Raw genomic sequence first — 115,343 nt, 5'->3', positions numbered from 1 at the left:
TCTTCGAATCCTAGGTCTCCATCCCCATCCTGATAGCGAATGTTGAGCGTAAGTATGTCCTCAAACTCGAGAATGGTATCCTGGGTAAAGCTTTTCAGTTTTATTTCAGGTATAATGGAAAACGGTGGATCGTCTGCGTTGTCGCGACAGGAAACACAGATAAACAAAACTGAAAACAAGACCCCTAATTTAATCTGTGCGTTCAATGGACATGTATTTTTTCATGGAAAAAATGGCCTTTTGAGCCGGTATTTCAGACAAGGGATTGAGCTGGTCTTTTAGATAAGTTCGGAAATAAAGTTCCCTATGGTTGGACATCAGCATATTCGGATTGATGAGAACCCGGTGTGTATAGATAACGCTGTCGCCATACAAGCCAATCATCCGGAAACTGGGGAAGCCGGTCTCTAAATCTAAAGTGACCACAGTGCTGTCAAACACATGCGGATTTGGATGTAAACTGATCTTGTTGTTGGTAAAGCTTAAAGGATTCTGTGCATCATGACCAAAGGAGAAATAAAGATATAGGCTGTCTCTGAGGCTGTCAAGCAACAAGGGCCCGCTGAATGGTCTCCGCTCGAGGAAGGCTGTATCGCCTATCATGGCCAGACAACCTTTTAGTCTAATCTGGGGCAGACCAGCTTTAGGAATGCTTCCATCGATGGCAGGAGCACCTGATTCTATCCATCGGCGTACCAGAGAGATGTAATGGTCTTTTCTTTTGTTCCAATCGGAATCCGGTTCTATTTGGATGGGCATCTGCGGTGCCACAATACCATTTAAGCGCGCTAGAATGGCCGAGCTGTCAAGTGAATAGGGTTTGACACGATAAAGGTATTTTCCGTCCTTTTTGATCGATTCACGAAATACGAGGGTGTTGTAGGAACTTTCCAGCGTCCGGAAATCCGGATCGAAGGTTCCATCGTGACAACCTGAATTGGCGCAGGTGGGCTTGAAAATATAGGTATATAAACCTGCAATTGAGGCAGAATCCGGGTCTTGAAAAATGAATTTGACGGTGTCTTGAGTAGGCTTGTAATCGTCAAAAGGGTTGCTTGGAATATCCGGTTTTTCACATGCCCAATGTAAGGTCAAAACGGCCAATAGAAAAAGTGATGCAGAGCTGATTTTCTTCATTTGGGTCACGATTAAATTCTATCAAATAATGACCTTGCATTCCCATCCAAAAGACCTGCCTTTTTGACCTGATCTTTGATGCCAAATATGTCCGCAATGGTGGGGACCACATCCGCTGCATCTCCTATTGGATTGGTCTCTGATCCTACCTTCAGATTGGCATCAATACCGGGACCTACCATTAGGTTAAATATCCTGCGGGCGTTGGGGCTTCCGGAATGGTCGTAAGCAAACCAATCGTTGAGATCTTTGATGGAATTGTGTTGCTCGTCGCGGCCATGCTCTGGCATTACGATCATCACGGTGTTGTCCCTCATACCCGGTATGGACTGAATTTCCTTCCAAAGGAACGCAATGCCATGATCGGCACGGTGAATATTTTTTAAATATGCGGTGAAATCATTGTGACACACATCGATGTTGTTGAGATCTACCACGGTAACCCTTGGTTTGAACCAGCGCAACAATTCAACCGTAAACCCTAAAACTTTAAGGTCCCCATTGTCGTTGACGGGCGGCATGGTAACCCTACCCTCCTTTACTTTTTCAAAAGTGGCCCGGATGAATTCGCGAATACTGTTTTCCTCTTCTGGTGTATTGTAGAGGTGAGGAATCTCCAACCCCTCGTTGGAGAAGTTCTTATTGAGGAAGCCCCGAATTTCCCGGAACATTTCGTAGTCAGTATCCGGATGATAGTTTTTGAAATCCATGAAGTGTTCCTGACCGGGAGCCCCAAAGGTGATCAGCGGTGCCAGGAAATTGCCTCCATACCTTCTGCCGTAATCTTCGTGTGCCGAATAATTAAGCAATGGTCGGGAACCCGTAACACCCTGGCCAATTGACCAGCATTCAGTTGCAGAAAAACCGGCATGTCTGCGCAAGTATTCAAATATGGTCGGAGAGGCCGTACGTTGTCTGAGTCCTGCGGTCACATAATAATTACCCGATACGCCTGTACTCAGACCATTGAAATGTCCTGCTCCTCCTTTAGAAAACCTCACTTCCGGAAAAAGGGTGCCCTGCCTTTGCAGGGATGTCTGCAAGATCTGGTTAATTGGAAAGGCCCCCACGATGTTGTTTTGTTTGTCGTCGGTGCCATAGGCAATTTTATCTACAGGCGGCTTCCCATCCAGCAGGTTGTACATAATGTTGCCCTCTATTTGTTCGTTCTGGCTTCCGGCCAGGTATCTCTGGAGGACCGATTCCTGTTGGCGCAATCCACCGGCAAACTGAACATAGACGACGTGCTCGGCTTTCAACGAAGGCTGTCTGGCAAAAGCAATCCGGTTGGCAGCAAATAGGGAAATCCTACTGTGCCAGCGGCCGCAAGGGCTGATTTTTTAATAAATTTTCTGCGGTTCATGTTGGGACGATTAATAGTGAAAATGCTCGTTGCATGTACCAAATGCAAAGTAGAAATGTTCAGGCGTCACATTGGGTCTGCTTTTGATGTAATTGAGCATCCAGTTGAGTTCGGCTTCCGTCGGTTCGCGTACCAAAAAACGCTTGTAAGTATTTCGGATGAATCCTTCAGGATCTTGTCGCATGGATTCCACCGTAGGCAAGATGACTTTAGGGTCATTCATGTACTTACTGAGCAAAATGTCAAAGGCAACTTGTTTGTCTCCTATAGACTCAATCGCTTTTTGAGCCTGCAGCATGGAATTGGGACTGATGGCTCTCTGAAAGAAATTGGTATACAGAATGGAAATATACTGAGTGATCGATTTGGGTTTTATCTTTTGGCTGTTAACTGGTAGGATCGTCTGGTCGTTTATCTCGTAAACGAAATAATCCTTTTGGCAGCCTGAAAAGCTGAGCATTAGAGCCAGAGCGGCACACCATAATCCAGTTTTATTTAAAGCTTGCATATTCATCGGTTACAGCGATTTGTTTGATAATGTATCGGATGTCTTTTTCCTTCAAATAGGTGGGTAATAAGCTGGATTGTTCTCTGGGAGTTGGAAATCGGTTTAGATAGACCTGAAAGGTCCAGATAATCATGCCTTCCAGCATGGCCGGGGATTCTACGAGGGCCTCCACGTATTCGGTTTTATTTGTGACGTATCTTCCAAAGGCCTGACCGGCTGCGCTGTTTTCAATAATGTCAAAAGCAGAGTTGTATTCCTGATCGGTGGGCAAACGGAATAACAGTTCGTTGAATACAGCCCGTATGAAGTTAAAGGTGTTCATGTTGATGATGTCGTAAATCCCATTGTTGACCAGGAAGGTGAACATCTGGTGATAGGCAATATGTCCTTCGAGTAACTCCTGCTGGCTTTCGAGAACGTCCTGATAGCGTCGGAGGATGTCAAGCTTTGCATAAAATCCTTTCCAGTTTAGGTTCATGGAGTCCCTCATGGCATCAGTGAGCAGCAGGCTCATTTTCATTTGGATTTCTTCATCTGTAACCCCTTCCAGGCATCGCACCTTTGCGAGGTTGTACAGATTGAGGTGAAAGGCAGCATTGTAAGATCTTTCTCCTACGCGAAAACTGGTATCAGACATCAGACGAGTGATCAAATCGAGTCGGGCTTCGCGGCTCAGCTCCCGTGCTTTCAGAGTGTCCGACTCTTCCTTGAGCTCTGTTTTGAGGGGCTCCCGTCCCACAAGGTCAATGTAGAGTCGATTGACGTAGTTTTCGATTTTGAGTCGGGAGATGTTGGTTACAGAAGCAGGATTGTTGTCGTCTATGACGTTGATGTGATCCTTGGTGCATCCCAATGAAAAAAGTAAGGTAATCCCCATAACCCAAATAAACTGCCTGACAAATTGGCCCGGAGGATTTGAGTTGGTCTTTTTCATTTTGTTTAGTTGACGAGGCAAAGGTTAAAAATAGAATATAATCCAACTGCAAAAGGAAAATTTGTTATATATAAATTATTATAATATGTAATTAGGTATTAGGGTGCTTTGGACAATGACGAATCCTTCTGCAGAAGGAATAAATTTTTCTTGACTGGTCTTTCGTTCAGACTTTTGAACAATTATCTAAAAATTGGTGTAGTAATTTCAAAATTGAAGTTAGGGGCTGATTTCAATTTATGAAATTCAGTCTTCCCCCTACTGGGAAATCCAGGTTATTATTAGGTGTGTTAATAATATTTTTCTATGAAGAGGTTAAAATGCAACGGGACACAAATTGGATTGGATGGGTCTTGTTAAATTCTGATTTTAAATTAGACTCCAGGTATCTGATAGGATGGTTTTATAAATTAATGTAATTTAATCAATTACCAGCAAACTCCATTTAATTTTACCTCTACATTTTGATGTACAAATGAAATCTCAATTCACGGGAATTCTATTCTTTCTCTTGCAGCTTAGCCTGAGTGCCCAGTTTGGGGAGGCCTTTACAGTTGATTATCCTCAGAGGTTAAGAATAATTGATTCGATTTATACCTCTTTCTTATTAGAGAAGCAAAGTTACAGTGCCATACATTCTAACCTGGGTGAATTGAAAGAACTGGCAAACTTGAAAAAGGATGATATCTCCTTATTGATGTATAGTGTACTTGAGCAGAGAACAAAATTGTATGAAGACAGCTCCTCAATAGATCAGAAAGTCGCAACATTTCTCAAAGTCGTTCATGAAGTTGATATAAATGGGCATCGCCTCATAGAAGCACATGCACTCTTGTACTTGGCACAAATACTCAAAGAAAAAGGACGAGGTGGAACGTCACTCAGTTATATGATGAGAGCTTTTGACCTGGCCAATAATGAGTCTGGGAATGAAATTCTGGTGCCACAGATGATTGCACTTCGAATAGCAGGCATCTTGTATTTGCTTGGAGATTATCCAAAGGCCAAAGAATATGCGATTAAATCATTTGCAGATAAAATGAAAGGTCATAGGAAAATGCTTTCTTACGATTTACTGTCTCAGATAAGTTTGAAACTTGGCCAATATGACAGTTCGTCACTTTATATAAAAAAATGCATTGAAGTATATGTTCAGGAGGATACCACCAGGCCGCCCATCAAGGGATGGAGAGGTATTATGTATGGATATGAAGGCAAAATACACTACGCTAAAAATGAAATTGAACAAGCCATTCCTTTCTTCAGAAATGCTCTACCCATTTTAGTCGATGCTGCTTTTTACAACAACATATTGTCTTTCTCTATCAGATTGGCAGAATCTTATCTCATGACAGGGAAAACAGTGGAAGCCCGGGCATTATTGCCTACGATGGAAAAAGCAATTTCTCGGAACACCGATGAACAGAATTTCCTGGATTACTATAAACTCCGGGTGCTCTTGGGCGAAAAGAACCAATCTGTATCGAGGATTTCAGTTGTCTTGGATTCTATCTTATTTTGGTCCCAAAAAATAAATCAACAAAAGGATCAGAATGCCCTCATCAGGCACGAAATGGATTTTGAAATTAAGGCATACAAGGAAAGAGAAGAAGAGTTGGCCCGAAATATCAACAGACAATTATTTATCAGGTCGGTGCTTTGGAAGATATTAGGATTTTTCGTTTTGATCGCAACTTTTATCTTTTATTACAAACAAAAACAAATTAAACAACAGAAGAGAGAGTCTCAAAAATCTCTGGAGGAAGCTGCGAGAGAATTGGCACTGGCTCATGAGCAATTAAATGACTTCAAAAATTCACTGATTGAAAAAAGCAAGAGGCTTGAAATTCTGGAGTCAGAGGTGGAGCTGACAGCCAACGACCAGGACCTGGAAAATCTTCGCGTCAAAACTATCTTAACAGAGGGAGAATGGGTTAAATTTAAGGAACTTTTTGAAAGGGTGCATACGGGCTATTTTACTCGTTTGAAAAGTCGCTTTCCGGGCCTTACCCAAGGAGAAATCCGATTTTTTGCTTTGATAAAATTATCTTTTACCAATAAAGACATGGCTGCAACACTGGGGGTTGGACCTGGTGCAATCCGTACGATGAAAAGCAGGTTGTTGAAAAAGCTGGATCTGGATGGAAAATTGAGTTTAGAGGAGGTTGTTGAAGAGATATGATATATGATTCACGCAAGATATATGATTAAACGTTTAAACTTTTACCAGTACTAATCAGGAGTTGGTTTTATCATACAGAAATTTACCAATAAAAGTCTAGTGTATGATGGTTGACAACACGTCAGTTAAAAGTGATGACCAACTAAAAATTTTCATTAATCTAACAAGTGACATTATAAATGTTTAAATGCCATACCAAAATGAATTAATTTCAATTAAAATTAGAGACATTTACGAAAATATTGTACTTCAAAGTGAATGTTTTGGAGTGACACAAACCTTGACATTTCCCCCAATACTTCAGGTATTAATTATATTTGTGCTCTACTCAAAAACTTTATCTATTGTCATCAATTCATAAAAATGTGATTTTGAACAACTGAAATTCTAATATATGCTCACAGACATCCATCCAAAATTACCCATGCGCAATAAAGCAATTACAAAGGAATTTTATTTAAACAAACTGAAATTCCAGGAATTTGGAGATGCTGATCATGAGGGTTACCTGATGGTACAGAGAGATAGAATTCAAATTCACTTTTTTGAATTTGTGGAACTAGACCCATATATAAATTACGGTCAAATTTATATCAGGACAGATGAAATTGAAAAACTATATCAATCATTGATGGACAACGGAGTGAAAATTCATCCACAGGGATCTTTGCAAAAGAAACCATGGGGCCAACAAGAATTTTCTGTACTCGATCCCGACCACAATTTAATTACATTTGGACAAAGTATTTGATGCATGGAATAATTTTTAAATCAAAACGGAACATTATTTTTATTTTTCCTAAAATTGGAGATTCCTATTTGAACTGACAAAAGAGTAAAAGCGCAATGAATACTGAAATAAAAACTGTGGATGAATACATAGCTAGTTTTCCGGAAGAAGTAAGAGAGAAATTGGAGAAGATCAGAAAGATCATTAAAGACCATGCACCGGATGCTGTGGAAAATATTTCTTATGGCATGCCGGCTTACAAGACCAACAAAAAACCATTGATTTATTTTGCCGGATTCAAGCATCACATTGGATTGTATGCGACGCCTTCCGGACATGAAGCATTCAAGCAGCAATTAAGTGCATATAAACAAGGGAAAGGTTCGGTCCAGTTTCCACTGGACGGTCCTATACCATATGACTTAATCCGGGAAATTGTTGCATTCAGGGTAAATGAAAACAATCTTCAGAAATAGGTGATTAAAATATTTTCTGATCGGTTGAATTATTATGTGTAAATCAGCACCTCTTTATTTCCGTCCGAATCTTTTAACGCTCTGTACATACCCTCCGTATTGAAACTAAGGCATACATTTCCTGAATGATCAACACCAATAAGACCTCCATCTCCACCAATCGAAGGAAGGAGGTCCTGCACTACTTTGTCGCAGGCTTCCTGTAGATTCAGGCGTTGATATTTCATCAATGCATGGACATGAAAGGCCGCATTGATGCGAATGAAATATTCTCCTGAACCGGTACAGGAGATGGCACAAGAAGAATTATCTGCATAAGTGCCTGCACCGAGCATAGGGGTATCTCCAATGCGGCCAAATTTCTTATTGGTCATTCCTCCTGTCGATGTAGCGGCCGCAAGATTTCCGTGCCGGTCACGTGCTACAGCACCTACTGTACCAAACTTATGCTCCTTAACAGAGATATGGTCAAGCATGATTTCTTCACTACCTTTTACGGACAACCATTGTTGATAACGAAACTCATCGTAAAAGTATTCTGAAGGTTTAAATTCCACCTGATGTGATTTGGCAAATTCTTCGGCACCCTCTCCTGCAAGAAAAACATGGTTGCTTTGATCCATGACCAGCCGTGCCAGATGAATAGGATTTTTTACATTTCTGAGCATCGCTACCGCACCACCATCGAGATTACAACCATCCATAATGGAAGCATCCATTTCATGCTTCCCGTCAAAGGTAAAAACGGACCCACGGCCGGCATTGAACAATGGACAATCCTCAAGAATGCTAACTGACTTCTCCACCGCATCCAAAGCAGAGCCGCCTTTGTGAAGAATTTCGAATCCGGTTTCCAGCGCCTCTTCCAGAGCCATTAAATACTGACTTTCCTTTTCCGGAGACATTTCTGATCTCAGGATGGTTCCGGCTCCGCCGTGTAAAGCAATGGAATGTTTAAGCATGGATGGTAGATTTGAATCAAGGGCAAAAATAATCCAAATCCAAGAAGCCAACAGGAATATATCCATGAATAATCTGCCAGAAAAAATTTATCTTCATAGTCCTGACTTCTCAAATTGTAAATTTCAATTTTCAGGAAGTGCGTTTAAAACTTAGGTGAATTTTTATTTTTGTGGAATAGTTGACCAACCACTGTCAACTCTATGTTTAAATCCTAGAATCCTAGACCAACATGAAGACCCCCCAGTTGTGTATAACCGGAATTTTTCTCCGGGCCAAATCTTGCAGGTGCGACCAATTCCAAGAAGAAGACGGAATTGTTTTTTCTTTTGAATCCTTTATTGATCAATGGAGTGAAGCCAATTTGGTTTACCGAATTTTCATACGCCAGTCTAAAACCAAATGTCCAACCATTTCCTAAAGGATATAAAATTCCTGGGTGAAAAAGAAGATGCACTTGAATGGGAACTCCTGAATTGAAATAGGGTTTAACAACAGGAACAAATTCCAGATCAAATTTCAATTTACCGGCTGTGTTAAAAGTAATGCCTATTGGAAATCCAATAAAGTAAAAATCATATTTATCAAGCGTAGTAAAATTACCTTTATTAGCAGCAAACATAATTTGTACCACACCAACATGATACCCCGCTAAAACCGAAGTTGGATTACTCATTTTATTTTCACTTTCTTGAGCCGTCACTTTGGCTGAAATAATACAAACCAATCCCATTAAAAGGTAAACTAGATTCTTCATATATGCGATTTATTTTTCGATCAATATCTTTTATTTTATAAATAAGACAAAAGTATCTTAAATAAAAATATCAAGGTAGTTTTTTGCAAAATTTATTTACAGTCTGATTCAATTTTAAAATGTGATTGGATGTTGGCTTTGATTTTGCGCAACACCGTAATTTAAATTTGGAAATTTTGAATGGCTGAATGGAGGATATTTATTAAACCTAAAATCGAAAATATTCCCAATCTCCATTGCTGATATAAAAAAGCCGGCTTCCATTGAAGGAAGTCCGGCTTATCATTGCTTCGGTTAATATTCTATTTATTTAATCACCGCGAATTTTCGCAACATTTTAGTTCCATTTGTTTGGTCCAAACTTAATAAGTAGTATCCTTCTGACCAATTTCGGACATCAATGATTTGTTGTTGACCTGTACAGGCGGTCGTGTAAACCAATCTGCCTCTTGCATCAAATACATTGATCTGCCCATTAGCATGGCCAAAGGTTTTGATTTGTAATTCCTCCCTAGCCGGGTTGGGGAAAATCAACAAATCATTATTTGGTTCTAAAGTGACCTCTCCCAGATCAGCTCCTGAGTCAATGGATCTTTCACTCAGCACGTCCAAACAGTTTTCTACACATTTGAGTTGTTCTGCTGCAGTAGAGGATTTTAGATTTGAAGTTGGATTTCCGGTAAGCGTTTGTGGCTGAATGATGACGCAGTAATCCTCCACTTCTCCATAGCTGAAAGTACAGCATGGATTGGACGGATAACCACCATACGCCATCGAAACCCTCATTCTTGTACTTCTTGTGGGACAGTTACAATTACCAGGTATGGTTATATTTCCACACAAAACCCCTGTTCCGGTTCCATAAGCTACCAGTTCGTCGGCATCATAAAAATCACCATCAGCATTGTAATCAATCCACACTTTCCAATACACCTGATAGTTTGGTCCACCAAATCCGGGTGTAAGACAAAGATTATAAGTCTTGCCCCAATTGTAGGAGTTGCATGGACTTGGGAAATAGGCATAGCCTCCGTTATTTCCTGAATTATTGTACAGGTTGCCAAGACTCACTTTTTGAATCCAGGTATAATTACTCCACTGCCCCCTGGATTCGCAATAATTTCCATTGTTTTGACATTTTACGGTGACCGTGAAGCTACAGGTATCGTGATAGCCACCCTGTGTGGCAACATAAGTCACTTTAGTAGTTCCGCATGGGAAAAGTGATCCGCAAGGGGGGCCTGCAATTTGTTTGATTTCATAACAAGGCACCTCGCAAATAAACTCACGAAGACAATCATTGTACTGATCATTCCAGGTTCCATCCGGAAGAAGTTCTCCATAATCCTGATCGCCGTTGGCATTGTTTGGCTGACCGGGATACCAGTTTGTAAAACTTAGCGGGCTGTTGTCCACCCATTCGAAAAAGCCCTCCACATTGCGATCGTGTAAGCCTATATAGGCAGTTGCACCCATGAGTTTGCTCGCAACATAATTATTTTCAGCAGGGCTGTTCATCACAGCCAACATGCCTCCATTCAGTTCACAAATGCGTTTAGCCTCCGTCCAGGTAGCAGGTTTCCTCGAGCAAAAGTATTTGCTTCCATTATATGTTCCCATATAGATAAAACCGGAAAGTGAATCTTTGCAAGATCCACAGGACTGAACGGTTGGATGGTTCCAATTTACATACGCTCCGGGCAAATTTGGATCAATTCGATCTACCACGATGTCTGCCGGGCAGGTTATTTTTAATCCCGCACCCAACACGGTGATCGTAAAGGAATGATTGATGTAATTTCCACAGGCATCTCTGGCGGTATAAACTACGTGGTGAATACCGGCGGTGAACTTTTGACCGGGTACATAATTGGAAGTAATCTGCACAAAACCTCCACAATTGTCGGTGGCAGTTGGTGGTGTCCAGTTGACTGTAATTTCACAAGCTCCCCAAGCATCTACTGTTATATTAGCCGGGCAAGAATTCCAAACAGGTGGAGTGCGATCGTTCAATTCTATTAATTGACGACACTCACTGTAAAGTTTAGGGTCATTTGGATCGGTGGCTTTCCAAATTCTGATAAATTTTTTGGCGTTGGGGCACGCAGAATAAATATTCAGCAAGGAATCCCGATAGCTCAGAATAGGTGTGCCACAAGAAGGATCTGATGGGCTTGCTTTAGCCTCGCCGGAAACATTTGGTCCACATTGCAATACCGGACAACCAAGATAATCGGGTGGGCAATTAATGACCGGTGGCTTGTTGCAGCAATTACTCAACACCGTGATGGTAAAACTATGCTCAGCGGCATTACCGCAACCATCTGTAGCCACGTAGACCACTTTTGTGATACCTACCGGAAAAACACTTCCGGAGGTATGGCTGCCTACAGGAGTCACTGCACCGGCACAATCGTCTGTAGCCGTTGGAAAACTCCAGCTGACAGTTGCTTTACAATCTGTTGTATTGGTATAAACAGTCAGATTGGACGGACAACTGGTAAAACTAGGTGGGCTGTCATCCTTGAGTTCAACCAATTGCACACAGTTGGATTTAAGCAATGCGTTATTCGGATCGGTTGCTGTCCAAATTCGGATGATTCTTTTAGTACCGGGACATTTGCCCAGACTGATGGAATCAGCATAACTCACGATGGGATCAGCGCAGCCGGATTGTCCTTTTGTAGCGGTTGCAAATCCGCTGACCATTGGATCGGTAGAAGTTCCCGGACAGGCTTTATAATCCGTTGGACAGGTTATAATGGGTGAAACCTGACAACAGGTGGTCACCGTAATGCTGAATGAACAGCTGATAGTATTTCCACAATGATCGGTAGCTACATATTCAACTTTGGTATTGCCCTCCGAAAAAAGGCTTCCCGGGGGATGGGTGGCAACCAAAGATTTGATACCACACAGATCGGAAGCTACCGGTGGATTCCAGTTGACCATGGCCTTGCAATCAACCCCCGGACTGACAGTTACATCCGTCGGACAATTGCTGAGTGATGGGAGACCTTTATCAATAAGTTCAATGTTCTGTTTACAGTGTACCACCAGCGTTGTATCAAAAGGATCTCTTGCAGTCCAGTTGCGTACAAGTTTTATAGCCCCTTCACAAGGCCCTGTAGACAAGATGGAGTCATGATAGAAGACCACCGGAATGGCGCATTCAACACTTCCCGGGGTAACGGTTGGCGTACCGGTTTGGTCCGGGAAAATACTGTCTTTGGGACAACCTGAAAAAGCAGGCGGACAAACAATGGTTGGAGCAATTTTGCAACAATTGCCACTTACAGTGATGTTGAAGGAACAATAGGTGATGTTGCCACAAAGGTCCTCCGCAGTGTACGTAACTTTTGTGGTACCCAATGGAAAGACATCTCCCGAAATATGACTAACGGTTAAAAATAGTTTCCCGCAATTGTCGGTTACGCTGGGTGGATTCCAGGACACGTTCGCCTTGCAATTTTGTTGAGCAGTGACCGTAATATCCGGAGGGCAATTGGTAATCACCGGTGCGCCGGTATCAGATAAAACAATGGACTGCATGCAGGAAGAATTCAGCAAGGGGTCTTGAGGATCAGTTGCCGTCCATATCCTGTTGATTTCGATGGCTCCGGCGCAAGGTCCTTGTGAAACAATCATGTCAGAATAAGTGACAATTGGTTGGTTGCATCCGGGACCGCCGGGTTCACCAATTGCAAAACCTGTATTATTCGGTAAAGTAGAAGCTCCTGGGCACGCAACAAAAGCAGGAGGGCAGGTAATTTTTGGAGGATTGGTGCAGGCATGAATTTTAAAAAGGGAGAACTTGGGCCACCAACGCACCTGGGCATGAAGTTCGGGTTCAAAAAGGATCAAATTGGCCAATAAGGCCAAATGAATTAAAAACAAGGGGAGTAGTTTTTTCATTTATTTGTATTTAGTTCGTTAGAAAATACACTTAAAAAAAACCAAACCCCGATCCTGACAAATACCTGTCAGACATCATCCTGATTGAAATCGATTACAAGGTCCTAAATTTTATCGAATAAACGAGATATAATTTTTTATCCGTTTATATTTCTGTCGCACAATTAGAAAAATTTCCTGAACAAAGGAAAGCAGTTAAGACAAAGTATCCTTCCCCGAATTATTCAATTGCATTTTACTCATTGCCAGCATCTGTCTGATGGTTTGTTCCATGTTCTCCGGACTTCCATCCAGGAAAATGACATTGCCCTGCCCATGTTCTGCAAAGTTCTTGACAGCTTCTGTCCACATGGAAAACATAATCAAGGAAGCATCCAAATTAGAGTCCTGCATCAGTTTGGCTGCATTGCTCATTCCTTTGGCAATTTCTTCTCTGAAGGAGGCGATTCCTTGTCCTCGAAGTTGAGCAGCCAGTTTCTCAGCTTCTGCAGAAATTTTGATAAAATTTCCTTCCGCTTCGGCGGCTTTTGTTTTAGTGATTAAGAGTGCTTGACCTTCGTTCTCCGCTGCAGCTTTAAGATTGTTGGATGCCACGACTTTGGCCATAGACCTCATCACCTCTTCATCAAAAGTGATGTCGTTGATTTGTAGATCAATCAGGTGATAACCCCAATCTTCTAATGTTTTATCCAAATGTTCTTTTACATTTTCGACGATTTCTCGTCTCAGTATCAATACTTCGGATTGACGTTTGATGGCTACAAATGCACGCACAGATCCTTCTACAGAACGAATCAGAGCTTGCATAAAATTTCTTTCATCAAAAAATTTGAAGGCCACATTTTTAATAGTCTCCTCTTGTTGATCCAAAACAGAATACAACAACATAGCCGTAAAATTTACATTCGCCTGATCTATGGTGACGGCCTGAAATCCCAGTTCAACACTGCGGTTTTGGATGGAAATGCGTTTGTGAATTTGTTCGATGAATGGAATGCGTACATTCAATCCCGGACTCATAATGCGCTGGTATTTTCCAAAAATAGTTACGACTCCAATGCTCCCCTGACTTACGGTAACAAAGGAAAACAAAAGAAAAAGTATAAAAATTGAAAATAGAATAATGGTAGTTGGCTCCATGGTTTAGGTTTTGATACTAAACACCAAGATAATCTAAATTAGTTTCGCAGGTCTTATTTTAATCGACTAACATAGATAATTTCCCTCTATAGGCAGTCTTCTGCCATGACCAAAAGCTTTGTTGGAAACTCTTAACACCGGGGCCGATTGGTGTCGTTTGAATTCCGAACGGTTGACCATTTTCAGAGATTTTAAAACAACCTCTTTGTCAAAACCCATGGCAATGATTTCTTCCGGCCCTTTTCTTTGCTCTATGTATTGAAAAAGTATGGGATCGAGTACAGCGTATTCAGGAAGAGAGTCGCTGTCTTTTTGGCCTGGCCTGAGCTCAGCGGAAGGAGCTTTTTGAATGGAATTCAACGGAATGCGAATTTCATTTCGATTGATAAAATGGGCTAGTTGATAAACCTCTGTTTTGTACACATCTGCCAGTACTGCAATCCCCCCGCAAAGATCTCCGTAAAGGGTTCCATAACCTACTGACATCTCGCTTTTATTGGTGGTATTGAGGAGGATGTGATTGAATTTGTTGGAAAAGGCCATGAGCAACATTCCTCTGATTCTGGCCTGAATATTTTCCTCCGTGACATTATGAGCTAAATCTTTAAACCAGGGATTCAGTACCTCCAGATATCGGTCGTAGACCTCTTTGATGGCAATGATCTCATGATGTATGCCCAAATTCTCCGCAAGCTTTTTTGCATCTGCAACAGATCCTTCAGAAGAATATTGTGATGGCATCAGCAATCCGGTGACATTATCAGGTCCTAATGCATCTGCCGCCAAGACAGCAGTCAAAGCAGAGTCAATACCCCCGGACAGTCCCAGAATGGCTTTTTTAAATCCCATTTTTCCAAAATAGTCCCGAATGCCCATGACAAGCGCCCGGTAGATGAGTTCGAATTTATCTTTCTTTTGTTCCTGAACCCGACCTCCTTTTACCACTTGCTCTAAATCATAAATACGCAGACATTCTTCAAAGAATGGCATCTCGTCAAAGCAGTTTCCATCCGGAGACATTACCACAGACCCTCCGTCGAAAAGGATGTCTGTCTGACCTCCGTAACAGTTGGTGTAGAACATGGGTATTTTGTAGCGGAGCACATTGGCCCTGATGACTTCAAGGCGATCCTTAGCGTGATCAAAGCTAAATGGGGAAGCGGAAAGATTAAGAATAAAATCAGGTTCCTGATCGATCATTTCATCCAAAGGACAAACTTTGTATAGTGGGTTTTCATTGCCAAGGTTCCAAATGTCTTCACATATGGTGAGGGCTATTTTTTTACCCTTAAATTCAACCGTTTGGAATTTATGGCTTGGTTCAAAATAACGGTATTCATCAAAAATATCATAGGTCGGCAATAAAGTCTTGTGGGCTATTTGTCGGACTTTTCCCTCTACCAGAAAAAAAACAGAATTGTGCAGGTCTTTACCTTCAATTTCAGGATTAACGCTGGGGGCACCGACCACAATTGCAATACCATGGGACATTTTGCACAATTCGTTTACGACAGCCATCGATCTTCGAATGAAATCCTTAAATTCCAGAAAATCTCTCGGCGGATAGCCACAACTTGCTAGTTCACTAAAACAAATTAAGTCTGCTCCACGAGATTTTGCCTCGGCTACCGCTTTGGCCATGAGTGCAAGATTGCCATCAAAGTTGCCAATATGATAATTTTGTTGAGAAAGTGCTATGCGCATGATTTAACAATTGTGTGGTAAAAATAGCATTCCGGAAGGATCGAGTATCATATATTCATGCAGGTAAACATTTTTTGAAAGAAATATCTTCTTAAGCATTGGGGAACAGATTTTGTTTACATTTTTATCATCACCCGTACAAAAAACCTGGAAGTCTAAAACCAATGCATTAAAATTCTCCTGAATACGTTAATTTTGACCCATAGTTATCATGGAAGGATTTCTCGTTTCAGCGCGCAAATACAGACCTCTTAAATGGTCTGACGTTATAGGTCAGGAGCACATCTCTAATACCTTGAAAAATGCTTTATCTCAGGGTCAGGTAGCACATGCCTTTCTTTTTACCGGACCAAGGGGTGTAGGTAAGACTACTTGCGCAAGAATTCTGGCCAGGGTTCTGAATTGTGAAAATCCAAGCCCTGAGTGGGAACCTTGTAATGTCTGTAAGACTTGTCAGGCATTTCAGGAAAACAATTCATTCAACATTATAGAGCTCGATGCCGCCTCAAATAATGGGGTAGAGGACATGAGGGCATTGGTCGAGCAGGTAAGATACCAGCCCCAATACGGAAAGTTTAAGATCTACATCATAGACGAGGTGCACATGTTGACTTCCTCGGCATTTAATGCCTTTCTAAAGACTTTGGAGGAACCACCACCCTATGCAAAGTTTATTCTGGCCACCACCGAAAAACATAAAATTATTCCTACCATTCTGAGTCGGTGTCAGGTTTATGACTTCAGAAGAATTCAGGTCAAGGACATCATACATCAGTTGGAAAAAATCTGTGAAGTGGAGTCCATTCAAGCAGATCCTGAGGCCTTGTATTTAATTGCTCAGAAGGCAGATGGGGCGATGAGAGATGCCCTTTCCATTTTCGACCGCATCACCAGTTTTTCAGGCAAGAAGCTCAGCTACAAAGATGTTGCGGACAATCTGAATGTCCTGGATCAGGATTACTTCTTTAAGTTCTACGATGCCTTTTTGACAGAAGATGAACAATCGGCCTTTCTATTGTATGATAAGATTTTGAAACTTGGTTTTGATTCAGAAGTATTATTGGAAGGTTTGGGTCTGCATGCCAGAAATCTTTTGGTGTGTAAGAGTCCTGAGATGGCTTCCCTTTTTGAAGGAAGCGAACATACCAAATCGAAATATCTATCACAGGCTGAAAATTACAGCAGATCTTTTCTGATGACTTGTTTGGAAAGTCTCAACGAATCTGAAATTAACATGGGAAGGGCACGCAATAAAAGACTTCATGTAGAGATTTTATTGAACAGACTTTGCCAATTTAGAAATCTGGTAACTATTGGATCCGCATTGTCAGCAGCTATTCCCCCTGAAAAAAAAACTCCTGAGCTGAACAAAGAGCCTTTTCCAAATAAATCATTGGATAGCGTACCAGCTGATTTATCAAATTCCGCTCAACAGACTCCTCGCACTAATACCACCCTAGATCAAGAATCAAAAAGCACTTTGGGTGCTGATGTTCCAAATATACCGGTCAAAATAACTCCCTCACCTATCACTGATCAAGCCAAGAATCCCGGACCTGCTGCTGCCAGTTCTATTCCGAGGTTGGCCGACCTGAAAATGATCAAGGAAAAGATTGCCCAGGACGAAAAAATCCGGCAGGAAAACAAAATGGAATTTTCAGAGGAGAGCGTCCGCATTTTTTGGGAAGGGTGCATCCAGGAACAAAAATCAAATTCCCTGCTCGCTTACATGAAGCAAGCTAAAATTATAATTGCTGAAAATCAGGTTAACTTTTTAGTGGGGTCAGTACTCGCTCAGGAAGCACTCAGATCAGAGCTTAACCTGGAGGAAAAAATTAAATCCTTTTTCAGAGAAGTGGGTATCCGAATGAGTGTCGAAATCGATCCGGAAATGGCCCAAAAGGAAGATTTGGTCAAACCAAAAGTACTCTATTCGGCTAAAGAAAAATGGGATTTACTTTATGCCGTAAATCCTGAGATCGAGGAACTCAGAAATGTGCTTGAACTTAAAATTGATGAGGATTAATTTTTTTTATTGCCGAATAATCTGATGCAAAACTTTCATTTTGTTTTAAAAAAATTTCAAGAATTAAGTCCTTATGAATTGTATGAAATCATAAGACTTAGAGTAGAGGTATTTGTAGTCGAACAAAATTGTGTGTACCAGGATTTGGACAATAAAGATTTGCATGCCCATCACCTGATGCTCTTTTTAGAATCAGGGGAATTGGCAGCCTATACCCGCATTTTACCCTCAAAAATTTCCTATCCTGAATATCCTTCGATAGGTAGAGTAGTAAGTGACTTTAAATTTCGAAGTCAGGGTTTTGGCCGACGGGTAATGGAGGAATCCTTGCACCAAATGGAAAAATTATTTCCGGGCCAGGCCATTAAGATTTCTGCACAATCCTATCTGCTTAATTTTTATTCGGATTTTGGGTTTACACCCGTTGGGGAAGAATATATGGAGGACAACATTCCGCATACTGCTATGATCCGGCACTGAGTCTGGATTATTTGATAAAATGGGATTTTGAAAATCAAATTGGAGAACTTTACTTCAAAATCTAAGCATTAAATGTTTAACACTTTTCTGGCAGTATCCAGCATTTGGATTACTTCATCGGCATCTTTACCCTGAGCATAAATACGGAGAACAGGTTCTGTACCGGAAGCCCTGAACATTAACCAATTGTCATGGTCAAAATAATATTTATAACCATCTACATTTTCAAATGACCTGGTGACGTAATTCCCCCATTTTTCAATTACTCCTGAATTAAGAACTTCCTTGACATTTTCCATTTGGTCAGGCCAGAGTTTAAGATCCAGACGGTCGTAAGCAAATGGGCCAACGATTTTATAAATTTCATCGATTAATTGAGTAATTGTTTTACCGGACAATGCAACAAATTCCAAAACAGTTAAGGCAATCCAAATGCCATCGCGTTCAGGAATATGTCCTTTTATAGCCAGCCCTCCTGACTCTTCACCTGCTACCAACACATCACCGTCAATCATGTGTTCTGCTATGTATTTAAATCCGATTTTGGTAATTTTAGTTTGGAGTCCAAAATGATCAGCGAGTTTCTTGAGTTTATTGGTAACAGAAAAACTAACGACTACGTCTCCCTTCATTCCCTTGTTTCCCGCAAGATAATAGAGCAACAGAAGTAGAATGTGGTGAGAGTCGACCAAATTACCTGAATCATCCAACATCGCCACACGATCCGCATCGCCATCATTTGCCACGCCAAGATATTTACCCGGATTTGATTTTAGGAAAGATGAAATCTCGATTAGATTTTTTGGAATGGGTTCGGGCGGCGTATCCATGAATCCTGGATTCCACTCGCAGTGAAAGGCCTTAAGATTCGGAAAAAGTTGTTTCATTACGTCCTGGCCTGCACCATACATGGCATCATAAGCCAATTGGGTGTTTTTGTTGATTTCATCCAGGTTAAAACGATTTCTAATATGGGCAAGGTAGTTTTCATGGAGTGGCACGACTGTTATCAATCCCTGAGACAAATACTGTTCATATCTTTCAAGGGAAGGCGAATATTCTTCCGGAATACAGGCTTCCACTTCTTCAATTTGAGCAGGAGGAGTCGGTCCCCCATAGGATGATTTCAATTTGTAACCATTGTAGGAAGGAGGGTTGTGGCTCGCGGTAATTACGATTCCAAGATCCACTTTATGGTGTACTACTCCGAGGGACACCATTGGGGTACTTACAAAGCCATCTGCTACCAGCACCTTGATGCCATGCGATGCCAGGACACGTGCAGTTTCTTCCAGGAACAACCGACCACCAAACCTGCAGTCGTGGCCTATTAAAGCAGACTTCAGTCCGTTATTTTTCATCCACAAAGCGGTTCCCAAACTCACCCTCCGAAGGTTTTCCAGGGTATAATCTTCCGCAATTATGGCTCTCCAACCGTCTGTCCCGAATTTTATTTGTGCAGATTTTCCCATCACAACATGATTTTCATCCTCAAAGATATCAGTATCCGACCAAATCATACATTTCTGCACATATTAAAAAATATTTATATATATTCGTGCGATTTTTATATGGTTACAGATAATTACCGACAAAAGGGACTCAGGAAAAAGCTGGTTGCAGAATTGGCCTCCAAGGGAATAAAGGACGAACAGGTTTTAGAAGCCATTCTTAAAGTGCCCAGGCATGCTTTTTTGGATAAGGCATTTGAAGAGTGGTCCTATAAGGATCAGGCTTTTCCAATTGATTGTGAGCAGACTATTTCGCAGCCCTATACAGTGGCTTTCCAAACGAGTTTGCTCAAACTTATTAAGGGGGAAAAAGTCCTTGAGATTGGTCTGGGTTCAGGTTATCAGGCATGTGTCCTGTTTGAAATGGGGGCCAAAGTTTACTCTATTGAACGGCATAAATATTTGCACGACAAGACTGCTCAAAGGTTAAAACATTTGGGATATATGGGTATCCGTACTTTTTATGGGGATGGATTTTTGGGTTTACCCAGGTTTGCACCCTTTGATAAAATTCTGATCACAGCAGCATGTCCGGAAATTCCATCCAAACTTTTGGAACAATTAAAGCCGGGAGGTTTGATGGTCCTGCCACTTGAATCAGGAGGAGGAGTTCAAACCATGGTTAGAATCATTAAAGAACTTCACGAAAATTTCACAAAAGAAGACTTTGGGCACTTTAAATTTGTCCCAATGCTTAAAGGTATAGTATAAATATTAAAAAAAACTTAAAAAAAAGTGTATTGTTTGGAACTCTTTTTCTTACCTTAGAGTTTCTTTTACAGTATTTCATTCATTTCATTTCCAAGTTACACAAATCATCAGAGGTGCTCAGCCTTAAAAGATGGGTTGAGAGTCGTTGTTTTTTTTATAACATATTAAAAAATATAGGTATATATATTTTAATTTATTTATGTTTTGAAATTTGATTTTATAATTTGAAAAATTTGGTTATATGAAATTTTTTTACAGTATATTTGTTGCTCATTTTCAAAGAGTTATTTTGTCATCTGTAAAATATTTTTATATCAGCATTGTCCTTCTTTTAATGGGGGAAATGAAGTTAGTAGCTCAAATTAACCACAATAATGATAAATCAGAAACCACCCAATGTGTAACAGACCTATATCACGATGAATTAACAGCTTCATTTGAAAGGAGAAGGTCAATTATAGAGCAGAGAACTCGTAAAAGAGGTTCTAATGGGAATTTCGAAGTACACTTTTATGTGGATACCTCCTATGAAAGAAGAAGAGTAGGAGCATACAACAAGAATAATGAAGTCATTACTTACATGAATACATTGTCCAATGGCATCATTAATAAATTTAATACCGCTGCCCCAAATTGGGATGTCAATAAGGAACTTACCGTAACTTTTTATGATTCTCTAACCCCCTTCAACTACGGAAATGGCATCGTAGAAACTTTGGAGAATTTTCTGGATTGGCTCATAGTAAATAATTTTCCAGGAGACGATGACATGTATATTTTTTACACAGGAAAATATTCCAATGTGGGCGTTACTTATTTGGGCACTCTTTGCCTTCCTGGAGTTGCGTTAGTGGGTTTTGTTAATAGCCAAAATCCAAACGAAGCTTTGTCAAGTCATGAATGGGTTGGTCATTCTGCAAATTCTATACATTTCGACAGTGTGTCGAATGTAATGAAATCAACTAATGCAAGCTTTCCATGGCACATTCATTCTCTGGAAGAGGTGGAAGATTATCTTGATTTTTCCAGTTGTGTGAATAATTTTCAGGCTCCTCTTGGAATTCAAGATATTGAGTTAAATGCAGTCTGTACATCAAATGGATCTATCATGCGTTGGTCAGTTTTCCAAGTGGACGAAGGGGATCGTTTTTATATTCAATCAAGTACCGATGGTGCGTTGTGGTACAATGTAAAAGAAGTGGAAGCTGGTAAGGAACTGAATTATGAAACTTCATTGGAATCCACTAAAGTCGGAAAATTACAATACAGAATTAAATTAGAAAATAAATCAGGGTTGCAAATTCATTCTAATGTAGTTATTTTGGATCCTTGTGAAGTTTCAAGAGGCTATTATATACAGCAAAACACACTTTACAATCCAAATCATGAAAAGATTCAGATTATTAACTTAAGTGGAATTGAAATTATTAACTCCAGTGATGATGAATTGGATTTAAGTTCATTGCAAGGGGATGTGATCTATTTTGTCAGAACCAACGGTAGAACAGAAAAACTTTTTTTACACTAGTTGTTTTTCAAAATTCAAATAGTTTTATTTGGTTTATTTACTCTAAACTTAAACACATTGTGATTAGGTGAAGTTGTGTCTCTTGTTACTAAAACCAATTGACTACATTTGCCCCACAACATTACTGAAAACAAATCCTGCAATTTATTCAATAATCATTTCTGCAAATGATTAATCAAGTTAAATATCAATAAATAATTTTACTTGTAAAATTATCTTTTGGCATGATGTTTTAACTTATTCAGAAAAGATTCAATGTCATGCAAAAGATTTGATTCTGCATGATTGATTTTTCTTATTTGGGTGGCAATTTCCTTGCAGGTATGCATGATGTTATCATGAGTAAGTGGGTCAAAATGAGCAGCATGTTCGAGGGCATATTCTTTAAATTCATTCAAGGCGTCCTCAGAACTATATCCCTCTTCATCAAGCCATTCAAAAATAGCTTCGGTTTCTATTCCTCCATCGGTATCAAACTCATGTTTTTCATCATCGGTTTTTCTCCAAATTTTCTCTATCTCTTCATGAAGTTTGTTGAATTCAGAAAGTGCCACCTTGCCATCAATTTTGGCAACGGCATAAAAAAGGTAGGCAATCTTTTCATAGAATTCTTCCGGTTTACCCATATAATCGATTTTTTTGATTTGGTTTAGCGATTCAGTCTTTACCTAAATATTGTTTGGCTGCAAATTTAGAATAAGTTTTGGGCATTCACCGGATTGGTTTTATGGATTTTAGAATTTGAATAAATTAGCTTGCTTAGGTTGCTTTCTACTGTGCGTTGAACATTCCATAAAACACTGTACAGCAGTATTCTTCGTATTGGGTATTCCATGCTGATTCATTTTAGTTAAAATTTCGAAGATCCTATTTCCAAAGAAGTGAATTTTCCGGAATGAACCTAAGTGGCTGCATTTTGATCATTTCGATTATCTTCGCAAAAAAAATCCTAACCATGTATTTTAATCTCTCAGAAGAGCATGAAGCCGTAAGACAAGCTGCACGAGACTTTGCACAGCAGGAACTCTTACCCGGAGTAATTGAGCGGGACGCTCAAATGAAGTTTCCTACTGAACAAGTAAAGAAAATGGGTGAGATGGGTTTCCTCGGTATGATGGTATCCCCTGAATATGGAGGAGGTGGAATGGACACCCTTTCCTATGTCCTGGCCATGGAAGAGATCTCGAAAGTAGACAACTCTTGTTCTGTGATTATGTCTGTCAATAATAGTTTGGTGTGTTGGGGTATTGAGAAAATGGGAACTGAAGAACAGAAACAAAAATATCTTCCAATTTTGGCTTCCGGAGAGTGGATAGGCTCATTTTGTCTTTCCGAACCGGAAGCAGGCAGCGACGCTACTCAACAAAAAACCACCGCCATAGATTGCGGGGACCATTATTTACTGAATGGAACTAAAAACTGGATTACCAATGGAGGTAGCTCATCTGTTCACTTAGTGATGGCTCAATCCAATCCCGGTTCAGGACACAAGGGCATATGTACCTTTATCGTAGAGACTTCCCTGCCGGGTGTAGTAATTGGGGCCAAGGAAGATAAGCTGGGAATCAGGTCTTCAGATACACATACCATTCTCTACAATGACGTTAAGGTACCAAAAGAAAACTTACTCGGACCGCCGGGGAATGGATTTAAATTTGCCATGCAGACCTTGACCGGAGGAAGAATCGGGATTGCCTCTCAAGCTTTAGGAATCGCTTCAGGAGCATATGAGTTGGCTTTGAATTATTCAAAAGAAAGAAAGACTTTTGGGAAACCAATTTCTCAGCATCAGGCGATCGCATTCAAATTGGCCGACATGGCTACTGAAATAGAGGCAGCCAGACTGATGGTGCACCGGGCAGCCTGGATGAAAGATCAGGGCATGGATTTTGGTGTAGCGGCCTCCATGGCAAAACTCTTTGCCTCGGATGTAGCCATGAAACACACGGTCGAAGCCGTTCAGATTCATGGGGGCTACGGTTTCGTAAAGGAGTATCACGTTGAGCGTCTTATGAGAGATGCCAAAATTACCCAGATCTATGAGGGAACTTCTGAGGTACAAAGAATGGTTGTATCCAGGGCTATACTCCAGGGTCAACTTTATCAACCCATGTGGAGCAGCCAATAAATAATGATAGAACAATCCTTGCGCATCGGCACCTTTGCCGGAATACCGGTGAAGATTCACTGGTCTTTCCTTTTCCTATTCGTTTATATCCTGGGCAGCGGGCTGATGGCCGGAACCAGTCTGGACTTAATTGTAGTCGAAATGGTGTTCATGCTGTGCATGTTTGTCTGTGTGGTCCTGCACGAATTTGGACATGCATTGACTGCACGTCGCTACAATATAAAGACCGAAGACATTATTCTATTACCCATTGGTGGGGTGGCCAGGTTACGCAATATGCCTGAAAAACCGTCACAGGAACTCTGGGTAGCCTTAATGGGTCCTGTAGTAAACTTGATTATAGCAATCGTCATTTTGACTTATTTGTTGGTTCGTTATGGAACAGCTATTCTGGCTCCAGATTTAGAAGTGCAGGATAGTTTTCTCACCTGGGAAAATTTTATTCCTACCTTGATGGTGGCAAATATATTCCTGATGATTTTTAATTTGATTCCCGCGTTTCCGATGGATGGCGGGCGAGTACTCAGGGCTTTACTGGCGATGAGGTTAGGTCGACTCAGTGCCACCAAATGGGCAAGCAGAATCGGACAATTTATCTGTTTGTTGTTGATTGGTTATGGGATTTATCAGGAAGCGTGGGTGATGGTTTTTATTGGGGTCTTCATTTTTATGAGCGCCATGCAGGAATATAAAAGCGTCGCCATGGATGATGTGGTAAAAAATAAAACCATCGGAATGATGGCCAGGAAGGTAAATGTTTATTTACCCGATTACCAGTCTCTTCAAGAATGCATGGACTTGGTCATCCGCAATGGATTGGCCAATTACCTTGTCATGGATCTCGAGGGCAATTATTGTGGAACTGTCTCCACTTATAAAATTGTGAAATTGCAAAAAGAAAATCCTGCACTAAGAATCAAAGATATTTATCATCCTCAGCTCACTTATATGAAGCCCTCAACACCCTTGATGGAAGCTATGCAGACCATTAGGGGCGGGCAACCCGTTATTTTAATCGAAGAAGAGGAAGGAGGACTTTCCTACATCGATGGCGAAGTCATTGAACGGTACATGATGTTGGAAGGGAGGGCTTAGTCTTTTCTGATAATATCCACTTACAACTGTTGACGATCTTAAAAAATCTAAGAGGTCATTTCTTCTTTTTCAATCAGGCTTTTATCATTGTTTCTTACCGAATTAACCCTGTCTGACACCGGATATGCATCCATCAAATCGTCTGGAAATGGTTTAATCATTTGAATCAGATCTTCACCTGAATGTTCACCCGTATCCAGCCAAAACCGTTCTTCTTCTTGCAGCAACATAGCCGGCATGCGATCATGGAGGGGTTGCATGAATTTATTGGAAGGCAGCGTGATGATGCTGAAACTGGTGATGACTTCCCCCTTATCGTTTTTCCATCGGTCGTATATACCCGCCATAGAGAATAGTCCAAATCCTTTTATTCCTATGCGATGTGGAATTTTGTGTTTGTCAGGTAGCAACCTCCACTCGTAAAAACCATCCATTGGTACAAGGCACCTCCGGTGAAGTAAAGCAGATTTAAAGAAAGGTTTTTCCAGCAGGCCTTCCACCCTGGCGTTGATCATTTTTGAACCTATTTTGGCATCCTTTGCCCATGAGGGAATCAATCCCCATTGGACAGGTCTGAAATGCCTTTGGTCTTCCTGAAGAATAACCGGAAGCTTCTGTGTAGGAGCAATGTTGAAGTTTGGTAAAGGATTATACCGTTCGAGGTCCTCTGAATAGAAAGTAGAACCAAACCTTTTCTCCAGATCTTTTTCAACTTTGGTCAATGAACCCCTACCACACATAACATGAATAATCTGTGTTGGTGAATCAGTTGAAAGTAGCTAATGAGCTCAGATCCTATTGCATTTTTATAAATGCAGCCTGACCTTTTACTTTAAGATTTTTAACTGTTTTTTCAGCCGCCTCTCTGGAGTCATATTGACCGGCTACTGCGCGATAATATTCCTCATTTCCGAAGACCCTTTTGGCTGCTGTTGCATACCCAAGACTTTTAAGTTTGGACACTTGTTTTTCGGCGTGTGAAGGCACAATAAAACTACCGGCTACGACATAGTACTTTCCGGATTTGCTGGTAGTTGCTGCGGCATTGCTTTTTACCACTTCTTTTGATTTAGTAGCAGAAGTAGTTGTTTTTGCTGATTTGGTTGTTTCAGCTGCTTTAGCTGTTTTAGTCGCAGCAGGCGCAGCTTTACTTTCGGATTTAGTCGAATTGGCCAGGTTTACGGATGGTAAATCATCGGAACCTGACGAACTGCTTTTTACGGCTTTACCGGTATTGGAAACTGCTTTAGCCACAGGAGAAGTATTCTCTTTCGGTGCGGAAGCAGTCGAACGGTTATTTGTATTGCCTGAATAATCAATGGATCCATTGTCCGGTTCGGTGATACCAACCTGATTTGGAAGTTCACCGGTAAGCCCCAGAATTACTGAATCTTCTGCGGTCATGGGAAGGTTTTGTGAAGAAATGGCAGTATCAACAAACATGCTGTCCAACATTTCGGTCGTAGGCTCCATATCTGCAGGGGTCTTGAATCTTTTATACATCATTACCGAAATGGCAACTACTAAAAGTACAAGTAGCAAATAAAGGAGTACGCGGATCAAATTCTTCATTTCCATAATATATTTTGATGCAAATATACAACATATTACAAATTATGAAAAAAAAGATATGTAAATTATCAGTTAATGGTTTGCCACGGTCAGGCAACAATGCAAAGCTTTAAAACGCTGGATCATAAATTTAAGCTGGCTGTCTTTTGTTCCAAATTCAAATGGATAAAATGCCCAAATAGCTCAGAATTTATTTTTTCAGCAAGGGGACGTTGATAGATTTTCGGAATGGAATTTTCGAAGTTAAAACTATGTTAAAATGAAAAATCCTAAAAACAGTCAAACAGACAAACTCGTTTCCGTTACAATTGCACAAATAAAATCAGTATTATGAGAGATTTATTATCATACGTTTTGGCTGGCCTTTTTGGCGGTCTTTTGGTTTTTGGTGGCATCCAATATTATCATCCTAATGATTCCCAAAATGGTCTTGGGTCCGGTTACGCAACTCCGGTTGCCACAAAGGTTAATGAATCACCGGCCGTGAATCCGACTGTTGGACCTGATTTCTCAATAGCTGCCGAAAAAGCACTGAACGTTGTGGTGCAGATCAACGCCCAGGAAAGTGAGCGGGTGGTTAAGCAAAAAGAGTCTGAACTTAAACGAGATAATCCGTTTTTCAATCACCCTTTATTCAGAGATTTTGACATGCGTTCATTTGGCTTTGGAATGCCTTATTATCAGCAAAAGAAGGGAAGTGGAAGCGGTGTGATCATCTCAAATGATGGGTATGTCGTTACCAACAACCATGTGGTTGAATTTGCGGATGAAATTGAGGTAATTTTAAAAAATGGTAAAAGCTACAAGGCCCAGAAAATTGGAACCGACGCACGTACAGATCTGGCAGTGCTTAAAATAGAAGAATCAGGATTGCCGGTTCTTCAAATGGCCAATTCTGATCAGATAAAAGTAGGGGAATGGGTGTTGGCAGTTGGAAATCCATTTGGATATCTTACTTCGACCGTTACTGCCGGAATTGTGAGTGCCAAGGGAAGAGATCTGAACATCATTGATGAGAATCAGGATCAAGATTATTATTACGGCCAAAAAGCGCCTCAAAAAGGAATTGAAGAATTTATCCAGACAGATGCCGCTGTTAATCCAGGCAATAGTGGTGGGGCATTGGTAGATGCACAGGGAAGATTGGTTGGAATTAATTCAGCCATTGCTTCAAAAACAGGATACTACAGTGGTTATTCATTCGCCATTCCGGTTAACCTGATGAACAAGGTGGTAAAAGAACTCATGACCAACGGGACTTTTGAAAGGGGAAAATTGGGAGTAGTGGTTTCTGAAATTGATGAAGAAAGTATAAAAGAATTGAACCTTTCTTCAAAAGAGGGCGTTGTAATAGAGAATCTTGAGGATAATAGTTCAGCAAAATATGCAGGTCTACGTCAGAAAGATGTGATTGTTGGGGTGAATGACAAACCGATTAAAAACTATGAAGATCTCCAGAAGGCAATCGGTTTGACCAAGGTAGGAGAAACCCTCAACATAAAGATCATCAGAGACGGTGTAGCCAAAGAGGTGGCAGTAAAGATTCGCAAAGGAGTGTAACAAGGTTTTTGTAGCTTTCTATAAAGTTGGTTTTTCGTTTTGTTTGAAGGTCCCGGTCATTTATGGCCGGGATTTTTTTTGGTCCATTAAACCCAAAATTGTAATTTGAATTCTATTACGAGCCAAATTAACTTTATATGCAAGCCTCTTCTCGAAATTCTTTCGAGGAGTCATGCCTTTGTTGCTCTTTTGCCTCTCAATACGAACTCTAATTACAATTTTAGGTAATTACAATTTTATCATTTAATGTTGGTGTCAGAATTAGAATGGATGTAAAATTTATTTTAATTTTACTGCGACACCTGAATCGCTATGATTTTCACACCAAGATCTTACAAGAGATTGAAGGAAAAGTTGGCTTATGCCGGAGAGGCATTGTTAGAGCTTTTCTACCCAAACTTATGCATGGTTTGCGGGGCAAATTCTTATTCAAAAGAAGAGCTATTTTGTATACGGTGTCAATCAATCACCAGTCCCACTCAACAACATCTGCATCTTGAAAATGAGTTTACCGGACATTTTAAAGGAAGGATTAAAATTCAGACTGGCGCCAGCCTTTATTATTATGTACCCGATGGGCTGGTTCATAAAATTCTCGAATTAATCAAATACCGCAACCAACCGGAGCTTGCTGAAGGTTTGGGGCACTATTATGGTAAAATGTTATGCGAAATACCTTGTTACCATGATACAGACATTGTGATTCCGGTGCCTCTACATCCAAAGCGTGAGATTCATCGAGGTTATAACCAGAGTTTTCTGTTTGGAAGAGCACTGGCAAATGAATTGGGAGCAGCAATTTTTTCAGATGTGTTGATACGAATCCACCACACTACTTCCCAAACGGAAAAGGACCGGTTCAGCAGAAATGAAAACATGAAAAACGTCTTCAAATTATCTAGACCCGAAATCATCAAGGATAAAAATATATTGTTGGTAGATGATGTCCTCACCACAGGCGCCACTCTGGAATCATGCGCCATAGAATTAGAAAAGGGCTTTCCCAAAACCATAAACATGGCCACCATTGCTATTGGACGGTGAGGAAAGTGGGAAATGAGTTAATTTGAGAATGAGCTAATGAGTTAATGACGAAGATTGCAAATAGTACTTGCTAAACTCCTCGTAGGAAATGAGTTAATTTGAAAATGAGCTAATGAGTTAATTGAATGACTGATCGATTGGCTCGGTTTGCAACCGAGCTACCAAACGAAGATCATGAATGGCACTAGCTAGACACTCCGTAAATAATTGGTTAATTTGAGAATGAGCTAATGAGTTAATGACGAAGATTGCAAATAGTACTTTCTAAACTCCTCGTAAATTTCAAGCTAGGAAGCTCGAAATAACCGGGTTGTTTGATGCTTCCCAGCGTCAAACTGACGAAGATCATGAATGGCACTAGCTAGACACTCCGTAAATAATTGGTTAATTTGAGAATGAGCTAATGAGTTAATGACGAAGATTGCAAATAGTACTTTCTAAACTCCTTGTAGGAAATGAGTTAATTTGAGAATGAGCTAATGAGTTAATTGAATGACTGTTCGATTGGCTCGGTTTGCAGCCGAGACACCAAACGAAAAAATTCCGATCGAATGTTCACCCTAAAATCGATTGGCTCGGTTTGCAACCGAGACACCCTACGGTCGGTAGGCAGGCACGAAAGAGGTTATCGAAAATATGAAAATGGTATAATGCTTGAAGGTTATAATGATTTAGTACCATAATACATTAATGCCCTATTTTTGTTCCTCAAGAAAATATCAAATGAAATTAATAGGATTACTGAGTGGGGTGCTTAGTGCATTTATTTTGATGGGGAATGTATTAAATGCTCAGGTTGCAAATGTTCTCAAACTTAACTCTCCAAATAATTTGATGGAATTAAAATTCTATCTGGATGAGCAAGGGAGGCCACGGTATGGATTCAAAGCAGAGGGTTTACCAATTGTGAAAGACGGGCGACTGGGGATTCTTTTAAAGGATGCGATTGGTCTTGACAAGGATTTTGTCGTGGACAGTCATTATACTTTAGAAATGGATGACAGCTGGACAACCGTGTGGGGAGAAGAGAAGCAGATTAGAAATCATTACAGATCCTTAAATGTCAGGCTTAAGCAAATTTTGGGAGCAACAAAGAGAACTTTAATTCTTGAATTTAGATTGTTTGATGATGGTTTGGGATTTCGTTATATTTTTCCGGAAGATGGAAACCTTGGACTTTTTACTGTAAGTGATGAACTCACCACTTTTCCTTTGGATGCTGACCACGATGTGTACTGGATTCCGGGTGACTATGACACCAACGAATACAGATACAGCCGCTCGAAACTCAGTCAAATACATGCGCTGCAATTTAGTGAAGACAACAACATTGCATTCAAGCAATCGGTCCATGACAGTCTTGTTCAGACGCCGTTGATGATGATTGCAGGAGATGGTTATTATCTAGCAATTCATGAAGCGGCATTGGTGCATTATCCTGCAATGAATCTGGAAATCGATAGAAGCAAACTGGAATTAAAATCTCATCTGGTACCCGATGTTTTGGGCAATAAAGCCTATTTACAAGGGGGGGACAAGACCCCTTGGAGAGTCATACTTTATGCTAAAAAGGCCAAAGATATTTTAACCAACAGAATCATTCTTAATCTAAATGAACCCAGTAAAATTGCGGACCCTTCTTTCATCAAACCCGGAAAGTTCATTGGGGTGTGGTGGGAAATGCATGTAGGAAAAAGTAGTTGGAATTATTGGGATAAAAGCACTGCCCTCTCTTCTAAATTCTGGAAGAAAGTCAATCACCATGGGGCGAATACTGCCAATGTAATACGATATATTGATTTTGCCTCCAAACATGATATTCCCTACGTTCTGGTAGAAGGATGGAATGAGGGATGGGAAGATTGGTTTGGTGCATACCGGGAACACATTTTTAGTTTTTCAAAGCCTTATCCCGATTTTGACATCAATGCGATTTCCGCACGAGCGAAAGCTAAAAATGTGAAACTTATCATGCACCATGAAACTTCAGGTGCGGTAACGGATTATGAAAGACAGCTGGACACAGCAATCCGGTTTATGATACAATATGGATATCCGGGAATAAAAGGAGGTTATGTGGGGAAAATCATTCCCAGAGGTGAGCACCACGACGGTCAATGGATGGTTGACCATTATGAACGTTTGGCCAGTAAGTTTGGGCTGAATAAAATGACCATGGATTTGCATGAACCCGTAAGACCTACCGGTCTTCATAGAACTTATCCCAATTGGTGGTCCAATGAAGCAGCCCGGGGCAATGAGTTCAATGCCTGGAGCCGCGGTAACCTCCCGGAGCACGAGACGATACTACCCTTCACCCGTTTGTTGGGAGGCCCTATGGATTATACCCCAGGCATATTTCAGATCAAAATGAATGTCTATGATTCAGCTAAAAAAGAACAGGTACATACTACTCTTGCAAAACAGTTGGCTCTGTATGTAACCATGTACAGCCCTATTCAAATGGCTGCAGACCTGATTGAAAATTATGAAAAGCGTCCGGATGCTTTTAAATTTATCAAAGAAGTGCCTACTGATTGGGATACTACCGTGGTATTGGATGCTGAACCCGGCGATTACATTTACATGGCCAGACGTGAACGGAATGGAAAACAATGGTTTGTTGGCGCAATCACCGATGAACAGGAAAGACTTTTTGAGCCGGACCTCAGCTTTCTTACTCCCGGAAAGAAATATACCACGGTTGTTTACAGAGATGGAGACAGCGCTGATTGGGAAAGGAATCCTATGAGTTACGTGATAGATAAAAAAACCATCAGATCTACCGAAAAGCTAAAGATACGCCTGGCACCCGGCGGGGGTTGCGCAATACAGTTTACTCCGGCAGGGAGATGACTGAACGATCTCTGCTGCAAGCAGAGTATCGTGCGACAGCACGATAAGAGAAGGAACCGCGAAAGCGGCTAACGGGAGGATTAGGAAATGAGCTAATGAGTTAATGGTTGACTGAACGATCTCTGCTGCAAGCAGAGTATCGTGCGACAGCACGATAAGAGAAGGAACCCTGCCTGACTGCGTTGGCAGGCAGGCGCGAAAGCGGCTAGCGGAAGAATTAGAGAATTAGAGAATTAGAGAATTTGAAAATTAGCCAATTAGTATGACTGAACGATCTCTGCTTCAGCAGAGTATCGTGCGACAGAACGATAAGAGAGGGAACCCTGCCTGACTGCGTTGGCAGGTAGGCGCGAAAGCGGCTAACGGGAGGATTAGGTAATGAGCTAATGAGTCAATGAGAAAATGAGTCAATTGGCGAATGAATTTAGAGGGATGGAGGAGCATTTGAAGGTTAGAAGTTCACTGAGTGCATTTGCCAATAACACATTCAAAGAATTATTTCATTCTTAGAAGAGGCAGAGGGACTTAAACAATCATTAGAAAAAGTTCAGAATGGATTAAATTACGTATCAAATACGTATATTTACGTATAAATACGAATCAAATGGGGCTTAATACATTCAAATTCCGAATTAATCCTGACTTAGAGTTGTTGGACCGGTTAATTGCAGTGGAGAGGTTTGATGCCTTATGGCCGGATATGGAGCGACGGTCGATGAACCACCTTAATGCACTTAAATTAAAAACCATTAATCGGTCACTGGGTGCTGTACTTCGGTTAGAGGGTTTTGAAATTGGGGAGGACAAAATTGAGCACTTTTTCAAGACCCCCATTTTTACGAAGGATGATCCGAGAGAGATGCAAATATTCGGAGGTTATATTGCTGCTTACAGGCAAATTGTGCAGAGTCAACCAAATCAAGAGGTGAATGAACCATTTTTGAAGGCATTGCAAAATGTGATTTTAAAATTTAGTCAAAAGGATGACTGGCACCGGGGGGACTACAAACGTATAAACAATAATCTGGAAAATATTCTTCCTGATGGGAGTAAAGAACTGGTGTTCAGGTCTGCTGAACCGGGGTTACATACCATCGAGGCAATGCAGCAATTGTTGGAATGGTATCAAGCAGATCATGCATCCATAAGCATCATTAAAATTGCACTATTTTTTTATGAATTTTTATGCATTCGACCGTTTCAGGATGGCAATGGTAGGATGGCTTACCTGCTGGTTTATTTGTTGATGTTGAAAAGTGGTTATTCCTGGATTCAATATGTAAGTCTGGAACATGAAATTCAGCAAAGGAAGGCTGAGTTTGATAATATATTAACCCTCACCCAAAAAGAAAGACCCTCAGAAAATGTTGCTGCCTGGTTGAAATTTTTTCTGAGTTGTTTGATGAATCTACAGCTTGAATTGGAAATGAATCTCAACTTAAAAATTGTACAAAAAAATTTAACTTTAAAAGAAAAGAGAATTTGTACCGTCATCGAAAATCAACCCGGTCTAAGTTCTTCGGAGATATCAACCATTATCGGTATTCCTTTACCCAGCGTTAAAAAAATGCTGAGCAGACTAGTTACACAAAAATATCTTTTTAAGGAGGGAACAGGCAAGGCTACTCATTATAGTTTGTTATAGATTTACCTTATCGGATATTGCATTAAACAGCATTTTAAGAGAAGTAAAAACTTTTTGAAATTGACTATGTGGTAAACAATTTCTTTTTATCAAGAGAGCATTTATCAAAATGCCCGCACCGATTTCAACATTTAGAATTTTAATGGCAAGAAGAATTTGCCTATAAATATTTTGATGATATCTATCAATTCAGCAACTAATGAAAATCACAATAACTTGCCATAAACAGATTATACTTGTTTAGGTGGATGTTAGGATTATGAGGCAGTCGATGAGGTGATTTCTTTTATAATTTAAAATGTTATAATCATGAGAAAATTATTTTATGCATGCGGCTTGTTTTTGGTATTATTTCTATGGATTTCCTGCGAGAAGGAGGACAGTTCTCCTAATTCGCTGGGGGGAAATACGAATATTCCATTGACACCGGTGAATGGGGTTTCATCTGTTTTTGGAAGCTACGGAAACCAAAACATTAACGGTGGAAGTATCACTGTGGTTAAGAATGAAGATGGTTTGGTAACTTATAAAGCCGTTATTGATTTGAATCAATTCTCGAATGAGTTGAAACTCAAGGCTCTTAATTATTTAACCCAACTTTCAAATTACTATAAGTTCGATACTGCATTTACCCTTGCGCCGGATGGTAAATTGAGTTTTGAATTCAAACTTAAAATAACGTCAGAGGGGTATCAGGATTTCTTTGTTGAAGGGAAGCCTTGGGTTATTGGAAAATATGGGGATGGTGTGGGAACTAAGTACACCGTTACCAATTCCAAAGGAGAGGAGTTAGTCAGGACAGTAACAGAAAAAACAGGAATTGACGAATGGCCATTGGGGTTCTTTTACATTAAGACTTCCAAAATAGAGCAAAATGCTCCGGCAGACGACCCTGTAATTTCAAAAGTAGTTTACAGAATCAACCATCGTTTTGGACTTGTTTATTTGGAATACCAACTAAAGGATGGTACGACACTTAAGTTGAGTGTATTTGCACCATTTGTTTGATGAAGGATTTAGGCTAAGTGATTTTAGATTTTTGAATAGTTAATTAGATTGCCTGATTTTAGGATCAGGTAAGGTTAATTTGGGTTTAGATTGTCATGGGGTGGTGCCACAACATCACCCCATTTTCTTGCTATAAAATAAAAAAGGAAACCTAAGTTATTTGTCCGAACATAACTGGTTGGAGACTTTCAAAAACTCTTGATCCAGAATTATTCTATCTTGTTTTGACGTATAGATTGAATCGTATAATTTTTGTTGCAACAATTTAATTTGCTCTGATTTATTTTTTGTTTGCTCGTGGAGTGGTTCGATAAGCTTGTTTAAAGAATCCAAACGGGACAAAAAATATTTATTTTTTTCGGGAAATTGCATCAAAGAATCTTCTGAGAATCGGATATGATCTGCAAGTAGAAATCTTTCCTCCTTCAACTGCTTAGCTTCACAATACAAGGTAGCAAGCAAACGACTGTCCTGTTCGAGCGTGGAAATTTTGTTTGTATTCTTACACCCGTAAGAGAAAAAATAAACTGATAAAAATATGAGTAAATAAAACCAAGCAAAAAGACCTTGTGGACTTGCACAAGAATCAACTTTTTCAGAGCGTGGCAATACTTTGTCCGGTCTTATTCCGGCCATTGAATTTTTTTATTCACATTATCCCCGATGGAGCGTCCCATTTTTAGACCGTTCAGATTATCGGTATTGTAATGTATGCCTCCGAACAGTCTTGAGTTGGCACATTCTTCAGCCATCTGATTGAAATTATCAAAATTCCTCACTGAAAATCCAAATTGGATTTGAGTACGATCAGTAAATGGATAAAAACCATCTCCATCTGTAAACATATCTGTAAATATCCTTGCACCGGCGGCAGCTTCAGTAGCGTGTCCAGAGGTGTATGCCGGGAAAGGAGGGGTTCCAATAACCGTCGCAAAACTGGCATCAATATTTTGTCTGATATAGCTAACCGGACGAATTAAAAAATAATCATATTTGGTTTTCCAACAGGCGATGAAGGCATCGTTTTCAGCGATGGCAAGTTTGGCATAGCCTATGGCGCAGGTACCCAGATTGGCTTCATTTTCCTCTAACAGTTGGGTCATAATGTTGAAAGTATGACCGGTGGGTGTGCAAGTGTTAAATGGGTCGTCTGCCCAAAATTTAGCAATTTCTTTCTGCTCGGATGTGGCGTTAGTAACTGTATTATAAACTTGCATGGCTTCTTTGTAAAATTCGGAAGTCACGACCGTGGAATAAGCTGTATGTGCTGCTGGTTGGCCTTCGGTGATATTGGCATTCAAAAAAGGTCTGTTGGAGGCCCATCTTGGTGCCAATGGATTTAAGGTTGCGCTGGTGGGTACCCAGGCACCGTTATTTTTTGGCCAGGTGTAAGGAAGTTGGAAAGGGTCGACATAGGATTCATGACCGCCATCGGTCTTGGAATATTCGAAAATTGCAAGAGCAACTGCATTGCCATATTCCTTGGATCGCTTAGCGACGGCCTCTGTGGTCTCCAAAAGAAACTTATCGTACCATTTAGTCTCCAGGTCAAAGATCCTGTTTAAATTATCTTTACTGATCTTTTGCTCAAACATTTTCTTGATAATTTCGCCAAGGGCATAATTGGCGACTATCCCCCAGTGGTATTCCTGTCCGGTTTCCACAGCAGGTATGGATCCCGCAGAAAAGCCATTAAGCTGTCCGGATAAACTTACTGGATCTTTCCATCCCTGAGAAATACTTTCATATAGCGCAATTCCTGTATAGCCGAAAGCTCTTGCGGCCTGAGGGGGAAAAAAGCCGGCAGTTTCTTTAACAATGGTGCATTCCAATTTGAACCATTCCTGAGTGACCAGTCCGTCATAATCCACCACGGTCTTAACTTCAGGCTTAATAGTTTCTTCTTTCTTACATTGCGTGAAAAGGGAGAAAAAGACGACAAGCCCTGAGAAAAACAACAATTTTTTCATAGGTTTAAATTTGAGTACTGCAAATATAAGGCTTAAAATATTGAAAGTCAATACCCAAACTAAAAATGGTAAAATGCTGCAATCCTGCAATGCAACAATGTGAATATCTGACGTGGATTTTCGCAGTTTACAACCGCCACCACTGACTGGCGGGTTTGAAACCCCGATATAAACAGAAGTTGCGTTTAGCCTCCCGCAGCATCATGGTTGATTTGGGCCTCCCGGCTTAAAGCTTGAAAGATGATCTCACATCCAAAGTAGTCTTCCTCCCTTCTCTTTTAAGAGAAGGGTCGGGGCTGTGCCCCCCCAATTTATTGGGGGGGGATGAGCTGAATACATCCCGCTGAGCCTAAACTAAGTGCCTCCCACAGAGTAAAAATCGCAACTTCCTTTTCCCCCTCCCTCCGTTTCAACCGAGGACGCATGAAACAACCCTTTCGGTTACTTTGAGCCTCTGGGCTTAAAGCTTTAAAGATGATCTCAAATCCCGACTAGTCTTCCTCCCTTCTCTTTTAAGAGAAGGGCCGGGGCCGTGCCCCCAATTTATTGGGGGATGAGTTGAACGTGTCCCGCTGAGCCTACTCTAATTACATCCCACAGAGTAAAAATCGCAACTTCCTTTTGCCCTTTAGTTTCAAGCGAGGACCATGAAACAACCCCGGGTTGCTTTGAGCCTCCCGGCTTAAAGCTTGTAGATGGTAACACATCCTCAGTAGTCTTCCTCCCTTCTCTTTTAAGAGAAGGGCCGGGGCCGTGCCCCCAATTTATTGGGGGATGAGTTGAACGTGTCCCGCTGAGCCTACTCTAATTACATCCCACAAAGTAAAAATCGCAACTTCCTTTTGCCCTATAGTTTCAAGCGAGGACCCATGAAACAACCCTTTCGCTTGCTTCGAGCCTCCTGCAGCATCACGGTTGCTTTGAGCCTCCCGGCTTAAAGCTTACGTACTGCTTACAAAGTAAAGTTTCAAGTTCTTTTACCCTCACTATAAATGCTATAATGCTGTTATATAGTTTTAAACTTCCACAATCAATTGAATAAGTCCGCTTTAATAAACCAATGAACCAATTTAAAATTTTGGATATAATTCAATAAATTTGTTTAAGTTCCGGGTCTTTATTAATAAAATCGGGAGAGAATGCGATGGCAGAAAAGAATAGAAATAGTTTACTTTTTCTTCTGATGGTACCTTTATGGCTTTCTGCTGTCCACGCACAAGTAATCTATACACCCAAAGATTCTATTGAAATATACAGACTGCTCAATGAAGCAGATGAACTGGATTTTCAAGGAAAATTGGACGAAGCAATGTCAAGTATTAAGAGAGCCAGACAGCTTAGTCAGGAAAAGCGTATGAAACGCGGAGAAGCCTATGCTTGTTTGAAAATGGCTGATCTGCTATTAAAGAAAAGTGAATATGAAAAAATAGATGAGCATTTGAAAGAAGGCTTCCAGCTTGGATCTGCCATACGCGACAGTTTGATTATGGGATTGGCTTTCCTTCAAAAGTCACAATATCTTAAGAGTTTAAATAATTTTGAAGAAGCTATTGTAGCTTCAAAAACAGGTTTGCAACATTTATCTTACAAAACGGATTCACTGTATATTGCTTTGGCCTATAATGAAATTGGAATTAATTATGATAAATTAGGAGACTACTCCCGTGCTGCAGAAAATTATCTTCAGGCCCTCCGCCTATTCGAGTTGTTGGGAGTTGAACAAGAGGTGGCCAACACCATGGGCAATATCGCAGTAAGTTATTACCGATTAAACAAACGAACGGTTGCAGCAGAATTATTCAAGGAATCATTGGTAATTCGTGAGCGAATTGGCGACATCAAGGGAATTGCCTCGAACTTAGGAAATTTGGTCACCGTATATTCTGTAATTTCATTGGATACCGCATGGATATATCAACAAAAAGCTATTCAATATGCAGAAAGAAGCGGTGTAAAGCCTGTTCAAGCGCAAGTATATACCAATACCGCCAATTTGTTATCCAGACAAAATAAATTTAAAGAAGCATTTCAATTTCAGAAAAAGGCTATTGAAATTTATCAACAAACAGGGGATCAATACAAACTCAGCTTACAATACATTCAATGTGCTGAATTATCAGATCGCATGGCGGATTCTTTAGGGGCAGAAAATTATTATCAGCTGGCTTTCCAACATGCAAATAATTTGCAGAGTAAACCTTTGTTTCAGGCATTTTATTCCAGCAAATCTGGCTTTTATAATAGGCATAAAGATTTTTATAATGCGTTATTATGCACACAAATTAATTTTACCTATCGGGATAGCTTGTTTAGCGAGAAAACAAAAACAAGTGTTGAAGATCTTAAATTAAAATACGAAACTGAAAAAAAGGACCTGCAATTAGCCAAATTAAGTGCAGAGCAAAAGCAAAGAGAACTGGAATTGGACAAGCAAAATAAACTTATACAAATTGGCACGTTGCTAAATATTAAGGGTCAGCAGGAAATTACCTTGTTAAAGCAAGACCAGGAATTGCAGTTAGGCAGATACCAGAAAATTGAATCTGAAAAAGCAAAACAAGAGTTAATTAATCAATCTAATGAACGATTACTTAAATTGACCAATCAGAATGTAAAAATTTTGGAGCAGGATAAACTTCTCAATGAAAGACAAATTCAGCGTCAACGAATATTAAGTCAAGTTTTGATAGGTTCTATTTTTATTTCCTTGGTGCTGGGCTTCTTATTATTCAACAGATATCAGTTAAAAAGAAAAATTGCTCAACAGAATAGCCTGCTGAAAATTCGAAACAATATTGCAAAGGATTTGCACGATGAAATTGGCAGTACCCTTACCAGTATAAATATCCTTAGTTTAGTATCCAGTCAATCACTTGATAAGGATCCATTGCAAGCAAAGGAGATGTTGAATCAAATAACCCAACAAAGCAAGACGGTACAGCAAAATATGAGCGATATTGTTTGGGCTATCAGACCCGACAATGAAAAAATTGAAGCACTTTCTGCCAGGATGAGAGAGTTTGCAGGGAAAGTTTTAGAATCCCAGAATATCAAAGTTTTCTTTGATGTGGATGAGGTATTATTGTCCAAGGCTCTTCCCGTTCAGTCTCGTAAAGAGGTTTTACTTATTTTTAAAGAAGTGATCAACAACATTGTGAAGCATTCAGGTGCGGATACAGTACGCATCATTTGGAAGCAGACTAAAGCCAGCTATGAGTTGGAGATAACAGATAATGGGGAGTGGAAGGGCAAACCGGGTAGTACAGGTACCGGTATTAAAAGTATGCAAGAGCGAGCCATCTCTATCGGTGGAAGTTTTGAAATTCAACATGGTAGCGAAGGGACTTTTGTGTGTTTAAAAATCCCTATCACATGATCATGGCAATTCAGTTTGAAGTCAATTGACTTACCTTTGTAAAAAATTTTAATGAATGTCTGTAAGAATTATTATTTATGAGGACAGTGATCATTTAAGATCCAGCTTGTGTTCGTTGTTTCAATGGAATACAGAAATGGAGGTTATGCTTGCAAAACCAAATCCTTCTGAGGTATTAAAGGATATAGATGAGTACAGACCTGATGTTATTCTCATGGATATCGACATGCCGGTGATGAATGGCATAGAAGCGGTTACTTTATTGCGATCTAATAATTCAGCCATACCGGTTATTATGTTGACCATTTTTGAAGATGCTGAAAATATTTACAATGCCATTTGTGCCGGAGCAACTGGCTATTTATTAAAAAATGATTTTGAACATATCATTTATTCCATCAAAGATGTTTTAAATGGTGGAGCTCCTATGACCGGGAGTGTTGCACGAAAGGTGCTTAATTCATTTGCAAAGCCCGTACCTGTGAAGAAAGAAAATTTGGAGCAACTTACAGATCGGGAGAATGAAATTTTAAACGCACTGGTTGTGGGGAGCAGTTATAAAATGATTGCAGACAAATTGGAACTAAGTATTGATACCATCAGAACACATATAAAGAAAATTTACAAAAAGTTACAGGTAAACAGTGCGACTGAAGCCATTTACAAAATCACAAATAAGTAGTTAGAATATTTTTTAAGGTGAGAGCCTTATATTCAGCTTATCTAAGTTATTCGTATTTATTTTAGTGACCCGGATTTTCCTGACACTTTACTCCTTTTACCTCATAAACTAATTTTTATATTATCTGCAAGATTAAAATGGTGCATCACATCATCATGTGATGGTCAGATGGATATTTTGACATGATCATGTGAAGCCTGATTTTAGGTCGTGATTTTAAGGCATCCTAGCTTTGTATCATTAAAAAAATATAAAAATTAAAATTATGAAAAACAAGATTTTGAATTCAGGGATGTGTTTTATCATCGCCATAATTTTTAGTTCGGTGAGTGGTCAGGTTATTATTCACAGTGAACAAAATTACAGAGGTACTCGACAGGCTATCTCTGTCGGTGATGGAACACGACTACCATTCAACGTAAGATCTATAACTATTCCGAGTGGATATTTGGTGATTATGGCCAATGAGGATGGGTGTACAGGTCTTTGTCAGTATTGGAGAAACATGGATGGTTCTGTTGGATTGTTAGGTGCCAGGGGATGTACCATTACGGTAAAAAGAATAGATGCTTCAGATGCAAGTCTGCGCATTTCTATTAAGACCGGAGGAGATGATTTAAGAAGTGGAAGCTATGCAATCTTTCACTGGCGTATAAATGGTGTCGGCAATCGTTCAAATCGAATGGTTGGTGCTGGAGGTAGTCTTGCATCCAACTCAAGTCGTGATTTCACGATTTCTATACCCGGGGTTAGAATAGATCAAATTTTGGATATGGCACTATCCCACAGTGGACTTCCGGAACATAGAGGAAATATTTTCGAACATTATGACAATTGGGATGTGAATGAACTGCAAGTAAGCTACATAAGTCGATCTTATCCTGATGGATTGGTAGTTTATCGCGGTAATGGTGCGCCATTGGTTCGATTTACAGGAGAGAATAAGCGGTACCCAATTAATGTAACCGGCAGAGCCTGTAACTAATTTTTAAAAATCTTTAAGCAATATTTATAAACGATTAAAATTTTAAATCATGAAAAATATCATTCAATTTTCAATGGCGGTATTGTTTAGTATTACACTAATTCAAGTGAGTTCCGCACAAAGTAAGATAACAACCAAAATAAAGGACACTCCTCTTACAGGACAGGATGCTCTGTTAAATCGAAAAATGACTACGTTTAAACCAGAAGTCCACGGGTTTAAATTTGTGAATGACATACATTGGGAGTTACCACTTGCTTTGGTCAATGGTCCTGTGCTGGCAGGTGCTTGTGGAGGTATGGCATACACCATGGTGGATTATTACTACGCAGGACGAACGATTCCTCAACAATCATACAGACCATTTAATGGCTCTCCTTTGTCTAATTTTATTGAAGCCAGACAAAAGAAATCCATTATTTCCAATGCAGACAAGTGGGCGGAATTAATCAACAATCCTTTTGGTTGGAGAACCAGTGAATTTTTTAATTGGGGCATTCAGGGATTTAATGGCGGAAGGTTACAGGAATTGAAAGAAAGTATTGACGCCGGCAAACCAGCAGTCCTGGGACTTTTCAAAGCAGGTGGTGGCGGTGTAGTTTCTCATCATCAGGTGATCGCAATTGGATATCAGTTAGGTCGCTACAAAGGAGATTTGGGAAAATTTAAAGAAGACTTTAAAATATTCATTTGTGATCCTAATTTTCCGAACCGAACAATGACGCTTATTCCGGATGTTGCAAGAAATTGTTATCATTATATAGAGGATGTTTCCTGTGAATGGATGACCTATTTCGTAGATAAAAAATACAGCAGATCAGTGCCTCCCACCATCCAGTCACAAGTGCTGAGCAAGGATGGAACTGTACATGAATTATTATTGGAAATTTTTACCGGTGGTGATGATTTAAGAGGAGGAAATGACAACGTTCAGGCAATAGTTAATTTTAAAAATGGCACTTCGCAAAAATTTGAAAACATCAACAAAGGTGCTCGCTGGATCGATCATTATTACCAGGTAGTGCCGATTGAATTGCAAAAAAGTGTGAAATGCGACCAAATCAAAAGTGTAGTCTTAAAAACAACTTTTGGTGGAGGCATAGGCGGAGACAATTGGAATGTGAATTCATTCAGAGTTTTTGCCCAGGAAGGAACTTATCAAAGAGAATTGTATAATGGAGCAGGGGATCCGCTTGTCCGATTTGATGGCAACAACCGACCTTTTGAGGCAAGTATTGTAATTCGTTAATATAAAAATCTAATAAATTTCAATTCGCATATTTTCATTCATAAATATTATCTCATTTCCATAAAATTATAATCATGAAAAATTTAGCAATATTCGCTTTAGTATTGTTTTCTAACGGATACATCTTTGCTCAGATTTCCACCGGGATTAAACCCTTGCCAAACAAAGCAGTGGAGACTCAAAAGGCAATTTACCTGAATACCATAGATCCTGCTGTAATGGATATTTCTTTTAAAACCATTAAAAGAAGCACCGGCGATATTTTAAGGGTTACCGGCACCATTAAAAACAAAGGCGGTAAGAATTACACATCAGGAGCAAATCAACAAAACATCCAGATGTGGGAAAATTATTCCTCTGCAAACAGAAAAATGGTAAAGCAATTGAGATTTAATCAATTGAACAGCAATTCAGAATTGCAAATTATTTACGAAAGACCGGCATTTAAAAACAGTAAAGAATTTCCTCCGGATTATATGGTTTTCATTGAATACGATCCGGATATCCGTATGGATAGCAATACAAACAATGATGATGCTGTCTTGTCCAATAATACCATGACCAAAAATCCTAAATCAAATTAATAGAAGGATCAGGTTATCATGTCGTCAGTAAATCGATCTGATGAAACTATCTTCTGATTTAGATTCAATTTATTATTCATTTCCTACTTTAAAATTATACCAATGAAAAATTTAGCAAACCTGCATTTCAGGTTAATGATAATGATGACATTTATGGTGGCAAGCATTTATTGTCTGCAAGCACAGAATAAGATCGAACAAAAAATGGATAAAGCGGTATCTGCCACAGAAAAGATTCAGCAGAAAAGTCAGAAAGTACAGAATGGGAGTGTAGCTATGAATGAAAACATCCAGCAGGCCGGGGAAGGGATCAAAGCTACAGTTCAAAATGTTAAGTCTATTATAAAAATATTTGATCCAATCCGCGGACTTCATTTTAAAAATAAAAACAATGATGCAACAGTAAATACAAATGATGCCCAATTGCCAAATCCCCCATTGGATCTTTCAGAGCCATTGGAAGATAGTCCGACCGAAGTAAGTGAGACAGGATCCACCGTGGAACAATTTGAAGAACCGGAATCCGCTTCATATAACACAGATGGCTCAGCTAATCTGGGGAATCAAAACAACCAAAAATATGGTTGTTACCTGGACATGATGAGTGGTCTTGTTATGGACGATGTGGACGCAGCCGGAAATACTGGCAGCGTAGATGTTATTTTTACCGCAACGGATTATTATGGATCAGCACCCATGTATGCATTGTTGACTCCGGCATATGTAAAAAATGACCTTTTCGCAAATTACTATTTCAGGGGAAGCAATTATAAAGATGCAAACATACCGGTCAAATTATGGGAAGAAGTCAATGAAAGTGAGATAGCATTAACTGCGCTCACATCGGACAAGTTTGCAAAAATCCAAAACAATAATCAATTATTGGCCGTGATCAAGCAGACCCCTGCCTTCAAAGACAAATTTGAAAGCCGAACAAAAATAAATGGAAAAGTATTTGCCATCAAGACAAAAATGCAAAATCGGGAAGCATATGGTTTGATGTTGGTGGAGGATCAGTACGGTACCACCGGAGCCAATGGATATTTAAAAATAAGATTGAAAGTGATGGGATTCGATTCTGACGGCGATGGCAATCCGAATGCCAATTTATACAAGTAAGTAAATTCCTTTTATGGATCAGACAATGGCAATTAAAAGCTCTTGTATTGCTTACAAAGGAAAGCAACACCCTCCTTTTCCACCCCCGTCAGTTTCAAGCAAGGACGCACGAAACAACCCTTTCGGTTGCTTTGAGCCACCGGCAGCATCGGGTTGCTTTGAGCCTCCCGGCTTAAAGCTTGTAGATAGTAACACACCCCGATTAGTCTTCCTCCCTTCTCTTTTAAGATTCCTCCCTTCTCTTTAAGAGAAGGGCCGGGGATGAGTTGAACGCGTCCCGCTGAGTCCTCCCCCTCTCTTTCAAGAGAGGGGCAGGGGTGAGTTGAATGCGTCCCGCTCAGTCCCCCTACTATCGAAAAGTTTTTAACTTTAAACGGAATTACCAAAAGTTTGTCCTATATACCAGCACCGAAATGGAAATTATAATGAAGTAATAGTTAATGAGGACGATTTCGATTATTTTTAGAGAAGTCCCAATACATAGGCTCAAGTTATGCAATACTTAATGTTTACCTTAAAAATTGTACTTTAGCGGAACAATATAGTTTATATGAAATTGAAGGTATTGGTTCATGAAGCGGAAGAGGGTGGATATTGGGCAGAAGTGCCCTCCATACCAGGATGTGTAACCCAGGGTGAAACTTTTGATGAATTATTGCTAAATCTCTATGAAGCAGTTGAAGGGTGTCTGAACGTAAACATTGAAGAGCCGGAGCCCGACAGTAAAGCTAGAATCTTTGAGATTGCTATATGAGGCAAATTTCAGGAAAGGAATTTTGTAGAATTCTGGAGAGTAATGGTTGGATACTTAAGAGAATTAATGGAAGTCATTTTATTTTTTCAAAACCTAATTTTAATGTCAGAATATCTGTTCCTGTACATGGAAACAATCCACTTAAAATAGGACTTCTTAAGAGCTTATTGAAAGTCGCTCATATTGAAGAGGATAGTTTATAAATGTTCAAGAATTAAATTGAAATTAATACAATCTAGATTGATTTTCCTCAACACCCTAAGATCAAAGTTTTTAACTTTAAACTCAATTACGAATTCAGTATTGAATTAGAAAAAGTTCAAAATCCTATAAATTATCGAGATTTGTTTGGTGATTGTTCTATTAGTCGCCAGGAAGAGCGTAAGCTATTTCATTAACTTTTTAGGCTTAATAATGTAATCTGCATTGGATGATATGAATTCTGTCTTCATAAACCGCATAGACCAGTCGATGTTCGGTATCAATTCTGCGTGAATAATAGCCAGCCAAATTTGATTTTAGTGATTCAGGTTTGCCGATACCAGCAAAAGGGTCTCTTTGAATTCCGACGATTAATTTGTTGATTCGTTTGAGGGTATTTTTGTCATTCAATTGCCAATAAAGATAGTCTTCCCAGGCGTCTTTGTCCCAACTAAGATCCTTCATGATCACTGATCAGTTTATGTTTTTTAAACTGTCCTTTTTTATCCCGGTTGATGGCTTCTGAGAGCCTTTTTCTGTTATTTTCCGTGCTGAGCAGGTGCAATGTTTCCTGCCAGCTATTGTATTCTTCCAGCGAGATGATTACCGCATTATCATCACCCCTGGTGATAATAACCGTCTCGTGGTCATCTACAACAGAATCCAGTACAGCTTTAAGATTAGACCTTAGCGTTGAATAATTTAAAACTTCCATATAGCGTAATTACGTACTTAATAACGTAAAGATAGTTAAATATTTTTACAATAACATGGCTTAGTCAACATAATGCACTAATGATCGTGGTTTGCAACCGCGACATAAACATCAATAGCAGCATCAAGGTTGCTTTGAGCCTCCTGGCTTAAAGCTTACGTACTGCCTAATAATGGGTAGTAAGAACCTCCTTTACATACCCGTCAGTTTCAAGCGAGGACGCATGAAACAACCCTTTCGGTTGCTTTGAGCCTCCCGCAGCATCAAGGTTGCTTTGAGCCTCCTGGCTTAAAGCTTACGTACTGCTTACAAAGGAAAGCAACACCCTCCTTTTCCACCCGCGTCAGTTTTAAGCGAGGACGCATGAAACAACCCTTTCTGTTGCTTTGAACCTCCCAGCCTAAAGCTTGTAGATGGTAACACATCCCTATTGGTCTTCCTCCCTTCTCTTTTAAGAGAAGGGCCGGGGCCGTGCCCCCAATTTATTGGGGGGAGAGTTGAACGCGTCCCGCTCAGTTCCCCATCATGGTTGCTTTGAACCTCCCGGCTTAAAGCTTGTAGATGGAAACACATCCCAAGTAGTCTTCCTCCCTTCTCTTTTAAGAGAAGGGCCGGGGCCGTGCCCCCAATTTATTGGGGGGAGAGTTGAACGCGTCCCGCTTAGCCCCCTCCCCCTCCACACTCAAAATTTCCCCCAAACCCAAGAACGAAACCCTTCATAATGTCCTCCCAAAGCCAAAAAATTACCAAAAAACCACAAAAACCTACCATTTGGAAAGCTTTATATAAAAATAATTAACAAATTTGGCTCAAAATCCAGATATTTATTTACTTTTGGCCAAAGACTCGACCGGATCCTATTCGGAAGAGTGTTTGTTTTTTATACTTTAATAACTTTATTTTACTTAGAAAACTACAAAACCAAAACTTCTATGCTTCATCCGTACAGATTTCAGGAACACGCACCGACGGTAAGCAGTCATACTTTTGTACCATCCATTTCAATATTTCTTCAGCTACCTACTTCAGGGTCAGGAGCAACAAACCATTTCAGTACTTGCGTGTGCAGAGATACATTCGGCACGAGTCCTGAACAAAACCTAATCCAATGAACATCCACAAAATTTTCAATAATGAGGACTACCCCTGTGTAAAAGTTGCACAGCCCTTCAATATGCCTACAAGTTCAAAATACCATAATCACCTGCCAGAAACCCTGGAAAAATCAGAATCAATGAAATCACATCCTCATCCCTACACAAAACAAAGCTTTATGAATTTACATCTACCCTCCAAGCAGTTGAAAAACTTCAATGCACTTAGTTTGATCCTTGCCTTTATGTTGAGCACAGGATTCGCTTTTGCAAATGGCTACAATGCCGCTTCACCAAAGCCTGCCGCTGCCCAGTTGCAGTATGTTTTGGATCATGCGGTGGACGGTCAGATGATCGTATTGCCTGCTGTGGTGGAAGAGGTGTTGACGATCAGGTCCGGGGTGAGTCTATTGACTTCCGGCACTTCCATAGTGAAGGGCATTGTCATGGATGCTCCCGGTAAAACCGTTAGGTTATTGGGAAATATTTATGTTTTAGATGAATTTGATGTTAAGTCTGGAACATTGGATCCAGGTAAATATCATATAAATTATTCACACAATGAACTGGTAAAAGCTAGTTTAGCAGCACCACCTCCGCCTCCACCAGGCAGCTTAACCCTTACTGTGCCGACTAGTGGTACCGTGGCATTTCCGATAGGTACAATGGCTGGATATACTCCTGTCACTGTTAGTGCTACGGGGGCTCATACCACGGATGACCTTACTGCTTCAGTAGTTGACCGTGCAAATTTATCCGAATTTACAGCGCCAACACCAAATGGTCCCCGCTTTGCAGAGTTTGAATGGACCGTCACTGAAGCTGGGATGGGTGGCAGCGATGTAAACTTAAAATTTGGCTTTCCCACCGATCCAAACAATGTAAAAAACAGTCCCGCCAGTGTTGGCAAAAATAATGGTGCCTCTTGGACTTATCAAAATACAACAGTGAGTGGGACTGGACCTTATGAAACCTCCAATACAGGACCATATATCAGCTTCTCAACTTTTGGAGTTTTTGGTATGACGCCGGTACATAACCTTACACAGTTGACAGACCATGGTACCATTCAAGAAGCCATTGATGCTGCAATGGCAAATGACGTGATTTTGTGTGATGCTGGAAGTTATACGGAGAATATTAATATTCATAAGCCGATTACTTTAAGAGGTCCTAATGTGGGAATCCCAGGGATAGGTGTACGTGTGGCTGAAGCAATATTGTTGAATTGTTCTATTGACATAAATAATGCTGGTAATACTACATTAGACGGTTTACACATCTTAAGGAATGATGGCGATCCAGGCTTTGCAAATCAGATTGAATTAGATGGTGGTGGCATCGACACAGTGAAGAATTGTATTTTTGAAAGAAATGGTTCGAATACAGGACAAATAATTCGTGCTATAGCAACTACTACAGCAGGTGGTAACAAAGTTATCACTAATAATAAAATCTTTGGAGACGCATCTGGAGGATTATTTAGTGGACACAAGTCTTGGAATAATGGTATTTATGTAGACCAAGGTCCATTCACAGTTTCAGTTACTGGAAATACTATTTTGAATTGCCGTACTGGTATGAACATCGATGACATGAACAACAATGTCACAGTCTCTGGTAATACTATTAATAATAATGGAACTCAAATCAGTTTTGGTGGCAATGTCCCAACAACTGGCTCGTATGTCTTGGGTGCAAATGATTTTATAAACAATGCTGCATCTACCATGATCAATTTAAGTAATGTAGCAGTGTCTTTTAGATTAGATATTACTTCTTCAACCTTATCCGGAGTGGCATTTAATGCACTATCGAATGCTCAATTGTTTGATGTTGAAGCTAGAATGGCTCATAAAGAAGTAAGTGCTTCCAAAAAAGGAAAAGTTACTTATGTTACGAATACTCAATACGTCAACAATTTTACGGTGCCAATTACTAAAATTGATCAGATTCAGAATTCAGTGAATTATGCAGAGGTTGGCAACATTATAAACTTGCAATCTGGGACTTATACACAGCGAGTAGTGATAGACAAAGGCTTGACCTTGCAAGGTTTAGATAGTGCTGCATGTATCTTAGATGGAACGGGATTGGGAAGTGGAAGCGGTATAGCTATCAATGGAGGAGTCACTAATGTGAGCATAAAGGAAATGAGAATACAAAATTTTACCGGCACCTCAGGAAATTCGACTGCAGCAATTTTTGCTACAAGCTCAAATAATGATCTTACCATTCATAGGGTAACGGTTCAAAATAATCCATCCAATCATGGCATTTTTGGAGGAGCTTTAACTGGCATTAATAATGTGTCGATAACTAATTCTCGTGTTATTAATCATGGACCTGGACTTCGCGGTATTGTATTATGGGATGGATTAAAAACCAATATTACAATTTCCAATAATTTAGTATCAAACAACTCTTGTTGTGGTATTGAATTACAGGATGGCGACGCATCAGGCGTTACTGTTACAGGAAACACTCTTGACATTGGTGGCGGAGATAATGCCATTGGTTTAACCGGTTTAAATTTTTCTGTTGGAGCAAATTTGATTAACAATAATACAATTACAGGTGGTGGTCGTTTTGGGATCGAAATTAAAAATCCTTCAGGTGGAGTAACCGTTTCCGGCAATAATGTAAAATTAACTACATTAAATTCTGATCAACGTGATCGTGCCGGAATAGCTGTTTTCAGACGCTCTGTTTTTTATAATAATGTTGACATTCCAAATGGAGTTACAGTGTCTGGAAATACTGTAGAAGATTATCGTCAAACCGCTGGTAATGGGGAGGAAGGATTTGGAATTGTAATTGAAGGAACCAATCACACTGTATCAGGAAATACAGTTAATAATTGTGATGTGGCTATTCAGCAACAAGGAGGTTTACATCCTTTCTCTAATTACCCAGGCGATGGTTCTACTGGAAGTGGATCTATGCCTGTGTTATCACCAATGTATTTTGGACGAGGCAATTCACCATACGCTTGTGGTAATGTTATTGATAATACAAACATTTTCAGTGCAAATACCGTAAATGTAAGAAATGTAATTTCTTCAAATAATTATGGTTTAGTTACAAATACTAATAATGGCGAGACCTTCTGTAATATCCAAGCAGCAATAAATGATGGTAATACAATAAATTCTCATACAATAAATGTTAGTGCTGGCACTTATGCTGAAAATATTGTTGTTAACAAATCCCTAACCATTAACGGCCCTAATGCTGCCATCTCGCCTAATAGCGGAATGAGGGTGGCAGAGGCCATTATTGTGCCTGCGACTACAAATACGGCAAGTGGGGCTATTGTCACCATAACGGTTTCCAATGTAAATTTCAAAGGCTTCAAAGTGGATGGCGACAATCCGTCACTCCCAAATAGTGGTGTAGGATTGGGCGGCGCTCACGGGCTGTCCAATGATGCTGTTCGAGGTATATTTATCAACGCCAATGGGGTAAGTGGTATTACGATTGCTAAGAATATTTCCACCAAGTTGGAGAATGGTATTCGTATTGAGCAAACAACCAATTATACTGCTTCAGGTGGTCCTGCTCTCTTCTCGCACAGTATCTTAATAGACGACAACAAGATTGAAAATGTACGATCAACCGGCATTCGTCTTGGTAACTCCATGTTTGCCAAAGTAACGAATAATACAGTGACGAACGCAGAAAATGGTATTGCATTCAGTTCTTTCCGCATAAAGGATATGGGAAATGCTTCCGATAGGGTAATTGAAAATAATACCATTACAGCACGCTTTGCGGGTATTTGGACGAACCTTTTCCACGCATCTCCATATAACTTAAAGGATAATAATATTTCAGTAGCTCCTGCGGCACCAGGTGATGCCAATCCACCAATTACTCCAAGGACAACCTGGTATGGCTTCATATACGCTACCGTTTCCGCTCCACAAAATTTCCTAAACCAGCCCAACCTTCCTTTGGTTGGAACACCGGAGTATTGGGAAGCAACTAATAACACTATTAATGGTGCTGCTTTGGAACCTGGAGCAACAGGTCATGGCTATTGGTTGTATTATGTAGACAATAACCGAGACGGCAGCAATGTGGACCACTATGGCCAAATATCCAGCGGCTCGGTAAGCAATGTCGCAATCGGGATTTTCCTTAAAAACAAAGATACCGATCCTGCCACCAATTTTGGCACCGCAGCAGTCGGCGCACATGCCGATATCAGCGGCGTATCCTTCACCTTAAATACTGGTGGCACCGCCATCAAACTTAAAGACGACGCAACCTGGACCACGTCAAACCCCGCTCCACTTATTAACAAACGCACCGTAGCGCTCACCCTGGGTGCAGGAGTAACCCTCTCCAACGGCGCTAAAGGTATTCAGTTGGATTATCCGGACCCTGCAACAGTCGGCTTCACACCCTACGATGCGCTCACCGGAGCCACCTTGAACAACGTAGCATTTAGCGGACAATCTGGCAGTTATGTTGAGATGCTAGAGTACAATCGAGATCTTAACGGCACCACAGCGACTTTTGAAGGTATTACTGGTGCTGCCGCAACGGTGGCTCAGTTGTACGCAATTGAAAATAAAATCCTGCACGATATCGACGATTCCGATCTTGGTTATGTGTCGGTAAAGGCGAACACCACTTCAGTTACCCAAACTAGTTTCTCAAACCCGTCTACAACAACCCCATCCATCCAGCGGGGCATTAACGCTCTGGGCAGTGCAGGTAGAGTGAACATAGAAGGCGGTGCTACCGCCTACACCGGCGGCGCAGATGCAACTGGTAAGACGGTTACTCTTGCACCGGGTTCAAGCCCATCTTGCGTTACGATTACAGGTAATTTGGTTCTGAATAGTGGAGATATTTTGGATATTGAGGCGGATGGAACCACCGCTTGTACTTTATATGATCAGTTCATTGTAAATGGAACGGTTACTTTAGGTGGAGCCACTTTGAATTTAATTTTAGGTTATATACCTGCAAATGGAAATCAATTAAAAATAATTGACAATGATTTGGCAGATGCAGTTTCTGGTCAGTTTGCGCAAGGAAATGTAATAACAGTAAGTGGTTATACTTTTGATATTAATTATGCCGGTGGAGATGGAAATGATGTTGTTTTGACAAAATGTGCCGGAGTAATGAATACTACCACATTGGAAAAATTCTGCACCATCCAGGCAGCTATTGATGATCCACAGACGCTCAATGGTCATACACTAATGGTTAGTGCCGGAACTTTCAATGAAAATGTGACGGTAACAAAAGAGCTTACTATTATTGGAGCTGGAAAAGGCAGCAACCCTGCAACCAATACTGTTTTAACACCTTCCTCCTCATGTACTGGTGTAGGTTTCACGGTATCAGCTTCTAATGTGACCTTGCAAAATATTTATGTCACTAATTATCAAGATGCAGTTCTCTTGAATGGAGTTGGTAATCCAACTCTTAATAATATTGCCTTAGTTGATTATTGTCGTTATGGGGTTAATCTTGGAGGAAACAACTCGAGTGTTGACATTATAAATACCGACATTCAACGTACCACTTATTTAGGTGCTACTGTTGGTGTTCGTGGAGGTACTGCTAATGCAGTGAATGGTTTTGTTATGGATGGATGCACAGTTACTGGTAATACGCAGGGCTTTAATATTGCACAAGCAACAACACCTGTTGCTTTTGATAATATTAACATTAAAAACAGTACAATCAGTAATAATTTTGAAAAAGGCTTGTATTTCGAAAAATTAAGTAATGCTATCCTTGAAAATCTTACGATGGATAATAACGGTACCAATCCAGCATATGGTTTTAATAATGGTGTCGATATTAATTTAAAATATGGAAGTTATTCCAATATAACCATTCAAAATTGTGACATTACTAATTCTGGCTTTACTGGAACAGCAGGTGATCTTCAAAATCCTGCTGCAATTACCATTAAAGCAAGAGACGATGCCCCTTCGTACAATACAATCCCTGCATCTCTAAGTAATGTCACTATTAAAAACAACAAAATAACCGGCCCTAGAAACGGTATACGAATTGGGGAAATTGGAAAAGTAAATGCAACACCATCAAACGTTGTTATAGAAGGCAATGATCTTTCTTTTGCATTTGCTCATAAAGCAGTAATAAGCAGAATTACCAGCGATATTAATGTTGTTTGTAATTGGCATGGAACTACCGATTTAGGTATCATCCTAAATACATTTGTAGAAGGCGCAAGCGGCGACATCTTATTGGGAACAGTGCTTAGCACCGGGGTGGATGCAAGCGGGAATGTAGGATTCCAGCCCGCAGGGTCTTGTCAATGTGCCAATAATAATTTGGTAACCAACACCAACACTTCGGAAACTTTCTGCGACATACAATCTGCTATCGACGATCCTCAAACTTTAAACGGGCACACTTTAAGTGTAGGAGCAGGTACCTATGTGGAAAATATAGTTGTAAACAAACAACTTACCATACTTGGACCTAATGCCAATATTGACCCTTGTTCTGCCACACCAAGAGTTGCCGAGGCGATTGTAGTTCCTGCCACAGCAGCAATATCTTCGGGTGAAATATTCCATGTCGCGGCTTCTAATGTAACCATTAAAGGTTTCACCATTGATGGAGATAATACAGCAATTACAAGTGGATTTTCCAGCACCAATGGGGCAGACATAGATGCAGCAGAAGGTATAACCGTATATGAGACCGGCATAAACAATTTAACAGCCAGCAACAACATTATCCAAAACCTCTCATATTTTGGTTTAACACTTTATGATTACCCTGCAGGCGTGCCTTCTACTGGTCACACAATAACCAATAATAAAATTCAGAATCTTGGAACTTATGATGCAGGTTCTGGTATAAATTTTTGGGGAGGCGGAGTATTGCTATACAACAATCAGTATGCAGCGGTTACCAACAACTGCATGACCAATGTTAGATTAGGAATTCAAACTGGAAATTTCTCGCAGGCTAACCCAGGAGCAAACACTTATCAAAGTATTTCTAACAACACGATTCAATCAAGGAGAGTCGGTGTTTTTCATAATTTGCATTACAGTTCTGCTTCCCCTTTCACCTTATCTACTAATACTTTAACGACTCTTGATAACACAAACGAAACTGGATGGAGGGGTATTTTATTAGGGTCATTACAGAATACTGCTTCATTCATCACAAATAATATTATAAATGGTACAGGATCTACAAGGTCAGTGGTTGAAGGAATTAATGTTTGGAACTGTCAAGTTGCTCCAACCATATCTGGAGGTAACATTACAAATACAAAAATTGGAATAAATGTAAACAACTACGAAGGATATACTTCAAATGCTGACCCTACTTTTGCCACTATTGATGGTGTTATTGTTACAGGTGCTACTATTGCAGGGATAAGAGTACACGACAATCCTTTGAATACAAATGGTGCAACAGTTTTTGCAGAAATAAAAGGGAATACTAATGTTTCTGGCAGTCCTGTAGGTATTTTGGTTTTAGGACCAGATGCATCTGCTACAGTTAAAAATAACCCTCTATCCATTAATGGCAATACCATCGGAATTGACGTCGACGGAGGTTCCGCATTAATAGAAAACAACCATATATATGACAACGGCATTGGAGTACGTTTTATCAACAGCGGTACCGGTACTGTCAAAACAAATAAGTTTTTTGAAACTCTATTACCAAACGGTAAAGACCTTCAACTAGCAGCGAATGCAGGTTCTGTTACAGCTACTGACAACAACTGGTTCTCTGGAACTACTTACGGTGTAGAGAATTTAAGTCCTACGGATGTAGATGCAACTAAGAATTATTGGAATGCAGCGAGTGGTCCTGGTCCTGTTGGGCCTGGCACTGGTGCAAATATTACTACAAAAGTTATATTTTGTCAGTTCTTTAATAATGTTCCACCACTTTTAGGTGGTACAGGTATACTGGTATCACCTACCGCTACCATTGTTGTAACTGAAACAAGTGGTACTTATCCAAATGATGCTATCATCTGCTCAGGAGACAATGTTACATTGGATGCAACCACAGCTGGAGCAACAGCGTATTTGTGGTCTCCGGGAGGTGCTACTACACCAAGTATCACAGTTTCGCCTGTAAGCAATACAACTTATACAGTAACTGTAACCATTCCGGGATGTCCAATGGTTAAAAGCCAGTTAATTACTGTTGACGGGGTTGCCCCAACTGTAATTGATCCCGCCGATGTAACTATTAATGGATGTAGTACTGCGGTGCTGCCTCAAGCTAAGCAAATAAATGTGGGACCTGCACAGGCTCCACAAACTTATTACCCTGATCGCTATCCACCTTTTGGTTTTGCAGTCAGTAATTTTATGGGTGGTGACAGAATCAAACAACAAATAGATGCATCAGATTGTGAGACTTGTAGGCCACCAGCTTACCAGAGCGCATTTTACAATACCCAGGGCAGAAAATATGATATAGGTAATGCTTTAAGTTTCTCCATGGATTTATTTATACCTTCTTCATGGGCTACCACTGGACGTCGTATGGCGGGTATGTGGGGAAGTGCTTTCAATAATCTTAATGTTGTAGTGGCTTATCCAATTATTGAATTTACCTCCGATGGAGGTGTGCCACGATTTAGAGGTTGGGACAATAATACTGGTTGGGTTGATATGGGTTTACCTGCAGGTTTTGCCTATGATACTTGGCAAACTTTAGTGGTCAGACTAGTAGGGAATCAATTTGTCTATAAAGTAGGAAATTTGGTTTTAAACACACCTGCATTTGCCTCAACTTATATTGGTAATGTCATTCTCCAGGGGCATAATACTGCCTCTCCGGGTGTGACCTATGATATTTATTGGGATAATTTTAGGACATTGGGCGTCAATCTGCCTTACTCTACAACCACCTCTGCAATATCCGAATCTCAGTATTTCGCTGAAGGGGGATCTGCTACCGACGTCTCACCTGGTCTTAGTTTCTCATACATAGACGTGCTCAATGGAACATGTCCACAAGTGGTGAATAGAACCTTTACAATAACAGATGGATGTTCTTATTCTAGTACAGCTACACAGGCGATAACCATTCAGGATTTAGTGGCTCCTACTTTAACAGGTACACCTTACCCTGGAACAACAGGCAATAATGGATGTAAGGCAAATGCAGCCACCGTTGCACCATTTAATGCGACCAATGCTATTCAAGGTTATTCAGACAATTGTATGGGCCCTGTAACGGCTACACTTACAAATACCAATATTACTGGTACAGATTGCAATTGGACTGTTACCTATACTTTTGATATTAAAGATGGATGTGGTAATACTTTGTCCGGACAAACATATTCAAATACCGGAAGTGATCAAACCCCTCCAACCTTCACTTCTTGCCCTACCACAATTACGGTCAATGTGGCTCCAGGATTGTGTGGAAGATCAGTTACTTACGCTGCCCCAACTGCTACGGATAATTGCTCTGGAATTCCGACAATTGTTAAAGTAGATGGCTCAGGATACATGTCAGGAGATTTCTTCCCGGTTGGAACTACCCTTCAAAAATTCGAGGCAACTGATGCTTGTGGAAACAAGTCCACTTGTATGTTTAATGTGGTGGTGATTGACAATGAATTGCCAATAATCACCGGTTGTCCGAACAGCATCGTAAAAAGTACCGACCCTGGTCTTTGCACTGCATTAGTAACTTGGGTGGCACCAACAGCTTCCGACAACTGTCCGGGAGTCAGTCTTTCCTTATCACCAAACTTACCTCCGGGATCAATCTTCCCTAAGGGTACAACCAATATGACTTACACTGCAACAGATGTAAGTGGCAACACAAAATTGTGCCTCTTCTCTGTAACGGTCAACGACAACGAGTTGCCTCAGATCACTTGCCCTTCTAATATAGTAGTCAATGCAGATGCAGGTCTATGTTCCGCCGTTGTTACTTACACCACACCGGTAGGCACGGATAATTGCCCAAGTCCAATGACTACACAGACTGCAGGTTTAGCCAGTGGAGCAGCATTCCCTGTGGGATTGACAACCAATACATTCAAAGTTACAGATGGCAGTATGAACATGGCCACTTGTAGCTTCACAGTTACCGTTAACGACAATCAGAATCCTGTAATTACAGATTGTCCGGATGACGTTACTGTTTCATGCGCAGCAGACGCTACTATTGCCAACACAGGAGGCCCTGCTATTGCTACAGATAATTGCCCGGGAGTTGTTGTTACCGTAACAGAAGTGGTCACCAATCAAACATGCGATCACAGATTTACGCTGACCAGAACTTGGAAAGCAACAGACGCTACCGGGAATACGGCAACTTGTACACAAGTGGTTACTGTAAATGATGTTACGGCACCAAGCTTGACAGGTACCCCTTATGCCGGAACTACAGGAACTAATGCATGTAAAGCAGATGCAGCCACTGCAGCTCCATTCAGCGCAAGCAATGCAATATTAGGATACACAGATAATTGTACGGGTGCTTTAACAGCCACACTGACCAATACCAATGTAACTGGAACAGATTGCGGCTGGACAGTAACTTATACTTTTACCGTAAAGGATGTGTGCGGTAACGAATTAACTGGTCGTACCTATTCAAACACCGGAAGCGACCAGACCGCCCCAACATTGACAGGTACTCCTTACGCCGGATTTTCAGGAACAAATGCATGTAAAGCTAATGCTGCAACTGCGGCACCTTTCAATGCAACCAATGCGAAATTAGGATATACCGATAATTGTTCTGGCCCGGTAACAGCAACTCTGACAAACACTGTCGTTACAGGAACAGATTGCAACTGGACCGTAACTTATACTTTTAGTGTTTTAGATGAATGTAACAATGCATTAACCAACAGAACTTATTCCAATACCGGTAGCGACCAGACACCACCTGCCATAACTTGCGCCAGTGGAAGTCCGTTTACTAGAGGAACTACTTTAGGCTATTGCGGCTATATAGTAAGTGGTACTGAGTTCAACGCAACTGCTTCTGATTTGTGTGGAGGTGCTGTGACCATTACCAATAACTTCAATCTTACCAATACTTTAGCAAACGACACTTTACCTACAGGTACCACCACCATTATATGGACTGCTACCGATGCTTGTGGTAATTCATCATCTTGTACCATCATGGTTACAGTGAACGATGGTGAAAATCCACAGGTTTTCTGTAAAATTGGTAAGGGCCTTGATTTTGACGGAACAAACGAATATGTTACCGTAGCAGACAATGCAGTTCTGGAAGGAATGGGCGCACTTACTGTAATGGGATGGATGAAAATAGATGCCCTTCCGGTTCAGAATTACGCACCTATTGCCAAGGAAAATGCTTATCGCTTGATCATTGGCGCCAACGGAAGTTTCCACTTTGTGGTTGCAACAAACAGTAATGGTTGGTATTCTGCAGGAACCGTAGGTTCAGGTGGATCGAATTTATTACCTACCAACAAATGGATTCATGTCGCCGGAGTTTACACCGGATCTAAAGTCAATGTATATGTAAATGGTGTTTTGATGGGAACCTCCACAGGAACCATTTCCGGAAATATTGTGAACAATGGTAGCCCTCTGACCATGGCATTTAAGACTTCATCCAACATTGATTACTTCAATGGTAAAATGGATGAAGTGGGTGTATTCAACCAGGCACTTACTGCTGCACAAATTAAGACTTATCTCGGCACTTCATTATTAGGAACAGAGCCTGGATTGGTTGCCTATTATAACTTAGAGGAAGGAACAGGAACCGTAGCGAAAGACATTGCAGGATCTGCACAAAACGGAACCCTCGTTAACATGGAGAATGTCGACTGGATCAGAACACCATTTGGACCTAACAATTCAATTACGGTGAACACCGATCCGGGTATGTGTAAAACTGCTTTGATTTTTGATGTTGCTACCATAGACAATTGCGGAATCATTTCTAACCTAAATAATTTCAACAATACCGGCAACGCAAGTGGTGATTACCTTAAAGGTACCACAGTAGTTACCTGGACTGCAACTGATGCTGTACCTAATACGGGTACTTGTAGCTTTACGGTGATTGTGAATGATTCAATTTTACCTGTTATTACATGTCCGGTAAATCAGACAAAGAATACAGATTTAGGAGAATGTAATTATACAGCAGTAGGAACAGAATTTGATCCAACATCATTTAATGACAATTGTCCAATGGCAAGTATTGTCAATAACTATGACATGACCAGTAGTCTAGCCGGAAGTGATTTTCCAAAAGGAGTTACAACGGTGATGTGGACAGTTACAGACATGAGCAACAATACGGCGACCTGTACATTCACAATTACAGTAAATGACAATGAAAATCCTACAATCAGTTGTCCAACTACCCAAACACAATATCTTGATGCTAATTGTAAAACATTGTTAGCAGATTACATTGGACTTGCGACGGCCAATGACAATTGTCCAATGTATGTTGTTACACAGTCGCCAGCTATTGGAACAATGTATACAGGTGAACAGACTGTAATTGTAACACTTACAGTCACTGATATGAGTAACAATACGGCTACATGTAACTTTAATGTGTTACTTGAAGATAATACGCCACCATCGATTACTTGTCCAGGAAATGTAACTTTAAATGCAGTAACAGGTTCTTGCGAGCAAACGCATAGTTGGACAATTCCAACTCCATTAGATAATTGTGGCATTGCTTCATTGACAGTCTCTCCAAGTAATCCATCAGTGAACATCATAAACATTCCACCAACTGCGCTAGCACTGTTCCCGGTCGGGGTTACAACTGTAACTTATACCGCTACAGATATTAACGGCAATTCTACTACTTGCTCCTTCACCGTGACCATAGTAGACAACCAGCCACCGATCATCAGCAATTGTCCTACAAACATTGGACCATTGGGTAATGATCCTGGCCTATGCGGTCGAACCGTGTCTTGGAATGAGCCTACCGCCTCTGACAACTGTCCGGGCGTAATGCTTACCACTACACCACCGAATGCAAATGGTTCCTTCTTCTCGGTAGGAGTTCCTACACTTGTTACTTACAAAGCAACGGACGCAGGTGGATTAATGACCACTTGTAGCTTTACAGTAACCATTATCGATACAGAAGCGCCACAGATTACTTGCCCTGCAAACATAACTGCATCCAATGATGCCGGAATGTGTTCCGCAGTGGTCAATTATACTGCACCAGTAGGTACAGACAATTGTCCGGGCTCAGTAACCGTGAAGCAATCTGGCCTTGCCAGTGGATCTAGCTTCCCGGTAGGTGTATCCACCATTGTGTACAAAGTAACAGATGTACCTGGAGCTATGGCAACTTGTAGCTTCACCGTTACGGTGAACGATACGGAATTACCGGCAATCTCTTGTCCGTCTAATATCTCAGTACCAAATGATAACAATCTCTGCTCTGCAGTGGTGACTTATACAGCTCCTGTAGGAACAGACAACTGTCCTGCTCCAAATACAGTTCAAACAGCAGGTCTTGCCAGTGGAGCCACCTTCCCTGTGGGAGTGACAACCAATACCTTCAAGGTTACAGACGCCTCAGGAAATACGGCAACTTGTAGCTTTACGGTGACGGTTACAGATGCCCAGGCACCTCAGATCACTTGTCCTTCACCAATTGTGAAGAGCAACGATCCGGGCTTGTGTTCTGCATTGGTAACTTATACTGCACCAACCGGAACAGACAACTGTCCGGGTGCCAATTCCATCCAGACTGCAGGACAGGCCAGTGGTTCTTACTTCCCTGTGGGAGTGACCACCAATACTTTCAAAGTGACTGACGCCGGTGGATTAACTGCTACTTGTAGCTTTACGGTGACCGTAAATGATACAGAAGCACCACAAATCACTTGTCCGAATAACATCACAGTTTCTACCGATGCCGGACTTTGTACAGCTGTGGTGAATTATACCACTCCTGTGGGTACAGATAATTGCCCTGGCGTTACAACCGCACGAATTGCCGGTCTTGCCAGTGGTGCTGCATTCCCTAAAGGAACTACAAATGTTACTTATGAAGCAACGGATGCAGGCGGCGTGAAAGCTTCTTGCAGCTTTACCGTAACCGTTAATGATAATGAGTTACCTCAGATTACTTGTCCTGCAAATATTGTAGTGTCAAACACAGTCGGTCAGTGTGCCGCTGTTGTTAATTATACTGCACCTGTAGGTACAGACAATTGCGCTGGAGCCAATACCATTCAGACAGCGGGTCTTGCCAGTGGCGCAAGCTTCCCTGTAGGTGTTACAACCAACACTTTCAAAGTAACCGACGCCATGGGCAACACAGCAACTTGTAGTTTCACAGTTACTGTGAACGATACCGAGTTACCTGCGATCTCATGTCCTTCGAATATTTCCGTGCCTAACGATGCGAATCTCTGCTCTGCAGTGGTGACATATAACGCTCCAGTGGGTACAGACAACTGCCCTGGACCAAATACCGTTCAAACAGCCGGTCTTGCCAGTGGAGCTACCTTCCCGGTTGGGGTGACCACCAATACCTTTAAGGTTACTGATGCCGCAGGAAATACAGCAACTTGTAGTTTTACGGTCACAGTTACAGATGCACAGGGACCTCAGATCACTTGCCCTGCCAATATTGTGAAAAACAACGATCCGGGCTTATGTTCTGCATTGGTAAATTATACTGCACCAATCGGAACCGATAATTGTCCTGGAGCCAATACCATTCAGACAGCAGGTCTTGCCAGTGCATCTTACTTCCCTGTTGGTGTAACCACCAATACATTTAAGGTAACGGATGCCAGTGGAAACATGGCTACCTGTAGCTTTACCGTTACGGTGACCGATACTGAAGTCCCTCAGATTGTTTGTCCTGGCAACATCATAGTGGCTAACGACAATGGAAACTGTTCTGCCATTGTAAATTATACCGCACCTGTTGGTACAGATAACTGCCCTGGTGCGAATACCGTTCAGACGGCTGGGCTTCCAAGTGGTTCTTCCTTCCCTGTTGGCGTGACAGTCAATACTTTCAAAGTGACGGATGGAGCTTCGAATACAGCAACATGCAGCTTTACGATCACAGTAAATGATGAGGAAGCTCCGCAGATTACCTGCCCTGCCAACATCGTAACTACCAATACACCGGGTCTATGTTCTAAAGTGGTAACATATACCACACCAGTTGGAACCGATAATTGTCCGGGTGCCAATACCACCCAGACTGCTGGCTTGCCAAGTGGCGCTGCTTTCCCTGTAGGCGTGACGACCAATACCTTCCAGGTAGAAGATGCCGAAGGAAATATCACCACTTGTAGCTTTACGGTTACGGTGAACGATTCAGAAGCTCCTCAGATCACTTGCCCAACCAATATTGTGGTGAGTAACGATCCAGGCTTGTGTTCTGCATTGGTGACTTACACCGCACCTGTTGGAACGGACAACTGTCCTGGCACAAATACCATCCAGACTGCAGGTTTGGCGAGTGGTTCTTACTTCCCTGTTGGAACTACTACGAATACCTTCAAGGTAACAGATGCGGCTGGCAATACCATGACTTGTAGCTTTACGGTAACTGTCAACGATACCGAATTGCCGCAAATCAGTTGTCCAAATAACATCACAGTATCCACGGATGCAGGATTGTGTACCGCAGTAGTGAATTACGCTACACCTGTAGGCACAGACAACTGTCCTGGTGCAAATACCATTCAGACAGCTGGTTTAGCCAGTGGCGCTGCATTCCCTAAAGGAACGACAACCAACACATTTAAAGTGACGGATGCAACCGGAAATATGATGGTCTGCAGCTTTACGGTAACTGTGAATGATAATGAATTACCGCAGATCACCTGCCCTGCCAATATCATTACCAATACTACCCCTGGATTGTGTACTGCTGTGGTTAATTATACTGCCCCAACCGGAACAGATAATTGTCCTGGAGCAAATACCATTCAGACTACCGGATTGGCAAGTGGTGCAATATTCCCTAAAGGCGTCACAACGAATACTTTCAAAGTTACAGATGCTATGGGCAATACTGCTACCTGCAGCTTTACGGTAACCGTGAACGATAACGAATTACCTCAGATAACTTGTCCAGCGAATGTAGTAGTAAGCAATGATGCAGGATACTGCTCTGCCGAAGTGAATTACACACCACCTACTGGTTCCGATAATTGTCCTGGACAAAATACCGTTCAGACATCCGGTTTAGGTAGCGGTTCTGCATTCCCTGTCGGGGTGACTACGAATACGTTTAAAGTCACCGATGCAAGTGGCAATACCGCAACCTGCAGCTTTACAGTAACTGTAAATGATACGGAGGATCCTCAGATCACTTGCCCTGCTAATATTGTAGAAGACAGTGACCCGGGTATCTGTTCTGCTTTGGTGACTTACACCGCACCTGTAGGAACGGACAACTGTCCTAATCCAAACACAGTGCAGACTGCAGGTCAACCAAGTGGCACTTACTTCCCTGTTGGCGTAACAACCAACACTTTTGAAGTAACAGATGCCAGTGGAAATACCGCTTCTTGCAGCTTCACCATAACGGTTAATGACATAGAAGATCCAATCATCCTCAATTGTCCTGAGACCCGTGCCATTGAGGGTTGCAATACAGGTGCCATAACAAGCCCTGCTTACAGTGCAACGCTTGCGACGACTACTTATGCCATATTCTCCGGCGCGCCAAACAATGGCGATGCCATCGAGAATTGCGGCATTACCCTGGTACAGTATCAGGATGTTGCTTCCGGTACTTGTCCGATCACAGTGACCAGAACCTGGACCATCAGTGATGCAGCAGGTAACTCCGATGTATGTGTACAGACGATTACCGTGGACGATACTCAAAATCCGGTCATCAATGCATGTGCCGTAACCCGCAATATTGAGGGTTGCAATACAGGAGCCATCTCCGGTCCTGCCTACTCAGCAACAGAAGCCAACTCTTCAGAAGCAGAGTTCGAAAATGGAACCAATCAGGGAGATGCATCTGATATTTGCGGAATCGCTACTGTTAAATATCAGGACAGCAAATCCGGAACTTGTCCAATAGTAGTAACCCGTACCTGGAAGATCACAGATGCATGTGGTAACCAAACGACTTGTATACAAACCATCAATGTAGACGATACGCAGGCACCGACGATTACAGTTTGTCCTGCAACACGTACTATTGAAGGTTGTGGATTAGGATCAATTGACAATCCACCATTCTCCATGACATGGGCAGCCAGCACGTACAGTGTTTATTCATCTGCACCAAATAACGGAGCGGCAACAGATGCATGTGGAATTGTAACAGTAGAATACAAAGATGCGGCCAGTGGCGAATGTCCGGTGGTGGTAACACGTACCTGGAGATTGACAGATGCTTGCGGCAACAGCAGTACTTGCAACCAGACGATTTCAGTGGACGATACTCAGGCTCCATCTATTTCAGTTTGTCCTGTGACGCGCAACATCAATGGTTGCAGCACAGCAGACATTACAGGACCTGTCTACTCTGCCACTACCAAAGTATCCAGTTATGCAGTGTTCTCCAATGCAACCAACCAGGGAGCTGCAACTGATGTCTGTGGCATCAATGCAGTAACTTATAAGGATGTGGCTTCCGGGACTTGCCCAATTGTGGTGACCAGAACCTGGACAGTAAGCGATGTGTGTGGTAATTCTACTACTTGTAATCAAATCATCAATGTACTGGATGTAACTGCACCGGATATTGAAGATTGTGCGGAGGCTCGAGACATCTCCGGATGCACCACAGCCGATATCACAGATCCTCCTTATTCAGCAGTAAGGACTGCATCCACCGAAGCAGTGTTTGAATCTTCTCCAAACTGGGGTAATGTTTCGGATACTTGCGGAATTGTAACAGTGGAATACAAAGACGTTGCGGTTGGCACTTGCCCGATGACGGTAACAAGGACCTGGTATTTCAAAGATGCTTGCGGAAACGAAAGCTCATGTAACCAGATCATTACCGTGGACGACAACATCAATCCGACACCAACCTGCCCTGCCAACATTACGCAGCCAAATGCAACCGGTGTTTGCGGAGCAACGGTTACTTTCAGTGGTTCAGCAACAGATAATTGTTCAGGAATGCCGGTCATTACCTACAGTAAAAACTCCGGCACCTTCTTCAATGTAGGCACTACTACTGTGACCATGACAGCTACAGATGGTTGTGGTAATTCAGCAACTTGTACATTTACTGTAACGGTGAATGACACCACCAAGCCTACTGTGATTACCAAACCTGTAACGTTGTATCTGAATGCTTTGGGTACTGCAACCTTGTTGACTGCCAATGTGAACAATGGCAGCTACGACAATTGTGCAATCACCAGTCTGACCTTATCAAAGACCAGCTTTAACTGCAGCAACATTGGGCCTAATACGGTTACATTGACCGCAAAAGACGCTGCGAATAACATGGGTATGAATACTGCAGTAGTTACTATATTGGATACCATTAAGCCAAATGTGACCTGCAAAAACATTACGGTTGATTTGGTTGGTGGAACGAAAACGATCACTCCGATTCAAGTTAGGCTTACCGCAACAGACAATTGTGGATCGCCTACACTCAGTATTAATAAGTCAGTGTTCACATGTGCAGATCCGATCAACAACAATGTGGTCTTAACAGCCACAGATGCTTCGGGTAACTCCAAAACTTGTACTTCGGTAGTAACCATCCGTTACAAACCTACATGCTCAATCACGCTTACTCCGGCAACGGGCGCCTATACCGGCGGTATTCCAAACAACGTTTACCTCGGTTATGGTCCTCAGACGGTGTTGATGACTTGTAATCCTACCGGAGGTTCAGGTTTCACTTACAGCTGGAGCCCGACTACTTACCTGATCAATTGTACCAACTGTCAGAGTCCTACCTTTGCACCAACAGTACCGGGTAACTTTACCTACACAGTGACCGTGACCAACAGCAATGGTTGTACAACCACCTGTTCAGTTACCTTCTGTGTGAAGGATGTTAAAGTTCCGGGATCAAACGGAGGCTCAATTTATGTTTGTCATTCAGGCGTAACCACTCCGGTAACCATTGCCAGCGTGCCTACTCACGTTCCAGGCCACGGAGGAGATAAAATTGGTAAGTGTGATGACCTTTGTGGTCCTCCACCGGCATTCGCAGGACATCAGGAAGAACAATGGAATGGCCATGACCACGACCATGAAGGTGGTCTGGATGATCATAATTTTGGAATTTCTGAGTTAGTTGAGCCAACCAGATACGTAAAAGTGTTCCCGAACCCTACATCCTACTTCTTCAACCTGTTTATCAACAGCGACGATAAGTCTGACATTGAAATGTCCGTCTTTAACTCCTATGGTAAAATGGTCGAAAAGAGGTTCTACAAGAACCAGACAGATGCAGCTGAGTTTGGAGAAAACTATCCGGATGGAGTGTATATTCTCCACCTGCGCCAGGGACAATGGACAAAAACCATGAAGCTCGTAAAGCAGAATAGATAAGCTGATTCTTCAGTAGATAAAATCCAAAGCCCTTCCTCATGATTGAGGAGGGGCTTTGTGTTTTAGCAATGAATAGGTGACATGTAAATTGTCCTAAAACTTTATTGACCAATATTTCAGGATAGTAAGAAAACGGGACATAACTGGACGCATTCAACTCACCCTACCCTCTCTTAAAAGAGAGGGAAAGATTGAGTGTCAAAAGTATGAATCCTCCTTTTCCCCCTCTCTTTTAAGAGAGGGGCTAGGGGTGAGTTGAAACGGTATCTACGTAATTTCAACCCACCCCACTTTTCCTCCCCCTCTCTTTTAACCTCCCCCTCTCTTTTAAGAGAGGGGGCCGGGGGGTGAGTTGATTCTTTATTTTCTAATAACCTCCAATCTTTTCAATACACCAGATCTTAATCGTTCTTCCACATCAACCCAATTTTCAATAATTTCTTCATTTTTAAATCTAATAACATGGAAACCCATTTCAACCAAATGCTGCTGTCTGAGTTCATCATAATCTTTTTGCATAAGATGAATTGGGCCATCAATTTCTACAATCATTTTTAAAGCATGGCAATGAAAGTCAGCAATGTAAAATTCTTTTCGACCCATTATATTGGATTGTTCAATTACAAATTGTCTGGTGAATTTTAAATTCATAAATCTTCTGTTGCGGACATGATTCCAAAAAACAGATTCTGCTATTGTTTGATTCTTCCTCAATTTCCGAGCAAGGAAAGTAAAAGACATAGGGTGTTATTTTTTAGGTCCGTGAAAATAGTAAAATGTTAATTGAGATTTATTTCTATTCACTTTTTTGTTTTAGTTTAAAAAAAAGAGAAACATACAAACTTTACACACATTCCTCCCCCTCTCTTTTAAGAGAGGGCAGGGTGAGTTGAAACGGTATCCACGTAATCTCAACCCACCCCACATTTCCTCCCCCTCTCTTTTAAGAGAGGGCAGGGTGAGTTGAAACGGTATCCACGTAATTTCAACCCACCCCATATTTCCTCCCCCTCTCTTTCAAGAGAGGGCAGGGTGAGTTGAACGGTATCCACGTAATCTCAACCCACCCCAAATTCTCCCCCCCTCTCTTTTAAGAGAGGGCAGGGTGAGTTGAACGGTATCCACGTAATTTCAACCCACCCCAAATTCTCCCCCCCTCTCTTCCAAGAGAGGGGGTCGGGGGGTGAGTTGAAATTCCCCCACATTCCCTTAACTTTACCCATCTAAAAAATCAGCCTTCCATGTCTACCTTCAAATGCCTTATTTACTTTATCAGTTTTTTATTTATTCTTCCTGCATGTAAAAAGCAGGCTGTTGCAAAACAGGAAAATCAAGCTACTGTCCAAAGTGGAAACAAGGACGACCACAAATTCAGCAAAGAAGAATCCATTGCCGCTTCGGAAGCAGTGATGAAATTTGTAGAGAGCAGGCAGGATTTGACAATCTATAATCGGATGCTTAAAAACTCAAGTTCCGTGATACCCATGTTGTATGACGATAAAAGATTAAAGGTGAGTTATTTTATTCCTGTTGATGAAGCATTTGAGACCCTCAGTGGAGAGAGAAGAAAAAAGCTGGAAGATCAGATACCCGATGATTTCGAACTACAGATGCTGAGCAGGGGTATTGTTAAGGCGACTGATTTTTCCTGGTCCGGGGCGACCAGTTTGACGGGAGAAAAGCTGAGTTTTACAGAAGACATGAAATCTGTACAAATTGGTAATCAGACCGCCAATATTGTGGCAACCTTTCCACTCGGGCGAGAGACCAGAATTTATCTTATTGAGGGCTTGCTTATACAGTAAAACCCAGGGTTACAGGAGTCCATTTATACTCCATATCCACTTTTATTTTGCAGTGTAGTTTCTTGATGCTCACAGAGGAATATCAAGTAAAAATTAAATTTATCAAATTCTCTTAAAAAATTCTATATATTTAAAAGTGTTTTTGTTACTTTGCAGCTGAGTCAATAACCAAGCTCAAGGTATTTAAAAGAAAGAGGTAATTCCGGTTTGAACTGACGAAGCCATCAGCCTTCCCGCATTGCACCCTTTCCATTTATTTAATCAATTAAGCGCAAGAATTGAAGCTAAGTGCTCCATTTGCTTTAATTGACTGTAAGTCCGGGATGTATTCCCCGAATGGCAGTCCGTGCTGTGTTCAGTTTCGTCTGAATGCAGGCTTGGTTTCTATTTCCCTCATAACATTCTTTGCTTTTAATCTATTATCCTGCACTTCACAGGTAAAAAAAGCGGACAAAGACACTGTAAGTCAACCCATTATATCTGATTCTACAAAAATTTCTAATAATTCTGCAAACTTCAAAAGTGAATTTATACTACCCCTTGTCAATGCTGCGCTCAAAGACAAGGCTGAGCTTGGTGAATTTACGCGACTGTTGAACGACCCTACCGTTAATTTCTTTATGAACAGCCACCCTGATTTCAATTTTGTGTTCTTCGCTTACCCTGACGTTTCGTACCGGAAACTGCCTGCTGCATTGAGAGATTCAATTGCCAGTACTGGTTACAATGAGACCAAATTTAAGTTTTTCGCCAACCATGTATCGATGGTTTCAAAGGGAGTAATCCTCACAGAGGGGGTTAATTTCAATGAAAAACCTGTCTCGGTAAATGATGGTAAACTAAAATGTGGAGGACAAAGCTATAAGATTGTGAAAAGCCCTGAAAATCCTAATGACCCGATCCAAATTTTTATCATCGATCATTCAATTTCTCTTTAAATGAGGCAATCAAAAATCAACCCCATGACAACATTTTTAAGAAATCCCGTAAAGGCAATGAAAGCCATCACAGGTGTACTCGCGCTGTGTTTGGTATTATTTGGACCTGGTAAAAACCTATCAGCACAAGGACCTTGTGCTCCAGGCATGAACGTTTGCGTAACCCAAGGCAATAATAATCCAATAAATGCTGCCTTAGGAGTAGGCTGTTTGTACCTGACTCCAAATGTGGCCACCGGGCATAATTGGCAGGCAACTGCTTCCTGCATGGGCTTTACAAGAATTGGGGGTGCCACGCCAATCCAGATACCACCTGCAGGTACTCCCGGACTTGTGCCTCAATCCGGAACATGTCCGAATGGGACCTCTTTTAATGTTTCATTGGTGACCACTTATTTAAATTTTGGAACCGGTGCCTTATGTTTTATTACCAACACTGATTCCTATACGGTATCTGATGCGGTAAACCCAACACTAACCATACCTGCAACATTGATTTTGGATATAGACAGTGGATGTACTGTTTCACTTGCTAACCTATTAAGTGTTGTTACCGGACCCAGAGTAGCAGACAACTGTACCAGTGATCCTACTTTGATTGCCAACGCATTTATTGTGAGTGGTTTTCCTGTACCGGATCTGGCTTGTTCGACTTCACCTAACCTAGGCACTACTGTTCAATATCGTACAGCAGATGCTTGCGGCAACTTATCCAATATTTCTTCCGTAACCATACGTCTTCGCGATCAGGTTGCACCCATACTTTCTACTTGTCCGCCTGATGCAACAGATGCATTTGATGCCAATTGTGAATATACGGTAGCCGATTTCAGAGGCCTTGCTTCTGCCACGGATGCCTGCGGTAGTCCGTTTACTTATTCTCAAAGAGTTTTGGGCGTGACCAATCCTAATGTCGGCTCTTTTATAAATAATACCTTCCCAACGATCACCGGTGGATGCGCCGGCCCAAGGGTAATTACGATAAGAATATGTGCTCAGGATTGCTTTGGCAATGGCAACCTGGATCCTGCTCCTGCCGGACCTCTTCCAAGCAATTGCTGTACTTTAACAGTTACCGTATCCGATGTAACGCCACCTACAGGAGCAGTGTGTCCATCCCAGGTTCTATTACCGGTTGATGTAGCCTGTTCTGCAAACGTTCCTGACATCCGAGACGCCAGTATTTTTAGTGACAATTGTTCCATAATAGATCCATCCCAGATTGGAATGTACGCTGACTTAGATGGGAATGGAAGTTATGAAACCGAATTATTTGCACCAGGCACTCCTGTGATTCCTGGTGGTAACGTTCCTGTATTTGCAGGAAATATCATTTGCAATCCACTTTTCCCAAATGACGAGGTGGATGTTCAATTTTCATTTATAGATTGCAATGGCAACCCTAATGGCGGGCCGGTATTGTTTAATTGCGACAACTTATTAAGATTTCAGGATGTTACGGCACCGGATTTATTGCTTGACTGCCCATTGCCGGCTCCTGTTTTCTATTTATCCATAGATCCAAATACTTGTATATATTCTACTGTTACCATACCACAAGATTGGTTCAACGGTATAGCTACTGTAAACGACAATTGCGATGGGTTCCCAATGGAAAGAAATGATGCAGCCTCATTTGGCTGTGGCCAACTAGGACTTCAGGATATTCCAATTTGGGGAGAAGACTGTTCGGGAAATGTAAGTGGCGTTTTAGGCAACTGTCAGGTTTTGATTCAAGTGAATCCACTTGACGCTGCATGGACCAACCCCGGAACAGTATGTATGTCTGATCTACCATTAAACTTATGCGATTACCTGGATTTAGCTACTGCACAGGATTGCGGTTATTGGTCAGGAGATTTCGTGAGCCCGGCTCCACCGGACAATCGCTGTAATGGTGGTAACCCTGCCATTTTTGAGCCAACCGGTCCCGGCGTTTATACCGTAACTTATACAGTTGGCGATGCCAATTGCCATGTGGAACTTACCCGTTCCATCAAGGTAGAACAAGATTATGCTCCGCCATTCCTGGTGGATAATTTTGGAATTTGTCTGTGTCCGGATGCACAAATTGATCTTGAATCCTACTTATTACAAAATGCACCTCAGGGTGGAGAATGGACGATTTTGTCTCAGGTTCCAAATCTTGGTGGACCGGTAACTCCGGGTGTGAACATCATTCCACCAACCGGTGCCGGATATTCTCACATCGCAAAATATGATGGAGGTTGTCTTGTCTTAAATTTAAGATATACGATCACAGATTGTCAGGGAGTTGTAACCTCTGACGATATTGCCATTACCATCAACGAATGTCCTAAAGGATCTTTCGATCTTCCGGATGATATGTGTCAGGATGCTACACCATTCAGCATAAACGACACCAATAGAATATTTTATGGTTGCTTTGATTATCAGGTAACTTTTGAAGTAACTTCTGGTCCTTCAGGTAACACTTTGATCGGTGGAGCGCCAGTAACAGGGACGATCAGTACGCTGCCACCTGTAATAATAGATCCGGGCAATGTGGTAGCCGGTAACTATACCATTAAAATGACCATCAACGACCCTACAGGCGCATTGTTCGGATGTCCTGATTTTGTCTACAATCAAGTGGTAACCATTTATAAAGATGGGGCAAGTCCAAATGGAATTACCCCGGTTTCTCCATTGTGTGAAGGGTCCTCTACTTTCCCTGTTACTCTAAGTCTGCTTAGTGGATTGGATGAAGCAGGCAATGCTTTAGTGGATGCAGATGTAAGATGGACTGGTTCAGGGGTTACTGACGGTCCCGGTATTAATGGAACATTCCAACCGGCAGACCTTGAAGGTGACGGATGGCCTGGTCCGGGCTTGTTCACAGTGTGTGCCAGTGTTGGGGACCCAAGATGCGAAGAGAACTATTGCATTGACATTCTTATCAACAATGATATTCCGGATAACGGAAATGACTTGGTTCAGGACTTTAAAATTTGTGCAACTCCAGGTACTTTTATACCATATTCTACCTTATTAGCCAATGGGTCTTTAGGTGGTGGTACTTTCAGTGCCAGCCTTTCTGCAATTTCAGTTCCTGCCATCACCGGTATCTTATTGCCAAACGGTTTCTTTTATACCGGTGGATGCGGAGATGTAAACGTGACCTATACACTCCCTCAGGATTGTAATCCGGACAATATCAACAATGATATTATCGTGACTATTTGTCCAAGACCGGATGTGGAGATCAACGTTCCATCAACAGTTTGTACACGTGACAATAAAGTAATCATCACCACTAATATGGTAGGAAGATTGCCACAATGTGATCAAACAGGAGTTTGGTCTGTTTCTCCTGCTACAACCGGACTTATAGGTATGACAGATGGTACTGCAATGTTTTCTCCTGCACTAGCAGGGGAAGGTAGCTTTGAAGTGACCTATTCTCTTACAACTGGCGCAAACTGCACGGATGTAGACAGGGCATTTATGGTAGTGAGTGCTTCCAGTGATCCATCTTTTGTGGCTCCACAAGTAACATGTGTGGATGTTGCTGCCATAAATCTTTCTTTGACTACGCCTGATCCAAGTATTCAGGATGGTAATCCACTCAACCGAGACAATACCCAGGAAGTAATCTGGACCGCTTCCTGCGGCTCCTGTTTAACAGTAAATAGCGACAGTACTACAGCTGTCTTTAATCCAAGTGCTGCTGGTGCAGGAACTTATTTAATATGTGCTACCACAGGAGATCCTTCCTGCCAGCAATCCTATTGCACCCTCATCAGAGTAAATGCAGCCAACGATGCAACTTTGGTTGGAAACTTGGAGAAAGGTTGTTTTGACCTTAGACTTTCTGCTATTTGTGGACAATATGTGACAGACATTAACCTTGCTGATTTTTATTTGCAAACAACCACAAGAGGTGGATATTGGAATGATCTGACAGGTTTTGGTTGTAGAATCTTAAACGAGACTTTTGAAGCCGGCCCGGGATGTCATCAATTGACTTATACGGTGCCTGCGGCTTTCCCTGGGGCTACAGGTGTCTGTGCCGAAATGATCGACACAGTTTTCCTAATGATCACTGAAGAGCCACAAACTGATTTTGATCTTGCTGAACAGGTATGTTGGGATGGAATCGCTGGATCTGCCAGCTTACCTACGCTTTATACTGGTGCGACTTTTGGAACCGGTACATCTAACATTGATTACTCCTGGTCAGCAAATTTAGTTTCAGGAGCTGGACCTGTTCCTACATTTAGTGATCCTTCTTCTGCGGAACCAACAGTAATTATACAGGGTGCTGGAACCTTTAGCATCTGTTTGACAGAGACATTGGAGTACGATGACTGTGATGACATTGTTCCTACATCTTGTCTCAACGAGCATTGTGAAATCCTTGTGGTTAATCAAACCAACATCGAAGTAATTCCTACCTGGACTTCAGCAGGACCTTTCTGTGTGGATGATGTCTGCATTGATTTGGATGCCAGAATCACAGGAAATACGGGTGGAGTTTTCACAGGAAATGGTGTACAATTGGATCCATCACATCCAAATTACCGTTTCTGCCCAGCAGTGGCAGGTCCTGGTACGCATACAATTTGCTATACTGTGAATAATGGTGCTGGTTGTTCTGCGGTGGAATGTCACAGTTTTGTGGTTTATCCTGCGGCAACTGTTGCATGTGCAGATACCAGAGATACTCTTCAGTGTGCTACCATGCCATTAGGTCCTAACAGTAATTTATACGGACCTCATGGTGGCGTATTCTTGTTTTCAAGATACACGCTAGGCACTCATCCTTTAAATTCTATGCTTTGCGCCTCTGCTACGCAAGGAGGAAATTGGACGTTGGTGAGTGCGCCAGCTGCCAATACAGGTGCAGTAGCTGGCAATTTATTATACTTTACCAATCCGGGATGTTATACCGTAAGATATACTGTATTGTCTGGCCCTGGGTTAGACGGTGTATGTAGCGCAACACAGGACTTCACAGTTCATGTTGGGGAAAGGCCAAATCCAAGCTTTGATCTACCGGATGCCATCTGTTGGGATCAGGTTTCATTGGTACAATATACCATACCTGGCAACTTTATTACCAGCCCTGCTTATAGTGGTATTGTAGTAAGATCTTACAGAAGTACCAATCCTGCCGTTGCAACAGTGACTCCTGTTTCTGGCGTAATCACCGTTGTTGGAAATGGTACCACCAGTATTTGCATGCAAGAAATCATTACCACATTTGCCTGTTTTGGTACATTGTCTATTTGTCTTGAAGAAGTTTGTGAAGTCATCAGAGTAGTAAACAATACTACAGTAGCAAATCCAAATTGGTCAGTTCTTGGACCATTATGTATAGACCAGGCATGTCAAGACCTGGATGCATTAGTTACGGGTACAACAGGTGGAATTTTCACCGGACATGGAGTCAGACCTGTACCTGGAACTGGACACCCGCAATATGAGTTCTGTCCTGCATTAGCAGGGGTAGGGACTCATGTAGTGACCTATACAATAAATTCCCCTGATGGATGTTCAGCTTCATTCAGTAGAAATGTGGTTGTTTACCCGGCTCAGAATGCCAGTCTACTAACTCCTTTTAGATCAGGTTGTATTGTTCATAATGGGTTCAATATGATTGAATTCGATCTTACTCAAACTTATCTTTCTGGTACGACAAGAGGAGGTACTTGGACCAAAATTTCAGGACCAAATTCAGCCGGACCGTTTAACGAAACCTATTATGGTGAGCCAGGTTGTCACGTACTAAGGTATACTGTACCGGCATCATTTCCTGGGGCTACTGGAGATTGCGGTGTTATGTTTATGGACCTTAACCTTACCCTTTCAGAAGAACCAACACCTAGCTTCGATGTAGCTGAGGAAATTTGTTGGAATGGGGTAGCTGGGTCTGTTAGTTTAAATCCGCTTTATAATGGAAATACGTATGGTGGAGGAGCCTCTAGCCATACATATAATTGGATTGCTACATTAATTAGTGGTCCAGGCCCTGTACCAACTTTCAATAACAATACGATCCAAAACCCTACAATTACGGTTCAGGGTGCTGGAATATTTGAAATTTGCCTTACAGAGACGCTTGTCTCATGTAATAATCCTGGGTTTTCTGTAAACAGTTGTTCTGAAACCTATTGTGAACGTATTACGATCCACCAATCCAATACAGAAGTTATACCCACTTGGACCGCCATCGGACCATTCTGTGTAGATCAGGGATGTCAGGACCTGGATGCGTTAGTTACAGGTACTTCCGGAGGCGTATTTACAGGAGTAGGTGTTAGACCTGTTCCGGGAGTGGGTCACCCACAATATGAATTCTGTCCTGCAATTGCCGGCCCGGGTACACACGCAGTCACTTATACCGTAAATAACGGTGCAGGATGTACTGCCGTTCAGACTCATAATATTACAGTTTTTCCTGCGGTTACGCTTGCCTGTTTGGACACTCGCGATACCATTCAGTGTGCCACTCGTGCAACCGGACCAAATAACAACAACTATGGTCCTTTTAATGGGGTAACTTTAAGTTCAAGATATACGCACGATGTGCACGGTTTGGGAAGCTTGCTTTGTGCTGCCGCAACTAAGGGTGGAAGCTGGTCTTATGTCAGTGGACCTACAGGAACTGCCGGAACAGTTGCCAATGGAATTCTTCATTATTCTGATCCGGGATGTTATACAGTAAGGTATACTGTTTCTTCATTCCCTGGCGGAACGGGAGCTTGTACAGCTACACAGGATTTCACCATCCATGTGGGAGAGGCGCCAAATCCATCATTTGACCTTCCGGACGCAGTTTGCTGGGATCAATTGGCCGGCTCTATTACCTATGATATAACCCAATTTATCACCAGCCCTGCTTATACAGGATCCGTGGTAAGAAATTACAGAAGCACCAATACTTCAGTGGTAACTATATCAGCTGGCGGTTTAATTACCGTAGTTGGAAATGGTACAGCATACATCTGCATGGAAGAAGTAATTACCACCATTGCTTGCAGTGGAGTGAGCACCACATGTACTGCAGAAATTTGTGAAGCCATTAGGGTTGTGAACAATACAACAGTAACTAATCCTAATTGGTCTGTTCTTGGTCCATTGTGTATTGATCAGGCATGCCAGGATCTGGATGCTTTGGTAACCGGTACACCTGGTGGAATTTTCACAGGACATGGCGTAAGACCCGTGCCTGGAACAGGACACCCTCAATATGAATTCTGCCCTTCATTAGCCGGCGTTGGTACCCATGTAGTAACTTACACAGTAAATTCTCCGGACGGATGTTCTGCATCTTTCAGCAGATTGGTTACGGTATTCCCTGCTAACAATGCAGTAATAAGTGCTGATGTTGCTAGAGGTTGTTATGTATTCAACAAGAGCTCTGGAGGACCTTTTATAGATTTCAATTTAGAAGAATTGTTATTGCCTACCACTACCAGAGGAGGTACATGGTCCTATATTAGTGGGACAGGTGGGACCATTAGAAATTACACACTTTCAGCTGAACCTGGTTGCCATCAATTAAGATATACCGTTCCAGCTGCATTCCCGGGTGCTGTAGGTGCTTGTGGCCAAATGAGTGATGACATTTTCTTACTGTTGGCTGAAGCAGCAGAACCTGATTTTGATGTAGCTGAAGAGGCTTGTTGGAATGGTGTTGCCGGCTCCCTTACGCTTCCAACCTTCTACAATGGTGAAAATTCTGCAGTAGGAGCTACAAGATCATTCAATTGGACCGTTTCGGTAATTTCAGGGGGACCTGCTTTAACTTTAAGCAGTGCTACAGCACAATCCCCTACCTTGACGGTTCAAGGAGCAGGTATTTTCGAAGTGTGCGTTACAGAAACAAATACTTATGCAGCTTGTGGAACTCTACCGCCAAATATCAGCTGTCCTGAAGTTCATTGTGAGCGAATAACGATCCATCAATCCAACACAGAGGTCCTTCCTACTTGGACCCCGATTGGTCCTTTCTGTGTAGATCAGCCATGTCAGGATTTGGATGTCCTGGTTACCGGTACACCAAATGGTGTATTCACGGGAGTAGGTGTAAGACCTGTGCCTGGAGTAGGCCATCCACAATATGAATTTTGTCCTGGTATTGCAGGCCCTGGAACTCACTCTGTAACTTATACAGTACAAAATGGGGCAGGTTGTACTGCTGTACAAACTCATAATATCGTGGTTTATCCTGCGGTAATGGTTAATTGTACCGATACAAGGGATACTTTACAGTGTGCTACTCAGGCAAAAGGACCTAACACCAATACATACGGACCTTTCAATGGGGTTACACTGGCTTCAAGATATACATTGGGAAGTCATAATCTGACAGATCTGCTTTGTCCTACAGCGACACGCGGTGGAACATGGTCATTTGTAAGCGGTCCTGCTGCCAGTACCGGTGCTGTTGTGGAAAATACTTTGCACTTTACAAATCCAGGATGTTATACAGTACGATATACTGTACGTTCATTCCCTGGCGCTACCGGTGCTTGTTTGGCCACACAGGACTTTACTGTACACGTTGGCGAAATGCCAAATCCTTCCTTTGATTTGCCGGATGCAATCTGTTGGAATCAATTGGCCGGATCCGTCACTTATGACATCAACAACTTTATAACCAGTCCTTCATACAGCGGCTCGGTTGTAAGAAACTATAGAAGCACCAATACTTCTGTTGTGACCATTAATACAATTACAGGAATTATAACTGTAGTTGGCAATGGAACAGCTTCCATCTGTATGGAAGAAGTGATAACCACCACAGCTTGTGGCTTGAGTACTACTTGCCGTGCAGAGGTATGCGAAGTGATTCGGGTAGTAAACAGTGTTACGGTTAACAATCCGGAATGGGGACCATTAGGTCCATTGTGTATTGACATGCCATGTCAGGATTTGGATGCCCTTGTTCTTGGAACAACAGGTGGTGTGTTTACAGGAAGAGGTGTAAGACCTGTTCCGGGTGTAGGCCATCCACAGTATGAATTCTGCCCTGCAATTGCCGGAGTAGGAATACACGCAGTTACCTATACAGTTAATTCACCTGATGGTTGCAGTGCTACTTTTACCCGAAATGTTGAAGTAAAACGTGGTTTGATACCAAATATCGGCCCTGATGTGGTTAGAGGATGCTATGATTTCAGTGCTGGATCTCCTAATCCGTTTACGGACTTCGATCTTTCTGAATTATATCTGGATTCTACCACCAGGGGAGGAACCTGGACCCATTTGACAGGACCTGCCTTCATCATCCGAAATGAGACCATGTCAGCTATGCCTGGTTGTCATCAGGTTGTGTACACGGTGCCTGCTTCTTATCCGGGTGCAACCGGAGCTTGCGGCCCTAAATCTGATACCGCTTTTGTATTGCTGACAGAAGAACCTCAGCCTAATTTTGATGCTCAGGATGCTGTATGCTGGGAGCCTTTGGCTACTGTTACAATCACTCCGTTCCTGAATTCTGACACTTGGGGTAACAATGGAACACTGACCAGAACCTGGTCTTTGGTTCCTGCTGCTCCGGCCGGAGTTACAATTAATGCTGCAACTGGTGTTGTTACCATAGGACCAACTCCTCCGGTAACACCTTCAACTTTTGAAATATGTCTCACAGAAAGAATCACTTATGCATCTTGCGGAACCAATCCTGCAGGCAGCTTCTGTGAAGCAGTTAAATGCCATCAGATAAAAATTGAATCTGGAACTCCATTGATATCTTGTTTTACTGCAAGTGCAGATTCTGTTTGTGTGGGTACGCCTATTACCTTGACTCCACTTGCCACACCAAATGATGGTATCTGGACATCCGCAGACACAGTTGGCGGAAGGGCAACATTGGTGAGGAATGCCAATGGAACAGCTGTCTTTACTCCAAGAGTTTGTGGAATTTTCGTGGTGACTTATACCCGTTCTACTCCAAATGGTTGTACCAATACTTGTAGTAGAACCATTCGAACTGACCTTACTCCGCCGGTGGTAATTACCCCTGGACCTTTGACAGTAGAATGCGATGGTACTCCACAAACAGCAAGAATGACGGCCTGGGCTAATACAGCGAGGTTTACGGACAATTGTGCCGGAGGAAGTCTGACTTGGCTGGTGTTTGACAGAAGATCCGGCTGTAGCCAATACACCGGTAAATATATTTTCGAATTCACCGCACGCGATTCTTGTGGAAACACTGCAACTGCTTATGACACCTTCACTATTTTGGATAGAATAGCCCCTGCTATCACAGGCGGTGCAGATCTTACCATCAATTGTGGAGTACCTACAACATACGGTCAGTTAGACGGTTGGTTAAATACCAATGCCGGGGCTTCTGCAACGGATGCATGTTCACGAGTAAGATGGACCAATAACTTTAACCGTAATAGCCTCCGACTGGAATGCAACAATCCAACAGGTACACCAATTGTATTTACTGCAACAGATGAGTGTGGCAATTTCAGTACGGTTACTTTTAGAGTATTCCTGATCGACAACAACAATCCTGTATGGAATGTGCGACCGGTTAACTTGACTATTGAATGTGATGGCACCAATGATCCTTACGCTCAGATTTCAGCATGGTTGTTGAAAAATGGAGATGGTATTGCTACAGATTCATGCTCAACAGAAATTTTCTATTCAAATAATTATACAGGTCTATCCAATGGTTGTACCCGTACAACCGGATCTGCTACCGTAACCTTCACAGCCAGAGATTTCTGTGGCAACAGTGTTTCTGCAGTTGCAACAGTTACAGTTGTGGATAGAACTCCTCCGGAAATCGCTTCACCTGCAAAGGATACTGTCGTAGAGTGTGATGGAACTGGCAATGTAAATGATTTTGCTTCTTGGATCGCCAATCATGGAGGTGCCAAAGCAATCGATTTATGCAGTGGCGTATCCTGTGGTCCTTTGACCGGGGCACGAGCTGCGTTGGTAACAGATCCATCTTTCCCATGGGGAGGTGGACCATCTTACAATGATTACACAACATCCATGAATCAGGTATTTGGAGCTGGAAACTGGGATCAATTGAATTTTGGCACCCCTGCTTCTACCATCTTCTCCAGAAATTATAGATTTATATACATAGATGGAAGTGATGCTTCTGCCAATGCATTCAACACTTTTGTAAATGCCAACAGGGCAGCAATGGAAGCCTGGGTTTCTTGCGGAGGAAGATTATTATTGAATTCTGCACCAAATCAAGGTGGCAATATTGATCTTGGATTTGGTGGGGTGCAGATTCTTTATACGCCGGGCTCTACCTGGGTAGGAAGTGTCAATGCTTCCGGACCAATTGTGTCTGGCCCTTACCTTCCAACCGGAGTAAATTACACCGGTGGTTTGTTTGGACATTCCATAGTAGGACCTCCATCCATGAGTGTCATGATTCGTGAGAATGGTGGTGCCAACAGACCGATACTTGCTCAATCCCTTTGGGGAAGTGGGGTGGTGATGTTTGGAGGTATGACCGCTTCAGGTTTCCACAGCCCACAACCGAATGCAAGAAATCTGAAATGGAATATTCTGGATCGTTTGAACACCTTGCCGCTGCAAACGGATATCAACAGCCTCACCGATGGTATTTTTGCCTGGGATACTACTTTGATGCGTACGCAGGTAACCTGTGGTCAGAATAGAATTCTTACCTACATGTTTAATGCTTTGGATTCTTGCGGAAACATCTCTTTGGGAACCATTGCAAGATTCATTGTACGCGATACGACTCCTCCGGTATGGTTAGTAAATCCAGCCAATGAGGTGGTGGATTGCGACAGTAAAGGAAATATTGCACAATTGAACGCTTGGTTGGCAGCAAATGGAAGAGGAATTGTACTTGACGATCCTTGTAATGGAACTGTCAGATACGAGCATGACCTCATCCGTGAGTATGACCGATGCAGTAATACAGACAGCGTGATCTACCGGTTTACCGCAACGGATTGTTCCGGAAATACAAGCTTCAGGGAAGCAACTTTCCATATTCGCGACATCACACCACCAGTAATTACCGGTGGATACAATAAACTTACAGAATGTGATCAATCCGGTGCAGGTAATGACGATGAAATTACCGCATGGCTGGATACTCTTGGTGGATTGTCTGCAACTGATATGTGTAGTGACAACATCACCTGGAGACATAATTTCAGTGATAATCGATGGGTTCGCGGTTGCGGGGATACCAGATTCCAGGATGTGACTTTCACAGCAACGGATGATTGTGGTAATTTCTCCACCAGAACTTTGCGTATTGGTACAACAGATACTACAAAACCAGTATTCTTCAATTGTCCAAGACCTCCAATTGTCGTGGCAGCAGAAACCTTCCATTGCGATGCTTATGTGAATTTCTCACCAATGGCGGCTTTTGACAATTGTAGTACCCCAACTGTAAGACAAATTGACAAGACCGGCCTGAAATCAGGTAGCAGATTCCCTGTCGGAACTACTGTTCTTGTTTTTGAAGCTGCAGACCCTTGCGGAAATAAGGATACCTGTACCCTTAAGATCGTGGTAAACGATTTCTGGGACCTTCCTTCCATTACTTGTCCATCAGCCAAAACTTTTGATGCTGCTTTGGATTCATGCGGTCGTACCCTTACTTCTGCAGATGGTATTGATCCTACCGGAATTAAAGACAACTGTCCAAACACTTTGGTGAGTTATACCATTACTGACAGTACTGGAACAGTGATAAAGTCAGGATTTAACTCTGCAGCAGGAAGTTTCTTCCCTGTTGGGGTAGATACCATTACTTATTGTGTTACAGATCAGCCATTGTTGAAAATCACGGAAGTGACACAACAATTGGGTACACCTATAGCCGGTGGAACGATTACAATTGGAAGAACAAATCCGGTACCGGGATTCATCACCACTGATTTGGTGGATGGAGATTACCTCGAGATTGGAAACTATGGTGGTGGAATAATTGACCTCACTTGCTTGAGTATTGAGATAGTCGGGCCTGCAGGATCAATCTGTAATTATACCCTTCCTCCAGCCTTCGCTTTGATGCCAATGCATTTCCTTGCTCCTGGTCAGGTAGCGACCTTCCACATCGGTTCCGGTGTTGACGTTCCAGCCAGCAGATTCTTCCACATGAATTGTACCCAGGCAGGCATCAACGATCAGCGCGCTTACATCTTAAGATTGGTTGATCGCGTGATCGATGTGGTGGCTACCAATGGATTTAATCCTGTTGGACGAGGTACCAGTGCTGTAGTACTTGCTGCAGATTGGGCCGGTGCTACAAATCCACATTTCTGCCGTGGATCCTACTACAGAAAAGATCATATTGATAACAATAGAAGTTCCGATTGGGAATTAGCGGAGTCTTGTAATGCTGCTTCTATCGGAAGCTGGAATCCTGGAAACTTGTTCTCTACTGCTAATCTGGATACAGTATCCATGCAGTCTATCGTTCATCCTCCGGTTTGCTGCAAGGTGCCAATTACCATACTTGACAAACAAGCTCCGATTTGTGGAAGACTTGACTCACTTAGCAGTGGAATTCCAACTAACCTCAATGTAGCATTTACTCAAGGCCAGTGTTTTGCATCAACTGTAAACATTGCTAACAATTGCATCATAGGTGGGGTAAGAATTCTCAACATGACAGGAACTTCCAGCCAGGACTTAGGTGATTGGGAGGTTACTTTGATAAGCCCAAGAGGAACACGTGTTAAACTTTGGGAGAATGTTTGTAATTCTTCTACTGCATTTAATTTGAACTTCGGAGCCCTTGACAATAAGGGCGGAACGTTGGGAAGTATTAATGGAGCAGCCTGCGTGCCTAATTTTGGCAATGGTGGATTCTATATTCCTCAGGAAAGCTTTAACAAGTTTTACGGTGAGCAGGGTCAAGGTACCTGGAGATTGGAGATTGAGGACAACAGCTGTTTCAATTCTGCAATATCCAATGTACTTACCAACTGGAGATTACAAGTTCTTTGTAAAGGGCCTTCTAATCTCAGGGATACCACCATTACTGCTGATTTCAGACAGTGCCGTAAGAAATTCTTGTGGTTCCATCCACAAATCAATGACAATTGTCAGGGAGGTACAATGGTAATGGAATATGTTACTACTTGTACAACTGCCAGAACTGGGGTTGTAACTACCGTACTTGGTCCGATTACCAAAAATGTAACTCCGGGAGCTTGTGATTCTTTAGTTCTTCCAATCGGAACAACCAAGATAACTTATACACTCCGGGATCTTTCAGGCAATCAGGGAATGTGCATGTTTACAGTGAATGTTAAGGATATCAACGGTCCGGTAATCACTGCAATGAAAGATCTTGTCATCAGAGCAGAACCGGGTGAATGTGGTAAATTCTACTACTTCACGCCAAATGTAGAAGACTCATGTGGGCTGGATACTGTGTATTCAATACCTCCTAGTGGAACTTTCTTCCCGGTTGGTAAAAACAGGGTTTGCATTTACGGAATAGACAAGAGCGGAAACAGAGACTCCTCTTGCTTCACCTTGACTGTAGAACCTTATGTACCTAGTTCAGGAGAGCTGGCATGTAATGATCTGATCAATCTTTCCTTAGATGCATCCTGCACCGCAGTTCTTACACCGGACATGATCCTTGAAGGTGGAAACCATTGGTGCTATAATGATTATGAAATCATCGTAACCGATGACAGAGGAGTACCTCATGCAAGCACCTTCACCTACAACGATGTGGGTAAGTGTTTCAAGGTAACCATCAGAGACCCGCGTACAGGTAATTCTTGTTGGGGTAGAGTTTGTATTGAAGACAAACAAAAACCAAAATTGTCTTGTCCTCGGGATACTGTCGTAAGTTGTATTTCTACTCTGGATCCAAATGATTTGGGTCGTGCGGTAGTTACTAATTGTGAACCTACAGCTGTAATCACATACTTTGATGAAGTTGCAGAATTAGGAGAATGTGCTGTGCCGTATGTAGCTGTTGTGAACCGTTGGTGGTTTGTAGAGGATGCTTATGGAAACAGAGATTCTTGTGCACAAATAATATCTATTGAAAGAATGGATCTTACAAAGATCAGATGGCCTAGAAGCTATGATGATCTTGATCTACCTCATTTAGAGTGTTCTCAGCGAATTAATGACAAGGATGTTTCAGGTCACTTTGTGGCTTATCCTGAATGCGTAGATGGATATTTGCTTGACTCAGCTCATTGGAAAGCGACAGGTGGAACAATTGCCGGTGGAGATCTATCCGGTGAGCGTTTACCAAGAGCTTTAGGATGGAATGATATTACTTCCGGAAAATTTGCCGGACATCCAAATCCTTATCCAGTTTACTACCAGCCACATCCAAACTGGAATACTCAGCAGAATTTCTGCTGGGGTCCTGATGAGGTGGTAAGATGGATCGGAACTGGAGTGCCTACTATAGATGACATTGACTTGTATAAGAGAGGCCGATGTGCTTTGTCCATCAGGTATGATGATGAAGTTTACGACATCTGCGAAAACAGTTACGAAATCCTCCGTTACTGGAAGGTTAGGAATATGTGTTTACCTGTCATAGCCGGAGTAAATCCGATAGAATACATCCAGGTTATTCAGGTATTGGATAAAAAAGGTCCAGAGATTGCATATCCGGATACTATCTCGCTTTCAACAGGTGCTTTTGATTGCAAAGCAATTTGGGATGTGGCAAGTCCATGGCTCAAAGATGATTGTTCAGACAGCATCAACTACGTGATTAAAATGAAAGTAGGTAATCCTGTTCAGTTGCCAAATGGCCAATGGATTATATACAATCTTCCTGAAGGTCTCCATGCTGCTGAGTTAATTGCTTCAGACAATTGTGGTAACAAAACCATTAAGAAAATGATGGTGAATGTATTTGATGGAACTCCTCCGGTACCGGTTTGCCGTACCAAAACGGTTGTATCCATCACCGGAAATCAATCTCCTGGTCAAAACATTGCCACAGTTTATGCTGAATCATTCGACGAAGGTTCATTCGACAACTGTAAAGACCACATCTACTACAAAGTCATTCAAATGGCTGAATTGTTGGGTACCAACAATGGTAGCAACGCCAACAATACAGTAGCTTGTAGTGGACTTAACGGGGATGATAATTCTGCACTTACCGGAAACCAGGTTTACTTTGACGATGCCACTTCATTCTGTTGCACCAATACTGCACAAAGTGTTATGGTAGTTTTAAGGGTATTTGATGTAGATCCTGGAGCTGGTCCTGTTGCGCCTAACAGAATGAACAACAGAACGAGTCCATTGTATGGTAGATTCAATGATTGTATGGTGGAAGTGGAAGTTCAGAGTAAAAATCCACCAACTGTAGTTGCTCCACCAAATATTGTAGTAAGCTGTTGGTTCTGGTTTGACATCAACAAGATCACTGACCCGAATGATCCAACTTTTGGTCGTGTAGTTAGTGACTTGAGTGATAGAAAGAAAGTGATAACCCAGGATTTGGTTTGTGCTAAATTCTGTGAAAGGAATGACATTACAGGTTATCCTGGATATGTAGCTACCAACACAGTTCCTAAACCTGCACCTAATCAGGCTTGTGAGTATTATTACAAATATTTTGACACAGCACATTGGGATCGTAAGTATGAATTGCAATGGGGCTTTGATGGTTATGTACTGAGCAATTGCGGAGCTAATTATACAATTACAGTAAATGACCTCCGTGAATGTGGACAAGGAGTGATCCAAAGGATTATTTCTGCACAGGGACCAAACAACTTGAACATCACCTCAATCCAGACCATCTGGGTAGTAGACTGTGATCCTTTCTATGTGGATGATGTAACTTGTAATGACCCTCGTTTTACAGACTTGTTGTGGCCAAATGGAGTGTGTACCCAGACCCCTGTCACAATTGACGGTTGCGGTGCTGACATCAGTCCTGACAATCCTCAATTAGGCAAGCCTACTATTATCAATAATGCGGACGACAATTGTGCTTTGATCTCCATCGAACATTTTGACGAGATCTTTACTATCGAGCCGGATGCTTGTTTCAAAGTTCTTAGAAAGTGGGTAGTGATTGATTGGTGTCAATATGATCCATTCATCGATCCTACAAAAGGAAGATGGGAACGAGTTCAGATCATTAAAGTAAGAGATCAGGACAAACCGGTTGTAACTTGTAATGTTGGACCATGTGAGCCGGCAACTATAAATGCAAAATTGGGTGTTTGTGTTGGACACATCAGTCTTACATCATCCGCAACCGATAAATGTACTCCTGAGGACTGGTTGTTCTACGAGTACAAAATCGATGCATACAATGACAAAGTTGGAGTTCATGGTGGCTGGGATTTCAGAGTAGGAAGTCTTACCAAAAAGCAATATGCTCAGGGAGATACTGTGGAATTCAGCCACAATCCATTCGCAGACGATCCTAAGAATCCATTTGATGCAAGTGGAACCTATCCTATTGGTATTCACAGAATCAGCTGGTTTGTAGAAGATGGCTGCGGAAACGTAGGGGCGTGCGAGACCTTGTTTGAAGTTAAAGATTGCAAAGCACCAACTCCTTATTGTCATACAGGTATCATTACTGTGCCAATGCCTTCTTCCGGTTGCGTAGACATCTGGGCAAAGGATCTGGATTTGGGCAGTTACGATAATTGTACCTCTAAAGACAAATTGAAATTCTATTTTGATGCTGATCCTACCAAAGCTTCTATAACAGTTTGTTGTGATGATTTTGTGAATGCAAAGGCAAACGATGAATTGAAACTTGAAGTGGAAATGTGGGTAGAGGACGAAGAAGGAAATAAAGATTACTGCAAAACAACTGTTATCGTTCAGGACAACCAAAACATTTGTCCGGACAACTTTAACAACAAAGCCAGAATTTCAGGTGAGCTTAAGACTGAGAAGGGTGATATCGTTGTTCCGGTGAATGTGAGTTTGTTTAAAGGCACAAACCTCTTGATTCAGAGACTTGGAAATCCTTATTTGTTTGGAGATCTTGAGATGGGTGTCAACTATACAGTGGATCCGGATCGCAATGACGATCACAAAAATGGAGTTTCTACTCAAGACGTGGTATTGATTCAGAAGCATATTTTGGGTCAGGCTGCCTTGAATTCTCCATACAAAATGATTGCTGCGGATGTAAATAACAGTGGAAGCATAACTGCTGCCGACCTAGCTGAAATACGTAAATTGATTTTGGGTATCAACAGCGAATTTGCAAAAGTTAGATCCTGGACATTCATTCCTTCTGAACATGTGTTCGCAGATCCAATGAATCCATATGGTGCACCAAGAAAGGCTGCAGTTTATCTTGATTCCAACAGAATAGTTGACTTTATCGGAGTGAAAATGGGTGATGTTAATGGCAATGCCCAGGCTAATAATCTTCAGGTTATCAACAACAGATCCAATGGAGATCTTTCTTTGGAAATTGATCAGGAGGACCTTATACCTGGAGAGTTGGTAAAAGTTCATTTCCGCTCTTCTGATTTCAATCAGATCACCGGATATCAGTTTACACTGAAATTTGATGAGAAGAGTTTGAATTTTGAAGGAATTGAAAATGGTGCAGTAGGAGTTTCCGATGCCAACTTTGGTACCATGGCATTGGCTAATGGATATTTGACTACAAGTTGGAATTCTTCGAAAGGTGAAACCATCGCGCCTGACCAAATTCTGTTTACTTTAACATTCAGAGCTTTAGGTTCAGGTAAGTTGGCTCAGAAACTGGGAATAACCAGCGACATAACTCGTTCTGAGGCATACAATGCTCAGGGACAAGAGTTGAGTATCAAACTCGGAACTCGCACAGCGAAAGGATTTGAAGAAACCGGAGTATTTGAATTGTATCAGAATGAACCAAATCCTTTTAATAAGCAGACTGTGGTAAATTACAGATTGCCTAAAGCAGGAGCAGTTAAAATGACCATTTATGACCTTTCAGGAAAAGTATTAAGAGTATACGAACTCAAAGGACAAAAAGGCCTCAATACAATTCAGCTTAAACGCGATGATTTGAATGCAGATGGTATTCTTTATTATCAGTTGGATGCTGATGACCATACTGCGACAAAGCGAATGATTTTAACGAGATAATCCAATATCAGATTAACCTAAAAATACCCCCGGACTTAATTGTTCGGGGGTATTTTTTTTGTTCCGGATAACTGGAACAAACAGAGTCAGGTAAATTTTATAGGGATTAAGTATAAATGAAACATCTTTAATAGCAGAATTAAATAGATTCCGATACCTCATATAATTTTCGAATGAGAAATTCAGATCGGCCTTTTTCATTTTAGCTAAAACTGATTTAAAAAGCGTTAAGAACAAAATACTGTTTGAGCTCGCATGCAGATAATCTGATAAATATATGACAGTAAGGCCAAGAGCTATTATTGCTGCTTAATGCGAGTTTATTTTGTTTAGCTTTTTAAAACAGTTTTAGCGTTAAGAAATGAAAACAGCCTTGATTTTTTTTGGTTCTTTTTTGTGTCAAGACAAAAAAGAACAATGATAATAGGATGGAATTTAGGACAACTTTAGTGAATAACGGGGTTCGCAAAACTGGTTTCTCCCCAAATTTTTGACTTGACCCAGCAAACAGTAAGTTGAAATCTGAGAAGACTATTGTTTGATTTGGGTTTGAAGAAATCAAAGTACACAACGTTTAACACAATTAATGCTTTAAGGCTATGAGATAAAAGAGAAAGAACCTAAAGGAACAAGCGTTCCAATAAATGAACCCTCTGTGATCATCAACAAAGCAGTGAGCGACTTTTCCTTAAGTGATTGATTTGTCCGACCAATAACAAACGCGGCGACTTTTAGCGCTACCCTGACTAACTGCTTCCAGCTTGTAGGTCTGTTTAACTACATGTAAAAGACAGGCCAGCCCGATGGAGTCATCAGGCGAGATGCGAAAGTTTGAGAGTTAGTATTTACCAACCATAGTGGTTCCTTAGATGTGGGTGACGAATCGAAATCCGGCTTTTGGAAGAGTCAAGCACCTAATTGATTCAAGGGAAGGAGTTCTTTACCCACTGGCGGAAAATGTGCGACTTTTGGTGCTCGTCCAGGAGGTAAGTGCGAAAGCGGTATTTTAGATATTTGGAAGTGTTTTGACTTGGAATAGAAATTCTAATGCATAGAATGGTTTGAATATTTAATCTATCATTTCTTGCATGTTCGAAACAAATAATTGTTTTCAATTTGTGTCATTCAAAGACAGTTTAATCTAAACCCCCAAACACATCATTGCTTCAGATCATTTGGGTTCAATAGATTTGACATCAATCCTACGCTACTTTGAAACAGGGCATTCGAATTTTAGCTAATATTACCTTGGAAGTTGGAAAATTTGAACATCTAATTTTAGACCAGAATATGTCTAATGGGCCCCCACTTTACTAGACTCATTTCTATAAGCTTCAAGTCCGCAGTCTAGAAATTGATTATAAGATTCTACGCCCTCTCTGTAACCTCTCGGCTTAGCCAAAACTTTTTCATCCGGACTCATCATCACATAGAGTGGTTGAGAATTCTGATTAAAGTTTACAATCTGAAAATCTGCCCACTTGTTACCGACATTGCGAATCGGACTTTTGGTAACTGATGAAACCAATTGAGAATCAAGAGGGGCTCTGTCATCTACATATAAAGACACCAACACAAAATCCTCGTTCAACTTCTTTCGAATCTTATCATTGACCCAAATATGTTCTTCTGTCTTACGACAATTCACACAACCATAACCTGTAAAATCTACGAATAACGGCTTGCCGGTTTCCTTCGCATAGGCAAGACCCTCATGGTAATCTTTAAAACAATCTATGTTGTTGGCGCACTTAGTGAAGGACGGATATTTCGATTTGATATCGGAGTTGATTACGGGGTCAGGTAAAAAATAATTGTAAGTTGAAGGTGGTGCCAGACCGCTCATGATGGACAAGGAATGGTATGATCCATACTCAGGAACATATCTGAAACCACTACCAAGGTAAAAGGTCAGAAATAAAGCGCCAAGGGCAAAAATCCAACGTACTGGCCCCAGTTTTTTGACTGGACTGTCATGGGGGAATTTTATAAACCCAAAAAGATAAATGGTCATCAGGGCAAATATCAATACCCACAAACCCATAAAAATCTCATATCCTAATATACCCCAATGCTTGGTCATGTCGGCTACAGATAAAAACTTTAATGCCAGCGCCAATTCAAGAAAACCAAGAACAACTTTGACACTGGACATCCACGACCCGGACTTGGGAAGGCTGTTCAGCCAGGCAGGAAAAGCCGCAAATAAGCCAAAAGGTAAAGCCAATGCAAGAGAAAAACCAAACATCACGATGGCTGGTCCTACAGGGTCTTTGGCTGATTCCACAATGGCGGAGCCGATGATTGGACCGGTACAGGAGAATGAAACAATAGCAAGTGTGAAAGCCATAAAAAAGGTTCCAATCAAACCACCCTTGTCAGCCATAGAGTCGGTTTTGTTTGACCAACTGCTGGGAAGTGTGATTTCAAAATACCCAAAAAATGAAAATGCAAAAATTACGAAAATGATAAAAAACAAAACGTTTGCCACCCAATTGGTAGACAATTCATTTAAAGCTGTAGCACCAAATGCTGCGGTAATTAACAGACCAATGGCGACATAAATTACAATAATGCTAAGGCCATAAATCAACCCATTTTTAACACCAGATTTACGGTCCTTACTCCCTTTAGTAAAGAAGGAAACGGTCAACGGTATCATTGGAAACACACAGGGTGTAAGCAATGCAAGCAATCCTCCCAGAAAACCAAATAGAAGAGTCCACAAGTAATTAGTACCCCTGACTCTCTCTTCACCGCAATTACCGGCTGGATTAGCTAAAGTGCTTGCAATAGTTGGAATGGTCTGATCAATATTATTGCCATCGATGATTGCGCCGGTAGAGGTCCCTGCACCCTCCAGCATTATTTTTACATTTTTAGGGTCTATTTCGAAACCCAGACTTTTTGGCGGCAGACATTTACTTGCATCGCAGGTCTGATACGTGAACATCCCTTTGATGGGTATCGAGAGGTCGGTTATATCAATATTTTGTGCAAAAACTACCTTGTCTTTGTATTTGATCAGCTCCATTTCAAAGATCTCATCAAAACCTCTAATCTGATGTTCACTGGTTTCCAAAAGTTCCCCGTTGATTTTATAAGAGGACCCAGCCTCCCAGTCAATTGATGTTGGGATAGGTCCATCGTCTCCTATTTTATTGGAATAAATGAACCAGTCCTGATCAATTTTAACATCAAATTCTACCTGATAACTGGTTTCCGATATTTTTTTAATTCTGGCCTGAACTTTAACCGGGTCGAATATTTCACTGGAACCGGCCTGGTCGTTCATATTAATACTGATGGGTTTATTGACTTCAAGGGCCACATCTGTGGAAGCAGTCGAACTTCCAAGGTTAAATACAAAATCTTTGGGAGTAGGGGGGATACACTGCTCACTGTCACAACTCATGTAATATACAGATGCTCTGATTGGCTTGGAGAGGTCACTCACTTTAATCTTCTGGACAAAATCTACATGGTCGTAATATTTGCTGACGATTTTATTTTCGAATAAAGGCTCCGGCCCCTCCTTCTTTTTACCTACTTCTTCCGTTTTTCCAATCACTTCAAAATGGGAAGCTTTGGTAAAACTCACTTCAGTAGGAGATGCAGCTTCCGGATCTGAGGATTGGCTATAAATAGCCCAGCCTTTGTCAAGTTTAGCCTTAAAGATTAATTCGTATTCTTTGTCGCTGACTTTTTTGGTTTCAGTCGTCCAATGCACAGGATCCAATATTTGAGCACTGGAAATAAGACATGAAACAAAAAGAAACATCAAGCTAATAGACAACTTCATATATTTTGTTTTTACAAATTTAGGATAAAACAGAAAGGAAGAAGAATGTGGATCAAGCTTTTAACGGTTAATTAACCAGCTTATGCAATGAGTGCGTAATGTTCTTTTAGCCAGGAGAAAAGGCTTTGAAACAAATATTTTCCATCAGTATTACCCAAGGCTTCTTCGGAGGCTCTTTCAGGATGTGGCATCATTCCGCAAACATTTCGGGTTTCGTTACAGATCCCCGCAATGTTCAGGCACGAACCATTAATGTTGGACGCTGCTGTTACACGACCCTCTTCATCGCAATATTGGAAAAGAATTTGGTTGTGCAGATTTAAATTGGCCAAGGTAGTTTCATCAGCATAATATCGACCCTCTGCATGGGCAATTGGAATTTTATAGACCCGGTTAAGATCCAGGTCATAAGTCAATGGACTTTCCTTGGTGGCGGCTTTTAGATACACATTTTTGCAAATAAAATGCTGATTTTCATTGAGCAGTAATTGCCCGGGTAAAAGTCCGGCCTCACATAATATTTGGAACCCATTGCAAATTCCTATTACCATACCTCCATTATTTGCAAAGCGAATGACTTCTTCCATAATTGGACTGAATCTGGCAATCGCGCCACATCGGAGATAATCGCCAAAGGAAAATCCTCCCGGGATAAAAATGCAATCCCCCGGATTGAATCCGACCAATTTAGTTTCTTTGTGCCAGATGTGAACAACTTTATATCCAAAGACTTCTCCAAGGACATACAACATGTCATCATCACAATTTGAACCCGGAAAAGTGATTACACCAAATTTCATAATTACCAGTTTTGTAGTTGCAAAAATAAGGCCGAAAAGACAAAGATCAGGTGAAGCGTTTCTAAAATTAAAGGATTTTTAATCCTCGTTACCAATAAGCCTATCAGAAAAGAAATGGGTGTAATCAATAAAGTAAGATGACTGATGCTGCTTACATCCAAAAACAGCATCGAAAAAAATGAAATCAGCAAAGTCCAAAAAATCAGATCATAATACTTCTGAATGATGATGGAACGTCTGATTTGAAAAAAATTATACTGCGCCAACACAATCGACAACATCAGAAACACCATTCCCATATGGAAAAGACCCCGTGATCCAAAATGAAATGAAAAAATATATGGCTTAAAGTAGCCACCTCCTTCCAAGGGAAAAAATAAATGTTCACTTTCAAAAAAATATAAGAAAGTAAAAAGTAAAAAATGCACGTTAAAATATCCTGCAATAATTTGGATAACTTCTCTAAAAGAAATACCCCTCAAAAGTATGATGGCCACAACACCCAGAAAAATATAAATATAATAAGGCAAGTAAAAAAGACTGGCCAGGCCAATAAACAATCCAAAATTAAATAATTGAAGCGGCACTGTTTTTTTAACGTATATATCCAGAATGTAACCAAGCGCGAGTATGAAAAATAAATTGGCTACTAATACAGGTCCAAAATTGATAGTCTCCTGGTGGAAACTGCAAAACAAAATATAAATAACACCGGGAAACAATTGGGCATCCTGGTTCATTCTGAATTTATTTACAATCCGATTGATCAGAATGGCCTGGATTGCTATTAAGAACGCAGAAGCAATAAAAGTAAAGGAAAGATCCTGAATGTAATCTTTAAAAACCAGATTGAAAAACCAGTTTTTTGGTTCGTTGACCAAAGGAAGAGGCCGAAACCAGGATCCCAGATGTAGAATAAACGCATATGGAATTATCAGGAGGACATTGAAAAGCATATTTTTCCTGAAAAGCTGGAGCACTAAGCGGTATTTTTGTGCAAGATAGGCTATTCTGCTCAATCCGGAGACCCTACGCAAGTCCAAATGATTGGAAGAATTGTTTAATCATCACCCGATTACCCTATCTTTGGACCCAAGATCATGAAAGTTAGTCTCGACGAAATTAAGTTGCCAATTAAAGAGGAACTCAGCCAATTCGGTACTCATTTTAAGAAAGCGATTGCAAGTAAAGTTCCCCTTCTGGATAAAATTAGCTACTACATAGTTAAAACAAAAGGTAAGCAATTCAGGCCACTGATTAGTTTGCTTTCTGCCAAAGTATTTGGTCCCATTAATGAGCATTCTTTTTCTGCTGCAACCATGGTGGAGCTGTTGCATACGGCCACTTTAGTCCATGATGACGTCGTTGATGATTCTGAGCAAAGAAGAGGTTTTTTCTCGATCAACGCCTTATGGAAAAATAAAATTGCGGTACTTGTTGGTGACTATCTGTTGTCACGCGGATTGTTGGTTGCATTGGAAAGAGATCAGTTTTCGATGTTAAAAATTTTGTCGCAGGCAGTCACAGATATGAGTGAAGGCGAGTTGTTGCAGTTGGAAAAAGCCCGGCGGCTAGACATCAACGAAGAAATTTATTACCGGATCATCCGGCAAAAGACAGCCTCCCTGATCGCTGCTTCAGTCAGTTGTGGAGTGTTGAGTACCAATCAGAATCCTGAAATGCTTAAATTGATGCACCAGTTTGGCTCCGATTTGGGAATGGCTTTTCAAATCAAAGATGATCTGATGGATTTGTCTGAAGAGAGTGTAGGTAAGCCAAGGATCAATGACATTAAAGAAAAGAAAATGACATTGCCTTTAATAGTTGCATTGAAAAATGCACCGCAGCCAAAATCCAGGCAATTGATTAATCAGATCCGTGCCAATTCAGAAGACCCAAAGGTAATTCAAGCAGCCATTCGTTTTATTCTTGATCATAATGGGGTTGTGGAAGCTACCAAAAGTATGATTGAATTTCGCGATAAGGCCTTGATTTCTTTGAAGACTTTACCGGATAATGATGCACGCGCATCACTTGAAAAAATCTGTTATTTTGTAACGGAAAGAGACAAATAGTACAGTCCGGTATTTGTCCTTCATATCATACCGAATGATCTTCTATTCTTAATAGGAGCCATGCTTTGAGAATTGAAATGTGGACTGCAATCAAATTTAGATCAATTGAAATTTTAAGATTAAAGATTCTTTTGTATTTGGATCATAAAAGATTACACGAAAAAAGTTCCTTTAGTTGACATATTTAATTTTACAATGTATCTTCGCAACGATTTTAAAATTTTATATATATTAAAGCTGAATATTTTTCCAAGGGTAAAGTATTACTGAGTGCAGAATACTTGGTTTTACATGGCGCAACTTGCCTGGCCCTGCCTACGAAATTAGGACAGCGGATGAAGGTTCAGGAATTGTCGGGTTCAGAGGTGTTATGGAACTCATATGACAATCAGGGGAAGAAATGGTTTGAAGCGGAGATTGACCTTATGGGCCTCGATGTGGTTAAATCCACCGACGAAGCAGCGGCAAAATACCTTAGAAAAATTTTTAAAGCTTGTTGCAACAACAATTCTGAATTTCTTTCACACTGGAAAAAATACAAAGTGGATCACTATCTGGACTTCCCTTTAAACTGGGGTCTGGGATCTTCTTCTACTTTAATTAATAATATGGCATCCTGGGCAGATGTCAACCCTTATCATCTTTATTTTGATGTTGAGAATGGTTCTGGTTACGATGTAGCATGTGCAAATGCGGAAGGCCCCATTCTTTATACCCTTGGAGATGGAAGTATTGATCTGGAAGAAGTGGACTTTCATCCAATCTATTCTTCGCAACTTTATTTCTTGCCACTTCAAACCAAAGTCAATTCTCGCGAGGCGGTCAAAATAGCTCGTACCAAAAATCCTGATAAGAGCCTTATTAAAAAAGCCAGTGACATGACGGAGAAGTTGTTGGATCTCAAATCTCTCTCTGGTTTTGAAAATTGGGTCAATGAACATGAGAAAATGATGGCGGACTACCTTGGGGAAACTAAAGTGAAAGATCGGTTGTTCAGTGACTATTGGGGTGCTGTAAAAAGCCTTGGTGCATGGGGAGGAGACATGGTCTTGGTTTCCAGTGAAAAATCTCAAAAGGAAACTGAAGATTATTTTGCCGGCAAAGGGTTTTCAAAGCTTATCCCGTTTAAGGATCTGGTGGACTAAGAATTGCTTTATCTTTATTAATTAACATAATGCCCCCACTACTATGCTTTGGCATGAAGCTGAGTTTATTGGTCAGAAAATGGAATCCTCCACTACCCGTAGGTTTTGGTTTAAAATAAAATCAGAACAAGTATTGCAGTACGATGCAGGCCAGTTTTTTACATTTGATTTACCATTGGGTCAAAAAAGAGCAGAACGTTGGAGAAGTTATTCAATTGCCAATGCATGTGATGGCAGCAACATGTTTGAGTTGTGCATTTCATATAAAAAAAACGGCTTGGCCAGCAAGTATTTTTTTGAAGACATCAATAAGGGAGATGTGCTGAAATTTAAAGGCCCCGACGGTGGTTTTGTATTGCCAAAGGATAACAATCATTCGTTGATTCTGATTTGTACGGGTGCAGGGGTTGTTCCTTTTAGATCGATGATACAGGATGTAGAGAGAAATAAATTGAAATACAAAAGCATCCACTTGATCTTTGGAGTACGGAAGGAAAAGGATATCTTGTATTATGAAGAAATTATAGATTGGTGCAAATACCTTGAAAATTTTAGGGCAAGTATCTGTCTCTCCCGCGAGACAAAACTCCCGACAAATACAGATAACTTAACATTTTTCAATGGTTATGTTCACCCTGTTTATTTGAATGAAAAGTATAAGTCCCCTAAGGATAATTTATTCATGATTTGTGGATGGACAGAAATTATTGATGAAACTGTGTTGCACCTTTTAAATGAATTAAAGGTTGACCGCACACAAATTAAATACGAGCTTTTCGGATAAATCAATCTTCACTTAAATCAACGTATGATCTCCCGATTAAAAAAAATAGAGCATTTGGGTATAGCAGTTAAAAATATGTCACAGGCAAATGACTTATACGCCAGACTGCTCGGAGTAATTCCATATAAAGAGGAATTGGTTGAATCAGAAAAAGTACTCACCTCTTTTTTTAAAGTTGGAGAGAGTAAAATTGAATTATTACAAGGACTGGATGAAGATTCTCCCATCACTAAATTTATTGAAAAAAGAGGAGAAGGGATACATCATGTCGCCTTTGAAGTCGAGGATATTCAGTTAGAAATGGCCAGATTAAAAGCAGAAGGCTTTACCCTATTAAATGAACAACCAAAAAAAGGAGCAGACCATAAACTCATTTGTTTTATACACCCTAAATCAACTCAAGGGGTGTTGGTAGAATTGTGTCAGGAAATTAAAGAAGAGAATGACAGCTTATGAAATTTTCCTGGCTATTACGGGTGGTTTTTTTGCAGGATGCATCAATACGCTTGCCGGTAACGGGTCTGTGCTCACTTTAGGTTTTTTGACTGAAATCATGGGCATGCCTGGAAATCTGGCCAATGGCACCAACAGGATTGGAATATTTGTTCAAGGATTGGCTAGTTTGGAGGCATTTCAAAGGAATAAAAAAATTCCATTAAAAGAAACCTGGCATTATTTGGTCATTGGTATTATTGGAGCCATTGTGGGCGCTGTAGTTGCCATACGTATAAGCCCCGACGGATTTAAATTGGTTTATAAATATCTTGTACTCGCCTTGCTGGTTCTGATGATTATTCAATCTAAAAAGTGGACCACCCGTGTGATGTTTTCATCAGGTCTAAAACCATGGATTTATATTCCTGTTTTTCTGGCACTGGGATTTTATGGTGGTTTTATTCAGATGGGTATGGGCATTTTTTTTCTTGCAGTAATGGTTTACATCGCAAAACTTCCAATCATCGAAGCCAATGCTGTAAAAGTCCTGATGGTCACCTCGTATACAATTATTGTAATAGGAATTTTTCATTTCATGGGATATGTAGATTGGAAGGTGGGAGGAACCATTGCTTTGGGTCAGGGGGCAGGTGGTTGGATAACCGCGCACACGGTAAGTAAAATTCCAAATGCAGACAAGGTGGCTTATTATTTTTTAATCGCCATTATGATATTTACCTTACTGCATTTATTTGGGGTATTTGGAATGCTCGGGATCCATCTTTAAATTGACTAAAGTTTCTTTTTCGCCACACAATAGATGGCGGTTGTATAAAAATCACACAGCCAGGGAATTTTAAATATTGGCGGTAGCAATCGAGGTTTTAAATTAAATTTAATCTCATAATTCGGGTTAATCAGAAAATGATTTTCGCGCACAATTTCAAAACCCGATTTTTTTAGATATCGAAAGAATTCCTGAATACTGATTCCTGTTTCTTTCACTTCTGCCAAGCCATCAATGAGCGCCTGGCTTTCTCCGAATAATTTCAAAACACCTGAGTATAAGAATTGTGGGAGCAGATGAAAATAAGGAAGTTTGGAGAGCAATTTATGTTGACATACTTGTTGATGCCCGCCAAATGGCATTCTCCATGGTGGGAATCCAAAAAATATGACTCCGTCTGCTTTTAAAAATGATTTAATAAAATGCATGAACTTTTGTTGATCTGGGATGTGCTCAATAACATCTCTTAGAAAAATAACATCAAAAGAGGGAAGCGCTTCTGGTTTGATCTTGTATATGTCTTCTGCGATTAAATTCAAATTATGATTCATTGGATGATCTTCAAAAATTCTCCGGGCAATTTGAATTTGGTGATCTAAAATATCAATTCCATAAACTTTGCAACCCATTTTTAAAAATGGTTCCAGGTTTCCTCCTTCCCCACAACCAACTTCAAGAATTACCGAGTTTGTATCAATGTTTCGGATTTCCCGAATGTAGGGGATTACATATTTCTCAGTGGTGATTGATTGTTCGTTGAAGTAGAGTTTTCGGTCTATATGTCTTTCCTGCATGAATCTAAAATATTAATTCCCGTTTAGGATTGTTGCAAATATAGAGGGCTTTTATTAATTCACCACGATACTCCTTGCAACCAAACCGTCTTTATGGTAAGCTGAAATAATCCCAAAATTGTCATTAGAGTTCGTAGTGAGAGTCAAAAGAGCAACAAAGGCAAGACTCCTCGAAAGAAATTCGCGCGGAGGTGAAGTTATATTTCATAGAGCACGAATTTCGAGAAGAGGCTTGCATTTAAAGCTATTTTGGCTAGTAATAGAATTCTAATGACAATTTTGGGATTGAACTTTGCTCGATAGGGGCAAAAAAAAAGGGGCGATTTAGCGCCCCTTATATTTTTTCACCTATGGTGAAGATTACTTCGCCATCAATGTTTGCTTAAAAGAATCGTATGCTTTCATAGCAGCTTCTTTTGCACTCATGGTGCTTGAATTCCAAGTGTCAATCATGCTGGTAGCAGAAGCAGCAGATGTTTTCAATTCATTGATTTTTGCCATTACATCTCCTTCTAATTTGCCTTCTTTAAGACCAGTGCTTAAAGCATCTACTTCAGCAGTCATAGTAGCCCATTTTTCAGAAAATCCAGTAATTTCTGTACTTAAATTACCCAGACCTTGAACTTGAGCCATAAAAGTATTTTTCAAGCTATCAAGTGTTGTTACAGTAGCTGGTTTTAGTTTAAGAGCAGGATCAATCATCATGCTGTCCTGAAGTGCAGTAAGTGAAGAAACTACAGCGCCTACTTGAGTACCTGCATCTGTTACGGCAGTACCTGCTTTAGACCACTCAGCAGTAAGGGCCTCGATTGGTGCTCTGAATTGGTCTACATTTTTACATGCAACCACCACAAGAAAAGAAACGAATAGAATTGATAATTTTTTCATTTTGTATTTTTTAAAATTTCTGCAAAACTAGGGATCCCTAGTTTAAGGCTTGTTAAATGAGATTAACTTTTAGTCAACGCATCGTTAATAATCATGGAGCATGTCCAGGTACTTTTGGATATAGGCCAACTTATACTTTCTTTTATACTGCATGATGAATCGCGGATGAGGAAGAGCTTGGATTTCCTTAAACCAATGATGTTTTTCATTAAGCTTCACTAAAAATTGGTGGTTTTTACCTTCGCCAAGATAATAGATAATTCCAATTCAAAGAACTAAAATAGTTATGAAAACGTTAAGTTAATGATATAAACAGTCAAGAGACAATAAAAAAAGCCCACGACCACCCATCGAAATGGGTAACGAAGGCCCTCTTATCGGAAAATAAGGCCGCAAAAGTAAAGCTTTTTGCTTTGAATATTGATTGTTTTTAATTTATTTTATAACAATTAAAAACAAAAGTTATGTTCAAAGAATCATTATCAAAAAACCTTAGGAATAATTGCTTAAGGACGAAATTACATTCATACAAATATATAATTTTCTTTATGTGTTTTGGTCTAAGTAGTTCGTTTAGCCAATCTACGGAATGTACATTCAGTCCAGCTGATCCATGGATTTACAATGCACCTTCAGGTTTTGTTTTATCAGGTAATAAATGTATAAAAATAAAGCTACATTTTTTAAACAATACCAATGATCCAAATGAAGTAGTGCCAGATGCTTTTTTTAAAAGATTATTGGATCAACTAAACTTGGAGTTTATTGGTACAGGTATCACTTTCTATACTGACCAGTGTGTGCATACTGGTTCTTTATCCACAAAGCCTCAAACAATAGGACAATTAGTTGTTGACTTAGTGCAGACAAATCCCAAGCCAGCTGACTATGGTTGGGAAGAAAACTACTTTAACTTATTTGTCTTTCAAAAAGAAATAATTCCAAATTCAGCAGGTTTTGGAAATTATGCACACTTGAATAGATCTGGTTTAGACGAATTAGGGCATGAAACTGGTCACTATCTCGGCCTATTACATACTTTTGCTGATGGAGGACTACCAGCATCTTTTTATGAATGCAAAGACAGAAATGCCCAAATTGATAAAAATGGAAATGGAGTGATGGTTAAATCTTGTGAAAATACCGCAGATCGATTATGCGGAACTGAAGCAGATCCTAGAAATTATTTTACAACTGGTGAATATGACGCAAGTAGAGATATACCTAATTGTAAGCAAAATGCTTCACTTCTTCCTTCTAGAGTTGATCCATGTGGTGATGTGATTTCTTCATGGAAGATTCCAGTAAAAAATAAAATGAGTTATGGGTGTTATAGTGAATTTGTTCCAGAACAAATTAATCTTATGCATTTTAATATAGAAAATAATCCACAAATCATGTTAGCTGAAGGTTGCCCTTCCAGTAGCTCAAGCTTCAACAATTGTTTAGATTATACTGTGCAAGGACAAGAGATTTGGACCAATGTAACCAGAAAGCTATGTTTAAATCAAAAAATTATTATACCATCCAATGCAAGCTTAACTTTAATAAATTCTATTCTAACTTCAGATACTAAAGTTGCGGATTGTCCTATACTTGTTGGAAACTGGGAGGGTATATTTATTAAGGGAGGAAGTGGAGTTACCTTCCCAGGAGGCCCTCCTTCTCCTTCTGGTGGATCATTCAGTGCAACTGAAAGTTCTATTATCGAACACAGCAATAAGGGAATTCAGGCAGAAAAGGGACATCTCGGCATTACTATTAGCAATAGTATTATGCGTCTTAACCGTACTGCCATTAATGCTGGTGGACTTGGCGGGCTTGTATATGGCGGAACAATTAATATTACATCCAGTACAATTTCCAACACATCAGGATCTCCTGAAGAAAACTTGATTAAAGCCAATGGGTGCAATCTAAATATTACTGGTTCTACATTGACTAATTTGTCTTCTAAGTTAGTGACTGGAATAAAAGCATTCAACAATCGTGTGTCAATCAAAAGCACCACCACTATTTAGGGTTTTGTCTTTGGTGTTGATAAGGAAATGAGCGGTGGATTAGCAGGACTGCAAGGGCTGACCATAGAAAACAGCAGATTTCTAGATGGCACAAACAACAACCATATTAGTATCAGAAACAGGGGAGGAAATGTTACCGCCAAAAAGAACTGGATAGGAGGAAGAGTAGATGCGTCGGGTAAATGCAATGGTTACTGGTACGGAAACAATTTTAGAAAATTAGTTTATATTGACAATCCTGCTATCACCCACAAGTTTTCTGAAAATAATTTCTTCGAAAGCAATATGGAACTGACAAGAAACCAAAGCCTTACCGATGCTACCTGCAACCGTTTTGAATCAACTGGTCAGGCAGTCAATGGCAAGGCAACAAGTATTAAATCAGCTTGGGGTACTGAATTATTATCATCTGGAAATTTACCAATTCCGTATGCTTCGCAGCCAATAATGGAAATTAACCAATCCAATCAGATTACACATTATCACTTTAAACCAGCATCTGAACCTGATGAACCTTTCTTATATTATGGTCAATTCCGTGGTCTTCAAGCTACAAATGAGAATACAGGTTGCCTATATAATGTCTTTCCTGTGACATCGGGTGTTGTAGGAGGCTCCGGGGAAGGTCAGACATACAATGATGTCGAAAACATTGCAGTGTGGGCAGGATTCAACACACTTTATCAAGACTTTGTAAGTCAGCTTGCTTCTGCACCTCCTGCAAGCATACCACAAATTCAAATGGGAATTGAAAATGCTCAGGTTGGTATGCAACTGGCGGTACTTGAAGCATTAAATAACTCAGGCGAGTTGTCTTCCGAAAGCTATAGCGTATGGTTGGCAAGAGCTGATGTCATTTTCTCACAATATGGACAGATGATGAATATGTTCTGCTCAGACAGTTATGCCGAACTAGTGAGCTATCTAAATGGCTTGAGCTTGAGTGGCGAAGAGGCTACTGACAAAAGCAATATGGTAGCAGCACTTGGCTGGATGCAGACCGCCATCGCTCAAGGCAAGAGCTTATTTCAGCTCAAAGGTACCGATCTTGCCATTGTTGCAGATATGGCTTCTGAAACCTTCGGTAACTATACTACCTTGTTGCGGTCTTTTTTGAATATCTATTATGATATAAGAATAGACCCTTCACAGGAGTTGAATCAAAACAGCAGGAAAGAAAAATCAATTAAAAAATATATTACAGTCAATTTCTTGATTGTTCCAAATCCTGTTGAAGATTGTTTTGATGTAAGATCTACTGATGGTATAAACAGACCTATAAGTATCATTCTTTACGATATGAGTGGAAGAGTTGTGTTACAGAAGAATGTTGTTGACTCCAAAATGTGTCTGAATGGAAAAGTGCACTCCGGCATATATATGGCCCGGATCAATGATGCGGATTCTCGATTAATGTCCTTACTTAAGTTAATGATAAAATAAAATTATGCAAAATGGTCTTTGCTGTAACAGGCAGAGACCATTATTAAATACCAACGAATATGCAATCAAGGACCATGCTCTCAGCCTTACTTTTACTGAAAACAATTATTTTGTCTTCGCAGGGCTTTCAGTATTTTAGCATACTCCCTGATGTTGGCGCTGTTAAAAATCAATCAGTATTTAATGGAATAGACGCCGACTCCAACTACATCTATGTCATGGGCAGCATGTTAATAAAAGAGGATTCCGTTTCGAGGAAAAAGTTGGCTGGTTACATGACCTGGGTATTTGATTATTCCGGCAGCCTGATTTCTGGAAATATGATGAAAGATTCTTCCCTTGAAAAAATTGTAAAATGGGGTGATGTATTTTCTTTATATAAAAACAGAACTGGGGTATATGATTTCGAATTTTATGACCCCACTTCCCCTACCAATCCAAATGGACATGATAGAACGGGAAGAGTGGATATGCATACTGGCAAAATACTGAAACAGGATAAAATACCGGTGCCTTATCCCGACAGAACAGACCTGGTCAATTCCATCATGAATGAAATTACATGGATAGATGATACTCTTGTTTCAACTCTCCTGGTTACAGGAAGAGGTGTCAGAGAGCAATATATTTTTGAAATGGATTCTTGCTTCAGAACTACAAAAGTGATTAAACTACTTGATATCAAACCAGACACAGTTGAGAATCACTGTTGGATTGGAAAAGATAAAAATGGAAACTATGAAATTATCGCAAATGTGATTTATTTAAAAGATTTTAATTCAACAGGATTTACAGACTTGGTTTACAAAAAATATGATTCAAAAGGAAATCTTATCAAATATAAGAAAGTTGATACCTGGGGCAAGAATATAGGAATAAACGGTTCTTTTTACTATAATATAAAAAGAGACAATCTGGGCAGATTTATGATTTTTGCACGTGAGATTGATCCTATCTCTATTAAGACTTTAATTCCATATGCTTTATATACTAGTCCTGAGTTTGATACATTATATAAACTTCAGCCTATGTATCTATATCCAAAGGCTGGTGCAGAAAATCCTGAGCACTGGACCTATTATTTGGAGAAATTGGGTGGTAACAGAGGTTACATTGCAGCCGCAAGTATGCTATCAAGTTTACTTGCTTCCCCAAACTATGGAGCACTATACAAGCTTTCTTCAAATGGAGATAGTCTTTGGCACAGAAAATATCAGCCTGTTGGTTGGGATAATTCAAGGGCGTGGTGGATGAAGTTTACACAGGTCAAAGAAACCCCATACCAATCTTTTGTAGTAAGTGCTATGGTTTCTGATGGATCTGACGGATATGTCAAAGCATGGTTATTGCATCTGGATAAAGACGGCTGTTTAGTACCGGGATGTGATAAAGTTGCTAGTAATACAGATATTCTTTCAGGTGAAGAAAAACCATTTTCATTCTACCCTAACCCTATTGTGTCAAACAAATTATATATACTCTCAAAAATTACTGCTCATTCAATATTCAATCTCGAATTAAGTGATCTTTCTGGCACAGTATTGCATACATCTAAATTTCAACCACAACAAGGAGCACAATATTTCATGGAATTACCTAGTGAAATTCCAAATGGTGAATATGTATTAAAGATTCAGGGGGAGGAGTTTAGTCAAGTTGAGAAGATTGTAGTAATATGGTAAAGGATTTTTATTATCTTAGAGACAAATAGTAATAGTTTCTTTGTTCATTTGGTTGTAAAAAAGAAACTGGAATTAACACGGTTTTGACAATCATGCCACAAAGCAACTCCTTTTTTCATAATTGGCATAAAAGTAAAATATTTTTAACTCTTGGTATTATTCAATTGGTGGTTTTTACCTTCCCCAAGACAATAGATAATTTCTTTGTCAACTGGCAATCTTAAAAGGCGCTTCATCTGGTGTACTATATATTCTGTCAATTTTAGTGAAAACTCAGGATCATCATAATAATTGTAGTTCTTACCCATTTTTGTAAAACCCAGAGGGCAAACGGAAGAGATAAAAAACTGTTGATAAAATTTATTTACGCCTCCGTAGGCCTCCATCATTTCATACATAAATTGGGCTGACAATTCTTTGCCTTGAAGATTGTTTGAAATATTACAATCATGTGCTAAATGAAAAGCATCCGTAAATGGAATCCCTGTTGTACCTGAACCATGTCTGCCAGGATTGATACCAAGAATCAGTTTTCTCTGTTTTTGATCAGAATAGAATTTTGTATAAAAGTGGCGTATGTAGGGCTCTGCTATTGATCCGAGAGAAGTTTCAAGAAGATTAATTCCATCGGGTAACAATGGCAGATTTTCATTCACTCCGGATAAAAATCCCAATACCTGGTCTTTGAAATCCATTTGAAGGATCCTTTCTAAAAACCGATACTTACAACTGCTCTTTAATCATGTTTATAAATTCAAGCGGAGTCTGACTACCCTGATCTCCTGAACCCTGCTTTCTGACGGAAATGGATTGATCATTGAGTTCTTTTTCGCCGACGATCAACATGAAAGGAATTTTCTTCACTTCATTATCCCTGATTTTTTTCCCAATGGATTCTACACGATCATCAATAAATCCGCGAAGGCCCTGTTCTTGCAACAAATCATGGACAGATTCAGCATATTCCTGATACTTATCACTGACGGTAAGTATGCCATATTGTTCAGGAGCCAGCCAAAGTGGAAATTTACCGGCACAATGCTCGGTCAATACTCCGATGAATCGCTCCATCGAACCAAATGGAGCCCTGTGTATCATAACAGGACGGTGTTTGGAATTATCTGCACCTATGTATTCCAGTTGGAAGCGTTCAGGAAGGTTGTAATCAACTTGAATGGTTCCCAATTGCCAACTTCTTCCCAGGGCATCCTTTACCATGAAGTCCAGTTTAGGACCATAAAAAGCGGCCTCTCCCAATTCTGTGGTTGTCGGAAGTCCAACTTCTTTGGTAGCATCTATGATGGCCTGTTCAGCCTTTATCCAATTTTCATCAGAACCTAGATATTTTTCTTTGTTTTCCGGATCTCTGAGGCTGATTTGTGCGGTAAAATGCTCAAATCCAAGCTTTTTAATGACGTACATGGTCAAATCTAAAACATTCAAAAATTCTGCCTTAACCTGATCATCCGTACAAAAAATATGGGCATCATCCTGGGTGAAACAGCGCACCCTGGTTAATCCGTGTAATTCCCCGCTTTGTTCATATCTGTAGACAGTCCCAAACTCCGCAATCCTTATAGGTAATTCTTTGTAAGACCTTGGTTTGTGTCCAAAAATTTCACAATGATGAGGGCAGTTCATCGGTTTTAGAAGAAATTCCTCGCCTTCTCTTGGAGTAAGTATCGGCTGAAAAGAATCTTTCCCGTATTTCTCCCAGTGACCGCTTGTAATGTAAAGATTCTTGTGTCCAATATGTGGAGTAATGACAGGGGTGTAGCCTCTTTTAATCTGTTCAGCTTTCAGAAAATCTTCCAGTCTTTGTCTGAGGGCGGTTCCTTTTGGCAGCCATATGGGTAAACCGGCACCTACCCGGTCAGAGAACATAAATAATTCCAATTCCTGACCCAGCTTGCGGTGGTCCCTTTTCTTGGCCTCTTCGAGCAAGACGAGATACTCCTCAAGTTCTTTTTGTTTAGGGAAAGTAATCCCATAAATTCTGGTCATCTGTGGTCTGGTCTCATCACCACGCCAATACGCTCCTGCCACATTAGTTAATTTGGCAGCTTTGATAAAGCTTGTATTTGGAATGTGGGGGCCCCTGCACAAATCTGTAAAATTCCCTTGAGAATAAAATGTAATCTGTCCGTCTTCAAGACCTTCCAAAAGTTCCAGTTTATAAGGATCTTTCTTTTCAGTAAAATATGCAATGGCGTCTGACTTTCCGATTTCTTTTCGGATATAATCTGATTTCTGTTGTGCAAGAGAAATCATTTTAGATTCAATCTGAGCCAGGTCATGGCCAGACAATTGTTTGCCCTGAGTATCTATGTCGTAATAGAATCCATTTTCTATGGCGGGACCGATACCAAATAAGGTGCCGGGATAAAGCGCCTCTATTGCTTCTGCCATCAAATGTGCAGAAGAATGCCAGTAGGTAGCCTTTCCTTCTTTATCAGTCCAGGTTAGCAATTGCAAAGTTGAATCCATTGAAATGGGGCGTGTGGCATCTATTACCTCGCCATTAACTTTGGCTGACAATACATTGCGGGCAAGTCCTTCACTGATAGACTGGGCTACTTGAAGTGCAGTTACTCCTTGAGGATATTCCTGCACCCTTCCATCCGGAAAAGTAATATTAATGGTCATGAAAACAAATTTTGGGACGCAAAGTTAGCATTTTGTTGGGCAAAAGGGTTGAAAAGGCTCAAATGTAATGGGATTATAAAAATTGCTTTATCCTGAAAACTCAGTTATGTTTCCTATAATTCAAATTAATTAATTGGTTTGGTGTTGGTTAAAAATTAGCCCTTATCGAAGCCCTTCCGGTTTGGATGGGTGATGAATCAGCTGATTTTCTGACAAAATAACTGAATTGGGCCGTGATGACCTCTGAGAGTTTAATGTCCAGATAATACTCCATGCTCAGATTATTTCCATCTTTAAATCCATCAAGCATAATATACTCGACGGCAGTCCCCGGATTGCCCTTGTAGTCAATGAGAATCCATTTGATTTCTGACCTTATGGAGATTTTTTTCTTGATTGTACTTTGACCTCCAATCTGAAATTGCCGAATTCCTGCTTTTTCAAAACTGGTCTCCTGTTCTTTAAAATTTCGATAAAGAAAGGACCCGTTTATCCTGTGATTTCTTTGGATGCGATACACTACGCTGCCTTCAAATTTGTAAGATTTGATCTCAAAATTTTGCAATGCGTAGGACTCTGTAAATTTTCCTTCGTTTCTATAGCTATAGGCAAATATCCAATCCATTTTTGAAAATGTTGTCAGACGTGATTTTGATTGGAATTCGAGGATAGTTCTTTCGTCTATTCCGGAAGTCAGCAATTGTCGATTGCTGCTGCTTAGAATGGAATGCTGGATTTCATAGCGAGGATTTGCTCTGTTCACAAATAAATGTTGTTGTGAAAATTTCTGAAAAGCCAAAGATTTTGCTCCTAATTGATCTAAAATAAATGGATTGATTTGTTGGTACCATTCAGTTTCAGGACTTAGCTTAGTGTTGAATCGAAGGATTGATTCAAAAGACAGCTTGCGTAAAAAATTATTTTGACTGAGAGAAGGCAGTAAACGGTTAAAATCTACCTGAATCACCTGATTTAATAATGATTGAAAAGTCTGAATGTATTCTGAATTAAATAATTGGATACGCACAAATCTTGCAGTATCAACTTCAGGTGCAAAAACATATTCCTGAATTTGACGAATTCCATCTCCATTAAAATCCATGAAAATGTAATCACCATCACCGGGTCTTCGCTCCTCAAAAATATATTCCACGCGTGGCTCTGCACCTGATTGAAGTGAATACACATTTTTAATGCGAATTGAATTTTTTTGAAATGAAAGTGAATGATCTAATTGGCCAAGAAAATAATATTGTCCCAATGAATCATTGAGGGATTGATTTGAATAATGGAGGTTTCTCACACTCAACTGGCCCTCCCATTGTCCCGTTTTAGACTTTGGAATGCTTGAGACAAAGGTGATTTCATCTGAAATACTAAATTTTTGAAAATTTGTTCCTCCGGAAGTTTGATCTGTCCTTCGACGAAATTCCAATTTCTGTATCCCGGCAGCCTTGCTTTCATATTTTAAATTTGCACCATAGACATGGAAGTAAAAGCTTGATGGTAAAAGACTGTCAGACAGAGAGGATCTTCTTTCATTTTTTTCCAATTCAAGATAGGTTTGCAAGTTTATTTTTTTTCCAATCTGCCTGTTGTATTTAATACCCGGACGGTTATAGTTTGTTTTTTCAAATTCGGTTTTGGTTTGCAAAAAATCTAATTTTATTTGGAGGTTCTGCAGTCCTTTTGACCAATTGATTCCGACTTCTTGTTTACTGCCTTTAAATCCGTCAGATCGATCAAAAGCTTTGTATTCTGTGAAGGAATTTAAATACTTGCCAAAATTCATATTGGCCCGACCGGAATAAATTTGATCTCTTGATCCGGTTTGAGATTGAATGTTCCAGTCTCTGCTGAACTCCTGATTTCGATAGGGATTTAAAGCAACAAACCGATAATCATTGAACTCATGATTGCCCATCATTTGAATGCCAAACCACTTTATGGAATATTTCTGAGTTCTAAGGTCAATTCGTGAAGCAAATCCAATGTTGTCCTCATCGTCCCTGGATGAAATTCTGTTTTTATCCAGTAGCGAGATTCCGGTTTCTACATTGAATCCGGCTTTTTCTTTTTCCAGTGGATTGTATTGAACACCTGTCATCAGCATGCTGTGACTTCTGGGGGCAAGAAGTGGTATGGATGGGGTATATGAACCCATCAATACTCCGGTTGCAGGATTGAATCCAACCCATTCATACACTCTGCCATTTGCATTGGATCGTTTAAGTTGATAAGGGCCTTTACCTGGTCCGATTTCTGCAAAAGAGACTTGCAACGAGTTGCTGTCCGGCATGTCGTCATATTCCAGAATGCTAAAAAGGCGAAGCTGACCTTGAATCAGAACACTTGTATCTTTTAGGGTATAGTAAACCCTGTTGGGATTAAACTGACTGCCACTTTTACTAATGCTGGACCTCACAGCCAATTCGCTTTGATCACCACTGGAAAATAAAATGGCTCGATCAGTGGAATCCTGATCAGTCGAAACTGCAGGCCTTTTGCTGTCTTTCTCCTGATAAAAGTTCAAATAAGACAACCATTTTCCCCTTGTGCCCTGAAGATTATAGGTGTTAACAGTCCTTAAGTAGTATTGATCTGCATATTCAAATTCGACAAAAACCCTCATCTGGTCTGTTACCAGACGCTTTGGCGTAAATCGAATTTCGGCGAGATTGTAGTCCATGGTATAATCAGCATCTTCTCCTCTGACCAGTTGGATGCCATCAATGAAAACCTTTTCTGTACCGGCAAGCAGAATGATAAAACTTTCTCCATCACGACCTTTAAGTCGATAGGGCCCCTGGTTTCCATTGACGATGACAATATTTTGTCTGCTGAATTTACCCCTCGAAATCCCTACAGATAATTTGTGATTGAATTTCCATGAACCCAGATTATGGTTGAAATCAATTAAACCACCCTTGGATTTTTTGTAATAATTTTGAAAGTAACCTATTGGTTTGGACAATTCAAAATCTCCTGCGGTAAGGCTGTTTTTCCCTTTACTCAATTTGAGAAACAATCGGTCGAATTCCTGTATCTGTCTGGTATTTCCATCAGGCTGAATGGGAATCTGATTGTCGGAGATGGCCCCGGTCAGGGTTATGCCATCTCCAAGATCACCACTGAGTTGGAGGTTAAGAGCAGAATTCAATATCAAAGATTGGTTCGTTCCCAGGCTCAATCCACGGGTGTAGTTACCGGAATATTCGATTCCTTTTGACTCCCACCAGTCAGTATTTTTTTTGGACCGATAGCCTTCCAAAGCATAATCCGGAATGGCGGCATTTTGTTGGAGAGAGGAATCCAACATAAATATATACCTGTTAAATACAATTGGAAACACCCTAAGACTTATCCAAAGTGAGTCATATTGTTTTTTTAGCTCAGCATTAAATGAAAGGGTAGATTCGGTCAATTCCAACCATTCATTCCCAAATCTCACTGAACGGTCTTTGGAAAATATCAGGGATTCAGAAAAATAAATTTGCAGACTGTCCGGGAGTCTGATACTGTCTTTGGTGGAGAGGTAAAAATCAAGACGCACAGGGCTCTGAGCAGAACAAACCCAACTCAAACCAAATAATAATCCGATCAACCTTAGCTGGTGAAAGACAGGACCCCAATAAATTTCTGACAATTTGTGCAAGTCAAGATAATATTACAAAAATAATTAATATGATGAACATTATGCAATATGAGGATGTTTAATTATTTTTGTAACTGATACTGAAATACTTAACTTATGAAAAGAATTCTACTCCTCTCTTTTTTGATCTCCCTAATAGCTTCTGATATGAACGCTCAGGCGAAGCGTTATATTTTTATGGAGCACTTTACAAATACATATTGTGGCATCTGTGGTGCTAGAAATCCTAGTTTTTATAGCCTTCTCACGAAGTATGAAGGAAATTATCACCACATGACGGTGCATCCTTCATTTCCGTACACAGCTTGTACTTTATACCAGGCCAACAAAACAGAGAATTCGCTAAGAGCAAATTATTATGCAATAAACAGCACACCCACACTGGTTATTCATGGTACTTCCAAAAAATCTCTATCGTCAGTTAATGCTGCGGTATTGGACGCGGAGTTAAACAAGACTTCACCCGTGCAAGTGGTGGTCAAAGAAACCGGTTCCAGTCTGAGGAATATCAGTGTAGAAATTAGGACTGTAGGCAATAAGCCATCGGGAACTTTCAGAGTATATGCAGCAGCAGTGGAGCGTAAAATAAACCTGGCTTCTCCAAATGGCGAAAAAGTACACCATAATGTATTTCGTAAATTTATCAGCCAGGCCGATGGTGACCCTATAAACTTAGCTGACAATGGGGGAAGTCAAAATTTAAGCTATTCATTAACTATTGACCCTTCCTGGGTAGAAAATGAAATGTACGTATTGGTTTGGGTTCAGGACATCAACTCAAAAGAAGTATTGAATTCAGGAAATAAATTTGACATCACAAGTTCAACCAGCAATCCAGCAGGTGGACCTGAATTTCATGTTTTAGCCAACCCGGTAAAATCTAATCTGATTCTTCAATTGGAAAAACCAGTTAAAGGCGAATATTATGTATTGAATCTAATGGGGCAACTTATAGAAAAAGGTCCACTGAATCCATACAGTTCTAATTTGGAACTAGGGGTAGATCATTACAAGAAAGGTATATATCTGGTCAGGATTCAATCCGGTGGTCTCAAAACAACCAAGCGCTGGATAAAAGATTAAAATTCCAATATTGTTTTATTAATCCCGGCAATGAAACCGGGATTTTTTATTTTAAGTCTTCTGTAGTTGCCATTTTGTCAGTTTTAGACTGACTGGCACAGCCTTTGACTGAACAAAATCAAATTTAAAAAATTATGCAAAGCGGTAAGATATCTGTACAAACGGAGAACATTTTTCCAATTATAAAAAAATTCCTTTATTCTGAACAAGAGATTTTTTTACGTGAGTTAATTTCCAATGCAATTGATGCCACCAGTAAATTAAAGGCGCTCTCCAACAGAGGAGAAATGAAAGGGGAGCTTGGAAATTTAAATATTGAAATCATACCAAATAAAGAAAATAAAACACTTACCATTCGTGATCGTGGTATTGGTATGGACGAAGAGGAAGTCAATAAATACTTAAATCAGGTAGCCTTTTCCTCTGCCCAGGAATTTTTAGACAAATACAAAGATGAACTAAATATCATAGGTCATTTCGGGCTTGGGTTTTATTCTGCTTTTATGGTGGCAGAAAAAGTGGAAGTAATCACAAAATCATATAAATCAGATTCTGTTGCCGTAAGATGGACTTGTAACGGAGAAACAGAGTATACCATTCAACCTGATGAAAAATCAGATCGAGGAACTGATATTGTACTTCATTTGAGTACTGATGCACAGGAATATCTAGAAGAATTTAAATTGCAGACCCTGCTGGATAAATTCTGCAAATTTCTTCCTGTCCCAATTCAACTGGGAACCAAAAAGGAAACCATTAGAGAGGGGGAGGAAGATAAAGAGATTGAAGTTCCTAACATCATCAACAATACCAACCCGCTCTGGAAAAAATCACCTGCAGAAATTACAGAAGAAGAATACAAAGCTTTTTATGAAGAGTTGTATCCATTTTCCGGAGAGCCTTTATTTTGGATTCATTTAAATATTGATTATCCATTTAACCTTACCGGAATTCTTTATTTTCCGAAAATAAAGAATCAATTTGAAATACAGAAGAACAAAATTCACCTGTATTCTAATCAGGTATTCGTTACGGATGATGTAAAGGAAATTGTACCGGAATTTTTAATGTTGTTGCATGGAGTAATAGATTCTCCGGACATACCACTTAACGTGTCCAGATCCTATCTTCAATCAGATGCCAACGTACGAAAAATAACCGGCTACATCACGAAAAAAGTAGCAGAAAAACTTCAGGAGTTATTTAAAAAAGATCGCTTGGATTTTGAAAGAAAATGGGACGACATCGGAACCTTCATTAAATATGGATTGATCTCTGATGAGAAATTTGCTGAAAAGGCAATGGCATTTTCACTTTTTAAAAATGTGGACAAGGTTTATGAAACCATTGAAGAATATAAGGAAAAGGTGAAGGATGTTCAGACTGATAAAAATAAGCGCCTGAATGTCTTGTATACCCATGATCCTTTATTGCATCACAGCATTATTCAACAATGCAAGAATAGAGGATATGATGTGTTATTGATGGATCAGATCATTGACAATCATTTCATCCAACATCTGGAATATAAAGCAGAAATGAGTTTTAAACGAATCGATTCAGATACGGTTGACAGATTAATTGATCTTGATGAAAAACCGGAGTCCGTTTTAAATGAAGACCAGCAAAAATCAGTGACTGAATTATTCAAACAATTGTCCATTAATTTAGCCACCAATACAGAGGTAAAACCACTTTCACCAAATGATCCTCCAATACAGATCGTCCGCCCTGAATTCTTAAGACGAATGTCCGAAATGCAACACATGATGCATATGGCTCGTGGCGAACAAGATGATATGTTTAAAGATTCACATTCGGTGATTGTCAATTCAAATCATCCAACCATTGCTCAGAAATTGGTTGCCATGGAAGATGAATCCACAAAGCAGCAATTGGCAACTTATCTTTTGGAATTGGCTCTGTTGGAACAGCAAATGCTTAAAGGAGCTGCATTAACTGATTTTGTAAAAAGAAGTTTGGAGAAGATCTGAACTTCTTAAGTCAGATCCAGGTGTTCATCTTTTCCCAAAGCCTTATACCGACCTTTGGAAAAGGCAGAGCCATTGAATTCTATCTTTCCGGCAAGTTCATTTTTTCTATCTTCCGATAGTAAATTGAAGTCCGCACAACGCTGGCTGCAACATTGGTTATATTTTTCTGAACATGCTGCACACTGAATAAAAAGTATGTGGCATTGATCGTTGAGACAATTTGTATGCCTGTCACAAAGGGTTCCACATTGGTGACATTTGCTGATAACTTGGTCGGATATTCGCTCT

At 40.7% G+C, this 115,343-nt stretch carries 68 protein-coding genes (2 of these 68 cut by a window edge); 37 read left to right on the top strand and 31 right to left on the bottom strand.

The features are described from left to right. The 6 genes in view from IPJ53_17330 to IPJ53_17305 are tightly spaced (at most 11 nt apart) and all read right to left on the bottom strand, a layout consistent with a single transcriptional unit that may run on beyond the window. Nucleotides 1–206, bottom strand: partial view of a hypothetical protein gene (locus tag IPJ53_17330; protein ID MBK7800866.1) — the beginning only. The gene continues 253 nt to the left of window position 1, outside the view; the window shows 206 of its 459 coding nt (coding positions 1–206); its start codon is at nucleotides 204–206; its stop codon lies off the left edge, out of view. Continuing rightward, nucleotides 190–1,137 (bottom strand): hypothetical protein, encoded by a 948-nt coding sequence (locus IPJ53_17325; GenBank protein ID MBK7800865.1) that lies wholly within the window; start codon nucleotides 1,135–1,137, stop codon nucleotides 190–192. The genes IPJ53_17330 and IPJ53_17325 overlap by 17 nt, the downstream gene beginning before the upstream one ends. Nucleotides 1,138–1,148: 11 nt before the next feature. Further along, nucleotides 1,149–2,396 (bottom strand): hypothetical protein, encoded by a 1,248-nt coding sequence (locus IPJ53_17320; GenBank protein ID MBK7800864.1) that lies wholly within the window; start codon nucleotides 2,394–2,396, stop codon nucleotides 1,149–1,151. Then, the gene (locus IPJ53_17315) at nucleotides 2,393–2,500 is read right to left on the bottom strand and encodes a twin-arginine translocation signal domain-containing protein (GenBank protein ID MBK7800863.1); all 108 of its coding nucleotides are present in this window, start codon (nucleotides 2,498–2,500) and stop codon (nucleotides 2,393–2,395) included. The genes IPJ53_17320 and IPJ53_17315 overlap by 4 nt, the downstream gene beginning before the upstream one ends. 10 nt (nucleotides 2,501–2,510) lie before the next feature. Then, entirely contained in the window at nucleotides 2,511–3,008 is a 498-nt protein-coding gene (locus IPJ53_17310) for a hypothetical protein (GenBank protein MBK7800862.1), read from the bottom strand. After that, nucleotides 2,992–3,942: a hypothetical protein gene (locus IPJ53_17305; GenBank protein ID MBK7800861.1), complete on the bottom strand. Its 951-nt coding sequence runs from the start codon at nucleotides 3,940–3,942 to the stop codon at nucleotides 2,992–2,994. The genes IPJ53_17310 and IPJ53_17305 overlap by 17 nt, the downstream gene beginning before the upstream one ends. A gap of 475 nt (nucleotides 3,943–4,417) precedes the next feature. On the opposite strand from IPJ53_17305, the gene IPJ53_17300 reads away from it, so the two are divergent. The 3 genes from IPJ53_17300 to IPJ53_17290 all read left to right on the top strand — a co-directional run bounded on the left by IPJ53_17300 (nucleotide 4,418) and on the right by IPJ53_17290 (nucleotide 7,330). After that, entirely contained in the window at nucleotides 4,418–6,124 is a 1,707-nt protein-coding gene (locus tag IPJ53_17300) for a hypothetical protein (protein ID MBK7800860.1), read from the top strand. Between the two features lie 394 nt (nucleotides 6,125–6,518). Then, nucleotides 6,519–6,875 carry a VOC family protein gene (locus tag IPJ53_17295; GenBank protein ID MBK7800859.1) on the top strand — a complete coding sequence of 119 codons (357 nt, stop codon included), beginning with the start codon at nucleotides 6,519–6,521 and terminating at the stop codon, nucleotides 6,873–6,875. Nucleotides 6,876–6,970: 95 nt separating this feature from the next. Then, complete coding sequence (locus IPJ53_17290; protein MBK7800858.1) at nucleotides 6,971–7,330, top strand: DUF1801 domain-containing protein; 360 nt, start codon at nucleotides 6,971–6,973, stop codon at nucleotides 7,328–7,330. A 32-nt stretch (nucleotides 7,331–7,362) separates the two neighbouring features. Here IPJ53_17290 and IPJ53_17285 read toward each other — a convergent pair whose 3' ends face one another. From IPJ53_17285 to IPJ53_17265, 5 genes are all read right to left on the bottom strand, one after another. Next, complete coding sequence (locus IPJ53_17285) at nucleotides 7,363–8,292, bottom strand: isoaspartyl peptidase/L-asparaginase (GenBank protein MBK7800857.1); 930 nt, start codon at nucleotides 8,290–8,292, stop codon at nucleotides 7,363–7,365. A gap of 212 nt (nucleotides 8,293–8,504) precedes the next feature. After that, entirely contained in the window at nucleotides 8,505–9,047 is a 543-nt protein-coding gene (locus tag IPJ53_17280; GenBank protein MBK7800856.1) for a hypothetical protein, read from the bottom strand. A gap of 306 nt (nucleotides 9,048–9,353) precedes the next feature. Continuing rightward, entirely contained in the window at nucleotides 9,354–12,962 is a 3,609-nt protein-coding gene (locus IPJ53_17275) for an HYR domain-containing protein (GenBank protein ID MBK7800855.1), read from the bottom strand. Between the two features lie 195 nt (nucleotides 12,963–13,157). After that, entirely contained in the window at nucleotides 13,158–14,102 is a 945-nt protein-coding gene (locus IPJ53_17270; protein ID MBK7800854.1) for an SPFH domain-containing protein, read from the bottom strand. Nucleotides 14,103–14,168: 66 nt separating this feature from the next. Then, complete coding sequence (locus IPJ53_17265) at nucleotides 14,169–15,806, bottom strand: NAD+ synthase (GenBank protein MBK7800853.1); 1,638 nt, start codon at nucleotides 15,804–15,806, stop codon at nucleotides 14,169–14,171. A gap of 211 nt (nucleotides 15,807–16,017) precedes the next feature. On the opposite strand from IPJ53_17265, the gene dnaX reads away from it, so the two are divergent. Both dnaX and IPJ53_17255 read left to right on the top strand, forming a co-directional pair. Further along, a complete protein-coding gene (dnaX, locus tag IPJ53_17260) occupies nucleotides 16,018–17,832 on the top strand; it encodes a DNA polymerase III subunit gamma/tau (protein ID MBK7800852.1) in 1,815 nt (604 codons plus the stop codon). Between the two features lie 24 nt (nucleotides 17,833–17,856). Continuing rightward, complete coding sequence (locus IPJ53_17255) at nucleotides 17,857–18,312, top strand: GNAT family N-acetyltransferase (protein ID MBK7800851.1); 456 nt, start codon at nucleotides 17,857–17,859, stop codon at nucleotides 18,310–18,312. Nucleotides 18,313–18,380: 68 nt separating this feature from the next. Here the strand turns inward: IPJ53_17255 and IPJ53_17250 are convergent, their stop codons facing one another. Beyond that, a complete protein-coding gene (locus IPJ53_17250; GenBank protein ID MBK7800850.1) occupies nucleotides 18,381–19,784 on the bottom strand; it encodes a phosphoglucomutase/phosphomannomutase family protein in 1,404 nt (467 codons plus the stop codon). A 99-nt stretch (nucleotides 19,785–19,883) separates the two neighbouring features. Between IPJ53_17250 and IPJ53_17245 the strand changes: the two genes are divergently transcribed. After that, nucleotides 19,884–20,534 (top strand): protein-L-isoaspartate(D-aspartate) O-methyltransferase, encoded by a 651-nt coding sequence (locus IPJ53_17245; protein MBK7800849.1) that lies wholly within the window; start codon nucleotides 19,884–19,886, stop codon nucleotides 20,532–20,534. 241 nt (nucleotides 20,535–20,775) lie between these two features. After that, nucleotides 20,776–22,062 (top strand): hypothetical protein, encoded by a 1,287-nt coding sequence (locus tag IPJ53_17240; protein MBK7800848.1) that lies wholly within the window; start codon nucleotides 20,776–20,778, stop codon nucleotides 22,060–22,062. Between the two features lie 212 nt (nucleotides 22,063–22,274). On the opposite strand, the gene IPJ53_17235 is transcribed toward IPJ53_17240, so the two are convergent. Beyond that, a complete protein-coding gene (locus tag IPJ53_17235) occupies nucleotides 22,275–22,688 on the bottom strand; it encodes a hypothetical protein (protein ID MBK7800847.1) in 414 nt (137 codons plus the stop codon). 65 nt (nucleotides 22,689–22,753) lie between these two features. Beyond that, on the bottom strand, nucleotides 22,754–22,897 hold the full coding sequence (locus IPJ53_17230; protein MBK7800846.1) for a hypothetical protein: 144 nt from the start codon (nucleotides 22,895–22,897) through the stop codon (nucleotides 22,754–22,756). Nucleotides 22,898–23,017: 120 nt separating this feature from the next. Between IPJ53_17230 and IPJ53_17225 the strand changes: the two genes are divergently transcribed. Continuing rightward, nucleotides 23,018–24,190, top strand: a complete 1,173-nt coding sequence (locus IPJ53_17225; GenBank protein ID MBK7800845.1) for an acyl-CoA dehydrogenase — start codon at nucleotides 23,018–23,020, stop codon at nucleotides 24,188–24,190. Nucleotides 24,191–24,193: 3 nt separating this feature from the next. Further along, nucleotides 24,194–25,285, top strand: a complete 1,092-nt coding sequence (locus IPJ53_17220; protein ID MBK7800844.1) for a site-2 protease family protein — start codon at nucleotides 24,194–24,196, stop codon at nucleotides 25,283–25,285. 47 nt (nucleotides 25,286–25,332) lie between these two features. Here IPJ53_17220 and IPJ53_17215 read toward each other — a convergent pair whose 3' ends face one another. Both IPJ53_17215 and IPJ53_17210 read right to left on the bottom strand, forming a co-directional pair. Next, the gene (locus tag IPJ53_17215) at nucleotides 25,333–26,025 is read right to left on the bottom strand and encodes an SOS response-associated peptidase (GenBank protein MBK7800843.1); all 693 of its coding nucleotides are present in this window, start codon (nucleotides 26,023–26,025) and stop codon (nucleotides 25,333–25,335) included. Nucleotides 26,026–26,080: 55 nt separating this feature from the next. Further along, complete coding sequence (locus IPJ53_17210) at nucleotides 26,081–26,857, bottom strand: SPOR domain-containing protein (GenBank protein ID MBK7800842.1); 777 nt, start codon at nucleotides 26,855–26,857, stop codon at nucleotides 26,081–26,083. A 330-nt stretch (nucleotides 26,858–27,187) separates the two neighbouring features. On the opposite strand from IPJ53_17210, the gene IPJ53_17205 reads away from it, so the two are divergent. The 5 genes from IPJ53_17205 (at nucleotide 27,188) to IPJ53_17185 (ending at nucleotide 34,970) form a co-directional block, all read left to right on the top strand. After that, nucleotides 27,188–28,417 carry a trypsin-like peptidase domain-containing protein gene (locus tag IPJ53_17205; protein MBK7800841.1) on the top strand — a complete coding sequence of 410 codons (1,230 nt, stop codon included), beginning with the start codon at nucleotides 27,188–27,190 and terminating at the stop codon, nucleotides 28,415–28,417. Nucleotides 28,418–28,729: 312 nt separating this feature from the next. Next, nucleotides 28,730–29,461, top strand: a complete 732-nt coding sequence (locus IPJ53_17200; GenBank protein MBK7800840.1) for a ComF family protein — start codon at nucleotides 28,730–28,732, stop codon at nucleotides 29,459–29,461. A 723-nt stretch (nucleotides 29,462–30,184) separates the two neighbouring features. Further along, nucleotides 30,185–32,317 carry a glycoside hydrolase family 97 protein gene (locus tag IPJ53_17195; protein ID MBK7800839.1) on the top strand — a complete coding sequence of 711 codons (2,133 nt, stop codon included), beginning with the start codon at nucleotides 30,185–30,187 and terminating at the stop codon, nucleotides 32,315–32,317. Between the two features lie 604 nt (nucleotides 32,318–32,921). Next, nucleotides 32,922–33,962: a Fic family protein gene (locus IPJ53_17190; GenBank protein ID MBK7800838.1), complete on the top strand. Its 1,041-nt coding sequence runs from the start codon at nucleotides 32,922–32,924 to the stop codon at nucleotides 33,960–33,962. Between the two features lie 309 nt (nucleotides 33,963–34,271). Then, a complete protein-coding gene (locus IPJ53_17185) occupies nucleotides 34,272–34,970 on the top strand; it encodes a hypothetical protein (GenBank protein MBK7800837.1) in 699 nt (232 codons plus the stop codon). Nucleotides 34,971–35,126: 156 nt separating this feature from the next. On the opposite strand, the gene IPJ53_17180 is transcribed toward IPJ53_17185, so the two are convergent. Together IPJ53_17180 and IPJ53_17175 are read right to left on the bottom strand one after the other, a co-directional pair. Continuing rightward, nucleotides 35,127–35,606 carry a hypothetical protein gene (locus IPJ53_17180; protein MBK7800836.1) on the bottom strand — a complete coding sequence of 160 codons (480 nt, stop codon included), beginning with the start codon at nucleotides 35,604–35,606 and terminating at the stop codon, nucleotides 35,127–35,129. Further along, nucleotides 35,594–36,940: a vanadium-dependent haloperoxidase gene (locus tag IPJ53_17175; GenBank protein MBK7800835.1), complete on the bottom strand. Its 1,347-nt coding sequence runs from the start codon at nucleotides 36,938–36,940 to the stop codon at nucleotides 35,594–35,596. The genes IPJ53_17180 and IPJ53_17175 overlap by 13 nt, the downstream gene beginning before the upstream one ends. Nucleotides 36,941–38,084: 1,144 nt before the next feature. On the opposite strand from IPJ53_17175, the gene IPJ53_17170 reads away from it, so the two are divergent. The 8 genes from IPJ53_17170 (at nucleotide 38,085) to IPJ53_17135 (ending at nucleotide 45,892) form a co-directional block, all read left to right on the top strand. Beyond that, on the top strand, nucleotides 38,085–40,316 hold the full coding sequence (locus IPJ53_17170) for a tetratricopeptide repeat protein (protein ID MBK7800834.1): 2,232 nt from the start codon (nucleotides 38,085–38,087) through the stop codon (nucleotides 40,314–40,316). Nucleotides 40,317–40,371: 55 nt separating this feature from the next. Beyond that, nucleotides 40,372–40,998: a response regulator transcription factor gene (locus tag IPJ53_17165; GenBank protein MBK7800833.1), complete on the top strand. Its 627-nt coding sequence runs from the start codon at nucleotides 40,372–40,374 to the stop codon at nucleotides 40,996–40,998. Nucleotides 40,999–41,263: 265 nt separating this feature from the next. Next, entirely contained in the window at nucleotides 41,264–41,983 is a 720-nt protein-coding gene (locus tag IPJ53_17160; protein MBK7800832.1) for a hypothetical protein, read from the top strand. A gap of 49 nt (nucleotides 41,984–42,032) precedes the next feature. Next, complete coding sequence (locus tag IPJ53_17155) at nucleotides 42,033–43,232, top strand: hypothetical protein (protein ID MBK7800831.1); 1,200 nt, start codon at nucleotides 42,033–42,035, stop codon at nucleotides 43,230–43,232. A 74-nt stretch (nucleotides 43,233–43,306) separates the two neighbouring features. Further along, on the top strand, nucleotides 43,307–43,816 hold the full coding sequence (locus IPJ53_17150; protein MBK7800830.1) for a hypothetical protein: 510 nt from the start codon (nucleotides 43,307–43,309) through the stop codon (nucleotides 43,814–43,816). Nucleotides 43,817–43,918: 102 nt separating this feature from the next. Next, complete coding sequence (locus IPJ53_17145; protein MBK7800829.1) at nucleotides 43,919–44,935, top strand: hypothetical protein; 1,017 nt, start codon at nucleotides 43,919–43,921, stop codon at nucleotides 44,933–44,935. 550 nt (nucleotides 44,936–45,485) lie between these two features. Continuing rightward, complete coding sequence (locus IPJ53_17140) at nucleotides 45,486–45,689, top strand: type II toxin-antitoxin system HicB family antitoxin (GenBank protein MBK7800828.1); 204 nt, start codon at nucleotides 45,486–45,488, stop codon at nucleotides 45,687–45,689. Continuing rightward, nucleotides 45,686–45,892: a type II toxin-antitoxin system HicA family toxin gene (locus IPJ53_17135; protein ID MBK7800827.1), complete on the top strand. Its 207-nt coding sequence runs from the start codon at nucleotides 45,686–45,688 to the stop codon at nucleotides 45,890–45,892. Before IPJ53_17140 ends, IPJ53_17135 begins: the two co-directional genes overlap by 4 nt. Nucleotides 45,893–46,097: 205 nt before the next feature. Here the strand turns inward: IPJ53_17135 and IPJ53_17130 are convergent, their stop codons facing one another. Further along, on the bottom strand, nucleotides 46,098–46,355 hold the full coding sequence (locus IPJ53_17130; GenBank protein MBK7800826.1) for a Txe/YoeB family addiction module toxin: 258 nt from the start codon (nucleotides 46,353–46,355) through the stop codon (nucleotides 46,098–46,100). Beyond that, nucleotides 46,342–46,605: a type II toxin-antitoxin system Phd/YefM family antitoxin gene (locus IPJ53_17125; protein ID MBK7800825.1), complete on the bottom strand. Its 264-nt coding sequence runs from the start codon at nucleotides 46,603–46,605 to the stop codon at nucleotides 46,342–46,344. Before IPJ53_17125 ends, IPJ53_17130 begins: the two co-directional genes overlap by 14 nt. Before the next feature lie 932 nt (nucleotides 46,606–47,537). Here IPJ53_17125 and IPJ53_17120 point away from each other — a divergent pair. After that, the gene (locus IPJ53_17120; protein MBK7800824.1) at nucleotides 47,538–47,717 is read left to right on the top strand and encodes a hypothetical protein; all 180 of its coding nucleotides are present in this window, start codon (nucleotides 47,538–47,540) and stop codon (nucleotides 47,715–47,717) included. Beyond that, complete coding sequence (locus IPJ53_17115; GenBank protein ID MBK7800823.1) at nucleotides 47,714–67,207, top strand: HYR domain-containing protein; 19,494 nt, start codon at nucleotides 47,714–47,716, stop codon at nucleotides 67,205–67,207. Before IPJ53_17120 ends, IPJ53_17115 begins: the two co-directional genes overlap by 4 nt. 360 nt (nucleotides 67,208–67,567) lie before the next feature. On the opposite strand, the gene IPJ53_17110 is transcribed toward IPJ53_17115, so the two are convergent. Beyond that, complete coding sequence (locus tag IPJ53_17110) at nucleotides 67,568–67,948, bottom strand: DUF559 domain-containing protein (protein ID MBK7800822.1); 381 nt, start codon at nucleotides 67,946–67,948, stop codon at nucleotides 67,568–67,570. A 500-nt stretch (nucleotides 67,949–68,448) separates the two neighbouring features. Here IPJ53_17110 and IPJ53_17105 point away from each other — a divergent pair, with 500 nt between their 5' ends. The 3 genes from IPJ53_17105 to IPJ53_17095 all read left to right on the top strand — a co-directional run bounded on the left by IPJ53_17105 (nucleotide 68,449) and on the right by IPJ53_17095 (nucleotide 89,021). After that, nucleotides 68,449–69,012, top strand: a complete 564-nt coding sequence (locus IPJ53_17105) for a hypothetical protein (GenBank protein MBK7800821.1) — start codon at nucleotides 68,449–68,451, stop codon at nucleotides 69,010–69,012. Between the two features lie 278 nt (nucleotides 69,013–69,290). Continuing rightward, nucleotides 69,291–69,950, top strand: coding sequence for a hypothetical protein (locus IPJ53_17100; GenBank protein MBK7800820.1), 660 nt, complete (start codon nucleotides 69,291–69,293; stop codon nucleotides 69,948–69,950). Nucleotides 69,951–69,974: 24 nt separating this feature from the next. Next, nucleotides 69,975–89,021, top strand: a complete 19,047-nt coding sequence (locus IPJ53_17095) for an HYR domain-containing protein (protein MBK7800819.1) — start codon at nucleotides 69,975–69,977, stop codon at nucleotides 89,019–89,021. Nucleotides 89,022–90,315: 1,294 nt separating this feature from the next. Here IPJ53_17095 and IPJ53_17090 read toward each other — a convergent pair. The 3 genes from IPJ53_17090 to IPJ53_17080 form a co-directional block, all read right to left on the bottom strand. Beyond that, nucleotides 90,316–92,823: a thioredoxin family protein gene (locus tag IPJ53_17090; GenBank protein ID MBK7800818.1), complete on the bottom strand. Its 2,508-nt coding sequence runs from the start codon at nucleotides 92,821–92,823 to the stop codon at nucleotides 90,316–90,318. A gap of 80 nt (nucleotides 92,824–92,903) precedes the next feature. Next, a complete protein-coding gene (gene purQ, locus IPJ53_17085; protein MBK7800817.1) occupies nucleotides 92,904–93,623 on the bottom strand; it encodes a phosphoribosylformylglycinamidine synthase subunit PurQ in 720 nt (239 codons plus the stop codon). A gap of 2 nt (nucleotides 93,624–93,625) precedes the next feature. Continuing rightward, on the bottom strand, nucleotides 93,626–94,660 hold the full coding sequence (locus tag IPJ53_17080; GenBank protein ID MBK7800816.1) for a hypothetical protein: 1,035 nt from the start codon (nucleotides 94,658–94,660) through the stop codon (nucleotides 93,626–93,628). A gap of 63 nt (nucleotides 94,661–94,723) precedes the next feature. On the opposite strand from IPJ53_17080, the gene IPJ53_17075 reads away from it, so the two are divergent. The 5 genes from IPJ53_17075 to IPJ53_17055 all read left to right on the top strand — a co-directional run bounded on the left by IPJ53_17075 (nucleotide 94,724) and on the right by IPJ53_17055 (nucleotide 98,849). Next, nucleotides 94,724–95,698, top strand: coding sequence for a polyprenyl synthetase family protein (locus tag IPJ53_17075; protein MBK7800815.1), 975 nt, complete (start codon nucleotides 94,724–94,726; stop codon nucleotides 95,696–95,698). A gap of 335 nt (nucleotides 95,699–96,033) precedes the next feature. Next, nucleotides 96,034–96,843, top strand: a complete 810-nt coding sequence (locus tag IPJ53_17070) for a GHMP kinase (protein ID MBK7800814.1) — start codon at nucleotides 96,034–96,036, stop codon at nucleotides 96,841–96,843. 43 nt (nucleotides 96,844–96,886) lie between these two features. Further along, entirely contained in the window at nucleotides 96,887–97,627 is a 741-nt protein-coding gene (locus IPJ53_17065; protein MBK7800813.1) for an FAD-dependent oxidoreductase, read from the top strand. Nucleotides 97,628–97,651: 24 nt separating this feature from the next. After that, on the top strand, nucleotides 97,652–98,083 hold the full coding sequence (gene mce, locus IPJ53_17060) for a methylmalonyl-CoA epimerase (protein ID MBK7800812.1): 432 nt from the start codon (nucleotides 97,652–97,654) through the stop codon (nucleotides 98,081–98,083). Continuing rightward, the gene (locus tag IPJ53_17055; protein MBK7800811.1) at nucleotides 98,070–98,849 is read left to right on the top strand and encodes a sulfite exporter TauE/SafE family protein; all 780 of its coding nucleotides are present in this window, start codon (nucleotides 98,070–98,072) and stop codon (nucleotides 98,847–98,849) included. Before mce ends, IPJ53_17055 begins: the two co-directional genes overlap by 14 nt. Nucleotides 98,850–98,854: 5 nt before the next feature. Here IPJ53_17055 and IPJ53_17050 read toward each other — a convergent pair whose 3' ends face one another. The 3 genes from IPJ53_17050 to IPJ53_17040 form a co-directional block, all read right to left on the bottom strand. Then, a complete protein-coding gene (locus IPJ53_17050; protein MBK7800810.1) occupies nucleotides 98,855–99,643 on the bottom strand; it encodes a class I SAM-dependent methyltransferase in 789 nt (262 codons plus the stop codon). Nucleotides 99,644–100,003: 360 nt separating this feature from the next. Beyond that, entirely contained in the window at nucleotides 100,004–100,531 is a 528-nt protein-coding gene (locus IPJ53_17045) for a hypothetical protein (protein MBK7800809.1), read from the bottom strand. Nucleotides 100,532–100,615: 84 nt separating this feature from the next. Then, a complete protein-coding gene (locus tag IPJ53_17040) occupies nucleotides 100,616–100,750 on the bottom strand; it encodes a DUF4918 family protein (GenBank protein MBK7800808.1) in 135 nt (44 codons plus the stop codon). A 329-nt stretch (nucleotides 100,751–101,079) separates the two neighbouring features. Here IPJ53_17040 and IPJ53_17035 point away from each other — a divergent pair, with 329 nt between their 5' ends. The 3 genes from IPJ53_17035 to IPJ53_17025 are packed head-to-tail and all read left to right on the top strand — an operon-like array spanning nucleotide 101,080 to nucleotide 105,677. Further along, the gene (locus tag IPJ53_17035) at nucleotides 101,080–102,552 is read left to right on the top strand and encodes a hypothetical protein (GenBank protein MBK7800807.1); all 1,473 of its coding nucleotides are present in this window, start codon (nucleotides 101,080–101,082) and stop codon (nucleotides 102,550–102,552) included. Between the two features lie 27 nt (nucleotides 102,553–102,579). Next, nucleotides 102,580–103,995: a T9SS type A sorting domain-containing protein gene (locus IPJ53_17030; GenBank protein MBK7800806.1), complete on the top strand. Its 1,416-nt coding sequence runs from the start codon at nucleotides 102,580–102,582 to the stop codon at nucleotides 103,993–103,995. Between the two features lie 59 nt (nucleotides 103,996–104,054). Continuing rightward, entirely contained in the window at nucleotides 104,055–105,677 is a 1,623-nt protein-coding gene (locus IPJ53_17025; GenBank protein MBK7800805.1) for a T9SS type A sorting domain-containing protein, read from the top strand. A gap of 143 nt (nucleotides 105,678–105,820) precedes the next feature. Here IPJ53_17025 and IPJ53_17020 read toward each other — a convergent pair whose 3' ends face one another. The 3 genes from IPJ53_17020 to IPJ53_17010 all read right to left on the bottom strand — a co-directional run bounded on the left by IPJ53_17020 (nucleotide 105,821) and on the right by IPJ53_17010 (nucleotide 111,969). Beyond that, the gene (locus IPJ53_17020) at nucleotides 105,821–106,372 is read right to left on the bottom strand and encodes a DUF4918 family protein (protein ID MBK7800804.1); all 552 of its coding nucleotides are present in this window, start codon (nucleotides 106,370–106,372) and stop codon (nucleotides 105,821–105,823) included. A 28-nt stretch (nucleotides 106,373–106,400) separates the two neighbouring features. Next, on the bottom strand, nucleotides 106,401–108,323 hold the full coding sequence (gene thrS / locus IPJ53_17015; protein MBK7800803.1) for a threonine--tRNA ligase: 1,923 nt from the start codon (nucleotides 108,321–108,323) through the stop codon (nucleotides 106,401–106,403). A gap of 148 nt (nucleotides 108,324–108,471) precedes the next feature. After that, entirely contained in the window at nucleotides 108,472–111,969 is a 3,498-nt protein-coding gene (locus IPJ53_17010) for a hypothetical protein (GenBank protein ID MBK7800802.1), read from the bottom strand. A gap of 105 nt (nucleotides 111,970–112,074) precedes the next feature. Between IPJ53_17010 and IPJ53_17005 the strand changes: the two genes are divergently transcribed. Beyond that, complete coding sequence (locus tag IPJ53_17005; GenBank protein MBK7800801.1) at nucleotides 112,075–113,061, top strand: Omp28-related outer membrane protein; 987 nt, start codon at nucleotides 112,075–112,077, stop codon at nucleotides 113,059–113,061. A 134-nt stretch (nucleotides 113,062–113,195) separates the two neighbouring features. Then, nucleotides 113,196–115,055, top strand: a complete 1,860-nt coding sequence (gene htpG, locus IPJ53_17000) for a molecular chaperone HtpG (GenBank protein ID MBK7800800.1) — start codon at nucleotides 113,196–113,198, stop codon at nucleotides 115,053–115,055. A 5-nt stretch (nucleotides 115,056–115,060) separates the two neighbouring features. On the opposite strand, the gene IPJ53_16995 is transcribed toward htpG, so the two are convergent. Further along, a protein-coding gene (locus IPJ53_16995; protein MBK7800799.1) for a rhodanese-related sulfurtransferase crosses the window boundary here: on the bottom strand, nucleotides 115,061–115,343 show its 3' end. Its footprint extends 761 nt past the window's final position; 283 of the gene's 1,044 nt are visible here — the last part of the coding sequence; its start codon lies beyond the right edge, outside the window; the stop codon is at nucleotides 115,061–115,063.

Source organism: Candidatus Vicinibacter affinis (assembly GCA_016714365.1).
Lineage (GTDB): Bacteria > Bacteroidota > Bacteroidia > Chitinophagales > Saprospiraceae > Vicinibacter > Vicinibacter affinis.
This window is presented reverse-complemented; position numbering and strand designations above follow the sequence as displayed.

Excerpts from the sequence above, each read along its gene's own strand:
- IPJ53_17200 (MBK7800840.1), top strand. The coding sequence starts at position 28,730 with ATGATTTTCACACCAAGATCTTACAAGAGATTGAAGGAAAAGTTGGCT.
- IPJ53_17315 (MBK7800863.1), bottom strand. The coding sequence starts at position 2,500 with ATGAACCGCAGAAAATTTATTAAAAAATCAGCCCTTGCGGCCGCTGGC.
- mce (MBK7800812.1), top strand. The coding sequence starts at position 97,652 with ATGATCTCCCGATTAAAAAAAATAGAGCATTTGGGTATAGCAGTTAAA.
- IPJ53_17110 (MBK7800822.1), bottom strand. The coding sequence starts at position 67,948 with ATGTCTTTTACTTTCCTTGCTCGGAAATTGAGGAAGAATCAAACAATA.
- IPJ53_17190 (MBK7800838.1), top strand. The coding sequence starts at position 32,922 with ATGGGGCTTAATACATTCAAATTCCGAATTAATCCTGACTTAGAGTTG.
- IPJ53_17280 (MBK7800856.1), bottom strand. The coding sequence starts at position 9,047 with ATGAAGAATCTAGTTTACCTTTTAATGGGATTGGTTTGTATTATTTCA.
- IPJ53_17305 (MBK7800861.1), bottom strand. The coding sequence starts at position 3,942 with ATGAAAAAGACCAACTCAAATCCTCCGGGCCAATTTGTCAGGCAGTTT.
- IPJ53_17275 (MBK7800855.1), bottom strand. The coding sequence starts at position 12,962 with ATGAAAAAACTACTCCCCTTGTTTTTAATTCATTTGGCCTTATTGGCC.
- IPJ53_17295 (MBK7800859.1), top strand. The coding sequence starts at position 6,519 with ATGCTCACAGACATCCATCCAAAATTACCCATGCGCAATAAAGCAATT.
- thrS (MBK7800803.1), bottom strand. The coding sequence starts at position 108,323 with ATGACCATTAATATTACTTTTCCGGATGGAAGGGTGCAGGAATATCCT.
- IPJ53_17290 (MBK7800858.1), top strand. The coding sequence starts at position 6,971 with ATGAATACTGAAATAAAAACTGTGGATGAATACATAGCTAGTTTTCCG.
- IPJ53_17135 (MBK7800827.1), top strand. The coding sequence starts at position 45,686 with ATGAGGCAAATTTCAGGAAAGGAATTTTGTAGAATTCTGGAGAGTAAT.
- IPJ53_17115 (MBK7800823.1), top strand. The coding sequence starts at position 47,714 with ATGAACATCCACAAAATTTTCAATAATGAGGACTACCCCTGTGTAAAA.
- purQ (MBK7800817.1), bottom strand. The coding sequence starts at position 93,623 with ATGAAATTTGGTGTAATCACTTTTCCGGGTTCAAATTGTGATGATGAC.
- IPJ53_17090 (MBK7800818.1), bottom strand. The coding sequence starts at position 92,823 with ATGAAGTTGTCTATTAGCTTGATGTTTCTTTTTGTTTCATGTCTTATT.
- IPJ53_17220 (MBK7800844.1), top strand. The coding sequence starts at position 24,194 with ATGATAGAACAATCCTTGCGCATCGGCACCTTTGCCGGAATACCGGTG.
- IPJ53_17150 (MBK7800830.1), top strand. The coding sequence starts at position 43,307 with ATGAAAAATTTAGCAATATTCGCTTTAGTATTGTTTTCTAACGGATAC.
- IPJ53_17020 (MBK7800804.1), bottom strand. The coding sequence starts at position 106,372 with ATGGATTTCAAAGACCAGGTATTGGGATTTTTATCCGGAGTGAATGAA.
- IPJ53_17300 (MBK7800860.1), top strand. The coding sequence starts at position 4,418 with ATGAAATCTCAATTCACGGGAATTCTATTCTTTCTCTTGCAGCTTAGC.
- IPJ53_17005 (MBK7800801.1), top strand. The coding sequence starts at position 112,075 with ATGAAAAGAATTCTACTCCTCTCTTTTTTGATCTCCCTAATAGCTTCT.
- IPJ53_17055 (MBK7800811.1), top strand. The coding sequence starts at position 98,070 with ATGACAGCTTATGAAATTTTCCTGGCTATTACGGGTGGTTTTTTTGCA.
- IPJ53_17205 (MBK7800841.1), top strand. The coding sequence starts at position 27,188 with ATGAGAGATTTATTATCATACGTTTTGGCTGGCCTTTTTGGCGGTCTT.
- IPJ53_17185 (MBK7800837.1), top strand. The coding sequence starts at position 34,272 with ATGAGAAAATTATTTTATGCATGCGGCTTGTTTTTGGTATTATTTCTA.
- IPJ53_17105 (MBK7800821.1), top strand. The coding sequence starts at position 68,449 with ATGTCTACCTTCAAATGCCTTATTTACTTTATCAGTTTTTTATTTATT.
- IPJ53_17175 (MBK7800835.1), bottom strand. The coding sequence starts at position 36,940 with ATGAAAAAATTGTTGTTTTTCTCAGGGCTTGTCGTCTTTTTCTCCCTT.
- IPJ53_17250 (MBK7800850.1), bottom strand. The coding sequence starts at position 19,784 with ATGGGAAAATCTGCACAAATAAAATTCGGGACAGACGGTTGGAGAGCC.
- IPJ53_17035 (MBK7800807.1), top strand. The coding sequence starts at position 101,080 with ATGTGTTTTGGTCTAAGTAGTTCGTTTAGCCAATCTACGGAATGTACA.
- IPJ53_17235 (MBK7800847.1), bottom strand. The coding sequence starts at position 22,688 with ATGGGTAAACCGGAAGAATTCTATGAAAAGATTGCCTACCTTTTTTAT.
- IPJ53_17025 (MBK7800805.1), top strand. The coding sequence starts at position 104,055 with ATGCAATCAAGGACCATGCTCTCAGCCTTACTTTTACTGAAAACAATT.
- IPJ53_17215 (MBK7800843.1), bottom strand. The coding sequence starts at position 26,025 with ATGTGTGGTAGGGGTTCATTGACCAAAGTTGAAAAAGATCTGGAGAAA.
- IPJ53_17050 (MBK7800810.1), bottom strand. The coding sequence starts at position 99,643 with ATGCAGGAAAGACATATAGACCGAAAACTCTACTTCAACGAACAATCA.
- IPJ53_17130 (MBK7800826.1), bottom strand. The coding sequence starts at position 46,355 with ATGAAGGATCTTAGTTGGGACAAAGACGCCTGGGAAGACTATCTTTAT.
- IPJ53_17210 (MBK7800842.1), bottom strand. The coding sequence starts at position 26,857 with ATGAAGAATTTGATCCGCGTACTCCTTTATTTGCTACTTGTACTTTTA.
- IPJ53_17065 (MBK7800813.1), top strand. The coding sequence starts at position 96,887 with ATGCTTTGGCATGAAGCTGAGTTTATTGGTCAGAAAATGGAATCCTCC.
- IPJ53_17030 (MBK7800806.1), top strand. The coding sequence starts at position 102,580 with ATGAGCGGTGGATTAGCAGGACTGCAAGGGCTGACCATAGAAAACAGC.
- IPJ53_17325 (MBK7800865.1), bottom strand. The coding sequence starts at position 1,137 with ATGAAGAAAATCAGCTCTGCATCACTTTTTCTATTGGCCGTTTTGACC.
- IPJ53_17125 (MBK7800825.1), bottom strand. The coding sequence starts at position 46,605 with ATGGAAGTTTTAAATTATTCAACGCTAAGGTCTAATCTTAAAGCTGTA.
- IPJ53_17285 (MBK7800857.1), bottom strand. The coding sequence starts at position 8,292 with ATGCTTAAACATTCCATTGCTTTACACGGCGGAGCCGGAACCATCCTG.
- IPJ53_17225 (MBK7800845.1), top strand. The coding sequence starts at position 23,018 with ATGTATTTTAATCTCTCAGAAGAGCATGAAGCCGTAAGACAAGCTGCA.
- IPJ53_17195 (MBK7800839.1), top strand. The coding sequence starts at position 30,185 with ATGAAATTAATAGGATTACTGAGTGGGGTGCTTAGTGCATTTATTTTG.
- IPJ53_17265 (MBK7800853.1), bottom strand. The coding sequence starts at position 15,806 with ATGCGCATAGCACTTTCTCAACAAAATTATCATATTGGCAACTTTGAT.
- IPJ53_17045 (MBK7800809.1), bottom strand. The coding sequence starts at position 100,531 with ATGAAAAAATTATCAATTCTATTCGTTTCTTTTCTTGTGGTGGTTGCA.
- IPJ53_17120 (MBK7800824.1), top strand. The coding sequence starts at position 47,538 with ATGCTTCATCCGTACAGATTTCAGGAACACGCACCGACGGTAAGCAGT.
- dnaX (MBK7800852.1), top strand. The coding sequence starts at position 16,018 with ATGGAAGGATTTCTCGTTTCAGCGCGCAAATACAGACCTCTTAAATGG.
- IPJ53_17095 (MBK7800819.1), top strand. The coding sequence starts at position 69,975 with ATGACAACATTTTTAAGAAATCCCGTAAAGGCAATGAAAGCCATCACA.
- IPJ53_17230 (MBK7800846.1), bottom strand. The coding sequence starts at position 22,897 with ATGGAATACCCAATACGAAGAATACTGCTGTACAGTGTTTTATGGAAT.
- IPJ53_17155 (MBK7800831.1), top strand. The coding sequence starts at position 42,033 with ATGAAAAATATCATTCAATTTTCAATGGCGGTATTGTTTAGTATTACA.
- IPJ53_17240 (MBK7800848.1), top strand. The coding sequence starts at position 20,776 with ATGAAATTTTTTTACAGTATATTTGTTGCTCATTTTCAAAGAGTTATT.
- IPJ53_17270 (MBK7800854.1), bottom strand. The coding sequence starts at position 14,102 with ATGGAGCCAACTACCATTATTCTATTTTCAATTTTTATACTTTTTCTT.
- IPJ53_17180 (MBK7800836.1), bottom strand. The coding sequence starts at position 35,606 with ATGGCCGGAATAAGACCGGACAAAGTATTGCCACGCTCTGAAAAAGTT.
- IPJ53_17140 (MBK7800828.1), top strand. The coding sequence starts at position 45,486 with ATGAAATTGAAGGTATTGGTTCATGAAGCGGAAGAGGGTGGATATTGG.
- IPJ53_17145 (MBK7800829.1), top strand. The coding sequence starts at position 43,919 with ATGAAAAATTTAGCAAACCTGCATTTCAGGTTAATGATAATGATGACA.
- IPJ53_17070 (MBK7800814.1), top strand. The coding sequence starts at position 96,034 with ATGAAGGTTCAGGAATTGTCGGGTTCAGAGGTGTTATGGAACTCATAT.
- IPJ53_17075 (MBK7800815.1), top strand. The coding sequence starts at position 94,724 with ATGAAAGTTAGTCTCGACGAAATTAAGTTGCCAATTAAAGAGGAACTC.
- IPJ53_17160 (MBK7800832.1), top strand. The coding sequence starts at position 41,264 with ATGAAAAACAAGATTTTGAATTCAGGGATGTGTTTTATCATCGCCATA.
- IPJ53_17310 (MBK7800862.1), bottom strand. The coding sequence starts at position 3,008 with ATGCAAGCTTTAAATAAAACTGGATTATGGTGTGCCGCTCTGGCTCTA.
- htpG (MBK7800800.1), top strand. The coding sequence starts at position 113,196 with ATGCAAAGCGGTAAGATATCTGTACAAACGGAGAACATTTTTCCAATT.
- IPJ53_17165 (MBK7800833.1), top strand. The coding sequence starts at position 40,372 with ATGTCTGTAAGAATTATTATTTATGAGGACAGTGATCATTTAAGATCC.
- IPJ53_17255 (MBK7800851.1), top strand. The coding sequence starts at position 17,857 with ATGCAAAACTTTCATTTTGTTTTAAAAAAATTTCAAGAATTAAGTCCT.
- IPJ53_17170 (MBK7800834.1), top strand. The coding sequence starts at position 38,085 with ATGGCAGAAAAGAATAGAAATAGTTTACTTTTTCTTCTGATGGTACCT.
- IPJ53_17245 (MBK7800849.1), top strand. The coding sequence starts at position 19,884 with ATGGTTACAGATAATTACCGACAAAAGGGACTCAGGAAAAAGCTGGTT.